The organism is Flavobacterium sp. MMLR14_040 (genome assembly GCF_033657265.1).
Lineage (GTDB): Bacteria > Bacteroidota > Bacteroidia > Flavobacteriales > Flavobacteriaceae > Flavobacterium.
The window spans coordinates 1-115,343 of sequence record NZ_JAWVWO010000013.1; the positions used below are offsets into that span (position 1 = coordinate 1).

Below are 115,343 nucleotides of genomic sequence, written 5' to 3' on the forward strand. Positions count from 1 at the left end.
GCATTTTAAACGCTGTAAGAAATAAAATAATCCATCGGGTTTTTGCGGTAATAAAAAACCAAATCCCTTATCAAAAAGATTTGGTTTTATCATAGAAATCGAAATGACAAAAACACGAGGTAAGCTTTGTCAAAAATAACAATCAATTTTTAAACACATAGAAACATAGAAATCTTGTTTTTTTCGCAAAGCCTATGAGATTTATTTAGAGTGAAACGTCTTTTTCGAACTATAAAATCTATGTTTCTATGTGTTAAAAAACACACTCAACAACTCAATACCAAAAACAAATTCAAAAATATGGCATCATTCAAAAGAATAAAAAAAATCCTTATTCCAATTCTGCTTGTACTTTTTATTGCGGTACTATTTTTATTCTGGCCTATTAATACAAACGGAAAATTAATAGAACCTGATAAAAAATTAGTCGAAGGAAAAACGGCATTTCTGGCACAAAAAGACACATCAAAATCATCAGAAAAGAAACCCAATATTATCATTCTCCTAGCCGATGATTTAGGCAAATACGATATTTCGTTATACGGAGGAAAAGCGACGCCAACACCACAAATTGATTCTTTGGCGGCTTCTGGCGTAACTTTTACAGATGGTTATGTTTCGTCTTCGATTTGTTCGCCTTCGCGCGCGGGTTTGTTAACGGGTCGTTATCAGGAACGTTTTGGACATGAATATCAGCCGGGAGACCGATATCCGAAAAACAATTTGGAATATTATGCTTTCAAATATCTGATTAATACGAATAGCTGGAGATTAAATCAAAAAATAGAATATCCAAACGAAGCTTCAATTGCTACTCAGGGTTTACCTCAATCTGAAATTACGTTTGCCGATTTAGCCAAAAAACAAGGATACGCCACAGCAATTATCGGGAAATGGCATTTGGGACACAACAAAGGATTTTTTCCGCTGAACAGAGGTTTCGATTACCATTACGGATTTTATCAGGCGTTTTCGCTTTACACACCCGAAGATGATAATCCGGATATTATAAACCATCATCATAAGGATTTTACTGATAAAACAATTTGGGGAAATGGACGTGTCGGAATCGGTCAAATTCGTCGTGATACTACCATCATCAAAAACAAAGCCTATTTAACCGAAACATTTGCTGACGAAGCCGAAGCTTTTATTGATAAAAACAAAACCAAACCTTTTTTACTTTACGTGCCGTTTAATGCGCCACACACGCCTTTTCAGGTTCGAAAAAAATATTACGATCGTTTTCCGAATGTAAAAGACGAAAACAAACGCGTGTATTTTGCCATGATCAGCGCGCTTGACGATGCCATTGGAAGAATTGTTGCCAAAGTAAAAAAAGAAGGTCTTGAAGAAAATACCTTAATCATTTTTGCGAGTGATAACGGTGGTGCAGATTATACTTTCGCCACAACAAATGCACCATTAAAAGGCGGTAAATTTTCGCATTTTGAAGGCGGAATCAATGTTCCGTTTGCACTTTCGTGGAAGGGAAAAATCAAACCGCATACTGTTTACAAAACGCCTGTAAGTTCACTGGATATTTTTAGCACAATTGCCGCTGTTACGCATTCTGGTTTACCAAAAGACAGGGTTTACGATGGTGTTGATTTGATTTCAACTGTCAACAACAATACAGAAGCACACAAAAATTTATACTGGCGTTCCGGCGATGCAAAAGCAATTCGAAGCGGTGACTGGAAATTAATCATCAGCGGAAAAACGCACGAAGAATGGCTTTATAATCTGGCAAACGATAAATCTGAAACCACAGATCTGGCTCAAAAAAATCCGGCAAAAGTAAAAGAGCTTCACGCTGCTTTGCAAAACTGGGAAAAAGGTCTTGTAAAACCTTTATGGCCCAATTTGACTTATTATGAATTTGACTTTGGAAAACAAAAATACTTTGTCGATTTGTAAAAGTTACAGAAGTCCTGCAAGGTTTTCAAAACCTTGTAGGTCTATTATTTAATCGCTTTATTAATAAAAATTAATACCTACAAGATTTTGAAAACCTTGCAGGAAATAAACACAAAATGTCAACTACCTCAAAACAATATAACTTTCACGAAGACTGGACGGTCGTAATTCTCGGATTTTTAATCATCGGGATTTCGCTGTTTGTTTTTCTTCCCGAAGTTCCCATTTTCAAATGGTCAAACGGAGCAGAATTAACCAATGATGTTTTTGCTTTCTCTAATTTGAAACTCCTCATAACCCAATTTATTTATCTAATCATTATTGGAACACTTGGGGCTTTTTTAATTGGAAAATCGGTAAAATATTTTTTAATCGTTTTTCCCGTAGTTTATATTCTAACTGTAATTGCACTTATTCTGGCAGGAAATTCAGAAATAAAGGCACTCAATTTAGAAGCCGTTATTTTCAGTTTAATTATCGGATTACTGATAGGCAACTTTTTCAAACTTCCCGAATGGTTTCGATCTGCACTTGCTACAGAAGTATTTGTAAAAATTGGATTGGTTTTATTGGGAACGAGCGTTATTTTTTCAGACATTCTAAAGGCGGGTTCCTTAGGATTAATTCAGGCTTTGGTCGTGGTTTTATCAGTTTGGTATTTTGCTTTTTGGCTTTGCCGAAAATTAAAAGTCGACGATGAACTAACCATGATGATTTCTAGTGCGGTTTCCATTTGTGGCGTTTCTGCTGCTATTGCCACTTCGGGCGCTATTAAAGGCGATTCAAAAAAACTGTCGTATGTTATTTCGATGGTTTTGGTAACGGCGATTCCCATGATGATTTTTATGCCGATCATTGCCCGATATTTCAATTTCCCTGAAGAAGTTACCGGAGCCTGGCTTGGCGGAAGCATCGATACATCGGGCGCAGTTGTCGCTTCGGGAACTTTGGTTGGCGAAACGGCCTTAAAAATTAGCACAATTGTAAAATTCTCCCAAAATGTTTTATTAGGATTAGCCGCTTTTGCAATTTCCGTTTATTGGACTTATACGCACAATAAATCAGATGAAGCCGTAGCATCAAAACCAACTTTGGGTCTGATCTGGGAGCGTTTTCCAAAATTTGTTATTGGTTTTATTGTCGCTTCACTGGTTTTTTCTTTTTTTATTACACCCGAAGTTCGTGAGGAAGTCAAAGACAGTTTGAAAAATTTACAAGGCATTTGGTTCGCACTGGCTTTTACAAGTATTGGTTTAGAAACCAATTTTAAAGATTTACTCAGCAATAACAGCAAAAAACCTTTGTATGCTTTTTTAATAGCGCAATTATTCAATGTAATTATTACGCTGGTTATTGCCTTTTTGCTGTTTAGGAAATAGTCCTGTAAGTTCATTTTTATTATTCCCAGGAACGAGGAATCTTCACTAGTAGCTCGACAAAAGTTTATGCAAAACGTAACCACAATATTGTCATCCTGACGGAGGAAGGATCTCCACGAGTAGCTCAACAAAGATTGGAGAAATTACTATATAGAGTTTCTTGCGAAGATCCTTCGTTCCTCAGGATGACAAAAAATGCGCGTAACAATTGGGCGCAAATCTTTGTCAAAGTTTAAAACTTTGACAAAGATAAACACAGAGATTTTCAATAAATTAAAATATCAATTATAATGAAAAAAACATTTATTACGCTCAACCTTTTATTCGCTTTTAGTTTCTCCATTCATGCTCAAAATAAAGCAAAACCAAACATCATTTTAATTATGGTCGACGATATGGGTTATTCTGATTTGGGAAATTACGGCTCCGAAATTAAGACACCCAATCTTGATAAACTGGCACATGAAGGTTTGCGCTTACGCGAATTTTACAACAACTCAATTTGTGCGCCAACGAGAGCATCTTTATTAACGGGACAATATCAACACAAAGCCGGAGTTGGCTTTTTTGATGTTAATTTAGGATTGCCGGCGTATCAGGGATATTTAAACAAAGAATCTCTGACTTTGGGCGAAGTTTTTCGCTCTGGCGGTTACAGCACTATTTTATCCGGAAAATGGCACGTTGGTTCTGAAGATCAGGCGCAATGGCCGAATCAAAGAGGTTTTGATAAATTTTACGGAATTTTAAAAGGTGCTTCTAATTATTTTGACACTAAAGGTTTGCCTTTTGGGAAAACACCTTATCCGGTAAAATTGCTTCGTAATAATGAAGAACTGCATCCAAAAGATGATTCGTATTATTTTACAGATGAAATTGGAAACAACGCGGTTACTTTTTTGGAGGAACAAAATAAGGAAAACAAACCTTTCTTTTTGTATCTCGCTTTTACAGCGCCGCATTGGCCGTTGCAGGCAAAACCGGTTGATATTGCCAAATACAGAGGTAAATTTGATGAAGGCTGGGATATTTTAAGAGAAAAAAGAATTCAGAAATTAAAAGAAAGCGGGATTTTACCGGCAGATCAAACCGTTTCTGCAAGAGATCCTGAAGTTCCGGAATGGAATAAACTGACCTATGACGAAAAGCAATTCTGGAAAGCCAAAATGGAAGTTTACGCCGCAATGGTCGATAACATGGATCAGAACGTTGGTAAGGTTTTAGAAAAAATAAAAGCATTGAAAAAAGACAAAAACACCTTGATTATTTTCATTTCAGACAATGGCGCTCAAGGTGGTTTTAATACTTACAATCCTTTAGGAAGAGGTTTAGTTAGAAACGAAGGACCTGTTGGAACTTCGGGATCATTTGATTATCAGGAACAAAACTGGGCTTATTTGTCTAATACACCGCTTCAGCAATATAAAAACAATATGCACGAAGGCGGATTTAGTTCGCCGTTTATTGCGTGGTTTCCATCAAAAATAAAAGCGAATCGTATCGATAAAGGAACCGGACATATTATTGACCTTGCTCCTACTTTTTATGAATTGGCCGGAATTGAATATCCCAAAGAATATAATGGTGCGGTCACAAATCCTTTGGTTGGAAAGAGTTTATTGCCTGTTTTATTTGATAATGTTTCGCAGGTTGATAGAGGCGCACCATTATTTTGGGAAAGAGCAGGAAACAGAGCCGTTCGCGATGGCAAATGGAAATTGGTTTCGACTTATCCTTCGTATGAATGGGAGCTTTATAATATTGAAACTGACAGGGGTGAAACGACCAATGTTGCTAAACAAAATCTTGCAGTGGTAAACCAACTTTCTGCCAAATATTTTGATTGGGCAAACCAAACAGGAGTTGTAGAATATAGTAAATTCAACTCTAAACCAGAGCAAATGCCAGGCGGTGCGGCACTAAAGAAATAATTACTTTTTTTGATATTTTAAGTAGTTATAACGAAAAAGCGTTCGCAATTGCGAACGCTTTTTTATCTAATAAAGTAAGTTGAATTAATATGTTAAGCGCAATTTAATTAAACACATAGAAACATAGATTTTATATTAATTTGAAAAGATTATTTTAAAGAAACTAGTTTCTCACACATAGCTATATGCATTTAAACTAAGTGAAACGACTTTATTCGCTTCTATAAGCTATGTTTCTATGTGTTAAAAAATTATTCTTTATCTAAAATCATTCAAAGATTTCTCTATAATTTCAAGGCATTCTGCAATTTGAGTTTCTGTCATAACCAATGGCGGTGCCAGTCTAATTTTGTTTCCGTGAGTTGGTTTTGCCAATAATCCCTTGTCTCTGAATTTCAGGCAGATTTCCCAGGCCAAATCAGAATCTTCGCTGCAATTAATTACAATTGCGTTTAGTAAACCTTTACCGCGAACAAGCGTAATTAAATCGTTGCGTTCTGCAATTTCGTTTAATCCTTTTCTTAAGATGATTCCTAAACGTTCTGCGTTTTCGGCCAGGTTTTCTTCTTTTACGACTTCAAGAGCAGCAATTGCAACGGCTGCAGCAACAGGATTTCCACCAAAAGTAGAACCATGCTGACCCGGTTTTATAACATTCATGATTTCATTATTGGCCAAAACTGCCGAAACCGGATAAACTCCGCCAGAAATTGCTTTTCCTAAAATCAAAATATCTGGCTGTACATTTTCGTGGTGCACGGCCAATAATTTTCCGGTACGGGCAATTCCCGTTTGAACCTCATCTGCAATAAACAAAACATTATGTTTTTCGCAAAGTGCTTTTGCTTTCGCCAAATATCCTTCTGATGGAACATAAACTCCGGCTTCACCCTGAATTGGTTCTACCAAAAATCCGGCAATATTTTTTGATGATTCTAAAGCTTTTTCAAGAGCCTCAAGATTATCATATTCAATTTTTATAAATCCGTCTGTAAAAGGTCCGAAGTTTTTACGGGCACTTTCATCATTCGAAAATGAAATAATAGTCGTTGTTCTTCCGTGAAAATTATTTTCGCAGACAATAATCTGCGCTTGATTTTCGTGAATTCCTTTTACTTCGTATGCCCATTTTCTACATAGTTTCAAAGCTGTTTCAACTGCTTCAGCACCTGTATTCATTGGTAAAACTTTATCAAAACCAAAATAATTGGTTACAAATTCTTCATAGTTTCCTAATTTATCATTGTAAAAAGCTCTTGAAGTCAACGTCAGTTTTTGTGCCTGATCGACCATTGCTTTTACAATTTTAGGATGACAATGTCCTTGATTTACTGCAGAATATGCAGAAAGAAAATCATAGTATTTTTTACCGTCAACATCCCAGACATACACACCTTCTCCTCTTTCTAAAACTACCGGAAGCGGATGGTAATTATGAGCTCCGTATTTATTTTCTTTTTCGATTAAAACTTCCGATTTAGACGAAAGAACTTCTTGTGTATGTGCCATGATATTTCTTTTTTATTAAAGCAAAAATATAAAATTTATTTATTTATAGCGAATAAAATACAATTATTAACTTATAATTACCTATATAAAATCAAAATCACTTAATTCAGCTAATAAAAAAGTCATTTTAATATTCAGAAATAAACATCTAATCAGACTTATTTTTATCTTTACCATAAATTAGAACGTAAAAAGTAGTTTGCATGGATATTTTAGATGAGTTTGACGTAAAAATTATCAAAGAATTAGAGAAGGATGGAAGAATCGCTTATTCAACAATCGCAACTAATTTAAAAATCTCAAATACAATGGTGCATCAGCGCATTAACCGTTTGTTTGAACAAGGCATAATTACCGGCATCAAACCTATTTTAAACGAAAAACAAATTGGTTACGACTGGGCTTCGTTTACGGGAATTACGCTCAATAAAGATTCTGATTCTGAACGTATTATTGAGGCTTTAAAGGAAATTCCGGAAATTACAGAATGCTATTTTGTAACGGGTTCATTTACGCTTTATTTAAAAATTACGGCCAAAAACCACGAACACATGCGTAAAATATTATATGAAAAAATCGATAATATCCCCGGAATTGCCAAAACGGATTCGATGATAGAATTGGGATGTGCTTTTAAAAGGAATATTTCTTTGTAAAATCGAATAAATTCCTTCATTTAATTCCAAAAATACAAACCTCAAAAGAAAATTCTTCTGAGGTTTTTTTGTAGCATTTTATTTCTGATATTTGTTTAAAATTGTAAGATCATGAAAAATACCACTATTCTAATTCTAGCTATTATACTGTCTTCTAACACTATAAATGCACAACTAAAACCTGTAAAATATGCCGATGGAAATCAGACATTAAACGGTTTATCTATAAAAGCTGCCAAAAAAAGCAGTAACAATCCTGGTATTTTACTTCTTCCGGCCTGGCTTGGAATCGACAATGCATCTAAAGGTATTGCTGAAGAATTATCAAAACTAGGTTATACTGTTTTTATCGCTGATATTTATGGCGAAGGAAACTATCCAAAAAATACTACTGAAGCAGGAAAACTGGCTGGTTACTACAAAACGAATGTTGCTGAGTATCACAAAAGAATCAATTTGGCATTGCAGGAATTAATCAAATCCGGAGCAAATGCAGATAATATTGTGGCTATTGGATATTGCTTTGGTGGAACAGGAGTTCTTGAAGCTGCACGTGCACATTTGAATGTAAAAGGTGTTGCTTCATTTCACGGTGGTTTAGGTAAAGATGCAACGCGCGCCGTTGAACCAATTACGACGAAAGTTTTAGTTTGTCACGGTGCTGATGATCCTTATGTTTCTTCAGCAGAAATCACTGCTTTTCAACAGGAAATGCGCGATTCAAAAGCCGATTGGCAAATGATTTATTATGCAAATTCTGTACACTCGTTTACAAATCCTGAGGCCGGAAGTGATAATTCAAAAGGTGCTGCTTACAATGCTGTTGCTGCAAAAAGATCTTTTGAGCATTTACAGCTTTTTTTGAATGAACTATTAAAAAAATAAAAACTTGCTTTAATAGCACGCGGATTAAACGGATTAAACAGATTGACGCTGATTTTTAATTAAAATTTGTGCAAAAAAAAAGCACGCAGATAATGCAGATAATGCAGATTTATTTAAATATAATTTTGTAAAAAAAACAAACAGATTAATTGATACTTTTCAAAAAAGAAACCAGCGTAAATCCGTTTAATCCGCATCATCCGTGGGCAAAAAACATATAACTAAACCAAAAACCAACCAAATTACCAATGTCACACAGCCCTATTAGAAAAGACAAAACCTGCCTGAATTGCAGGCACGTTGTCGAACAAAAATACTGCCCGAATTGCGGACAGGAAAACACAGACAGCCGAAAGACGTTTCATCACTTATTTGTTCATTTCTTTGAAGATTTGACTCATTATGAAAATGCTTTTTGGAAAACTATTCGAAATTTACTTTTTAAACCGGCCACGTTAACCAAAGAATATCTTTCGGGAAAAAGATTGTCTTACCTGGCGCCGGTTCGTCTTTATATTTTTATCAGTTTTATTACGTTTTTAATGATTGCATTGTTTCCCTCTCACGTAACAGAGAACCTGCAAAAAAGCGAAAAAGACATTACCACAAATCTTATCAAACAAGATAAAAAAGGGATTGAAGCTTTTAAGAAAAATACACATTTTGAATTAAGGACGATGAAGGAAGTCGACTCCATTCAGAAATATGGAAAACCAAGCGAGAAGTATACTGACTTTGAATATTGGGTTTATGAAAAAGTAGTACATGTTACAGAAAACAATACAAAGGCAGAAATTATAGAAAAGTTTATAGAATCATTTGTTCATAATATTCCTAAAATATTATTTATCATAATGCCTTTCTTTGCTTTCTTTTTATGGATTTTTCACGATAAAAAGAAATGGTATTACTTTGATCACGGAATATTTACGCTGCATTATTTTTCGTTTTTACTTTTAATATTCCTCATACTCTTTATTATTCAGAAGATTACTGATTTGCTCGGAAGCGGTTTTGGCTTTATAGCCGATATAACAAATTTTGTGGGGATACTTTGGATGTCTTATTATTTTTATCCGGCACATCACCGTTTTTATGGCGAAAGCAGAATTGTTTCCTTTATTAAAAGTGTATTCTTATTCTTTATAAACTCCTTTTTTATTGTATTTTTACTAACATTTTATGTTTTTTACATATTCATTAATTTACACTAAACCCCGCAATGAAAAAAATTGTAGTTCTATTATTAATTGCCTCAGCATTTTCATGTAAAAATGCGCAGTCGGTTGTATCGAAAGATAATTCAGATCCAACCAAATACGTGAATGCTATTACCCAAAAAGATTTAAAAAAGATGTTATATGTGGTTGCTTCTGATGAAATGCAAGGCCGCGAAACTGGCTCTGCAGGTCAGAAAAAAGCGGGACTTTACATGATCGGGCAATACAAAAAAAATAATATTTCGTTTCCTAAAGGTGCAAAAGATTACTATCAACCAGTTCCTGCAGCGTTTTTAAATGCACGACGCAACGAGAACTTACCTGATTCTGAAAATATCTGGGCTTATATTGAAGGTTCTGAAAAACCGGATGAAGTTTTAGTGATTTCTGCTCATTATGACCATGTTGGAATTAAAAATGGCGAAATCTATAATGGTGCCGATGATGACGGGTCTGGAACTGTTGCCGTAATGGAAATGGCAAAAGCATTCGCAAAAGCAAAAAAAGACGGACACGGACCAAAACGTTCTATTTTATTTCTGCACGTAACCGGTGAAGAACACGGTTTACACGGTTCTCGTTACTACTCTGAAAATCCATTGTTTCCAATTGCCAACACTATTACTGACATCAATATTGATATGATTGGCCGTCGTGATGTTGAACATGCAAACACAAACAATTATGTATATGTAATTGGTGCAGATAGATTATCTACAGATCTACATAATATTGTAGTGGCTCAAAATGAAAAATTTACTAAAGTTGATTTAGATTTTAAATTTAACGATCCTAAAGATCCAAATCATTTCTACGAGCGTTCTGATCACTATAACTTTGCAAAACACGGTATTCCGGCAGTTTTCTTCTTTAACGGAGTTCACGAAGATTACCACGGAAAAGGTGACGAACCAGAAAAAATTGAATACGACGCTTTAACCAAAAGAACACAATTAGCATTTGTTGTTGCCTGGGAATTGGCAAATAGAGAGAACAGACCGGTAGTAGATAAGAAATAAGGTTCCTTTAAGGGACTGAGGTTCTGAGATGCTAAGGTTCTAAGGTTTTTTTAAACGCTAAGAATTGAAGTTAGTATTTTTTAAATAAACTTAAGACTATCATTATATAAACATAGCCCACGGTTTCAACCGTGTGGAACATAATGATTATCACAATACGTTATCAATACGTTGTCACAATACGTCTTCCACGGTTGAAACCGTGGGCTATGTTTGAAATGTGAAATCAATAGATTTTTTTAATAGAATTCATTACATTTCTAAGATAAAAACAAAAAGGGATGAGTTATTGAAACTCATCCCTTTTTTATATAATAAATTCTCAAAGTTAAAACCTCAGAACCTTAGTCCCTCAGCACCTTAGAACCTTTCCTTAGTCATTCATAGAAATCAAAAACTCTTCATTATTCTTCGTTTTCTTGAAGCGTTCGTTTACAAAATCCATAGATTCTACAGGGTTCATATCTGATAGATATTTACGCATGATCCACATTCTTTGTAATGTTTTTTCGTCTAATAATAAATCGTCGCGACGTGTACTTGAAGATGTAAGATCGATGGCAGGGAAAATACGTTTGTTTGCGATTTTACGATCCAATTGAAGCTCCATGTTACCGGTTCCTTTAAATTCTTCGAAGATCACCTCATCCATTTTAGAACCTGTTTCAGTCAATGCAGTTGCGATGATACTCAATGATCCACCGTTTTCTACATTTCTTGCAGCTCCAAAGAAACGTTTTGGTTTTTGTAATGCATTAGCATCCACACCTCCACTTAAAACTTTACCAGAAGCTGGCTGAACTGTATTGTAAGCTCTTGCCAAACGTGTAATCGAATCTAAAAGAATCACTACATCGTGCCCGCATTCTACCAAACGTTTTGCTTTTTCAAGTACAATGTTGGCAATTTTTACGTGTTCTTGTGGTTCTCTGTCAAAAGTTGACGCGATAACTTCACCACGAACACTTCTTTGCATATCTGTAACCTCTTCAGGACGTTCATCAATCAACAAAACGATCAGATAAACTTCAGGATGATTGGCTGCAATCGCATTGGCAATGTCTTTTAACAACATTGTTTTACCGGTTTTCGGTTGTGCGACTATCATACCACGCTGTCCTTTTCCTATTGGAGAAAATAAATCGATAATACGGGTTGAAACTGAACTGCCTTTTTCGGCTAATTTGAATTTTTCTGAAGGAAAAACTGGTGTCAGGTGTTCGAAAGAAACTCTGTCGCGAACTACCTGTGGGTCGTGACCATTGATTTTCAGTACACGAACAAGAGGGAAAAATTTCTCGCCTTCTTTAGGAGGACGAACTACTCCTTTTACTGTATCTCCGGTTTTAAGACCGAATAATCTAATTTGTGAAGTTGATAAATAAATATCATCCGGAGAAGCTAAATAATTATAATCTGATGAACGTAAAAATCCGTATCCGTCAGGCATCATTTCAAGCACACCTTCACTTTCAATAATTCCGTCAAATTCAAAATCTGAATCTCTGAAATTACTTTTCTTATTTTTATGATTTGGGTTTTGATTCTGGTTTCCGTTATTTCCGTTTCCGTTTACATTTCCATTTTGATTCCCATTTTGATTCTGATTTGGGTTTTGATTAGGATTTGGATTCTGGTTAGGATTTTGCTTTTTAAGCTGATTCGGATTTATCTTTTTTACCGGAGTAGTTCCTTCTGCTTTTTCAGCGACAGGAGCTGCATCAATATTTTCATTTTCTGCAATTTCTTCAGAACCTGTTTCTTTTACAGCTTCTTTTTCCTTTTGCAAAGCAACTTTTTTCTCGTAAGCTGATTTATTAAATTTTACGATTTTTGGTCCCTTTTTTTCTACTTCTCCCTCGCCATTTTCAGCAGTTTCTTCAACTTCCGGAGTTTCCTGAACCTTTTGATTTTGTTTTGAAATCGCAGGAGCCTTAACCTTTTCGGGAGCTTCCTCTACTTTATCAAATTCAAGAATAGGAGCGTTTTTGCTAATTGCTGCTTTTTTTACAGGAACAATTCTGGCTCTTTTGGGTTTGTCATCAGCTACTTCTGCTTCAGCAACAGCAGGTACAGGCGGCGCTACAGTCGCTTCTTGATGTGCTAAAATCTCACTAATTAAAGTGTCTTTTTTAACACCATTAAACTTTATAGTTTTAGCTAACTTAGCTATTTCTTGAAGCTCAGAAAGCTTCATTTCTTTTAATGCAGAAATATCAAACATGAATATTCTATGAATTTAATTATTTTAAAGGAAATACTGTAAAAAGATAGGTAGATAATTGTTTTCAATTGACCGCAGTATGAAGTGCTTACGGTATTATGATGCAATAATACGAATAAAATTTAATCATACAATAGTATTTTAAAAAAAGAAAATATATTTTTGTAAAACAATTATTGATCATGATACAACGAATTCAAACCGTATATTTAATTCTTACCTTTTTAGTAACAGGGGTTCTGATGTTTTTTATTCCGCTTTGGACATTAAATACCGGAAAAGCATTTTATTTTATGCAGGACCAGGTTTATACTATTTTATTAGGTTTAAGCACAATGCTTACTATTATTAGCATTATTTCATACAAAAAAAGACAAAATCAGTTTGTAATGGGCAGACTGAACATAATATTAAATTTAATTTTATTAGGATTATTTGTATACCGATCACTAAATTTATCTGGAGAGACAGTTAACGCTGTTTCAGAGAAAGGTATTGGGATGTTTCTTCCTATTGTTGCTATCGTATTATTAGTGTTAGCTAATAAGGCCATCAAGAAAGACGAAGATCTCGTAAAATCTGTAGATCGTTTGAGGTAAACCTATAAACTTTATTTATGTGCGAAGAGAACCCGAATTTTATATTCGGGTTTTTTTGTGCGTGAAATTTTCTCATTTTTAATAAGACTTTCACAAACAAAGAACTAAAAACCATTTTGTAAGATAAATTTCATAAATTTGATTTTTGAGATTCAAATCAATCATGACACATAAAACAAGGATACATCTTGCAGATGATCATCAAGTACTTATCGACGGACTTACTAATTTATTGCGCACCGTTTCTGACTTTGAGGTTGTAGGCAATTCATTAGACGGAATATCTATTTATGAAGATGTTATAAAAAACAATACCGACATCTTGCTGCTCGATATCAGTATGCCTAAAAAGGATGGAATCGAAGTTTTAAAGGAGTTTAATGAAAAAGGATTCCCCTGCAAAGTAATCATTCTTTCCAGTTATGATGATTTAAAAATCGTAAAAGAAGTAATGAAATTAGGCGCTAAAGGGTATCTAACCAAGAAAAGTGCTGGAGAAAACATTATCGAGGCAATTGAAGCGGTAAACAAGGATGAAGAATATTTTGACAAGCATATAAGAGAAAAAATCTTTACTAATTTTACTCAAAATAATCCTAAATTAAACAAACCTGCTTTTAGCGAAAATCAGTTTTTGAGCGAAAGAGAGATTGAAATTATCACTTTAATATCTCTTGAATATAGCGCAAAAGAAATAAGCGAAGAATTATTCATTAGTGTCAACACAGTCGAAACCCATCGAAAGAATATAATGAAAAAGCTAAAAACCAAAAACGTTATTGGAGTGGTAAAATATGCCCTTAAAAATAATTTAATAAACCCATAGTGTTTACTAACTGATAATCTATGTTTACTTTTAGAATATTTATTTTATTTATTTTTTTATCCGCATTTACTAATGCGTCAGTATTTAATCAATATGATGTATCTTCAAAAGTAACGGGTATTAAGGAATCTAAAAAGGAAATCAACTCTGATAATTCTATAATAAAAAAAGAACAGTTTCTGGAACTTGAAAAATCTACCAATAAAAAAATAGTGAGTTTGTTTATAGTACTCACTATAATGCTAATGGTTTTGTTATATTTCGTTTATCAAAATGACAAATTAAAACGAAAGAACAAACAAAAGGATATTCAGCAAAAAATACAGCTTAACATTATCAACGCCGGAATCGACGGGCAAGAGAACGAAAGAAAGAAAATCGCATCGTTTTTACATGATAACATCAATTCTCTATTGTCTTCAGTGGGCTTGCATTTAAATACTTTTACAGTTCAAAATGCTATAAAATCTGAAGAACTTCTTAAAGCAAAAACCATTCTTGAAGAAGCTCACGATCGTTTACGAGACATGTCACACGAGTTAATCCCTACTCTTTTGGTTCGTTTTGGTTTAGTTTATGCCTTAGAAGATTTATGCGAAAAAAATTCTAATTCTGGTCTGCTGTTTCAATTCACAAGTTCTGTACCTACAACAACAAGATATAATGAGAAATTTGAAATTAAATTATATTTTATTGTAAGCGAATTATTTAGCAACATTATAAAACATAGTGGTGCCAAAAATGCCCAAATCTCATTGCACGAAAAACAAAATCGGTTGATTATTATTATTCACGATGACGGGAAAGGTTTTAATGCCGAAAAACTAAATCAGGAAGGTTTTGGACTGAACAGAATCAGAGCGCGAATTAAAAAATTAAAAGGCAATTTTACGATTATTTCCAGAGCAAATGATAATACCGGGACTTCTGTTAAAATAAAAGTCCCCACTTTATAATTTTCACTCTTAACTCTTAACTTCCTACTTCTTGCCTATTTCAATAATTTCAAGATCTTTTATTTTGTCATCATCAATTACGAATCGCAGCATGGTTCGCATTTGGTGAAATCCGCTTTTTCCCGCAGCACCGGGATTCATATGCAACAAGTTGTTTTTTTTATCAAACATTACTTTTAAAATATGAGAATGTCCGCAAATAAATAATTTAGGTGGATTTGCCGTCATTTCTTCTCTGATAGCTGGATTATATTTGCCTGGATAACCACCAATATGTGTAATCCAGACAGAAACATTTTCACATAAAAATCTATTGTGTAACGGAAATTCTAATCTTGCTTTTGCATCATCGATATTACCGTAAACACAACGTAATGGTTTTAGTTTTTTTATGGTATCTGTAACATGCAAATCTCCAATATCTCCGGCGTGCCAAACTTCATCGGCCAGAGCTACATATTTCAAAATGGTATCGTCAATATGGCTGTGAGTATCAGAAAGAAGAAGGATTTTTGTCATTTTTTTTAAGAGGCAAAGGTTCTGAGGCGCAAAGGTACAAAGGTTTTTTTTAAAAGGCGCTAAGGTTCTGAGGTGCTAAGGTTCTAAGTTTTTTTTTATAAAAAAAATCCGATTTGCTTTCACAAATCGGATTTTAAACTTGATGTTAGACGCACTGCTGTGCGCCTCTACGAATAATCGAATTTATCCTGATGTTAAACCTGTCAGGTTTGTCGAATGTCAAATACTATTTATATTTTACATTTTGCAATACTTACTATTTCTTCGGAATTTTACCATCTTTCGAATCTTTGGTATCCATCATTTCCATTAATTTTAAACCTAGTAAACCACTGATAGAACCGTCAGATCCACCATTTCCTGAAATTAAAACATCTGGAATTACTTTGATATTTCCTTTACCAATTTCTTCGGTAACTTTATATCTCGTAAAGTTATCACCGCCCATCGCGCTCACCTGAAGCTGGTATGATTCTGCTGTAGATTTACCAATTGCCATAATTTTCTCTGCTTCGGCCAAACCTGTTTTTGAGATTCTTTCGGCTTCGGCACTTGCATTCAGCTTCGTTGCTTCTGCCTGTGCTCCTGCTCTTGCTTTTGTTGCTTCAGCTTCTGCATTGGCGCGCATTTTTGTAGCTTCCGCTTCGGCATTTACATTTAATTTTAAACTTGTTGCGTCTCCTTCTGCTTTCTTTACAGTTGCATCTGCAGTTCGCTGAGCGATTTCAACACTTTGCGATGCACGAACGATTTCTTTTTGCATATCGGCAATTGCAGTTTCTTTCTCCATTCCCTGACGTTGTTCCTGCGCCATTCTTTGCGTTTGATAGGTTTTTTGCTCTTCTTCTGCTAATTTTCTATCGGTCAACGTTTTCATCAATGAATCTGGCGGAACGATATCCCCAATCAAAGTGTCGACAGCATTTACATTATATTCGTCAAGAACTAATTTAATGTGATTTTTAGCTGATTCCTGACGCTCTTTTCTGGTTGACAAGAACGAAATCACGTCGCTATCCTGAGCCGAGTTTCTGAAATAGTTACCAATTGTAGGTTCTAAAACCTGCGAAACCAAGTTGTTCATACTTCCAAAACGGGCAATTACTTTTGGTGCTTCGGCTGCGGGAACGTGAATAATTTGAGCCACATCCAAATTAAACGGGAAACCGTCTTTGGAACGAACAGTAATCGTAGAAAGATTTTTATCTAAATCGTGTGATTCGCTTCTTGCATTTGCCCAGTTTAAAACTAAATTGGTTGTTGGAACAGCTTCTAATTTAGTTGTGTATTTGTTCAAAGCATATTTTCCTGGCCCAAGTGGTTCCATCCAAACACCGCGTTGTCCTTTTGAAACAATATTTCCGTGTTTGAAAGTATCTCCGGTAACATCTTGTCCGTCTTCACCAATATACGAAATCACAACTCCCACATATCCAATTGGCACATCTGTCATTGGGTTTTGTTCGATTAAAATTCCCCACGTATTAATATAGTAAGAACCCGCCAACATAACCTGAGGCTGCAAACCACGATTTCCGCCACTTCCTAAAAACTTGTCGAAATCCTGAAAGTTGTTATGTCCTTCAACAAATTTACCTGCAATTTGTCCTTGCGGAATTGGTTCACCGTCGAGCGCAGTAACAATACCAATCATATTCTCGTAAATCTTGATTTGATCTGCAATTACAATTTCGAACAAAAATGTATTAATACGATACGAACCCGTTGTAATAAAAGCGGTCTGACGTCCTTTTTGTCCGCCATTGTTCAAGAAAAAAGTAGCATCCTGAAAGTTATCGCTGTCTACTTTTCTGGCAAGGATTCGTCCGGTTGGAATTTCCTGTCCGTCTTTACTCAAAACCAATCCAATTTTACCTTCGGGAATAATGGTAAATCCGGTCATGTCTATTGAATATTGCCAGATCCACATTCCCCAATATAAACCCGGAGCGAGCGTTTTTGCCTGATAGCCTGCTTCGCCTTTTGTGGCAATAATACGGCCATCCGGCAATGATTTATCCGTTCCGAACAAAACGAATTTTTTGGTCACCAAACCAATTTTATCCTCTGGAACCATCACCATTCCGAAGAAAACACGTAAAATAAATTTGTAAAAAAGAATGGAGAATAAGATTAAAATTATCCACCAATAAGAAGTAATTTCATTCATAGTTTTTGATTATTTAGGATGCAAACATAGGAGAAATACTTCCTGTTAAAATGAAATATTTTAAAAATTAACTTTTGGATATTTTTTAAAAAAATGTTAAAAATTACTTTCAATTAAATCGTTGGAATTGTCAATTTCTGACACGATTTTTTGCTGTGTAAACTATGATTGGTATTTTGGGTTTTAACAGTTTTTAGAGGAAGGTACAAAGGTTCAGAGAGGCAAAGGTTCAAAGGTTTATATTAACAAATGCAAACAAGGCGATTTTATTAACTACCATGTTAAATAACTTCCAGTTACATTTACAGAAAAAAACCTTTGAACCTCTGTACCTTTGCGACTTTAAACCTTATAAAGAAAAAATCTTTGTACCTTTGCCTCTCTGAACCTTTGAACCTTTACCTTGAGATATTTTATTCAATTTGCTTATAACGGAACACATTATCACGGCTGGCAATTTCAGCCCAATGCCTCTTCTGTTCAGGAAACTTTAAACAAAGCGTTTTCGGTTTTGCTGAATGCTCCTATAAATATAATGGGTGCAGGAAGAACTGATACTGGCGTTCATGCAACTGAAATGTATGGTCATTTTGATTTTGATGCTTCAATTGATACTCCAAATTTGGTACATAAACTCAATTCGTATTTACCGAAAGACATTGCCATTTTTGATATTATTTTGGTTCATGATGATGCGCATTGCAGATTTGACGCCACCAAACGAACCTATGAATATCATATCAATACTGTTAAAAATCCGTTTTTGGAAGAATTGAGTTGGTATTTTAACCAAAAATTAGATGTAGCTTTGATGAATGAAGCTGCAAAGATTTTACTGAATCATACCGATTTTCAGTGCTTTTCGAAAGTGAATACAGATGTAAATACTTTTGATTGCACGATTTTTGAGGCATATTGGAAACAGGAAAACAGCAAACTGGTTTTTACGATTTCGGCCAATCGTTTTTTACGAAATATGGTTCGCGCCATTGTAGGAACTTTAATAAATGTTGGACTGCATAAAATTTCCTTGTCTGATGTTGAAAACATTATTGCCAGCAAAAGCAGGGAAAAAGCCGGGTTTTCAGTACCGGCACATGGTTTATATTTAACCAAAATTAATTACGATTACATCATAAAATAGCCCTGATTGAAGTGAAAAGCTTTTTTGAAAAAAATATAAGTTTTTGTGTTTTTATGAAGCGACCAGCGGAAGCTTTATAAAAACAGTACAAAAACATATTTTTGAGAAAAACTTGTAACGGAAAGCAGGAAATAGCTCCTAAAAAATATAATGAAAGCAAAAGCATTTGATACCGGATTATTCAAACGGATTTTAAAATATACAAAACCTTATAAATGGCGTTATTACGGCGTTATTATTTTTGCAATTTCACTGTCGATTTTTGCGGCACTTCGCCCCTATTTATTAAAGCAAACGGTTGACGGCTATATTAAAACGCAGGATAAACAAGGTTTATTGATGTATATTATTTTAATGGGCGTTGTACTTTTATGTGAAGTTTTCTCTCAGTTTTATTTTGTGTACTGGGCTAACTGGCTGGGGCAGGATATTGTAAAAGATATTAGAACAAAACTCTTCAAACACATTTTAAGTTTTAGAATGAAGTATTTTGATTTAGTTCCGGTTGGACAATTGGTAACCAGATCAGTATCTGATATTGAATCGATTGCACGTATTTTCAGTCAGGGACTTTTCATGATTATAAGTGATTTGATGAAAATGCTGGTGGTTTTGATTTTTATGTTTTACATGAATTGGGAACTGACCTGGATTGTGGTTATTGCAATGCCAATTTTAGTTTACATTACCCGAATTTTTCAACGTAAAATGCAGGTTGCTTTTGAAGAAGTTCGTACGCAAATCGCAAACATGAACTCATTTGTACAGGAACGCGTGACGGGAATGAAAATCGTTCAGCTATTTAACCGTGAAAAAATTGAAGCCGAAAACTTCAAAGAAATCAATAATAAGCATCGTGTTGCCTGGATAAAAACAATTTTATACAACTCGATATTTTTCCCTATTGCTGATATTATTTCGTCTATAACTTTGGGATTGGTTGTGGTTTATGGCGGATTTAAAATTTTAAACGGAGATCATTTTACGACTTTCGGAGATTTATTTTCTTATACGATGTTCATTGGGATGTTGTTTAACCCTTTACGTCAAATTGCGGATAAATTTAATGAGATGCAATTAGGAATGATTGCGGCCAATCGTGTTTTTGATATTATCGATACTCAGGATCATATTCAGGACACAGGTACTCTTGAAGCGCCTATTTTTAATGGAAGCATTGAATTTGCAGCAGTTCGTTTTAGTTATATTCCCGAAGAAGAAGTTATTAAAGGTATCGATTTATCTGTCGCTGCCGGACAAACTGTTGCGATTGTAGGATCGACCGGAGCCGGAAAATCGACAATTATTAATTTATTGAATCGCTTTTACGAAATAAACAGCGGAACGATTTTTATTGACGGACATAATATTGAGAATTATACTCTGGCTTCTTTACGAAAACAAATTGCCGTGGTGCTACAAGATGTGTTTTTATTTGCTGATACTATATACAATAATATTACTTTAAATAATCCGGAAATTACGCGCGAAAAAGTGCTGGACGCAGCCAAAAAAATTGGTGTACATGATTTTATTATGAGCTTGCCGGATAATTATGATTTTGATGTAAAAGAGCGTGGTGTTATGTTATCATCCGGTCAACGTCAGTTAATTGCTTTTTTGCGTTCGTATGTGAGCAATCCAAGTATTTTGATTTTGGACGAAGCTACTTCTTCTATCGATAGCTATTCTGAAGAATTAATTCAGCGTGCTACAGAAACCATTACAAAAGGCAGAACTTCTATCATTATCGCACACCGTTTGGCCACGATTGTAAATGCAGATAAAATTGTAGTAATGGATAAAGGATTAATTGTAGAACAAGGAACACATCAGGAATTACTCAATAAAACCGATGGTTATTACAAAAATCTTTATGATTCGCAGTTTTCAGTAGCTAATTAGCCTGACGAAATTACCTATATTCTTAACTCTCAAAATCGTACAACATTCAAGTGCTAAAAACACCATTACTCATTATATTTATGGAAAAATGAATTTAACATCACTCAACAATATTACTTGTTTCTTACAAATAAATAAGTAAGTTTGAGGAATAAATAATCATTTTAAAAAAAATACCATGAGAAAAAAATTACTTATTACCGTTTTATTTTTAGCCTTTTCGGTTAATGCATTCTCCATGCAACTTTTTATAAAAACTTTGACTGGAAAGGTCATAACCATTGAAGCTGAATGTTCAGATACTATTGATAACATTAAGCAAAAAGTATTTGAGAAAGAAGGAATTCCGGTCGACTGCCAAAGGTTAATATTTGCAGGAAAACAACTTGAAGATGGTAGGACATTATGTGATTATAACATTCAAAAAGAAAGTACCATACATATGGTTATAAGTAATCCATGTAATTCTAATTAATCTTTCCTAAAAAAGGGTGACGATGTAGTTTAATACATTTTTTAAAACTGGATTTTAATATACTTATTATTTCGGTTTCACATTCACTATAGAAAACAAAAAACACTGTTCTAAGAAAGTGTATAAGTTTAAAAATAATGGGGTTTAACTTTTAATTTAAAGTTGGAACCCCATTATTTTTTAAATATAGTTAAAAACCGGATCACAACTTGATTACTGAACAAGAAACACATCAGGAATTGCTCAATAAAACCGATGGTTATTATAAAAATCTTTATTATTCGCAGTTTTCAGTAGCAAACTAAGATTTGTAATGCTAAAAAATTTCTTAAAAAAGTTAAAAGAGCGTTATAGGAATCATAAATGTAACATCTGATGGAAATTATGTAACTTTATTGGTTTTTGAATTTTTTATATTTGAGAATATATAAATCAAATGTAAAAGAAAATGCCACAAAATAGATTTTATCCAAACGAAGAATTTAAAGAAATAGAAATAAACGCCTCGTTACAGCTTCGATATGCCATTTCAAACAGGGGCCGTCTAATCAGTTTTTCTGACGAAATAGAAAACGGAAGAATCTTAAAAGGAGGATTAAGCGATGGCTATCCAACTTTTAGATTTAAGATTAAAAAAGACGATAAAATTGTCAACAAGTATTTGTTTTTATACAAATTAGTTGCTCAATATTTTATTCCAAAACAATCAGAAGATCAAACGTATGTTTTACATCTTGATTACAACAGAAGTAATGATGATGTCAGAAATTTACGCTGGGCAACAAAAGCCGAAATGATGGCACACAGTCGTAAAAGTCCACGCGTTATTCAGGCGAAAAAGAACCTGATCGAACACAATCTAAAAGCCGACGGAAGAAAATTAACCACCACAAAAGTGATGTTAATTAAAAAAATCCTTGCCAGACCAGAACAAAAAACACGCCTTAAAATGATCGCAAAACAATTCGGCGTAAGCGAAATGCAGATTAGACGTATTGCAAGTGGAGAAAACTGGGGACATGTGAAGGTTTAATTTTAGATTGCAGATTTTAGATTTTAGATTAAAAGATACTGTCGCTCTGAGCGGAGTCGAAGAGTTTTCCAACTTATAGGGCTTCTCCTGAACCTTCGGGCGCTCAGCCTGAAACTTATTTAAGATTTCACTCTAAACAAAGTCGAAGAGCTTTTCAATACGAAAGCTCTTCGACTTTGTTTATTTCAGGAAATACATACTTTGAGTTTTAGCTTATCAATCTTGATTTTCAATTCATAATTCATAATTTACAATTAACATTTATACTGTTCTCTGTGAAAAGGTCAAAATCAGTATGTCAAAAATAAAATTTAAAGGCTATTTTAAAATAAATCCTTAAATTCGCAATCACAAATAACAAGAGAAATCGAAAAATGAGTTTCGGAATTATATAAACTTCATTTTCGGTAGTAATACTAAAAACCAAAAAAATGAAATACGACGTTATTGTTTTAGGAAGTGGTCCTGGCGGATATGTAACAGCAATTAGAGCTTCACAATTAGGCTTTAAAGTAGCTGTAGTTGAAAAAGAAAGCCTTGGTGGTGTATGTTTAAACTGGGGTTGTATCCCAACAAAAGCATTATTAAAATCAGCTCAGGTTTTTGATTATTTAAAACACGCTTCTGATTACGGATTAAAAGTTTCTGAATTCGATAAAGATTTTCCTGCAGTGGTTCAACGTAGCCGCAGTGTTGCTGACGGAATGAGTAAAGGAGTTCAATTTTTGATGAAAAAAAATAAAATTGACGTTATCGAAGGTTTCGGAAAACTAAAACCAGGTAAAAAACTTGACGTTACAGATAAAGACAATAAAGTAACTGAATATAGCGCTGATCACATCATCATCGCAACGGGAGCCCGCTCTCGTGAGTTGCCAAACTTACCACAAGACGGAGTAAAAGTAATTGGTTATCGTCAGGCAATGACATTACCAACGCAGCCAAAATCTATGATTATCGTAGGTTCTGGAGCAATTGGAGTTGAATTTGCTCACTTTTACAACTCAATGGGAACAGATGTTACTATTGTAGAATTTATGCCAAATATTGTACCAGTTGAAGACGAAGACATTTCGAAACAAATGGAGCGTTCAATGAAAAAAGCAGGTGTAAAAATCATGACAAACTCTTCTGTAGAGAAAATTGATACTACAGGAACTGGCGTAAAAGCAACTGTAAAAACAGCAAAAGGAGAAGAAATTCTTGAAGCTGACATTGTACTTTCGGCAGTTGGAATCAAAACAAACATCGAAAATATTGGTTTAGAAGAAGTTGGAATTGCTGTTGACAGAGATAAAATCCTCGTAAACGCTTACAACGCAACTAATATTCCAGGATACTACGCAATTGGAGACGTTACTCCAGGTCAGGCTTTGGCTCACGTAGCTTCTGCAGAAGGAATCAACTGTGTGGAGAAAATTGCTGGTTTACACGTAGACCCAATCGATTACGGAAACGTACCTGGTTGTACTTACGCAACTCCGGAAATCGCTTCTGTAGGTTTAACTGAAAAACAAGCTAAAGAAAAAGGATACGAATTAAAAATTGGTAAATTCCCATTCTCAGCTTCAGGAAAAGCAAAAGCGGCTGGTGCTGCAGACGGATTCGTAAAAGTAATCTTCGATGCAAAATACGGAGAATGGTTAGGATGCCACATGATAGGTGCTGGTGTTACAGATATGATTGCTGAAGCAGTTGTAGCTCGTAAACTGGAAACTACAGGTCATGAAATCCTTAAATCTATTCACCCTCACCCTACAATGAGTGAGGCAGTTATGGAAGCTGTTGCTGATGCTTACGGCGAAGTAATTCACTTGTAATATCAAACCGTTTTACGGTTATATATAATTTTCAATTTAAAAATCCGATTTGTGAAAACAAGTCGGATTTTTTTTATTGTTAAAATCCAGAGCATTTATTCAAATTATTTTATCTTGTAGTTAAAATAGATTTACAAATAAAATTATATATAAATGGAAGAAACACCAGTATTCTTTGCCGATGGAGAAAATCCAAAAATGATTGAAGCCTTTAAAAAAGCACAGGAAACATTTAAATATTTTTGGAGAGAACTCTCTTGGGAATATCGCCGAATAGTGCCCGGACTCGATGTTGCCTGCGTAAAATTGGCCTTCACACAAGAAATAGATAATGAAACTGTAGTCGAGCACATGTGGATTAACGATATTAACTTTGATGGCGAAAATATATACGGCGTTCTAGTTAACGACCCCAATGAACTTACCAATGTAAATAACGGCGATGAAGTCGAAATTCCGATAAATCAAATTAGCGATTGGCTGTTTGCAACCCAAGGAAAAACATACGGAGGTTTTACAATACAAGCCATGCGATCTGAAATGAGTGAAACCGAAAGAGCAGAACATGATGAAGCCTGGGGTATGGATTTTGGCGATTATAATGACATTCTTGTTGTTTTTGAGCAAAAGGAAAAACCTGAAAACCTTATAGAACATCCTATGAGTAAAAACATGAAAGAAAGCCTTTTAGAGTTTATAAAAAACAACCCAAATGAAGTAATCAGCAAAGATGAGTTGGGATATACTTTTTTACACCGCGAAACAATTGCAGGAAATAGTACCTCGGTTGAAGTTTTAATAGAATCCGGAGCCGATATTAATGCAAAAACGATCCATGGTAAAACCGCATTAGATTTTGCAAAACAACTCAACTGGCAGCATTTAATTCCACTTTTATCCTAACAAAATTTAAATCCGATTTGTGAAACAAGTCGGATTTAAAAAAAAAACGCACTATAAGAAATCTCAGAGTCTCAACAACTCAGAATCTCAGAATCTTAGCAACTCAGAATCTTAGAATCTTTATCTGGGCGTGTCCCTCCGGGCCGGGCTATTCACTGCAAGTCCTCGCACTTCCTTCGTCAGGCTGTGGGCTTTTCGTTGCTATCCCTCACGCAAACCCGTTTTCATAAGAACATTCATTTTTAATTGTTTTTTATAATAAAATTTGTTTATTTTAGCTTGTGCATTAAACTCATAAACAACTGTAAATTAATTAAATAAACGACATGTTAAAAAGGTGTAATCCCTACGGGATAATTATATATTGGAAATATGATTTTGCTACCAATAGGTAAATCCTAACGGATTATCTCAAATTGATTTATTATTTTTTTGTTTATTTTAAACAGGCAAATCTTCAATATATATGACTGATTATTCATAATTTATTATTTTAAAAAAATATTCAAAATATATCTTGGAGAGATTACATATTGGTAGAAATCAATTAACCATGAACACAACCATACAGGATTACAATAATTCGCAAAATAGTTCAGACAAGGAAATCTGCAATCAATTGGCCAATATTATCGATGAAAATTTACCCGATGCCGAAAACAAAATCTGGCACGCACATCCGGTTTGGTTTCTTGACGGAAATCCAATTGTGGGGTACAGCAAATTAAAAGATTCTGTTCGTTTACTGTTCTGGAGCGGTCAATCTTTTGACGAAGAAAAATTATCCAACGAAGGTTCTTTTAAAGCAGCAGAGTTTCGCTATAACTCATCGGAACAAATTATTGAAGAAGATGTAAACCGCTGGCTCGAAAAAGCAAAGGAAATTTAGTGGGATTATAAAAATCTGGTAAAACGTAAAGGCGTTTTAGAGCGACTTAAATAACAAATCATGATCGGAATCATTATTGAACTTCTAATTTCCTGGTTATTGCTTTGGTGGTTTGACAAATCAAATCTTGCTGTTTTAGGTTTTAAATTCACTCAAAACAATGCTTTAAATTTAATCTTTGGTTTTTTCGCTGCCGCACTCTTTTCTGTTTTGTATTATATCGCTGCTGCTGATTTGGCAAATACTTATTACACCATAAATCCCTCTTTCAATACCCGAACATTTTTTAAAAGTTCCTGGTGGGTTTTAAGTTCCGTTTTATTCGAAGAACTTATTTTTAGAGGTGCTTTGCTTTATATTCTCATTCAAAAAATGGGTATCAAAAAAGCCTGTATTATTTCTGCAATCGCTTTTGGCATTTATCATTGGTTTTCTTACGGAGCTTTCGGAAATCCGGTTCAAATGGCAATCGTATTTTTAATGACAGGAATCTGGGGACTCATGTTTGCCTTCGCCTACGCAAAAACAAAAACTTTATATCTACCAATTGGTTTGCATTTTGGATGGAATTTTATCCACACGGTAATCTTCTCAAAAGGACCTTTGGGACAGCAGTTTCTAATTATCAACAGTGATAAAAAATTAGAAGGAATGCTGTCTTTAGTTTTCTTTATCATTCAGATTATTGGTTTGCCCGTTCTGGCTTATTTCTATCTAAAAAGTTTAGATTATAAAAAACGATTTATCAATAAAGAATAATTAAAAATTTCCGGCTTTTATCGTCAAATCAATTATTTCAATTCATCAAAAAGCAATAATAAAGCATATATTTTAATAACTTTATAACCAAATTGCAAAGTTATGAGAGAAGTATATATTGTCGAATTCCCATCAAATTTAGGCTTAAAAGAACCTCAACCAGGGAAAGAACCCGGCGTAAAACGTTTGCCAGATTGGTTTCAGAGACATAATTTGCATAAAATACTAGATCCTGAAAATACCCTTAGACTCGATCCTCCAAAATATAACAATACAAAAGATGCTGAAACGCAAATTCTAAACGCAAATTCGTTAATAGAATATGCTCGTGAACAAGCTTACCTCGTAAATAATCTACTCACCAGAAATAAATTTCCTTTTATACTGGGTGGTGATTGCAGTATTCTTTTAGGATCTGCAATTGCATTGAAACAAAAAGGTAATTACGCGCTATTTTATCTTGACGGACATACTGATTTTATGGACGTTTCCTTATCGGAAACTGGTGGCGTTGGCGGAATGGCAGCGTCTATTGTAACAGGAAACGGGCATGAAAAACTAACCAATATTTTAAACTTATCGCCTTATATCAAAGAAGAAAATCTTTGGTGCGCAGGCAACCGCGAATATGACGATGAATATGAAAACGAAATACGAAATTCGTCTGCAACTTATATTAGCCTAAAAGATTTGCGGGAAAAAGGAATTTCAAATTGTACAGCAGCATTTCTTTCAGAAGTTGAAAAAAAGAATCTGGATGGTTTTTGGCTTCATATAGATGTGGATGTTCTTAATGATACTATAATGCCTTGTGTTGACAGCCGTACGCCGGATGGTTTAACGTATGATGAGTTTAATAAACTTACCTCCTATTTATTTCAAAGTAAAAAACTTTGCGGACTCGAAATAACGATTCTGGATCCTGATTTAGACACAACGGGACAATACACAAAAGATTTTGTAGATAATATTACGACTACTTTCAACTTGTCTCAAAAAAAACAATTCTAAAATACAAATTTGTTTGCCTTTAAATGTTCATCTGAAATATTAACGCTTTAGTATAAAATTACTGAATATTTTATAACAATAAAGTGGTAATTTTGCGGCACCAAATCTAAATCTTAGCCTAAGATGAAAAAAATAATACTCCTTGTTACAATTGCATTGCTGTTGCCCGCCAGCTTTTTTGCCCAAACAAAAAAAGAAACACAATCGAGTCCAGAAACACAAAATATTTTTGCAAAATCGTACGATAACGTTAATGATTTTGAAAAAATATTAACTGCAACTCAAATAACTGCTTTAAACACCACACTAAAAACATTTGAGAAAAAGAGACTTTATAAATTTATCATTGTAACGACTTCTTCTATAAAACCTTATACAGATTTATATGAGTATTCTCAAAATTTAGATAAATACCTCAACAGTAGTTTAAAAATGCAGCCAACCATTTTAATACTTTTAAGTAAAGAATTAAGACAGATTCAAATTTTGGGAGAAGATTCTATACGCTACAAACTGAGTGACGATCAGACAAAAGAAATAATAAGCAGTTTTGCTGTACCGGAATTTAAAAAAGGAGATTATTATAAAGGTTTAGAAAGCGCTGTAAATGAATTAATAAAAAAACTGGAATAATATTCCAATTTTTAAATCAAATATCAAATCCGATTTGTGAAAACAAGTCGGATTTTTTTTATGTCTTTTTTAGCCATTACTGAATATCCTTTACGTTATTTAAGCTATTCTCCAGATTAAAATATTACCTGAAACAATTAAATAATGTCCAAAAAGATATTGTTGCTTTATTATAAAAATTATCTTTGCAATTATTTTAACAAGTATTTTACTTCATATTGTAAATCAAAAGAAAAAATGAAAACAAAAATTTTAGCACTAGCCTTTCTTGTACTTTCGATAGCAGGATGCAAGAAAAATGATGTAAACAAAGAATCTATTGAAAGCAACAAAAATTTAGATCCTTTAGAAAGATTAACTCAGGGAAATCAAAGATTTTTAGACGAAAAATCAATTCATCCACATCAAAACAAACAGTCTGTTTTAGATAATCAGGACGGGCAAAAACCATTTGCAGTTGTTATAACCTGTTCAGACAGCAGAGTTTCGCCGGAAATTGTATTTGATCAGGGAATTGGAGATTTATTTGTTATCAGAAATGCAGGAAACCTAATTTCTGATATTGATATGGGAAGTATTGAATATGCAATAGAACATCTGGATACAAAAATGGTTGTTGTATTAGGCCATACCGAATGTGGCGCGATTAAGGCGTATATTAATGACAAAGATGGTGCTTATAAAAAGCATTTTAATCACATTGATAATATTGTAGAAACTATTTCTCAGGAAATTGGAGAAATTGAGGCTGATAAAACAAAACCTAAAGCAACTAATTATCTTGGCGCAATTGATGCGAATATCAAACATTCGACAAAATTGATACAGGATAATCCAATTGTAAAAGAACATAATATTAAAATTGTATCCATGCGATATGATGTTCATACAGGAAAAGTTTCTCCATTGTAAAAAGAATATCTTTAATAAATCTGCCGAAAAAGCTAAAATAAACAGTGTTATGTTATTTAAGCTTTTTCGGCAATTTTATTTATTAAATTAAAAAAGTTACAAAATACTTTCTCGAAACCAAAAGGTTGCTTATATTTGCAACCTAATGATTGCGTAATTAAATTAATTTTCCTCATGAAACGAGATATCTTCCAGGCCATTGCCGACCCGACACGCAGGGCTATTTTAGTTTTAGTTACTAGTCAGGCTCTTACGCCAAATGCAATTGCAGAACAATTTGACACTACACGGCAGGCGGTTTCTAAACATATTAAAATTCTTAATGAATGCGAATTATTAGAACAGCACAAGGTTGGAAGAGAAATTTATTACCAATTAAAAATTGATAAAATGAAGGAAATTGACAAATGGCTCGAACAATTTAAAGAACATTGGGAAAACCGTTTTAATCAATTAGATCAAGTATTAATTAATCTAAAATCTTTAAAAAAATGAAATCAAATCTTTTAATGGACTTTTCTGTAGATAAGGGAAATAGCACGGTTAATGTAAAACGAGAATTTAACGCACCAATTTCTGATGTTTGGTCTGCATGGACAGAACCTGAAATTCTGGATCAATGGTGGGCACCTGCCCCGTGGAAATCCCGAACTAAAAAAATGAATTTTAATGAAGGCGGACAAAGATTATATGCCATGGTTGGACCTGAAGGCGAAGAACATTGGGCTTTGGCAGATTTTACTTCGATAACGCCTAAAACAAATTTTAAATATCTGGATGCTTTTTGCGATAGCGAAGGTAACTTAAATGTAGATTTCCCGCGTTCTGACTGGAATGTAAGTTTTGATGAGCAAAATGGCTCTACCTTTGTTAACATTGCCATCAAACATGAAAACCTTTCTGATCTGGAAAAAATCATCGAAATGGGCTTCAAAGAAGGATTTACAATCGCAATGGAGGGATTGGATAAAATATTCGAAGCCAAAAAATAACAGGAAAAACAATCACTTTTATTTGTATTTTCGTTCTAAATAATAGCGCCTAAATTTGAATTCAAAATTAGGCGCTATTTTAATAACTAATCAAAACCAAATGCATTTAAATAGTATTAGCAATAGAATCTGTATTCGAAATTTAAAAGATTCAGATTTAAATGATTTTTTTTCCTACCGATCAAATCCGGAAATTACCAAATACCAGGGTTTTGACACCATGACAATCGGGCAATGCAAAGATTTTATAGATTCTCAAAAAGATATGCAATTTGGCAAAGCCGGCGAATGGGTTCAATACGCAATAGAAGATCTCGAAAGTAACAGATTAATTGGCGATTGCGCTATTAAACTCGACGACTATGATGTTAGAATCGCTCAGATCGGGATTACAATTTCGCCTGAATTTCAGCAAAAAGGATATGCAAAAGAAACGATGAAAACGATTCTGGATTTTCTTTTTTCAATTGAAGATTTTCATCGCGTTGTAGAAATTGTTGATGCAGAAAATGTAGCTTCAATACAACTTTTGGAAAGTTTAGGTTTTAAGAAAGAAGGTCATTTTGTCGAAAATATTTTCTTAAAAGGAAAATGGGGAAGTGAATTTCAGTACGCCATGCTAAAATCAGAATACAATAACGAATAAAAAGCAACTATGAATATTCTAATTGTTTACAGTCATCCTAGTGAAAAATCATATACATTTCAGATTCTGCAGAAACTGAAAAATGAAATAAACAAGCAAGACTGGAATCTCGAAATTTCTGATTTATATGCGATGAATTTTCAAAGCGATATGTCGGCAGAAGAATATGAAAGAGAAGGATTTGCAAAAACCAATCTTCCTATTTCCGCTGATGTTGTAGCCGAACATGAAAAAATTGAAAAGGCAGATTGTATTATATTCTTGTATCCGGTTTGGTGGAGCGATTGTCCGGCAAAACTAAAAGGCTGGTTCGACCGCGTTTACTCGGTTGGATATGCTTACGGACAAAATGAAACTTCAAAAAAAATGAAAACCATTCCGCTTGGACTTGTAATTTGTACAGCCGGACATCCAAATGAATTTCTTGAAGAAATAAATATGGCGCAAAGTATGAAAATCATAATGCTCGACGATCGTTTAGGAAAAAGATTCGAAAATAAGGAAATGTTGATTTTGGGCGGAACTCTTGAATTGGAGAAAGTTATGGCTAAACATTTTTTGCAAATTGAAGGTGTTGTAGAGAGGATCAAACAAAAGTTGATTTAACCGCAAAGATCTTTTTTTGTCATTTCGATCCCGAGTCTTCGGGAGAGAAATCGCACTAGAAGCTCCACAATAAAAGTCGTCAATCTTTGGCGATTCACGAGTGTGATTTCTCCTGCGTCGAAATGACAAGATTGCGATAAACACTAGACAATCTAAATCTAAATTTTAACTCTAAAATCATATTAAATGACAATACAAGAAATCATCGACCTACAAATGTTAGCCTTTAATAACAGAGACATAAAAAACATGATGTCTCTATACACAGACGATACCAAAATTTACAATTTTGCAGATCTTTCATTGGTAATAAACAGCAAAAAAGAGTGCGAAGAAATGTTTATCAAACTATTTGAACAATCTCCTGATTTGAATGCCGGAATTATAAAAACTATCTTTTTTAATAATAAAGCAATTGTTTATGAATACGTTTCGGGAAGAAATGGCAGCAATGAAAAAAAAGAACAAGTTGTTATTTTTGAAATCGAAGGTCAAAAAATAAGCCGAATGGATATTATAAGAGAATAAACTTTATTTCTTATAAAAAACAAAACTTCTAATTTAGCCCCGATGGGAGCGGTATCCTTTTTCCTGCTCCTTTAGCAGGAAAAAGATATAGCGGACAGCGGGACGGGTGGTTCTGATGAAAATCATGTTTCTGCTCCTGAAAAATTAATTCAAATTCCAAATTCAAACAATCTAAAATCTGAACTCTAAAATCTAAAATTAATAAATCTGTCCTATTCCACCCTTAAAGTTGTCTCATAATTGCCCTAAGTTATTGATTTTTAGGAAGTATATTTGTTATATAACTTTCTAAACTACACAAAATGAGTGCACAAGATTTTACCACTAACATAATAGTCGATCAATCTCCACAAGAAGTTTTTACTGCCATTACCAACGTTCGCGGATGGTGGTCTGAACAAATTGAGGGAAATACGGCGAAACAAAATGATGAATTTCAGTATCATTATGAAGATATTCATCGCTGCAAAGTCAAATTGATTGAAGTGATTCCGAACCAGAAAATTGTCTGGTTGATAGAAGATAATTATTTCAAATTTACAGAAGATGAAACGGAATGGACGAATACAAAACCAACCTTTGAAATTTCAGAAAAAGACGGTAAAACGCAGCTTCGTTTTACACATTTTGGTTTGGTTCCTGATTACGAATGTTTTGACATATGCCGAGATTCCTGGACAAACTACATTCAGAATAGTTTAAAAAAATTAATTACTACAGGAAAAGGCGAGCCAAACGGCAAAGACAAACCCAGAACAGAGAATGAGAGAAAGCTGAGCGCAAATAACTAATCCTAAGAGTTTCGACTACGACAATAGTAGATTTGGCTAAAGTAATTTTCGTGATGATGCGCAACTTTGTATCATCAAAATATAGAAACGATGAAAATTACAATTACAGGTTCTCTAGGGAACATTAGCAAGCCATTGGCTCAGGAATTAGTACAAAAAGGACATCAGGTGACAATAATTACCAGTGATGCCGAAAAACAAAAAACAATTGATGCTCTGGGCGCAAAAGCAGCAATTGGATCTGTTGAAGATGTGGCTTTTTTAACCCAAACTTTTTCAGGTTCAGATGCGGTTTATTGCATGATTCCGCGAGCGAATTATTTTGATCCAAATCTGGATTTAGATGCTTTTACGGATAAAATCGGCAATTCTTATGCAGAAGCCATTCAACAATCTGGTGTGAAACGTGTTGTGTTTTTAAGCAGCATTGGCGCGCATTTAAAAGAAAATTCCGGAATTATTCAGCGTTATTATGAAATCGAAAGTATTTTGAATAAACTTTCAGATGTTTCGATTACGTTTATGCGTCCAACCTCTTTCTTTTATAATGTGCTGGCTTATATTCCGATGATCAAAAATGCTGGAATTATTGCTGCCAATTACGGCGCAGACAAAATGATTCCGTGGGTTTCTCCAAATGATATTGCTCAGGCTATTGCCGAAGAATTAGCAACTTCGTTTGGCGAAGCTGAAAAAAGAAAAATTCGTTATGTTTCAAGCGACGAACTTACCGGACATGAAACGGCACAAATTTTAGGAAACGCTATTGGAAAACCGGATTTAAAATGGGTTTTGGTAAGTGATGAAGAAGTTTTAAACGGTTTAACTTCTGTGGGAATGCAGCCAAAAATCGCCGTTGGTTTGGTCGAAATGTACGCCGGACTTTACAATGGTTTATTGGGCGAAGATTACGAACGCAACAGACCTGCGGTGATGGGAAAAACAAAAATGGCCGAATATGCAAAAGAATTTGCCGCTGTTTATAACCAAAATTAAGTACCTTAGACTATGGCAAATCAGCAACCACACCGAATAAAAAGTATAAGCGAATTTCATGAATTTAGAGATTTGCCAAAGCCGGAACATCCTTTGGTAAGCGTTTATAATTTTGAAGATCTTAAACACTTAAACGAAGCTGAACCAAAAAGCTTAATGCTTGACTTTTATTCTATTGCCTTAAAAAGACATGCCAATGCAACCATGCGATATGGTCAGCAGGAATATGATTTTAAAGAAGGTGTTTTGCTATTTATTGCTCCGGGTCAGGTATTTTCTATAGAAGGAAATGCAGAACTTCAGCATACAGGATGGTCCTTATTGGTCCATCCTGATTTTTTGTGGAATACGCCTTTAGCAAAAAAAATAAAGCAGTACGAATATTTTGGATATGCAGTCCATGAAGCTTTGCATCTTTCTGACAAGGAAGAAAAAATGATTATTAATATCATCAAAAACATTCAGAACGAATACCAGTCTAATATTGACAAATTCAGTCAGGATGTGATTATTGCACAAATCGAATTATTGCTTACTTATTCTGAGCGTTTTTATAACCGTCAATTTATTACCAGAAAAATCAGCAATCATCAGATTCTGGAACGTTTGGAAAATTTATTGGAGGACTATTTCTCTGCTGATTCTTTGGCAAAAAAAGGATTGCCAACCGTTCAGTTCATTGCTGAAAATTTAAATGTTTCTCCCAATTATTTAAGCGGATTGTTAAAATTACTGACAGGACAAAGTACACAACAGCACATACACGATAAATTGATTGAAAAGGCAAAAGAAAAACTCTCGACAACTAATTTATCTATAAGCGAAATTGCTTTTGAATTGGGTTTTGAGCATCAGCAATCTTTTAGTAAATTGTTCAAGACTAAAACTACTATTTCTCCTTTAGAATTTAGACAGTCTTTTAATTAAGATCATCATGATTTTACCACAGAGTGCACAAAGATTTTTATCTGGCGATCTTTAGAAAACACAGAGTTCGCAAAGCTTAGTATTCATTTAGCTTTGCGAACTCTGTGTTTTTTTTTATAAACCAAATAACAAAAAAACTTTGTGCACTGTGTGGTAAAATCAAACCTGAAGATGTATAACTTTACTAAATGAAAAAAGTTGGACTTGTAGGCGGAATCAGTTGGGTTTCGACAATTGATTATTACAAATTGATAAATGAAGGCGTAAATAAAAAACTGGGCGGATTGCAATTTGCAGAATGCCTTATTTATTCTTTGAACTTTGGTGATATTCAGGAAAAAACCTGGGCAAACTCGTATGAACTTTTACTGAATGCCTGCTTAAGTTTACAAAAAAGCGGTGTTGACGCCATTGTACTTTGTGCCAATACAGCGCATATGTATGCCGATGAAATTGAAAAAGAAATTAGATTACCATTAATACATATTGGCACTGAAACGGCAAAAGCTATAACAAAAGAAAAAATTACTACAGTTGGGCTTTTAGGAACTTCGTTCTCTATGGAAATGGATTTTTATAAAGACCGTCTAAAAAGCTTTGGACTAAATGTACTTATACCCGAAAAACAAGAAACAAGAAATTATATACAACATGTTCTGAAAGAAGAATTAGGAAGAGGAATTATAAATCCGGATTCTAAACAAAACTATATCAAAATAGCAAACGAACTCATTGCTCGTGGCGCAGAAGGCATCATTTTGGGTTGTACCGAAATTCCTTTATTAATAGACCAATCTCATTTTTCGGTTCCTGTTTTTGATACTACAAAAATACATTCTGAAGCCATCGTGAACTTTATTACATCATAAATCAAGATGCTAATAAATCTACCTTTTTTTATATTTAAAAGGGGTTAATTTCATAACTTAGTTAGCTTTTAAATTGACAAGTCATGACTAAGAAATATATTGCCCGGGAGTTTTTAAAACTCGCTGCAAAAGGGCATTCCCACGAAGCATTCCGACTTTATGTTGGCGAAAATTTTAAACATCACAATGCCTATTTTAAAGGCAATGCTGATACTTTAATGCTGGCAATGGAAGAATCTGCCAGAACAAACCCAAATAAGATTTTTACAATTCATCATATTTTAAGAGATGAAAATCTGGTTGCTGTACATTCGCATGTCAAACAAAATTCGTCAGATTTAGGCGCGGCGGTTGTTCATATTTTTAGATTTGAAGCGGATAAAATAGTAGAACTTTGGGATTTAGGACAGCCTATTCCAAAAGAAACAATTAACGAAAACGGAATGTTCTAGTTTTTACTATTTTTTCATGAAGATTTTACAGATTAACTCATAATTCATAATTCATAACCCCTAACTCCTAACTTCAAAATGAACGCTATTTCCAGAATTTTATCTTTATTATTTCTTGTTTTTTTATTTTCTAATTGCAATTCGTTTGCACAAAAAAAAGATGATTATTCTACCAAAATAGACAGTTTAATTAAAATTGCCAAACCAAAATTTAATGGTGTAGTTCTTATTTCTAAAAACGGAAAAACGCTGTACAATAAAGCACAGGGGTTTGCCAATTTTAAAACCCAAAAGCCTTTAACGATTGATAGCCAGTTTGAAATCATGTCGAATAGTAAACAAGTTGCGGCTGTTTTAATTTTATTGGAAGTAGAAAAAGGTAATATCGATTTGCAGGCGCCTATTAAAAAATATTTACCGGAACTTACCCAAACCTGGGCTGATTCTGTAACGGTTCACCAGCTTCTAAACCATTCGCACGGAATTGTAGATTTGCAAAAACCGTTACTTTTTAAACCCGGAACTGACTTTAAATACGGAAATTTAAGCTTTAATTTATTGGGGAAAATCGTTGCCGTAGCTTCTAAAAAAAGTTATGATGAAGTGGCAAATGCGCTTTTCAAAAAACTAAATATGAAGAATACTTTTTGTTATGCTAAAGACAAAGCTAAAAATTTAGTTTCGGGACATTTTGTGCAAAATGATGTTTATAAGATTAAAGAAGATTCTCAGATTACTCCGGAAAGTTTTGGTGCTGACGGAATTGTTTCAACCGTAAACGATTTGGCAATCTGGAATAACAATCTTCATAAAGGAAAAATACTGAAACCCGAAACGTATCAATTAATGCTGAAATATAATATTTTATCGCAGCATAATCTCTTTGGAAAAGAAAAAGAAGGTTATGGTTACGGCATTCGAATTATCGAAAAAGAACCTGTAAAATATATTGGCCATACCGGACTTGGTGATGGGTTTTCTTCTGTAAATTTGTATTTTCCGGAAAGTGATGTGAGTTTGATTGTTTTAGAGAATCAAATGCCTGACAACCCGGATTTGTTTTATGCAACCGGATTTAAAATCAAAACCATTCTTTTTAAAAGTGATTTACTGAATCGAAAATAGCAAAAATGGCGAAAAATAAAACTACCGAAACAGAAAGCAGCGTTATTGATTTTATCAATACTACTGTTGAAGATGAAACAAAGCGAAATGATGCTTTTGAACTCATCAAAATAATGCAGCAACAAACTGGTTTTGAAGCCAAAATGTGGGGACCGGGTATTATTGGTTTCGGAAGTTATCATTACAAATATGACAGCGGACACGAAGGCGATGCACCGCTTGCCGGTTTTTCGCCAAGAAAAGCGGCGATTTCACTTTACCTCTATTTACCTGACAATAAAGAAGAATTACTTTCGAAATTTGGAAAACACAAAGCCGCAAAAGGTTGTGTTTATATTAAAAAATTAGCCGATATTGACGTTGAAATTCTAAAAAAAATGGTTTCAGGATCAGCTGAATATCTACAAAAATTATATCCCTCAATCTAAAAAAATATGATCCTAACAATAATTATCCTTTTAGTAATTGCTTTTTTTGCTTATTTACAACATCCAAGATTCGGAAAAGCACCTGCTGGCGAAAGACTTGCTTTGATTCAAAAATCACCTCAATATAAAAATGGAAAATTTGAAAATGCCAATTTCACTCCTGATCTTGCAGAAGGATACGGCTATTTTGATGTTTTTTACCAATTTTTCTTCAAAAAAGTAGATAGAAAAATTCCAACCGATCTTATTCCCTCGGTGAAAACCAACTTGAAAGAGCTTTCTATAGATGAAGATGTTTTAGTTTGGTTTGGGCATTCTTCCTATTTTATTCAATTGGAAAAAAAACGTTTTTTAATTGACCCCGTTTTTAGCGGAAACGCCTCTCCTATTTACGGCACTACAAGATCATTTAAAGGATCTGATGTTTATACTGTCGACGATTTTCCCGAAATCGATTATTTATTGATTACGCACGACCATTATGATCATTTAGATTATAAAACTATAATGCAATTAAAACCGAAAATCAAAAAAATAATTACTGCGCTTGGTGTTGGTTCGCATTTTGAATTTTGGGGATTTCCAATTGCTGATATCATCGAAAAAGACTGGCATGAAAAAATAGAACTCGATCAAAATTTAACGCTTTACACCACACCGTCAAGACATTTTTCCGGCCGAAGTTTTACCCGCTGCAACACGCTTTGGACATCTTTTGTTTTAGAAACCAAAGATTTCAAAATGTATTTGGGCGGCGACAGCGGTTACGATACTCATTTTGCTGAAATTGGAAATAAATATGGGCCTTTTGATATTGCACTTATCGATAATGGACAATATAATCCTGCGTGGAAATACATTCATAATTTACCCGAAGATGTTATAAATGCCATGAAAGAACTAAAAGCAAAAAGAGTTTTTCCTGTACATTCATCAAAATTTGCCTTATCGCTTCATGCCTGGGACGAACCTTTAAATAGAATAACCGAATTGAATGCAAATTCAGAAAATCCAATTCCGTTAATTACACCAATGATTGGAGAAAAAGTTGAATTAAAAAATGAAAAACAGGAATTTAAACAATGGTGGAAGGGAGTTAGGTAATTTTAGATTGCAGATTTTAGATTTTAGATTGAAAATTGAAACTTGAACGCTAGCTTGTCATTTCCACTAAGGAGAAATCTCCGGGAGTAACTCCGCAACAATGATCAAATACTTTGTCGAGCTTCTAAAGAAGATTTCTCCTCCGTCGAAATGACAATATTGAGCATAAATTCAAAACAAAAAAATGAAACTAAAAACCATCTTTTTTACAATTACCTTCTTTTGCGTTTTAAATAGCTTCTCTCAAAATACGTACGTTTTCCTGGGATCATACAATAAAGATAAAGAAGCAGAATCGATACAAATATTTCAATTAGATACTTTAAATGGAAAACTGACAAAAATAACTTCAGCAAAAAATGTTATTAATCCATCGTATTTAACGGTTTCTCCAAACGGAAAGTACGTTTATGCCTGTACGGAAACGAAAACACCAAATGACGGAAATGTGAGCAGTTTTGAATTTAATCCTGAAAATAAAACGCTGACATTTTTAAACAAACAAAAAAGTGGTGGCGAAAACCCGGTTTATGTTTCGGTTCACAAGAATGGAAAATGGCTCGTAAATGCCAATTATACAGAAGGAAGCGTTTCGGTTCATTCATTATTAGAAAATGGAAAAATCGATTCGCTTGCGCAGAATTTTCAATATAGCGACGGAAGTGTTCATAAAGAAAGACAAACCAGATCGCACGTGCATTCGGCTGTGTTTTCTCCGCAATTTGATTATCTTTTTTTACCAGATTTAGGTGCCGATAAAATTCGTTGTTATGGTTTTAATGAAACTCAGAAACAACCTTTAATCGAAACAAAAAATCCGTTTACAAAAACCGATTTAGAAGCCGGGCCAAGACATTTTACTTTTCACCCCAATCAAAAATTTGGTTATTGTATTGAAGAAATGGCGGGCGCAATCAGCGTTTATCAATATTCAAACGGAACTTTAGAAAAAATACAACGCATTAATACACATCCTGATAAAATCAAAGAAGGTTTTGAAAGTTCGGATATTCATATTTCACCCGACGGAAAATTTCTGTACGCCACAAATCGCGGTCAGGAAAACAATATCGCTATTTTTTCTATTGATGAAAACGGACTTTTAAAAAACATTGGTTATCAATCAACTTTAGGAAAACATCCGAGAATTTTTGCTATTGATGAAAGCGGAAAATTTCTGATCGCCACAAACGTGATTTCAGGAAACGTGGTTGTTTTTAAAAGAGATTCAATAACAGGATTACTTAAAAAAGTAGGTAAAGAAGTTAAAATGGAAAATGTTTCTTGTGTTCAGATAAAAAGGATTTGATAGCGTAAAATAGAACACGGATGACGCGGATTCGCAAGCGAAAACACAGATTTAACGCGGATTTTATCATCATTTTTGTCATCCTGACGGAGGAAGGATCTCCGCAAGAAACTCGACAAAGCTTGTCGTCAATCTTTGTCGATGCAGCACGTGAGATTGCTTCGTTCCTCGCAATGACAAAACTTTGAGAATCTTTCTAATCTTTTAATCTGTGGCAAGAAAAAAATAAAAACTATGACAACATTTAATTTACAACCAGAAGTATTAGAAAACGACATTATAAAATTAATTCCTTTACAGGAAAATCATTTTGAAGAACTTCATAATGCAGCTTCAGATCCTTTAATCTGGGAACAATATCCTATAAAAGACCGATATAAAATGGAGGTTTTCAAGCCGTTTTTTGATGGCGCTATCAACTCAAAAGGTGCTTTTTTAATCTTAGATAAAGCGACAAATGAAGTTATGGGAACAACCCGATTTTACGATTACAACGCCGAAAAATCAAGCGTAGCAATAGGATTTACCTTTATTACCAGGAAATTTTGGGGAGGCCCTTATAATAAAGCTTTAAAAAAGTTAATGATTGATTATGCTTTTGAAAGCTTAAATTTGGTGATTTTTCATGTTGCCGAACAAAATTTCCGTTCGCAAAAAGCAGTTTTAAAACTTGGAGCAGAAAAAATAAACGAAGTAACTTTTAATATGAATGGCGTTGACATCATTCATTATGAATATGAATTAAAAAAATAATTAAAATGAAAAGCATTACAGTTTTCTGCGGATCGAGTTTTGGTACCGAAGAAATTTATAAAGAACAAGCCGTTTTACTCGGACAAACTTTGGCAAAACAAAATATCAAATTAATTTACGGCGGTGCAAATGTAGGCTTGATGGGCGTTGTAGCCGATGGCGTTTTAAATGCCGGCGGAGAAGCAATTGGTGTTCTTCCCGATTTTTTAAGATCAAAAGAAATAGCACATTTGGGTCTTACCGAATTGATTTTTGTCGAAAGCATGCACGAAAGAAAAACAAAAATGAACGACTTATGCGAAGGCGTTATTGCGCTTCCGGGTGGTTTTGGAACTCTGGAGGAACTTTTTGAAATGCTGACCTGGGCACAATTGGGTTTACACAAAAAACCGATCGCCATTTTAAACATCAACGGATTTTATGATTCTCTTATTGAATTAACCGAAACAATGGTTGAAAAAGGTTTACTGAAAGATGTAAATCAAAAAATGCTTTTAGTAAGTGATAATATTGATGATTTATTAAATCAAATGAAAAATTATGTCGCCCCAACTGTTGGAAAATGGATTGAGAAAAAAGAGTTGTGAGTTTTTAGTTAAAAGTTGTGTGTTATATGTTATGTGTTAGACGTTTAAAAGTTAAGTACAATTCTTATATTTTAAATTTAAACAATTAGACTTATCTTTACATTTCAACAATTAACGCATAACTTTTAATTTATAGTTTCTCACACATAACATCTAACCTCCAAAAGATGAAAACAGAAAATAATAAATTCGCAAAAGCCGAAATGCTGATTAGAAAACCTATTTCAGAAGTTTTTCAGGCTTTTATTGATCCGGAAATTACGAGTAAATTTTGGTTTACAAAAGGTTCGGGAAAACTAGAACAAGATAAAAAAACCGATTGGACTTGGGAAATGTATGGCTTTTCATTAACTGTAACGACGCATGTTTTGCAGGAAAATAAAAAAATTGTGGTCGAGTGGGGAAATCCCGATGAAAGCACAATAGTTGAATGGATTTTTACGCCATTAAACGAAAATGAAACTTTTGTGAGCATCACCAATTCTGGTTTTAAAGGAGATCCTGATAAAATAATCGATCAGGTTCGAAATTCCACCGAAGGTTTTACTTTGGTTTTAGCCGGAGCAAAAGCTTACTTAGAACATCATATTTTATTGAATCTTGTTTTAGATCGCTTTCCGAAAGGACTCGCGTAAAAAAGTTTCAGGTTTCACGTTTTTTTTTGTTTCAAGTTCAGCACGCAACTTGAAACTTGAAACCTGAAACAAAAAAACAAAAAACAAAAATCATGGAAACGAAGAAACCCGAAAACATAGACGAATATATTGGCGGATTTCCGAATGACGTTCAGGAAATTCTGGAAAAAATAAGAGACACAATTCAGAAGGCAGCGCCGGATGCCAAAGAAAAAATCAGTTATTCGATGCCGGCTTTTGAGCAAAACGGAATCGTGGTTTATTTTGCCGCTTTTAAAAATCACATTGGCTTGTATGCGTTGCCAAGCGGTCATGAAGAATTTAAAGAAGAGCTTTCGAAATATAAATCCGGAAAAGGTTCTGTGCAATTTCCTTTGGATAAACCGATGCCGTTTGATTTGATTAGCAGAATTGTAAAATTCAGAGTGAAAGAAAATCTGGAAAAAGCGAAAAAGAAATAACTTTCAATGGATTTAAGCGAACATTACGATCAACTTTATAAAAAATCTGCAGCAGCTATTTTAGCCGGAAATTATAAATTAGATTCTCAAATTAATAATCCTTCAGATTCCCGTTTTGGCATTACACTGCTCATTCGCCCAAGCGAGAAAATTAAAGCCAATATTCAATTGTTTTTAAACGAATTAAAGACGATTGAGCCACAACAATATTATTATCCTGATGCTGATATTCATATTACGCTAATGGCAATTATTTCGTGCTATGAAGGTTTTACTTTAGATAAAATTTCGATTGAAGATTACATCAAAATAATTCAGGAAAGTTTAATTAATTTGGGCGAAATTAAAATTGAATTTCGAGGCGTAACAGCCTCACCTTCTGCTCTACTGATTCAGGGTTTTCCTGCTGATGAAAGCCTGAATGATTTACGAAACAAACTTCGTGAGAATTTTAAAAAGTCTACTTTGCAGCAAAGTATTGATAGTCGTTATGCTATTTCAACGGCGCATTCGACTGTAATGCGTTTTCAGGAAAAACTTCAAAATCCGGAGAAATTAATTGCTGTTGCAGAGAAATTCCGTAACGATTATAATTTTGGGAAATTTACAGTTGATAAAGTAGAATTAGTTTATAATGATTGGTATCAGAGAGAAAGGAATACAATTCATTTATGTGATTTTTATATTTAAGTTTTTTTGCCACAAATTTTAATAATTTTTACTAATTCAAATTGTCAAAAAAACTTTGTGCCTTTGCGCCTTCGTGGAAAACTTTTTATTTAAATTCTCCAAAATGCCATAAAATACCAGATGGATCATGCAGAAAACATTCTCTTCCCCAATCTAAATTACGAATTGGAGTGAGTTTTACACCGTCATATTTCTGTGGAAGATTTAAGGCTAAAAGTTCGTTGTAGTAACGATCAACATCATCAACTTCAAGAAAAATCATGGTGTTTTCGATCCAGTCTTTGGTATAATAATCCTGAAGATAAAAGGCAATTTCTTCACTTTTAAAAACAGAAAAATTAGTATCTAAAACTGTTTCTTCAAAACCTAAATCACGATAAAAACTTCTAGAGATTTCGAAATCTTTAGCGCCGATAAAAGGACGGATTGATTTGATTTTGTGATTCATTCTTTTGATCTATAAGTTTTTTGCCACGAATTACACAAATTTAAAAAAAAGGTGATTCAAATTCCACGAATTTATTTTTTGTTAGTTTTGAACAGAATGGAAATTAGGGAAAATTAGTGTAATTCGTGGCAAACCATCTTATCCCTTCTTCAAAATACTTCCCAAACCTCTACCAATCTGTTCAATAGCTTCAAGACCTTTTGTTAATGGAGTTGCGGTAAAATCTTCGTAAGCATCCATAGACGTAACTTTATTATCATCTTGTGGATAAACCAAAATCAGATTGTTTTCTGAAAATGATTTTTCGAATTTTTGCGGCAATTTATCAAAGATCGCGTGATATGAAACAGAACCTTTTCGGGATAAATTGAAGGCAATTAAATCAGTTGGTTTTATTTCATCTGAAATAGCTTCAAAATCTTCCCAATCTAAAATACTTTTAAATCCCAATTTCGCGCTAAGTTTTAAATTAGCAGCAATTTGCAAAATAGACTGATGTGTTTTATATTCCGCATAAATCATAATCGGAATACTTAGTTCCTGTGATAATCGGCAGATTTTTTGAAGCAAAAGCTGAAATCCAACTCCTCTTTCTGAAAAAGGCGGGCAAATAAATACCAGTCTTTTTTCTTCTATAAAAGGCTTTTCAAATCGGCAGATAAATAAACTTTTGTCTACGTTATTGATAATTGAATCTACGTTTTCTCCAAAAATTTTATCCAGGAAACCTGTTTTTCTCGGCCAGCCCACAATCACAATATCCGACATGATTTCTTTTGAAGTTCTCGCAATTCCACTCGCCGGATTATGATCTATTCTGGCAATGGTATTGATTTTTACTTCAGATGCTGAACCCTGAATAACAAACTTGTCAACCGCTTTTCTATATCTTAAAATGTTTTTTTCGGCCTGATCATTATTCGGAACAATTGTTAGCAAAGTAACGGGATTGGTCGATTTTTTGTCTTTTATTAAAAGTGCAAAATCCAGCAAACTCGCTGTTGCAGAAGTTTTTGCCAACGGAATCAAAATATGTTCTTCCAAAATTTTATCTCTGTTGGTATCTTCATGCGAAACTTCTTCCTCACAAATGGCAATTTTTTTAGCTGCTTTTTCAGTAGCAAAAGATGCCACAATACACGTTATCAGAATTAAAATAATAGTTCCGTTTAATATATTTTCATCTAAAATTTTCGCTTTAAAACCCACCAAAATTACAGCCAGAGTCGCTGCTGCGTGCGCACTGCTCAATCCGAAAATAAGCTGTCTTTCTGTCTTTGTGTATTTAAAAACAATTTGCGTAAAAAAGGCCGCAAACCATTTTCCAAAAATAGCCACCACACTCAGTGTTCCGGCAACAATTAAAGCTGTTGGCCCGCTCAAAATTACGCTGATGTCAACCAGCATTCCCACAGAAATCAGGAAAAAAGGAATAAACAATGAATTCCCAATAAACTCAATTCTGTTCATCAATGCAGATGAATGCGGAATTAACGGATTTAGCGCCAAACCGGCAACGAATGCACCAATAATAGGCTCTACTCCTGCTACTTCGGCCAAAAACGCGGCGAAGAAAACAACTGAAAGTACAAATATATAATGGGCGTGTTTTTCACTTTCTAATTTCTTGAAAAACCATTTTGCAATTCTCGGAATAACCAAAAACATAATGGCAGAGAAAATGGCCAGCGAAACGCCTAATTTTATCCAGAATGCCTGATTAAGATTTCCCTGAGCGCTTCCCATAATTACGGCAAGAATTATCAAAACCGCAGTATCTGTTAAAATTGTTCCTCCAACAGTTATGGCAACCGCCTGATTTTTTGAGATTCCCATTTTACTTACGATTGGATAGGCTACCAAAGTGTGCGTGGCAAACATACTTGCCGTTAAAAAACTGGCATTAAAATCGTATTGCAGTAAATAGTAACAAACAGGAAAACCAATGGATAAGGGAAAAATAAAAGTAAAAAATCCAAATAATAAACTCTTATTTTGATTGGCTTTAAACTCGTTCATATCGAGTTCAAGACCCGCGATAAACATAATATACAAAAGTCCGATGGTGGAGAATAAATCAACAGCCGAACTTTTAGCAAGAATATTAAGTCCGTGAGGACCAATGATTACACCAGAAATTATAAGTCCTATAATTCCGGGAATGTTTATTTTTTTTAGTAAAATTGGAGACAGCAGAATAATGAAAAGTATCAACGAAAAAATTAATACTGGATTGTTAAGCGGTAATTCGAATTCTTGTAATAAATGCTTGAAAAATTCTATCATAATGTAATTTTATCTTCTTTGTGGTATTTCAATTTTTTCGTAAAAAAAGGTTCCTAAAAATCGAAAAAACATATCAGAAGTTATTATTTACCCGATTGTTTAAAAGTTAAAAAACCGGATTTTTTAGTGATTGCTTCAGTACAAAAATACCTAAAAAAAGCGCCAACTTTTTACGAAAACCGCATATTAAGCAATTAAATTTATTTCATTGCCAAATTATTAAAATTTAATATTTTTTTTAACAAAACCGCAACATTAACAATTAAATATTCCCGATCGTTGCATTATTCAATTATCTTTGTCTTAATAAAAATTGAACAATGGAAGAATGTATCTCTGTTTTTGATATGCTTAAAATTGGTGTTGGCCCGTCTAGTTCCCATACATTAGGTCCCTGGCGCGCCGCAGAACGTTTTTTAAAAGAGTTAAAAGACGAATCTATTTTAGAACAAACTACCAGAGTGAGGGTCGATTTATACGGTTCGCTTTCCTTAACAGGAAAAGGCCACGCTACAGATTTGGCAGTTATGCTGGGTTTGAGCGGTCAGGATCCCGAATATATTCCTATTGAAGATATTGCAGGAGTCATCAAATCGATCGAAACCAAAAATGAAATCGTTTTGGGCAACCAGATTACGATTCCGTTTTACTTTCTTCAGGATATTGTTTTCAATAAAGACTTTCTTCCTTTCCATGCCAATGGCTTAAAATTTACGGCTTACAAAGCTGATAACTCTGAATATGAATCTACTTTTTATTCTATCGGAGGAGGTTTTGTGGTGAAAGAAGAACGAACCAATGCCAAAATAAAAGAAGAAATAAAATGTGCTTTTCCGTTCCCGATTCAAAATGCGGTTGAACTTTTAAATTATACGATTTCTGAAAACAAAATGATTTCGGAAATTGTTTATGAAAACGAAAAATCAATGCGTCCTGAAGCCGAAATTGATTCGGAATTAATGCGTATTTGGCACACAATGCTTGAATGCATGTACATTGGCTGTCATTCTGAAGGAATACTTCCGGGTGGATTAAACGTGCGCAGAAGAGCTTTTGATATGCATCAGAATTTAATTGGTTTATCAAATTATTCAGATCCGCAATCGTGGCTGGAAGAAATCAGAAAAACCGAAGTAAAATTTCGCCAAATCCTGAAATGGGTAAGTTGTTTTGCACTTGCCGTAAATGAAGTAAATGCTTCTCTGGGACGTGTGGTTACAGCACCAACCAACGGAAGCGCAGGCGTGATTCCGGCGGTTTTGATGTATTATTTAGTGATTGAAAATCACGATGCAGGCGAAAAAGAAATCAAACAATTTTTGATGGTTGCCGGAGAAATTGGAAGTATCTTTAAAAAAGGTGCTACTATTTCTGCAGCAATGGGTGGTTGTCAGGCCGAAATTGGCGTTTCGTCAGCGATGGCTGCTGCAGCACTTTGCGAGTTAATGGGCGGAACTCCTGCTCAGGTTTTAATGGCGGCCGAAATTGCCATGGAACATCATTTGGGCTTAACCTGCGACCCAATTGGCGGTTTAGTACAAATTCCGTGTATCGAAAGAAATACAATGGGCGCGATAAAAGCCATAAACGCTGCCGAATTGGCCTTAGAAACCGATTCTAAAAATGCCAAAGTTCCGTTAGACAAAGTTATCAATACAATGTGGCAAACGGCAAAAGACATGAACTCCAAATACAAGGAAACCTCTGAAGGCGGACTTGCAATTGCTGTAAACATGGCTGATTGTTAAAAGAGAAAGTTTGCCACGAATGACACTAATTTTCACGAATTAATTCTTAAACGATGCTTTGCGCATTTAAAAATTAGTGGAGATTCGTGCAATTCGTGGCAAACAAAAAATTTACTACATGAAAAAATACCACTTTATAGCAGCATTATTATTTTGCTCTATTTTATTACACGCCCAGGAACGTTATTTTCTAAATTCAGATACCCGATTGTATACTTCGACAAGTACTTCTGCCGAATTTTTAGGTTATTTTAAATATGGTGCCGAAGTTCAGTTATTATCTAAAAATGAAAATGGCTGGTACAAAGTAAAAGCCGATAATTCATCTGAAGGTTATGTTCCTGAAAAATTTGTGGGAACAAGATTAAACGCTGCCGACATTAAAACTGTTGATTACGAAAATCCGGTTTTGGCAGGCGGTGATCAATATTATGGCGGAAATCATCTTTTTGTTTTGGTAGCGGGTTTAAAAGCAAGGGCACTTCCGGATAAAACTTCAAAAATTAAAGAAATTTTGTTTACAGGAGATCCAGTTCCCGTAAATTATCTTCCCAAAAATCAAGAAGAATGGGTGAATATTGGTGGGAATTTTGATCCCGAATATGCAAAATTTACACTGAGAAAATTCATTGGCAAAAGACCTGATTTTAATACTTTAATCAAAGAATTCGACAAACTTAATCCTGATGCAATTGCTGAACGAAAAACTGTTGCCGAACGAATTGTAGAACTTGCCTGGAACAGCGATTACTCTAAACTAGCTCCGGCGTACCAAAGATATTCTGAGGTTGTTAAACAATTAAACGACCCTAAACTAATTGCCGATACAGAACTGAATATGGCTATTGCCAAAGGATTGGATAAACATAAATTACCGGAACAAATTATTGCTTTTACACAAAAAGCAGAATTTGTTTTGAAAGGGATTAAAACAAAATCTTTATTTCTTACTCAGAAAGAATTGGTTAAAACCTTTGGAAAACCTGCAAAAACAGCCAATATAGGCGATGAATGTGGTGTTTATTTAAGTGATTTGTTTTACTATTATCCGGATTTGGAAGTTTCTGTTGATGAAAAACAAAACAAAGCTGAAATTGTAAAGGTTTTTATCAATGAAAACAATAAAATGATTTTGAATACCAATTCGGTTTTAGATAATACATTAACTGAAAAAGCATTTATCGAAAAATACGGCACTTATATAACAGCTTCTATCAAAGTCCCACATTCCTACTCCTTACAATTTGAAGACAGCGAATTTAGAATAGAATTCAAAGACGGAAAGCTCTTTTTTATTGAAATATTCTTCTATTGCTGATTTCAATCTATAATTATTCAATACTTTTACATCTTCAAAAAAAATAAAAAACAAAATGTCAGTAGCAAAAAAAGATTATAAAAGAATCACTACAAAGTCGTTAATCGAAATGAAAAGCCATGGAGAGAAAATCTCTATGCTAACGGCTTACGATTATACAATGGCAAAAATCGTTGATACTGCCGGAGTCGATGTGATTTTGGTTGGAGATTCAGCTTCAAATGTTATGGCAGGTCATGAAACGACATTGCCAATTACTTTAGACCAAATGATTTACCATGCTTCGTCTGTAGTTCGTGCTATCGAAAGAGCTTTGGTTGTTGTTGATTTACCTTTTGGAAGTTACCAGTCTGACCCGAAAGAAGCTTTGCGTTCTGCCATCAGAATCATGAAAGAAAGCGGTGGTCACGCAGTAAAATTAGAAGGAGGAAAAGAAATTAAAGAATCGATCAAAAAAATATTAAACGCAGGAATTCCTGTTATGGGTCACTTGGGTTTAACTCCACAATCTATTTATAAATTCGGAACTTACAGTGTTCGTGCAAAAGAGGATGAAGAAGCAGAAAAACTAATAGAAGACGCTAAATTGCTTGAAAAAATTGGCTGTTTTGGTATTGTTCTCGAAAAAATTCCTGCTGATTTAGCCGAAAAAGTAGCTAAAAGTATTTCGATCCCGGTTATCGGAATTGGTGCCGGAGGCGGCGTTGATGGACAGGTTTTGGTTATTCACGATATGTTGGGAATGAACAACGAATTTAGTCCAAGATTTTTACGTCGTTACCTAAATCTTTACGAAGAAATGACAAAAGCAATAGGTCAATATGCTGCTGATGTAAAATCTAGTGATTTCCCTAATTCTAATGAACAATATTAATTTTTAAGTTCTAAGGTTCTAAGATGCTAAGGTTTCTTTTTTAGTTACAAAGATTCAAAGCGACAAAGGTTCAGAGTTTTTTTTTAGAAAACTGAATAAGCTGTGCTTTCTCTGTAATTTCATCAAAAGGCTTTAGCCGAATTCTTTCAATCTAAAATCTAAAACCAGAAATTTAAAATTTAAATTTTCCCATAAGTCTATAATGAAAATCGTTTCCAACAAAAGTAATCTCCAAATTCTGCACGAAGACAATCATATTATTGTGGTTAACAAACGCGTAGGCGATATTGTACAGGGTGATAAAACGGGAGATAAACCTTTATCTGATGTTGTAAAAGAATACATTAAAGACAAATACAATAAACCTGGCGACGTTTTTCTGGGTGTCATTCACCGTTTGGACCGACCTACAACCGGAATCGTGGTTTTTGCCAGAACCAGTAAAGCTTTAACGCGAATGAACGAATTGTTCAGCAATCGCGAAACGCAAAAAACCTATTGGGCAGTTGTCAAAAATAAACCTTTGGAAACAACTGCCAAATTGGTTCATTATCTTAAACGAAACGAAAAAAATAACACTTCAAAAGCACATTTAAAAGAAGTTCCCGATAGCAAAATCGCCAGTCTGGATTACACTGTTTTTAAGGAACTTCAAAATTATGTTGCGCTGGAAATTAATCTGCACACCGGCCGCCACCACCAGATTCGTGCACAATTGTCTGCAATTGGTTCGCCTATAAAAGGCGATTTAAAATATGGTTTTGACCGAAGTAATCCTGACGGTGGAATTCATCTTCATGCCAGAAAATTAGTTTTTGTACATCCTGTCTCTAAAGAAAATATTACGATTATTGCACCAACTCCCGATGAAACCATTTGGAATGCATTATGATTTTATGATTATTTTCTTATTTTTTTAATTTTTATCGATTAACTTGCATAGGCAAAAAAACAAGCTGATCGTAAAATGGACTATAAAAATGATATCGGATACCGAAAAGAAACGCTCAAAAAATTATTATATAACATTCAGAAAAGCGAAGATTTAATTGTAAAAGCTTTATATGATGATTTTAAAAAGCCCGAATTTGAAGCTGTTTTAACAGAGACTAATTATGTCATTTCGGAACTAAAAGACACGATCAAAAACATTCATAAATGGGCAAAACCAAAACGTGTTTTTCCTTCCCTCCTCAACTTTCCTTCAACCGATTATATTTATAAAGAACCTTACGGAAAAGTGTTGGTAATTGCACCGTGGAATTATCCTTTTCAACTAGCATTATGCCCTTTGATTGCTGCTGTTGCAGCGGGAAACAGAGTGATTTTAAAACCTTCTGAACTTACTCCCAGCACATCTTCGGTAATTGCAAAAATCATCCAAAAAACATTTCATGTAAAACATGTCGATGTCGTTCAGGGCGGAGTTGAAGCGGCAAACAGCTTATTAGCAAAACGCTGGGATTATATTTTCTTTACAGGAAGTGCCGCTGTTGGAAAAATCGTTGCCAAAGCTGCTGCAGAAAACCTTACGCCGGTTACACTTGAATTGGGTGGAAAAAACCCGTGTATTATTGATGAAACTGCCGATCTAAAATTGGCTGCAAAAAGAATTGTCTGGGGAAAATTTATTAATGCCGGTCAAACTTGCATTGCACCGGATTATATTTTGATTCAAAAAAATATGAAAATCAATTTCATCACCTTTATGATGGAAGAAATTATAAAAGCATATGGTAAAAAAATGGAAAAATCGCCGGATTTTGCCCGAATTATAAATACAAAAAACTGGCTGCGACTGGCCAATATGCTTAAATCTGAAAAAGTAATTTTTGGAGGAGAAACAGACGCTAATAAACTTTATATCTCGCCAACAATTATTGAAGAACCAGCTTTGGAAAGTCCTGTTATGAAAGAAGAAATTTTTGGTCCTATTTTACCTATTCTAACTTACGAAACCGAAACCGAAATTAAAAATGTTGTAAGCCGTTATGAGAAACCTCTTGCATTTTACATTTTTAGCGAAAATAAATCATTTACAAAAAAATTAATTGCAACTTATTCTTTTGGAGGCGGTTGCATCAACGATACAGTTGTTCACTTTTCTAATAAGAGATTGCCTTTTGGCGGTGTTGGCCATAGCGGGATTGGTGCTTATCATGGTCAATTGAGTTTTGACATTTTTACACATCACAAAGGAGTAGTCAAAAAAGGCAATTGGATCGATTTACCTATGCGTTATGCACCTTACAAAGATAAACTGGCTTCCATCAAACGCTTATTAGACTGGATATAAAGGCTAAAACAATTTCGCACTATTTTGTAGATTTTCGTACGGATTTGATTAAAAATATTATATTTACGTTTCAATAATTAAATACCACAGAATATAAAACAATTCTACTTAAAAAAATGAAATCTACACTTGATCAAATTGAAGACATTAAAAACAATGGCTATTTCTTAGACTTTTCTACTGTTTTTAACCATGCTTTCGAAAACTATAAAAAAATAGCGCTTTATGCAGGATTAATACTTTTGGTATTTTCAATTTTAGCATTTTTTCTTGGCGGAGGGCTTTTAGTTTCTTTGTATGGAGTTCAGCATTTTAATGAAGAATTCTTAAAAAACCTTCAAAACGAGCAAACATCAACTTCTGTATTAGCAATTTACAGTGTAGTAATTGCTTTTGTTGCAGCACTTTTTAGTCCGTTCACTGCTGGTTTTTTAAAAATGGCATATTGTGCAGACAGAGACGAAGAATTTAAATTTTCTACCGTTTTTACCTATTATACATCACGACATTTTGCACAGCTTTTTATTGCAACATTATTAATTTCACTACTAAGTGGTTTAGTTTCTGTTCTTTTTAATATGGCAGGAATTATTCTTGTTGATACTTTAATTGCATTGGCAATCACGATATTTACATCCTTAACAATACCGCTTATTATTTTTGGAGATTTGAATGCAATGGATGCCATAAAATCAAGCATTATTATAGTAAGCAAACAGCCTCTTGTCGTTTTTCTTCTGCTTTTTGTAGGCGGTCTGGCTTCAGCCGTAGGTTTTGTTGCCTGCTGTATTGGTATTGTATTTACTATTCCTATTACTTATTCGGTAAAATACGCTTTATATAGCGCTATATTAAATATAAAAGAAGAGAATTCAATTGATTCAATTGGATCTGATTCAGAATAAAAACTGAAGATTCTGAGAACAAAAAGAGCCTAACCTACTCTTTCAGAAAATTCTAAATTGCTATTACTAAACCAAAAACATACCCCGAATACTATGGTAGAAAACTATAGTTTTTTTAACTCATCGATTTTAGGAATCGCCAATTTTGGTGATGCCTTAAAATCGATTATGACAAATTGGTTTGTTTTTAAATCAGATATTATTTTCTACAACAATCCCAAACTCATCGTTTTGGGGCTGTCATTATTCGGTTTTATAGGTTTATTGATTTATCAGTTTTTTAGAATTAAAGCCAAAATTGGCTACTTCATCGAAAAAAAATTAGAAAGCGAAACAGCACATCGGGAATATCAATTGTATGCTTTATTCTTTGGTATTGCAACTATCGTAATTGAAATTATCAATGAAATATTCAAGATTCGGCCACGAAGTTTATTAGTTTTTAATATAATTATCGGGTTTTCAGTTTTACTGCTTTATTTAATTACAGATAAAATAAAATTTCTACGGGACCGGACCCAGAAAATTTTCATTATTTCCTTCTTAATTTACCTTGCTTACGTTGCCCGTAACATTATATATCTGCAAAATGATGTTATCCCCATTATTACTTTTTTACTTTCATTTTTCTTCTCCTACAGTATTTTAAAACCCATAAAAATTTATTGGACTTTCGTTTCAATCGTATTTTTATACCTGATTATAACCTTAGTTTTCCATGTAATTCCATTAAAATCATCTATTTTACTCATCAATTTTTGTATTATAATTTTCATTCTAAATCACGTAAATTATGCCGTTTTACTAAACAACAGAGATAATTTCAGGTTTACAAACGAAATCGTTCATAAAGGAAATTCATTAACGATTGCTACAAATAAAAAAGGCGAAGTATTATTTAGCAGCGAAACCATAACAACAATTTTAGGATATTCTCCAGACGAAGTAATGGCAATGGAATTTTGGAAATTAACTGAAGATCCGGAATTTATCAGAGAAAATTATCATAAAACTTATATTGATAATAAACTCTATATTCGAAAACTAAAAAGTAAAAACGGCGAATTCAAATACATTCAATGGAAAGATAAAAAATTTTCTAATGATTTAATTATCAGCATTGGACAAGACGTTACGGAGCAAATTATAGTTCAGGATCAATACAAAAACCTGATTCAGACCGCGACCGATATTATTTTTGAAATCAATGTTGACGGTTATTTTACTTTTATCAATGAATTTGGATATTCTATTTTGGGTTATTCCGAAGAAGAAGTGATTTCGCATCATTATTCCAATTTTATTCATGAAGATTACATCAAAAATGCCGTTGATTTCTATGAAAATTTAGAACAAAATGAACTTAATTATCCCACCATTGAAATTCCGGTTATAAAGAAAAACGGCGAGGAATTATGGATTTCACAAAAGGTTATTATTCGCAAAAATGATTTGGGCGAAACAAATGGCTACGCCGGTATTGCAAGGGATATTACGGAGATAAAAAACATCGAAAACGAGAAAAAAAGACGTCTAGAGAAAATTGAAGCCTACAATAATTCGACCAAAAAATTATCGACTACAGATTTTCGCGGTTACAGCGATTTGCAAACCGTAATTGATTTTATTATTCAGGAAGCGGCAACAGTTTCTAAAACAAACAGAGTTAGTTTTTGGAAATATTCCAACGACACCATAACATGCCGAAATTTATTTAGTTGGGACAATCAAAGTTTGAGCGATAAAAACATTCTTGATAAAGAATCTTATCCAATCTATTTTGAAACTTTAAAAAGCAAAGCCATTATCAACGCTTCTGATGTATTTAACAAATTGGAAACATCTGAATTTCAACAAGTTTATTTCATCAAAAACAAAATAAAATCAATGCTCGATGTTCCGATTTTTTTAAACGGACAACTGGCAGGAGTTGCCTGTTTTGAAAGTACCGGGAAAAAAAGAGAATGGGACAATGAAGACATTAATTATGCGAGAACAATTTCGGATGTAATTTCACTCGCAATTTCTTCTCAAATGAGGCTTAAGGCAGAGAAAAAACTGGAACTTAAAAGTGAATTACTATCGGCTTTGGCACTTTGTACAGAGAAGTTTTTATTGAGCAAAAGCCCACAAAAAATGTTTCAGGAGACTTATGAAATTATTGGAAAGGCATCAAAAGTAGATCACATTTTTTATTACGAAAAAAATTTTGAAACCAATACCATTAGCCAAAAATACAAATGGACACGAGAAGGAATTGAACGTCAAATAACGAAACTGCAAAATTTTACCGAAGACAATTTAAAGGAAATTATCTGGCACTCTCAAAATAAAAAAGTTTTAAGCACCTTAACCCGCAATCTGGAAGATACCTACTTTAAAAATTTACTCGTTACGAATGATATTAAATCGATATTGATTTTGCCTTTGTATGCCAATAATAACTTTTCGGGTTTTATTGGTTTTGATGATTGTACGCGGGAAAGAAAATGGTCTGATGATGAAATTTATATCTTTCAGACACTTGCCAATAATATTTCATCGGCGTTAGACCGAAATAGAAATCAGGCCAAAATCAAGGAAAGTGAAGACGCCATAAAAGCAAAAGAACTGGCGGAAGCGGCGAATAAATCTAAATCGGATTTCCTGGCCAATATGTCGCACGAAATACGAACTCCGTTAAATGGAATTATTGGTTTTACACATTTGCTTATGAAAACGAATCTTGAAGAAATTCAGGAAAAGTACATGACAACCATCAATCAATCAGCGCATTCATTACTTGAAATCATCAATGATATTCTTGATTTTTCTAAAATTGAAGCCGGAAAACTGGAGCTTTTTATTGATTTATACGACATTCAAAAAATACTGGGACAAATATTTGACTTAATTATTTTTGAATCTAACCAAAAAAATCTTGATCTCGAATTAAATGTCGATCCCAATGTTCCAAAATATATCTGGACAGATATTGTGCGATTGAAACAAATTTTGATCAATCTTTTGTCTAATGCCATAAAATTTACCAACGAAGGATCTATAAAACTAAACGTTTCGGTAATCGAAAAAAAATCAGAAGAAAATTATATTCTTCGTTTTTCAGTTGTTGATACCGGAATTGGAATATTAGAGCAAAATCAGAAGAAAATTTTCAAGGCTTTTTCACAAGAAGATAGTTCTACAACGAGAAAATTTGGAGGAACAGGTTTGGGACTTACAATCTCGAATCAATTACTGGCTTTAATGGAAAGCCGTTTGCAGCTTGAAAGCAGAATCAACAAAGGAAGTAATTTTTATTTTGATTTGAATTTGAACATTAGTCATAAAAGTATCAACGAAAAATACAAGGAAATCCTAAAAAACAGAAATCCTGATTATGCATTGAACTATTATCCTAATCAAAAAAAACTGAATATTTTGATTGTTGAAGATAATAAAGTAAACATGCTCCTTTTAAAAACAATTGTAAAAAACCTCAACTTAAATACTATTATTTTTGAATGCGAAAATGGCTATGAAGCTGTAAATCAAATTGAAAACATTAACCCTGATTTAGTTTTTATGGATATTCAGATGCCAATCATGAATGGTTATGAAGCCACAAAAGCAATTAGAAATACTTTAAGCGGAAAAAATATTCCTATAATTGCTGTTACGGCAGGCGCCGAGAAAGATGAGCGAAACAAATGTATTTCGGCCGGAATGAACGATTATATTTCAAAACCAATCATCCGCGGAACTGTGGAAGAAGCTTTATCTAAATGGATAAAATAATAAAGTAAATCATTTTAATAGAACATATTTTACAAAAAAATATATAAATTCGTACAACAAAATTTATAAATAACTTTTAATATAACAAATATGAAATGGCTAGGCAGAAGACAAAGTGATAACGTAGAGGACAGAAGAGGACTTTCTGGAGGAAAAGTAGCCGTTGGTGGTGGAGTTATTGGTATCATCATTTTGTTGTTAAATGTTTTTGGAGGTGAAACTGGCCAAACTATTGGAAATGTCTTAGAGCAAGTCCAAGGCGGCCAACAGCAAACTGAAGCTGCTGCACCATTAAGCAAGGAAGATGAGGAAATGGGTAACTTTGTGAGGGTAATTCTGGCTGATAACGAAGATATCTGGAGTAAAATATTTCAAGAAAACGGAATGACTTATAAAAACCCAAAATTGGTGCTTTTTAGAGGTTCTGTTCAAACGGCTTGCGGCGGAGCTTCATCGGCGTCGGGACCATTTTATTGTCCAGGAGATCAAAAAGTATATATGGATTTAGGTTTCTTTGAGGAGCTTAAAACAAAATTTGGTGCCAAAGGTGGCGACTTTGCAATTGCGTATGTTATAGCGCACGAAATTGGGCATCACGTGCAAACCTTATTAGGAACCTCGGCTAAAATGCATCAGGAACAAGAAGGAAAAAGCGAAGCAGAAGCCAATAAACTTTCGGTTGCATTAGAATTGCAGGCAGATTTCTACGCCGGAGTATGGACACACTACAATCAGAAAAATTTAGATACTGATGATATCGACGAAGCTTTAAGTGCTGCAAACGCTGTTGGCGATGACGCCATTCAAAGCAAAATGAGCGGTCAGGTTGTTCCGGACTCCTTTACTCACGGAACATCAGAGCAAAGAATGTATTGGTTTAAAAAAGGTTTTAAAACCGGCGATATCAAACAAGGAACTACTTTTGAAGAAATTCGATAATACAACAAGCCAAATATAACAAACCGACTAAAAGCATGATTTAAACGTCATGCTTTTTTTGTTTTTTTGAACCATATAAGTGATATAAGTTCATTTAAAAGAAATCTTGATAGTCTTTTGTTTATTCTTACTGCTAGCCCGTTTTGTGATTTCCGCGAAGGATAAATCTCCGCAAGTAGCTCGACAAAGATTGTCGATTTTGTTTGTAGAGTTTATCGCAAAGATTTCTCCTGCGTTGAAATGACAAACAGTATATCAATAGTTACTTTAAAAAAAATACTTAGTTCCTTGTATCTTCGTGGCAAAAAACACAACCGTAAGAAAATATATCTAAAAATAATCATTCCTTAACTCAGCGTATTCATAAAAGTAGTAGATTTGTTACAATAACAAAATTAAGCTTCTCATAATCAATTTATTGAAAAGTCTATTTTGAAGTATTTTCAACCAAACCTAAAAACTATTTTTATGAAAAAATTGTACTCTTTCTTATTACTATTACTTTTTACAGTCAGTTTTGCGCAGATTCCGAGTGGCTATTACAACACTGCAACGGGAACAGGTTATACTTTAAAAACACAATTATACAACATTATTAAAGGTCATACCGACAACGGCTATGCAGGTTTGTATACGACGTATCAAACTTCTGACGTTGATAATTTTTACGAAAATGACGGAACAGTTCTGGACATGTATTCTGAAAATCCATCAGGAACAGATCTTTATAATTATTCAACCGGAACAACGCAACGCTGCGGGAGTTATTCTGTAGAAGGTGATTGTTACAACAGAGAACATATTATTCCGCAATCGGTTTTTAATGAGTCATCGCCAATGGTTTCCGATGCGCATTTTATTACGCCAACGGATGGAAAAGTAAACGGAATGCGTTCCAATTATCCGCACGGCACTGTAAGTTCTGCAACCTATACGTCTCAAAACGGAAGCAAATTAGGATCAAGTTCTGTTTCGGGATATTCGGGAACTGTTTTTGAACCTGTAAATGCTTTTAAAGGCGATATTGCGCGAATGTATTTTTATTTTGCAACACGTTATGAAAATACGGTTTCAGGATATTCTTTTCCAATGTTTGACGGTTCTGCTAATAAAGTATTTACAACAGCTTTCTTAAATGTTCTTTTGGCGTGGCATGCACAAGATCCTGTAAGTGCGAGAGAAATTGCGAGAAATAATGCTATTTACGGACGTCAAAATAATAGAAATCCATATATCGATCATCCGGAATATGTGAATCAAATTTGGGGCGGAACTTCTTCAACAGATTCTCAGGCGCCAACTGCTCCAACGAGTCTGGCTTCGACATCAAAAACTTCAACATCAATTACACTTGCGTGGAATGCTTCGACAGATAATGTAGCCGTTACAGGTTATGATGTTTATGCCAACAGCGTTTTCAAAACAACAGTTTCCGGACTATCTGCAACGATAACGGGTTTAACGGCTTCGACAAATTATTCTATTTATGTAAAAGCAAGAGATGCGGCCGGAAATACTTCTGCATCAAGCAGTACAATTGCCGTAACAACTAACAGCAGCGGAACCGGCGGAACGGCAACAGATTTACTTTTCTCTGAATACATAGAAGGATCCGGAAATAACAAAGCACTGGAAATTGCTAATAATACAGGAAGTTCTGTGAGCTTATCGGCCTATACAATTAAAAAACAAACCAATGGCGCAGGTTCGTGGAGTACTGGCTTGGCTTTAAGCGGAACTTTAACCACAGGAAGTAAATTCGTGATTGTAAACAGTTCCATTTCTTCGACTTGTTACTCGACTAGTGCCGCGAATATTTCAACATCGGGAACAGAATTAATGTTTAATGGAAATGATGCTGTAGGCTTATTCAAAAATGACGTTTTAATTGACATTATTGGAACTTTTAGCGGCGGAACGGCAAACTTTGCTATTGATGTTACTTTAAGAAGAAAATCGACCGTAACTTCTCCTTCAACCACTTTCAATTTAAATTCGCAATGGGATTCGTACACCACAGATACTTGTAATAATCTGGCAAGCAAAATTGCAATTCCAAACGACGAAAAAATTGTTGATTCTGACGAAATTGTAATTTATCCAAATCCTTCTGATGGAAACTTTTATGTTGGTTTTGATAATTTAGATACGACTTATTCCATTGAAATTATTTCGTTTACGGGACAAAAAGTTTTGGAAAAACAAAATACTACTGATGCTGCAATTTCGGTAAGTAATCTTTCAAAAGGCATTTATATTGTACAAATCATTACCGATTCGAAAACAATAATTAAAAAGATTGTAATCAATTAATTTTTTCACCATATAAATGATATAAGAAATTGAAGCTGCGGGTTTATTTGCTCGCGAAGTCGCAAAGTTTTATTTAGTCATTTATTTTAAGATTTTATGAATTGCCTCCAGCTTTAGCTGGAAGTTTAGAGATAAATTATAAAAGGCTTTAGCCAAACTAGACTGGTTTGGCTAAAGCCTTTTCTTTGAATTATTTTTTCATCCAGCTAAAGCTGGACGCTATCCAATTTTAAATATTAGTCTTTGCCGAGGTTAAAATTAAAATTTATTTTTTGCCACAGATTATGAGATTAAAATGATTTTTTTTATTTTATGTCATCTCGACGGAGGAGAGATCACACAAGGAACTCTACAAAGATTGTCGATTCAGTTTGCGGAGTTTCTAGAGTGATCTCTCCTCTGTCGAGATGACAAACACTACGATTAACTTTGTGTCTTTACGAGATTAAAAGCCTAAATTAATTTTTCACGCAGATTTGGCAGATTTAGCAGATAAAGAAACTGAATAAAAATTTACGCAGATTTATAATCAATTTAATCTGCTCAATCTGCCAAATCTGCGTGAAACAAAAAAACTTTCCGCCTTCGCTCCTTTGTGGCAAAAATTCCAATCCATTTAAATCTGCTCAATCTGCCAAATCTGCGTGAAACAAAAAAAACTTTGTGCCTTCGTGCCTTCGTGGCAAAAACTTTAAAAGAGTTTGTTTTCAAATTTGCGCTTGCTATTTATTTAAACTAAATTTGCACCTTCAATACAACAAACTACACATCACAATGATCCATTTCTTTGAAAACCAAAGCAAAACTGTTTTTGCCGTACAAACGCAAAACGAAATTTCGGCTCAAGACATTTCAAAATTAAACTGGCTTTTTGCCAACTCCAATAAGATCGAGAAATCCGCACTGTCGGATTTTTTTGTTGGTCCACGTGCCACAATGATCACACCCTGGAGCACAAATGCTGTAGAAATTACTCAGAATATGGGTATTCCGGGCATCATCAGAATTGAAGAATTTTTTCCGGCAACGGAAGATTTTACTGATTTTGATCCGATGCTTTATCAAAAATTCAATCAATTAGATCAGGAGATTTTCACGATCAATGTTCAGCCGGAACCCATTCTGGAGATCGATGATATTGCGGCTTACAACAAAGTTGAAGGTTTGGCTTTAAGCCAGGAAGAAGTTGACTATTTAGATAATCTTGCTGTAAAAATTGGAAGAAAACTTACTGATTCTGAAATCTTTGCTTTCTCTCAGGCAAATTCAGAACACTGCCGTCACAAAATTTTCAACGGAACTTTTGTAATTGATGGCGAAGAAAAAGAAACTTCTCTTTTCAAATTAATCAAAAAAACATCACAGGAAAATCCTAACGATATAGTATCTGCTTACAAAGACAATGTTGCTTTTGTAAAAGGACCAAAAGTGCAGCAGTTTGCACCAAAAACAGCTGACAAACCAGACTTTTATGAAGTAAAAGAATTTGATTCTGTTATTTCATTAAAAGCAGAAACACACAATTTCCCAACAACAGTTGAGCCTTTTAACGGAGCTGCAACAGGTTCTGGAGGAGAAATTCGTGACCGTTTAGCCGGAGGACAAGGTTCTTTACCTCTTGCCGGAACTGCAGTATACATGACTTCATATTCTCGCTTGAACGATGGCAGAAAATGGGAAAATGCTGTTGAAGAAAGAAAATGGCTGTACCAAACACCAATGGATATTTTGATCAAAGCTTCGAACGGAGCTTCTGATTTTGGAAATAAATTCGGTCAACCGTTAATTACAGGTTCTGTTTTAACTTTCGAACATGAAGAAAATAACCGTAAAATTGGTTACGATAAAGTAATCATGCAGGCGGGTGGAATTGGTTACGGAAAACTGGATCAATCTATTAAAAAGAAACCACAAGAAGGCGATAAAATCGTAATTCTGGGTGGAGAAAATTATAGAATCGGAATGGGTGGAGCTGCGGTTTCTTCTGCAGATACCGGAGCTTTTGGTTCAGGAATCGAATTAAATGCAATTCAGCGTTCAAATCCTGAAATGCAAAAACGTGCTGCAAATGCCATTCGTGGTTTTGTAGAGAGCGATCATAACCCAATTGTTTCTATTCACGATCACGGTGCGGGCGGACACCTAAACTGTCTTTCTGAATTAGTGGAAGAAACGGGAGGTTTAATCGATTTGGATAAATTGCCGGTTGGTGACCCAACACTTTCTGCAAAAGAAATTATTGGTAACGAATCTCAGGAAAGAATGGGATTGGTTATTGGTCAAAAAGATATTGATGCATTGCAAAGAATTGCCGACAGAGAGCGTTCGCCAATGTATCAGGTTGGAGACGTAACGGGAGATCACCGTTTTACTTTCGAATCAAAATCAAATGGTTCAAAACCGATGGATTATGCTTTGGAAGATTTCTTTGGAAGTTCTCCAAAAACGGTTATGACAGATAAAACTATCGACAGAAAATATGCTGATGTCACTTACGACGGCGCTAATTTCGAAAGCTATTTAAAAGATGTTTTACGTCTGGAAGCTGTTGCTTCAAAAGACTGGTTAACGAATAAAGTTGACCGTTGTGTGGGCGGAAAAGTAGCCAAACAACAATGCGCAGGACCTTTGCAATTGCCTTTGAATAATGTTGGAGTTATGGCTCTGGATTATTTAGGTAAAGAAGGAATCGCAACTTCTATTGGCCACGCTCCTATTGCCGCTTTGATTGATCCTGTTGCGGGAAGCAGAAATGCTATTGCAGAATCATTATCAAACATTATCTGGGCGCCAATAAAAGATGGTTTGAAAGGTATTTCATTATCTGCCAACTGGATGTGGGCTTGTAAAAACGAAGGTGAAGATGCTCGTTTGTACGCTGCTGTTGAAGGCTGTTCTGAATTTGCAATTGAATTGGGAATCAATATTCCGACAGGAAAAGATTCACTTTCAATGAAACAAAAATATCCAAATGATGAAGTAATTGCGCCGGGAACGGTAATTATTTCTGCCGGAGGAAACTGTACCGATATTAGAAAAGTGGTTGAGCCTGTTTTACAAAAAGACGGAGATTCAATTTATTATATCAATTTGTCTCAGGATGATTTCAAACTAGGAGGTTCTTCTTTTGCACAAATCAGAAACACCATCGGGAAAGAAACTTCTACTATAAAATACGCTTCTTTCTTTAAAAACGCTTTTAACACGATTCAGGAATTAATCGGCGAAAGCCAAATTTTAGCAGGTCACGATATCGGAAGTGGTGGTTTGATTACTACTTTATTAGAATTGTGTTTTGCTGATGTGAATTTGGGTGCAAAAATTGATTTTAGTGCTTTCGCAGAAAAAGACCTATTGAAAATTCTTTTTGCTGAAAATATCGGAATTGTTTTCCAGGCTAAATCTGATGCAACTGTTGAAGCTAAATTAAACGCTAACAATATTGAGTTCTTCAAATTAGGAAAAGCGACAACTACAGAGACTTTAGACCTTGGACTTTGGACTTTAGACATAAAAAATTACAGAGATATCTGGTTTGAAACTTCTTATTTATTAGATCAAAAACAATCTAAAAACGGAACTGCAAAAGCACGTTTTGACAACTATAAAAATCAGGCTTTAAATTATACTTTCCCGACTCATTTTACTGGAAAAGCGCCTGTAATTGATGCTTCAAAACCAAGACCAAAAGCGGCTATTATTCGTGAAAAAGGAAGTAATTCTGAGCGTGAAATGGCAAATGCAATGTACTTGGCTGGATTTGATGTAAAAGATGTTCACATGACCGATTTAATTTCTGGTCGTGAAAATCTTGAAGATATTCAGTTTATTGGTGCTGTTGGAGGATTCTCTAACTCAGATGTTTTAGGTTCTGCTAAAGGTTGGGCCGGAGCATTTTTATATAACGAAAAAGCAAAAACAGCATTGGATAATTTCTTTAAAAGAGAAGATACTTTATCTGTCGGAATTTGTAACGGTTGTCAGTTGTTTATGGAATTGGAAGTAATTAATCCGGAGCATGAAGTTCACGGAAAAATGCTTCATAACGATAGTAACAAACACGAAAGTATTTTTACTTCTGTGAAAATTCAGGAAAACAATTCGGTTATGTTATCAACATTGGCCGGAACTACTTTGGGAGTTTGGGTTTCTCACGGAGAAGGAAAGTTCAATTTACCAATGGGTGAAGAAAACTACAACATTGTTTCTAAATACGCTTACGAAGGATATCCTGCAAACCCAAATGGTTCTCATTACGACGTAGCCATGATGTGCGATAAAACCGGAAGACATTTGGTTACAATGCCTCATATTGAGCGTTCGACTTTTCAATGGAACTGGGCGCATTATCCAAAAGACAGAAATGACGAGTTTACGCCTTGGCACGAAGCTTTTATCAACGCCAGAAAATGGATTGAGAAAAACTAATATATTACTAAAAACGCTCGAATTTATCGGGCGTTTTTTTTTGCCACAAATTTCACGAATTAGCACGAATTAAATTAGTGGAAATTAGTGTAATTAGTGGCGAAAAAAACATAAAATGCCCCAGCACTATCCCTAATAGCTGAGGCATTTTTATTTAAAACCTTTTGGTGCCGAAGCAACTCCTGTTACAACATTTGATACATTTAAAGCAAACAACCCCGAAGCCGTCGTATCTTGTTCCCCAAAAAAAGATTCTCCACGATTGTATTGCTAAACAATACATCTCTTGCCCTCCGACCAACAAGCCTGAGTCAATCGCTGCAACGGTCCACCAAGGTTCTGCATCTGGTGGCGGCGTCTTTTTTTAATAAAACGCCTCCACAAATTTGAGTATTAGTTCCACACTTACTCATTTTATATAAAAAGCAGTTTCAATATTTAAGAATAATGTCTGTTTATTTTACGCTTCTGTTTAATAATTTTAGCGAGGTAAAACTACTATTTACCTCAAAGAATTAATAAGGGAATTTCCCTTTTCTTATAGGGGAAAATTCCCCTTTTTCATTTCTTCGAAAAAACAGTTCTGAGATTTCATAAACTGCATAATTCAGAAAAATCAGAAGAATATCAGTTACTTATTCAATAAAAACCTTCTGAAAATAAAAAGTTTAAAAAAACGCATTCATATTTATTTCCGATTTCTTTTTCTATTGAAATTTGAACTATATTCGCCAAAAAGTTCCTGCCACGAAAACTTTTTTAACCCAAAAACATTAAAACCTACATACAATGAAAATCCTAAGAATACTTCTTATTGCATTATTTTTTATTGCGACAAAATCTCATTCCCAAGTTCACGTAGATGCAATTAATTACAAAAATCATGAACGTTATATAACAACTACACTTAATTATCCGGTTCCGGGAACGTATTTGCCAATAGGCCAAAAAGCGCCAAGTACGGTTTTAAACCCTGATGGAACGGGCGTTATCCAGAATGCAGATTTAAGTAAAAGTAAAATTAACTGGGGAATTGAATGTACCGATGAAGGTACGCCGATTTTTAAAGAAGGATTTAATAGTGCCTCTTATACTTTTTGGTACAGAATTACAGACAGCGAAGAGTGGAATTACACGCAGCTTTCTATACATTTCCTTAAGAAAAGAATGTTCCTGATGGGAGAAAGAGTAAAAGAATATGAAGATTATAACGTACAATAGTTATTGATTAATTTAAATATTTCTTTGTTTTTTCTAAATTTTGCTACAAAAAAGAAAACGTTTTCGTTGATTTTCAATAGTACCTATAATTTTTCCCATAAAATTTGATAAAAATAAAAATTGTACCTTATTTTTATTTAATTTGCAGTAAAATTCAATATATTAAACATGGTTTCAATCACACGCCTTTTTGATTTTCCTTATTATCAACAAGAGACTTATAACCTTCCGGTTGCTTTGGCAACTAAAAAAAACGGGGTTTGGGAAAAAACATCCACTCAGGAATATATTGCAAAAGCTAATGCTGTTTCGAGAGCATTATTGCGCATGGGTGTTCAAAAAGATGACAAAATTGCTTTAATTACTTCTAATAATCGTACGGAATGGAATATCATGGATATTGGTATTTTACAAACGGGAGCACAAAATGTTCCTATTTACCCAACAATTGCCGAAGAAGATTACGAATATATATTAAACCATAGCGGCAGTATTTACTGTTTTGTTTCGGATACCGAAGTATTGCAAAAAGTAAATGCCATAAAAGCGAATGTACCTACTTTAAAAGAAGTATTTACATTTGATGAAATTGCAGGCGCCAAACATTGGTCTGAATTATTGACTTTAGGAGCAGACGAAAGCAATCAGGCTGAAGTTGAGGCTTTGAAAGACAGCATTAAAACAGATGATTTAGCCACAATAATCTACACATCCGGAACTACAGGAAAACCGAAAGGAGTTATGTTGTCGCACAAAAATATTGTGTCGAATGTTTTAGACAGTGCGCCAAGAATTCCGTTTGATGCAGGAAAAAGCACCGCTTTGAGCTTCCTGCCTATTTGCCATATTTTTGAAAGAATGATTTTGTACATCTATCAATATTATGGAGTTTCGGTTTATTTTGGTGAATCGATTGATAAAATTAGTGATAATTTAAAAGAAGTGCAACCAACTGTAATTACAGCTGTACCAAGACTTCTGGAAAAAGTTTACGATAAAATTTATGCCAAAGGCGGTGAATTAACCGGTATTAAGAAAAAACTATTTTTCTGGGCTATAGATTTAGGTTTAAAATACGAACCATACGGAGCCAATGGTTTCTGGTATGAATTTCAGTTAAAAATTGCGCGTAAACTTATTTTCAGTAAATGGAAAGAAGGTTTGGGTGGAAAATTAGATTTAATGGTTTCCGGAAGTGCTGCATTACAGCCACGTCTAACAAGAGTTTTTGCTGCTGCAGAAATTCCAGTTATGGAAGGTTATGGTTTATCTGAAACATCGCCGGTAATCGCTGTAAACGATCAGAGAAACAAAGGTTTCAAAATTGGAACTGTTGGAAAAATCATTCGCAACGTTGAAATAAAAATTGCTCAGGACGGTGAAATTCTTTGCAAAGGACCAAACGTAATGTTAGGTTATTTTAAAGATCCTGAAAAAACTGCCGAAGCTTTGCAAGACGGTTATTTTCACACGGGAGATATCGGAGAAATTGACAAAGAAGGTTTCCTTAAAATTACCGATCGTAAGAAAGAGATGTTCAAAACTTCGGGTGGAAAATACATTGCACCTCAGCTTATTGAAAACGCGATGAAACAATCTCGTTTTATTGAGCAGATTATGGTAATTGGCGAAGGCGAAAAAATGCCTGCAGCTTTTATTCAGCCCAATTTTGAATTCGTAAAAGAATGGGCAAAATTGCATAATGTAACTTTAGGAAGTTCTAACGAAGAAGTCATTAACAACGAACAAGTTAAAAAACGCATCGACGCTGAAATCGAAGAAATCAACAAAAAATTCGGACACTGGGAACAAATCAAACGTTTTGAACTTACTCCGGATGTTTGGTCTATCGACGGCGGACAACTGACTCCTACTTTAAAACTGAAGCGTAAAATTATCAAAGAAATCTACAAAGATCTTTACGCTAAAATATACGGTCAAAATTAAATAAATCAAGATAATACAAACCAACGGAAAACGGCTGTCGATTGACAGCCGTTTTTTATTTCACGAAGATTTCCTTCAATTGTCCGATCACGTTTCCACCGCCAGAAATTGTGATTTCTCCAATTTTATCGGCGATTTTCTCCACGTATTCCATCTCTTTCAACTTCCACAACATTTCGTTTTCTTCCATCAGCTTTGCTGTATTTAGTAAACTTCTTGTTGCGGCGGTTTCTTCTCTTCTCATAATACTGTTGGCCTGCGCTTTTTTCTCGGCAACCAAAACCTGATTCATGATTTCTTTCATATCGCCAGGCAAGATTACATCACGAATTCCGGCATCAGAAATAACCAAACCTAAGTCAATTATTTTAGCTGTTACTTCAGCTAAAATCGCCTCAGCAATTGAGTCTTTTTTGGCCAGCAATTCATCCAAAGTCAATCCTCCAACAAAAGCTCTTAAAGCCAATTGCATGGCTACATACAATTGTTTATCAAAGTCTTTGTTATCGACCAGCGCTTTCATGATATCAACAACCTGGTATCTCACAAAAAAGTTGATTCTTAATCCTGCTTTATCTTTGGTCAACAATTCCTGACCTGAAATTTCTACTTGTTGCTGTCTCGCATCAACCGTTTTAACTTCGATCGTAATCGCGTTGTTCCAAAAATAATGTGTTCCGGCTTTTAGTTCTTTCACAAAAGTTCCGTTTACAAATAGCAAAGCTTTATCGTTGCTGGAAACAATGAATTTTCTAATAAAAAACCTCAACTTAGCATTTTCTAATAGATTTACTGGAATCTTTTCCGTAATATCAATTTTAGAAATGTCTGCTCTTATAAATTCATTCTTTACTACTCCTCTCCAAAAGGCATATCTTCCAGCAGTTAAAACTTCTTTAAAGTTTCCGTTTACGAATTGCAATACGATTTCATTATCTGCAACCTCAATAACTTCCAAAATAGAAGCCAATACTTCGTTTTCCAACAAAATATTCAATTCCAATAGTGCTTGAAAAGATGCATTCATATCGTAAAGCATTACATTTTTGTTTCCAAAAATCCAGTGCAAACCTTCTTCCAATACATTTACTAATTTCCTGTTTTCGAATACCAAACCCACTTGGTACGCTTCGATTTTAATTCTTTTTATCATAATATTTTTGTTTCAGGTTTTTTAAAAAGTTTTCTTTGTTTCAGGTTTCAAGTTTCAAGTTATGAAACCGTTGAAAACCTATATTCTTTATTCTATATTCTAAAGTCAATTCTCTATATTCTATTCTCTTTATTCTATTCTCTTTATTCTATTCTCTTTATTCTATTTTCTCTTTTCTAAATAAAAAAACCTCCTTGCCTTTCTCCTCCAATAAAAACGGACGAAACAGTTTGTGGCTTGTTTACTCTAATTGTTTGCGATTCTATTTTGAAAAAGTGATTCTAAATTCTAAAAAAATCACGAAGACAATCAAACCGAGAAGAAAAAGAGCAATTCAAAATACATTGCTGTTCGCACTGGTTTTATAATGAGTGTGAAACTCCGGATCCCCAAATCCTTGTTTCACTGACAAAGACAAATCAGTTTTTTTCAATGAACATCTTTTTAAGAGTGATGTGCTCTGTTAAACAGATTTACAGTCTGTTGGTGATTCACCACTCATCCAACCGAACTTAATCGGTGCAGGATTCGAACCTGCGTAGCCTTTCTATTGCTCTAACCAGACTGAGCTACCGCACTACTGCGAATGGGAGTCGAACCCATGACCCATAGAGTGGGATAGTTTTTTGGCTAACTTTCCAAAGCCTTCAAATCAAGTTGCATAGAAAAACATAATACGCTTTCGCGAAAAGTTCCCTACAATGGTGCTATACAGAAACACGCAACAAGACTTGTTTGATATTGTAAATCAAAGTTGCCTTTGATGTAATTCGATTTTTAAAAGAACATTTTTTATTTCCTCAGCAAATATTCAAATGATACTGCGCATTTATTTTGCGTAGTCAATAAAACACTCAAAGTGACTTTTATTTAGTGCAGGAAGAGAGATTCGAACTCTCAAAATACTGATTCTAAGTCAGCTGCGTATACCGTTCCGCCATTTCTGCATTTAATTTAATATTCAGGATTTAAACCTGAAATTTGTGGAAATAGTAGGATTCGAACCTACTCAGTCAAAGACAACGGTTTTACAGACCGCCCTAACTCTCCAGCTTTAGCGTATTTCCATTTGTCTGGGAAACAGGACTCGAACCTGCAACCTCCTGCATCCAAAGCAGGTAAACAGCCAATCGTTATCTTCCCAGATTTCTAAAATTCTGAGTTGCTAAGATTCTAAGTTCAAAGATTTAAAAAACTTAGCGTCTTAGAATCTTAGTCACTTAGCAACTTCAAATTAGCGGCCCATACGGGAGTCGAACCCGTTTCTCCCGAGAGACAGTCGGGAAGGTTAGCCAGTAACCCCAATGAGCCAGTTCCTTCTAGAGAACGAGCGATTTCGAAAGGAATCGAACCTTCAACCTATTGATTAACAGTCAAGCGCTCTGCCAATTGAGCTACGAAATCATTTATTTTGGGCATAAAAAAAGCACCCGGTTAAAGGTGCTTCATGAGATTAATACGATATAAATTATCCTATTGCCTGTATTCATGCACCTGTATTGTTAAACATCCAAGATCAAAACTCGGGTTTAGCAGTTGTTCGTTATATATGTTTTTATTGAAAGCCATTTTATATGTTGTATTATATTTTGAAATCATTGTTGTTATTTGAAATTCTCTTTTGAAATTTTCTTCGGCAAAGATAATGTCGAAAAAATGAATTATCCAAATCATTTTGAAATTATTTTATTGATTATCAATTAGTTAACACTAAAAATAAACCATAAAAATCCCTGTCCGCATACTTATGCAGATCTCTTTTTTATCAAATGACTGTCTCTCATCAGATTACTTTTCAAGATTATATTTCGCTATTTAGTCTAATCATTAAACATTTGGTCCATTATTTTTTTAATTATTTTTAGTTAAAGGTTATTTTTTATCATTTCAAACTTCTTTTTTATCAGAATGAGCCAAATTGAGTTCTTCTTTTTTATGATCAAAAACAAAAAAAGCGTCCCAATTAGGACGCTTTTATATATTTATGTTGAATTTGTAACTACAATTTACACTTCAATTCATTAAAATACATATCACATCCTGAACCTTTAGCCGGAAGAAATCCCGCTAAACAATCGCTGTATTGTCTTACTGACATATTGATATGTATATATTTTATTTTCATTTCGAGTGCAAATGTAAATGTTTTTACACAAAAACCTTATCAATCTGACTTAAAATCGTCGGATCCTGAATTTCATCATCTTTTGCAAACAATAAAACTTTAGACATTACCTCAGCCGATTTTGGATCATCATCTGCAAATGGAAGGAACAAACGGCCTCTGTGCTGCGAGTGAATTGGCAAAACAGATAAATATTTACCCGGAAGCTGATGCACGACGGCACTTCCCAGATGAATGCTGTACTCTCCCATTTTTCCTTTTACAATGGCATGATTTTGTTTGATCTCCACATTTTTGATTTTAAACAATCGCAATGTTTCTCTTAACAGAACGGCTCTCATTTCGATAGAAGAATGACTCGCTTCCGGATCAACACCGCCAACGTGTGCCACGCTTACCACTAAATCAATATCTCGCATTACCTCTGAAAAAATCCTCGGATTTAAATCTTCAAACGCAATGTTTTTATAATCTTTTAAAGAATGAAATTCAATAGTTTCCAATGTTGGACTTTCGACATCTGCCGGTGAAAACCAGTCTGCCATCGCATACATTTTTACCTGATAGCCTTCTTTATGAAAAACTTTCTGCAATCCTTCTTCGTAATCTACTTTCCAGCCTCTGGTTTTTAATAAGGCCAAAGTTTGGTTGGGCTGTACCTGATGTCCCGCGTATCTTCTTGAAATTGATTTTTCTTTTAATTCATCTGGAGTTGGAACGTATAATTCCCTGAAAACCTGCTTAAAAGGCTGCTGTAATTTGTTATCAAAACAATAGCTTTGGTAATCTATCCAAACGCTGTTTTTATGCAGATCGAAACAATGTGCAATTCTAAAAGTCTGTTTTTCGTTTACTGAAATTACTTCACCTAAAGCTGTCACCAGACTTCCTTCAATAAAAAAACCAATTTTATCATCATTAGAGATGAAAACCAATTTTTCAAGATGTTTTGAAATAATCGGATGCTCAAAAAGATTTTGCATTTCGGCATACAAAAATTCATCGCCGCGAATCATACTTTCTTCCAAACCTTTTCTGGAACGCGTCCATTGTTCGCGCATTGTTTTTCTGTAATTTGTTAATTCCAGAATCCCTTTGTCTTTTTTGTATTTTGCCGGAATTGCTTTTAATTCTTTATTATCCTTAAAAGTCACCAAATCAGCTTTTCCTTCTTTATTAATGACAAGACTAATGGTTACATCATCTAGTTTTACTTCGGTTTCTTTTGATAAAATGTTCTGAACCTGTTTCGTTTCCATTGCCCAGGTCAAACGAACGGGATCCGGATAACCTGCATTTCTGGCTAAGTTTTCTAACGCTACACGAATGGCCAAAGCTTCGCTCGCCTGTTTCATTGAACCAAATTCTTTGCTTTCTTTTTTAAATTGTTGTAAATATTCGTAGCGCGCCAAAATATCTTTTTCTGGACCTGTTTTACTCAAAGGCACTAATCCGTATACGCGCAGATAATCCTGATCGCGTTTGTCTTTTACTTTGGCAGTTACTTCTCTGATTTTCAAATCGCCGGTAATCGTGTCGGCATATAATCTGGCACGGCGGTGTCCGTTTCCGTCGGTTACGTATTTTGCAGCTTCATACAGCATTTCCCATTTGGCTTTTCCTAGTTGTTTGTAAGCCGATACAAACCAGTTTTTATCCACTGCTCCATCTTTAAAATCCTGTAAATCTATCGATGAAAACTTCGCCATTTCGCTTTCCAGTTCCGAATTTTCGGCGCTGTAAGCTGCTGTTTTTGTGTGCGCATGAAACCACCAGATTCCTTCATCAAGACCCTTCCAGTTTAAATAATTACTGATGAACTTTTGCCATTGCGGTGCATAAATAGCTGCCTGAATCAATCTTTCTTCAGAGATTTTGGCTTTTTCAATTGCATCGTTAAAAATTTCCTGCGTATCAGTAGCCAGCGGATAACATCTCTTCAATAAATAACTAAACAGTTTTTGCTTGGTTAATTCGGTGTAACTCCACGAATAAATATAGCCTTTGTACAAACTTGCTTTGCCAAGAGCCGTAAGCATTTCGACCAAACGATTGATACCGAATATCTTCTGGAAACTCTGCACCAAATGCGTGACAGAAGTATTTGAGTCACCTCTTTTTACTTCGACATCTAAAAATGTTTCGCGGATTTTAGCAATCATCGGAATCAAGAATGGAAAACTTTTGGTCAATTCTTCACTTCCAAAATGCCTGTAATGTTTTGTTTCGCCTGTTAAAACAGAGATCCTGTCGCTTTCTAAAATACCTTCGTACAATTCTCCTTCGGTAATTAAATTTTGATCAAAAGCAACGCAATACAAGTGAATTGGCGGCTTCGTCAAAGCAATATTTCTTTCTAATCCGTTTTGCTGTCTCCATCGGTGTAAATTCCAGACTTTGGCATTTTGTTCTTTGGTTAAATCCGTTAAGTCGATTTTGTTCAGGTAAACATCAAAAAAGCCCTGATTCTGCCAGCCGTTTCCATTATCTGAATTATAATAATATTCGTCTTTTGATGGTTTATATTCAAACTCTAAAACCGATTGTGGAAGAGCTGCATACAAAATGCTGCAGGCGTCAATTAAGAAATCGGCTTGTTCTTTAAATGAATATTTTAATTGTAACGCATTTAAAATCTGCAAAATAGCATTATCCCAATCATAACCTCTTTTGTTTTGGTGCGGCAGTAATTCTTTAAAATAAAAAACATGTTTTTCGAGGAAATCACGCCAAATTTTTCGGTCGCAATTGCTTATCAGCGTCATTAAAAACAAATCTCTTTCGGTTAAACCTGAATTTTCAAACCAGCCCGACCAAACTTCATACAACGGATAATTTGTCGCCGCCATTTCAGGATTTTTGTCATCTTTCAGGTTTTTTACCGGCCTAAAACTATTCGCCAGTAAAACAGTCGATTTGCTGTTGTCGTAGTTTTCGATTTCGTATTCGTAATTTTTGTTTTCTTCATACAATTTATACAATTTAGAAATCTCAGCTTGTATATGTGACATCGATTTTGAGAAACCGTATTCGTGTTCTTTAACCGATTTAGCATACAGCGAATCTGCCTGAAGTTTTGGCAAAGCATAAGCCGAAACTTCCTTTGGTATATAGAAACCGAATCCGTTTTCTGCGCTTAGAATATTTTTCTTTTTTGAAGGTTCTAACTGTTCGATAAATTTGGTTTCCTTTTCGGTAATTTTTGGTAGGGCCGAATATATCGCAACCCAGTCATTTACCTTATCCGTTAGTTTAGCACTTTTCTGCAATTGCAGCATCAAATCTAAAACCGACATACGCTGTTCTAAATCACCTTTTTCTAATGTATTTTCTACAAACGAAGTTATTTTTTGATCTTCCTGTTTTAGTAAAATTGCGGTTAGGTTTTTCTTTAAATTAGAGTTTTTACGTTTGTATAATTCCTGAAAAATAACCAGCTCTTCTTCGGTTAAACTCAAATTATTTAAGGTATTGATTGCCGAAGCTACCAAAGATTCTCCCCTGTCTTTCAAAATTCTAAGGGCAAAATTTCGTTGAAAATCAGTTGGTTCTTTTTTCTCTTTTTTACCATCGTTTTTTAGGCTGTAAAAAGAATAACAATAATAATCTCCCAAAATTTCTCTCGTAAGTTTTTCTCTTAAATTGAGAGCAAAACCTTCAAAATGATTCAGGATAATTTCTAATCTTTCGTTGTTATCACCAATCAAATTTATCGCTGCCGAATACAATGCGTCTTTCTCAAACTTGGCATTTAGCCACGAAAATACTTTTCCTTCAAAAGTTTTTTCTTTTTCAGTTATCGTTTGTGCGAGATTATAGACTTTATGGAAGAAATTAGGATAATCTGCATTTTCAGTATAATATCTCGATTTGGCATTGGCTTCCAGCAAAGCATTCAATCTCGGAAGTGTAAATGCCAAAACCTGAAGATTTTCATCATCCAGCGCTTTAAAATACAATGGCATTTCGATATACGGATCGTTTGTTTCTCCGGCGAATTTTAAGGCCAGGGATTTCTTTTCGATGGAACCTTTTTCTAATAATTCATGCAGGTACGGAACGGTTTTTTCGATATCAAAAACACCCTGAACCCAAAGTGCCATATAGACTTCATTATTATTTTTACTTCGAACGCCGTTTGGAATAGTTTCCGGATTTGCGAAATAACCCGACGCCAGATTGATGATATTACGAACCGTAGTTTCTTTTTCAGAATCCCAGCCCAAACCGGTCCAGGTATCGATACCGCGCACAACCGATGAAAAACGGGTTAATTTATGCTCAATAATCACGTTAATCATATAGTGCAAAGCACCAATACTGGTTTCGTCCAAAGCTTCCAGGACCGTCTGGCGCAAACCTTCCTGACGCTGTGCGGCAAGCAATAGCTTTTCGACCAGTTCCCAGCTTTCTTTTTTCTCGCTGTTTAAAAGTGCTTTGATGATGTTTCGCGATACTTTTCCTCTTGGGTCTTTGTTGAAAATAATATCTTCAAAAAGTTGAAAAAGATTTTCTTTGTTCAAATCTATCGCAGCCGACCAAATCATAAATTCATTATTCGAATTTTGAATCTCGGTATCATAACGAATTTGATCTTCAATACTTAAATCATAATGAAACGTACTGCTGTCCTGATAACTGTAAAGCTGCGGACCGTTTAACAGCGAACGCAGAAAATTAACCTGATTAACCAGTAAATATTTTGTATTGTTTGGAGCCCTGAAAGAACGTCTCGTATAACCGCTCTGATACATTTTTTGAGGCAGTCTGTTCCAGGCTTCTTTTACGTAAACCGTATTTTCTTCGCCAAAAAAGTAAACCAAAAGATCGTAGTAATTTTTATCTTCCCACATTTCTCCGTTTACCCATTTTTCGAATACGGTACATTCTTTTGAACCCAAAGAAATATAGGTGCTGTAATAATTGTCTTTGAGTTTTAAAAGCTCCACGCCAAACTCAGCCACTTCTTTTTTAAGCTTTGTTTTTAATAATAATTTGGAAACCAGATTGCTGTTTACAATTTCCTCCAGTTCCTTTTTAAATTTCTTAATTGGATTTTCTATTATTTTACTTTTCAGAAGATCTTCTAGCATATATTTTAGATTTTAGATTTTAGAGTGTAGATTTTAGAGTTTAGAGAATAGAATATAGAGTATAGATTTTAGAATATTCTCTACTTTATAAAATTGATTTTTGATATTGACATTGCAATTGACATTGCCAATGATTTTTAACTTTTAATTCTAAATTTTTAATTGACTTTACCAGTAGCTCCCCGCCAAAAAGGTAAGCCTTATAAAAGTGATGGATTTATTTTGAGACAAATCGATTTCTTCGGTTAGAGATTCGAGTTGGTCATCGCCGTAGAAAAGAGCATACAAACCGTCCTGAAAAGCGACGATGGCGTTTTCCTGCGCGACGGCAACATTGACTTTATTGTGATTGTACACGGCTCCGAAACCTACTTTTCCGGTATCGGTTAAAATGGGAAGGTAATTTTCTTTTGGAAGATGAATCGTGTCCTGATCTTCCCACTCAAATGAAGAAGAATGAAAAAGCGCTACCTGATGTTTTACGATTAATTCTAAAAAAGTACGAACCGAAATTTGGGAAGCAGAAATATCTAAACTGATTGTTTTTTCCTGAAGTATGGGATGCTTTTTCCCTAACTGCTTGACGGAGATGCTTATATTCATTTTTTAGTGGCATTTATTTGATTCTGTAAAATAATAAATTAAAAAATAAGATTATACTGCGATGGCTTATTAAAATGTTAAAAAAATATGGTGAAAAGTTGAGAATTAAAGTAGTCGTTGTTGAGCTTTATGAGTTATGAGCGTTTGGTTTTGTCTGAAAGAGAAAAGGTTGAGTATTTGGAGAAGTTGTTGCGAGGGAAATAGGATTCTTTGCCAAAACTCGTTTGAAGATCTTCCTGCTTTTTTGAACTGTAACTCGCAATTCGGATATTTTTTTTGGCGTTTTTGTGAATTTTAGTAATCAATCCGGCAAACAAATCGTTATCGGGATTCTCAAACGGAACTTCTTTTAAGGTTTTTAAAACCTTAATACAGGCATTCCATTCGTCTTCACTAAAAGCATAATTTTTATTTTCTTCCATTTTATTCGTCTAAAAAGTCTTCTAAAAATCCTATGAATCGTTTTCCATCAGCAGACCATCGCATTCCCTGACCGTTTTCTAATCGTATTTCGTACACCAAATCGTGTTTGTAATGGTAGAAAATATTCCACCATGTTTTATGACCCAAAAAATGATGTGTCAATTTTTCGACCATCAAACGTTTTTGGCTTGGGCTTCCTTTTATTTCTCCCAGAATACTGTCTTTTTTTCTGCCCGAATGTTTTTCCCAGGCTCTTTCGACAATTGTAATCTCGCTGTTAAAAGGCTGAAAACAACTTTCTAAAAGGATTTCTTTTGTTGGAGGAATCCCGCTTTCATCGCGTCGGCTCGCCGAAGTTAATCTTTGTCCTAAAATAAGCAAAATAATTTCGAAAGGTGTTTCTTGTAATGCTTTACTAAGATTGGGTTTCAATTGATCTGAATGGGTGTAAAATGCTTTTAAAACCTTTTCAAAGTAAAACACATTTTCTTGTATCGAAACGATAATTTCATCTTTAAAATAGGGTTTTCTCAAAATTTCTGTCTTTTGATTGTGGAAGAAAATCAGATTTGCAGAAAAAAGATACAGATTTTCATCGGTTAAAAATTGGACGTATTTTGTTTTCCAGTCTTTGTTCAAGTCGGGAATTATGGATTTTAATTCGTTAAAAAACAGAGTTGGGTTCATATCGTTCTTCTCAAATGTCCCGATGGGACATGCAATTAAATTATCATTTTTTTTTTTCTACCGACGAGTTGTCCCGATGGGACATTTATTTTTTTTTAGTTTTTGATTGTCCCGATTGGACGTTTATTTTGGGCTGTTTTTCTACCGACGAGTTATCCTGATGGGACATTTTTTTTTTGTTTTTTCTACCGATGTTCTGCTGGGATCTGTTTTTATGGGATTTATCATTAGAAAATCAAATACCTAACAGGTTTTAAAAACCTGTTATGGAACTTTAAATGCCAAAAAACTCTTTAGCATTCCTAGTACTTTCCTCTGCTAATATAATTCCCGAAACGCCTTTAAACTGTACAACAGTTGCTGTAAAAAAAGGCAAAGCAAATTTGTAACGGCATTGCTGTACTCAATTTCTCTTATTGCCCCTAATTTAAAAAATATAAATACCACGACTAAAAATCACTAAAAGTGGGTATTTCACACATCAAACTAAAAGGTTAAATTTGCGTCTTTTATCCTACAAATAAAACGTATTGTTTTTTATAATTAATTAATCTTATGGCAAATTTTTATGACTCTATAAAATGGGCAATAATTTGGGAATTTTTAAGCGAATTTATTTTACCTAATCTTGGCAAGGTTATACTATCGGTAATTCTATTTATTTTCTTAGGATTAATTCTCTCCACTATTTTTACTAGATTTTTATACAAAAAAAACTTTTTCCATAGAGACAGAAAGTATTATAATTGGATTGTCAAACTCTGGATTCCATATATTATAATCTTATTTCTTTATTTCTCAGCCATAATTGGTTGCTTATATAAAAGCCATTCTGTTTTATTAGAAGAAAAGAAAAATCTCTCAACGAAGCTTTATTCCATGACTTTTGGATCTTCATTTGCATCTGAAAAAAATTCTAAAGATTTTCTTGATCTTATTCAGAAATACTCAAATTTATCAGAAAAAACAAGCACAATTTTAACCTCAGCCTTACTTGAAAAGGTTCAACAAAAAAATACTGGAATAAAATCGATAGATAATTTCAAAAACTCATCTTCATCTTACCTGATTAAAACGTATCAATCAGAGATTTATGCAGCGTTTTTATACAGTATTTTAAAATCTACTGACGAAAAAATTGATATAAAAAATATAAAAGATTTACAGTACAGCGATTTTAAAATTCTCTTAAAAAATTTAAATAAAATAAATCCTCAAAAAATTGAGCAGTCCATTCAAGCTGAACTTGAAAACAAAATAGAAGTTACAATAAATTACGCGTACACAGAATTATTAAAGCATGAGCTAATACTTTTCATCCTTTTTTTAATTATTCCGTTTATAGAGTATTTTATTTATGTGAAATTTGTTAAAAAATCAGAAACGAATAAACAGATAGCTCCTCTCTAATTTTTATCAAATCCTGAATTGTTTTCCTTATACCGTTATTTTCAGAGCGATAAAAAAAATGCCTTTAAAAACAGTACAAATACTTTTTTTAACTTACTTTTTTGCCACAAAGACACTTTGACACATTTTTTTTATATGCTATTGTTTCTTCGTGGCAAAATCACTAAATCCCAAAAAAGTCTTTAGCATTCCTAGTAGTTTCCTCCGCAACCACAATCCCCGAAACTCCTTTAAACTGCGCCACGGTTGCTGCAACAAAAGGCAGAAAAGCAGGTTCGCAACGGCGTTCGTGGTATTTTTTGAGGAGATTGTTTGGCGTGTTTTTTGGGAGCATGAATGGCGCATCGGTTTCGATCATCATTCTGTCCAGCGGAACGTACTGAATCACTTCTTTTAAATGATCAAAACGTTTACTGTCTGATATTGCTCCGGTAAAACCGAGATAAAATCCGTTATCGAGATAGGTTTTGGCTTCGGGTAAAGTTCCGGTAAAACAATGTACAACGGCTTTTGGCAATTGTGGCAAATAGTCTTTTGTGATTTCCATGAACTTGTTAAAAGCCGCTCTTTCGTGCAAAAACAAAGGTTTCTGAACTTCGATTGCCAATTCTAATTGCGCTTTGTAACACGTTTCCTGAACATTTCTGGGCGAAAAGTCACGATCAAAATCGAGTCCGCACTCCCCTACCGAAACTACGTGTTTCTGTTTTAGTAAATTCCGCAGTTTCGAAATACTCTGCGCATCAAAACTCTTCGCATCATGCGGATGAATTCCTGCTGTCGAAAATAATATTCCGGGATATTCTTTTGCTATTCGTGATGATTCTTCACTGTTTCTTACGCTTGTTCCGGTGAGTATCATTTGCGATACATCGGCATCTAGTGCATTTTGTACGACATCGTCTATGTCGTTTTGGAATTGTTTATTGGTTAAATTAATTCCGATATCTATGTATGTTTTCATTTTTTTTGTTTTGCCACTAAGGCGCTAAGGCCAAAGTTTTTTTTAGTCTATTTTATTTTTTTTAATCGCACAAAGGCGCAGAGGCGCAAAGTTTTTTTTGGGTGGTTTGTCATTTCGACGGAAGGAGAAATCTCCGCAAGTAACTCAGTCATAAGAGTCAATCATTGTCGAGTTTTTTGCGAAGATTTCTCTCCCGAAGCCTCGAGATCGAAATGACATAAAAATGAGGCTAAACCTTTGTCCCTATGAACCTCTGCCTCTCTGAACCTTCAAAAAAACTAATCTTCTCTACTTCCATCATCCGCCATTCTCACCAATTTCGGGGTGAACTTGGCTACGACATCGACCAAATCCTGTTGTGCTTCCATCACCTGATTGATATCTTTGTAGGCCATTGGGGCTTCGTCAAGACCTGCTCCGATAAGCGTCACGCCGTGGTGTTGCAGAATCGATTTCATCTCGTTTTTTGTGATGTTTTTTATGGCTTGTGTTCGGCTCATTTGTCTTCCTGCGCCGTGTGAAGCTGAATTTATGGCGTTCTCCTCACCTTTTCCTCTCACCAAAAATCCCGGCGCTGTCATACTTCCCGGAATGATTCCCATCACGCCTTTTCCGGCCGGAGTTGCGCCTTTTCTATGCACGATTACTTCTTCGCCGTTCCACAATTCTTTCCAGGCAAAATTATGGTGGTTTTCGACTTTGGCTAAAATCGTTGCGCCCAAAGCTCTCTCCATTTTGTTATGGATAATTTCATGACAAGCCGAAGCGTAATCTCCAGCCAAATTCATCGCCATCCAATATTCCTGACCCAATTGTGAGTTCATATCCAGATAAGCTAAATTCTTAGCCACTTCCGGAAGTTTACAAACGTCTTTGGCCATTTTGGTATAATGTCCTGCAATTGTGGCGCCCATTCCGCGTGAACCGGAATGCGTTAACAAAGCCACATATTTCCCTTTTGGAATATTCAAAACCGCATCGTCTTTCGCAAATTCCATGATTCCGAATTCGACAAAGTGATTTCCACCACCCGAAGAACCCAATTGCGACCAGGCTTTATCTTTTAAATTCTTCACAAACGGAGTCATATTAAAAGTATCGTTTTCTAAAACCGCGTGATCTGATTTGTATTGTCCGTGGAAACCGTGTCCCGCTCCAAAAATGGAATTCGCAATTAATTCTTTTTTGAATTTGGCTTCGTTTTCAAAGTAAAAATCCTCCGCAATATCATAAACCGACAACGCCATTCTACACCCAATATCAACTCCAACACCATATGGAATAATGGCGTTTTTGGTCGCTAAAACCCCGCCAATTGGCAATCCGTAACCTTGGTGCGCGTCTGGCATCAAAGCTCCTGCAACCGTAACCGGCAATTGCATCGCTACTTCCATTTGTTTTCTCGCGCCATCTTCAATATGTTCTGCTCCGTAAGAAGCATAGGCATTTGGGTTTTGATTTAAAGCGATGAAATCTTCCGGTTTTTCATTTGCTTTTTCGATCAAAGCGATTGCCAGTTTGCTAAAAATAGCATCGTCTATATAGTTTTCTGGTGTTGCAAGAACGTTTTTGAAATTGGTTATCATTTCATCACGCTTCAAACCGTGTCTTTTGCTGTTTATTTTTAATGCGATTCCGATTATTTTTCCTTCAGGGAATCCTAATTCTATTATATCTGTACCGTTTATTTGTGTTTTCATTGTTTTTTGTATTTTGATAGTACAAAGGTTGTTTTGTTCTGCGCAGTTATTTTGCGTAGTTTTATTTTTATAAATTTCGCGCAAAGACGCAGAGGCGCAAAGTTTTTTTGTTCACGCAGATTTTGCAGATTGAGCAGATTTCTTTCCTTATTTTATGTTAACTCATTTTGTGTCATTTCGACAGAGGAGAAATCGCATCCAGAGAGCGACCTACTGTGTGTCTTCACTTTATGTGATCTCTCCTCTGTCGAGATGACAAACAGGAGGTTTACAGCTTCAATAAAACTTTGCGACTTCGCGACTTTTCGAGATTAAATTTACCACACTTTGTGAAGATGCACTGCAGTGCGCCTCTACAATAGACCTTTGTCACTTTGTAACTCTGTACCTTTGCCACTAATCTACCAATAATTGAGTAACTGCCGCAGCATTTATCGCCCATTTTGCATCGTAAACCTCATCGGCGTTTTGATCTTCGGTGATTGTTAAACCTTGGGCTTCCGCTTTAAGTTCTAACAATTTACCTATGTTCAATTTACTGCTTAATTTTGCCAATAACGCCTGAACTCCTTTAAAATCCAAACCTCCTACGACCTGACCTCCAAACGTCATTTCTAACCAAACGATTTCTCTTTTGGCTACATCCAACACTCCGAAAACCAAACCTTTGGCAACATTTTGCGTAACACGAACCTGATGATCTACACACGACGGATCGTAGGCAACTCCGGTTCTCTCAGAGATTTTCATCGGGTATTTACTGTCCATCCAACCTACCACCAAATTTGGCGAGATACTTCCGTTGCTGTACGCATTGCAGGTAAAAGTTACAAATTTTGCTTTGGCTCTCGCCAATTCGTCGATGTTGATATTGATGTATTCGGCTGTTCCAATTTTATTCGGAATATGTCTGATATCACCGCTATGTTTACAACCCACAGTTTCCAATCGGCTGAAAGAACAAATATCCGCTTTATCTTCGTAAGCGATATGACAGCTCAAGTCCATATCCAAATGCTGTGACGGCAAATCTTTTCCCCATTGCATAAACAATCGCACTTCGTTTCCTTCAATCGGGAAACGTGTTCCCATTAAAGCCACCGGTAAATCCTGAACGGTCTCGCTTCTATCACCAATCGAAACTGGCATATTAAACAATTGCGGATCGATATACATCGTTTTGTTTGGGTTTGCGATTGCTGCAAATCGCTGCTTCATCGCTAAAAGACACAATGCCTCGATTTGATTTTTCATAGCTTCTAGTTGTGCTTCGTCGTACAAATTCAATAATGTATTTGGTTCAATACGTTTGTTTGTTCCGCCCAAAGGTTTCACGCTTCTTTGCATGTTTTTATCAAAATAATTTTGAGCATACATGTTCAAAGTAAATACCAATCTGGCCGGAACTTTGTCGATGATTTGTTCAAAATGTGCCACAGTTTCGTCTGCACCAAACCATAACATATTCGAAAATAAAGAACGTGCAAACAACCCCGGACGCTGTTTTAATAAGGCAAATGTTTTATCGGCATCAAATTTTAATCTTGATGTGTTTACTTTACTTTGCCAAACATCATAAACCTGATTGTAAAATACATCCATCAAAAAAGCCAATTTTTCAAAGCCTTTTCTTTTGCTGTATTCTGCCAAACGCAACGCTCTGATCACACGAACCCACATTCCTCTTTTTGGATGCATGATTTCGCACATTGTTTCCACTTCCATATCTAAATTGTTCAACCAGTTTGCGACCATCAAACATTCTTTTCTAGAATATTTAAGTTTCAAATCTTTTGTTGATGCAATTTTTGCCTGCGCGCTTGTATCCGCGGCATAATATAAATGCTGAGCATTTTTAGACGTTCTTTTGATAATTGTTTTTGGTTCGATTATCTGCAATAAACCCGTATTCTTAAACCATAAATATCTTAAAATATCGGTTGGCGATTTAAAGTACTGAGATGCTTTTTCTGCCTGACCTTCTTCAATTAAAATATCGATTACCAACATTAAAGTTTCCTTCATGGCAATATCTACTTTTGGTAAAGGCAAATATTTCAAAGCCGTTTTTAAACTTTCTACCTGTGCAGCATCTAAAGCAGTTTTGGATTGCAATAACGATTTATAGAAATCTTGTAATTCCTTTTCTGACCATAAATCCAATACTTTTAATTTGCTTCCCTGACCGATGTTTTCGATTTTACCGAATTCAAATGGAGTTCCGCAAAACGGGCAACCGTTGTATCTTTCTAAAGGAAAAGTATTGTCCGGAATAATATGTCCGCATTCTAAAGTTGTTCCTCTTTTTATATTTAAAACATTCCAGAAATACGTCACCACATGATCCAAAACAGATTCTCCCGTTGGGATATTCCATTCTTTCACCAATGGTGTCCAGTTTTTATCGGTTCCTAAAACTTTTCTTAGTACTTCTAAAACTTCCACTTTATAGTTTGGGTTTACATTATTTAAAGCGTGCAATAACGATTCAGAAAATGTAAATCCAAGTTTTGAAACATTGGCCAATAAAACCGATGTTGTTCCTGATAAATTTTTGTTGTCATTCGCAATCATTTCTGATGGAATGAAAATGGCGTTTTGACGCAAACTGATTTTTAATAATTCTTTTGTTTTCATTTTTTTAATTTTTAAAATTTAGATAATGGTGTTTCTGATTTCTACCTAAAAGATTTTGAAGTAAGAAACACTTGACCTGAAATTTGAGTGTAATGGATTAACTAACATAAATGGGCTGTCGGGTTTCCCCGAAGAAGTAAGTTAATCTTGACCCTCATTTTTATTAATGATGATTTTAAAACTTGCCGGACTCGAACCGGAATTTACCAATTTACTAGAAGTAAGTTTTAATTGACCATTAATTGTGAAGCAGATGGGATTCGAACCCACGACCCGGACATTAAAAGTGTACGAAGTAAGTTTTAATTGACCTTTGAAGGATAATTTCAAAACTACCTGCTCTACCGCTGAGCTACTGCCTCATTTAAATTGAATAAAAAGGTAATGGTGTAAGTGTGTACATTGGAAAGTGTTTTCGAAGTAACTCAAACTTGACCTGTTTTATTCTTTTTTTTTATTTGTATGAACGTTTGTTTTTATTTCCTGAACAAAGATTTCAACATCACTACGCAATTATTTTGCGCAGTACAAAAAGAAGTTTATATTTGAGTAAAGATTAATTTATCAAAATAGTGTAAGTCCCAAAGGGATAGCATATTCATAGTTTTTCAGGGTTTATTACAAAACCCCGTGGGGTGACATTATTTTATTAATAAAAATAAAAACCAAAAATATCGCTCCGATGGAGCTTTTGTAGAATGCCTAAATAAGCTATAAATATTGAGCTCTCGCTGGAGCTACATTACTATACCGTATAAATTGGATATAAATATTGAGCTCGCTGGAGCTAAATTACTATACTGTATAAATTGGCTATAAATATTAAACTCCGATGGAGCTTTTCATCAGATTTAAATAAAAACAACATGAATTTAAAAGAAATATATTCTGAATTACTTACTAATATTGGTTTCAGAGAAAATGAAATTGAGCAAAATTGGTTAGATTTAAAAAAGTCATATTCCAATAAATCAAGACATTATCATAATATTACACATATAAAAGATATGGTGGAATGTTTTGAACTCTATTTTGATAATCTTCAATTTCCTAACGAAGTTTTATTTTCTATTTTTTATCACGATTACGTTTATAAAAGCAGTAAAAAAGATAATGAGTTCAAAAGTGCTGAATATGCTGTAAAAATTCTTCCAAAAGAAACGACTCTGGATTCGAAGTTGGTTTTAGATATGATTTGCGCCACGCAACAACATCAGCATAATAAAATTGAAGATATTAACTGGCTTATTGATTTTGATTTGAAAATCCTTGCACGCGATTGGAATGACTATCAAATTTATTTTGAACAGATTAGAAAAGAATATAGTATTTATCCCGATTTTCTATACAAACCCGGAAGAGCGAAGGCTTTAAAACATTTTTTGGAGAATGAATTTATTTTTCAAACTAAAATCTTTAGAGATTTGTTTGAAGAAAAAGCGAGAGCGAATATTGAAAAGGAGATTTTGTTATTATCGTAAAACATAAAACCTGACAAGTTTAAAAAACATAAGTGTTCGGAAGAGTTTAACAAGTATTAGAACAGGTATGATTTATTTGGTTTTCCATCACAGATCGCCACTATTTCTTTAAAATTTCTATATTTATGAAAAGATTTTAAAGGAGATTTCTTCTTCCGAACACTTATGTTTTAAAAACCTGTCGGGTTTAGCAGTAATTATTTACATTCAACAGTGTCGAATTTATATTTTACGCTTTCAAAATCAATAGGTTTATCTTTTACCAAATACGTGACCCCCATTGTGGTTTGCATTGTACCGTTTCCTAAAATCAACTGTTTGTCTCGTTTTAAAAGTGCCATTGGATTTTTGAAAACTCTGTCTTTGGTTGCTAATTCCTTAAATGTATAGTCTACAAATAATGTATCACCATGAAATTCTCCTGCAACTTCACCCGTTCTTACAGTTGAAGGTGCCACTTTCATTACCATATTTCCGGTTAACTTTCCGTTTTTTAAGGTATTTAGTTTTAAATCTATTGTGTCTTTTTCGTATATGGCCTTATAGCATTCACTGCTTACAATCTTTTCTCCCTCAGCTTTAACAGCTTCGATTTCTTTTTGTTTTTCTTCTTTTTTACAGCTTTGAAATCCGACTAAAGTCAGAAGCAAAAATGGTATGACTAGTTTTTTCATAATTATATTAAATTCAGTAGTTATTATACGTTGATGAATTTACAAATTTTTAATTACAAATTCACTTCTTCTGTTCAATTCATGATCTTCTTCTGAACAGGCTTCATCTGTTTTACATTTTATAATCGGCACAGATTCTCCGTAACCTTTGGCTGTAACTCTGTTGGCATTAATGCCGGATTGTATGATAAATTCTCTGGTTGAGCTAGCTCTTTTTTGCGACAAATCTTCATTGAATTTTGCATTTCCCCTTGAATCTGTATGTGATCCAATTTCGATTACCATTCCGGGATATTTATTCATTAAAAATACAACCCTGCTCAAAACCACTTTTGATTCTTTACGGATGTACCACATATTGTAATCAAAATAAATCGGATCTGTTTTGATAATCAATCTGTTTTTATCATCTTTTATAACATCTTTTTCCTGTTCTAAAATCTGTTTTATTTTTTCATTCTTTTTAACTTCGGCCGCTACAATTGCTGCTTCTTTGGCTTTTTTCTCTTTTTCTTTTAATTGAACAGCTACCAAAGCCTCTTTTTTCTTATTCTCTTCTTCTATAATAATTTCCTGTTTTCTTTTCTTTTCGGCATTTTCTTTTTCTTCCAGTTTAATTGCATCTAAAGATTTTAGCGCCAAAGATGCATCGTTTATTTTATTTCTGGTTTTGTCTAAAGATAAAGTTACAGACTCATTTGTGTATTTTTCCTTGAAAGCCGAAACTTTATAACCAGCTTCACAGGCAACTGTAAAACTAAATTTTCCATCTGCAGAAGTTGTAATGGTATTCAGGGTTTTATTTTCTGAATCCTGCAAAATTACTGTGGCATTTTCAAGCGCCAGTTTTGTATCAATATCTGTAATTGTTCCTGCGATAAATTGTTTACAATCTTCAACAATTAAGTCTTTGATTTCTTTAAACCAATAAATATCGTCGCTTCCTTTTCCTCCTTCTCTGTTTGAGGCAAAATATCCTTCTTTGGTATTTAAATTGATATTAAAGGAGAAATCATCCAAATTTGAATTTAATGGTAAACCAATATTGGTTGGTTTCGAATATTCACTTCCATTAATATCAGAAACAAAAACATCCAGTGATCCATATCCTAAATGTCCATCTGAAGAAAAATAAAGTTTATTATCATCAGAGGCAAAAGGAAATTGTTCTCTTTTATCTGTATTAATAACTGGTCCAAGATTTTTTGGCGTATCAAAAGCGCCTTTATTAATGTTTACCGAATAAATATCAAATGAACCTAAACTTCCGGGCATGTCAGATGCAAAGTACAGCACTTTTTCATCAGCACTCAAAGCCGGATGCTCTACAGAATAATTCGGACTGTTGAATGGAAGTGAAACAATATTTTTCCATTTTCCTTCTACCAATTCGGCTTTGAAAATTTGAAGATTTGAAATTTTCTGATCGTTCTTTTTCTTGCTTCCGTTTTTAGAATTATTTCGGGTAAAATAAATTGTTTTACCATCTTTTGTAAAAATAGCATTGGCTTCGTGTACGCCTGTTTTTAATTCATCTGCAAAATAAGTCACAATTGTTTCTGCAGAATTACTATTTTCAACCGGAACTTCTACCAGATTCAAATACGTTTCATTGTCCCATTTGTATTTTTTGTCGAACAATCCGGGTTTTAATTTCACGCCTGCAAAAACCAAATTGTCTTTGTATTTAACGGCTCCAAATTCAGAATTCGTTGTATTTATTGCGAGATTTTTGATATCAAATCTGTTCCCAATTGCTGATACATTTTCAAGTTCCTTTAATTCTTTACGAAAATAAACAGAATCCTGGCTATTGGCAGATTTTGCATAATACTCTTTTAAAACAACATTGGCATCAGCATAACTATTACTTGCTTTTAAGGTTTGAGCGTATCTAAAATAATATTGTCTGTCTAAATCTTTGTTATAATTGGTAACCAAAAGCCTGTAATAACGCTGTGCTTTAATTAAGTCATTTGTATAATAATAGGAATCGGCCAGATTTTTAATTACTTCCTGCGAAGGTTTGGTTTCCGCTAATTTTTGATATAAAATAATAGCTTCACTGTAATAGGTTTTATCAAAAAACCGTTTGGCTCTGATCAATTCCTGATCTTGTGCATTTACAAACTGTATTAAAAATACGAATATAATAACGAGTAGTTTTTTCATATTTTTCATTTTAAAAGAATCTAGGTGATTTATCAAATCCTTTTCCTAATAAATCCAGATCAAAAAGCAGCATAATTTCGTGTGTTCCTGAATTAAACTGTCCTAAATTTGAAAGTGTATAATCATATGCATAACCAACTCTAAGAGACGGCGTAACATTAATATTTACTAAAGCACTTATGGCATCATCAATTCTATACGCGGCACCAAATTCAAATTTATTGTTATAAAGTACGTTTGCTGTAATATCTATAGAAAGTGGTGCACCAGTAACATATTTGGTCATGAAGGCCGGTTTTAACTTCACCTTGTCACTGATTTGAAAAACATATCCGGCGGTTAAAAATGTATGAATATCTTCTGATCCAAAGGCGTTTATTCCTGATTTTTCTTCGATATGTTTCGTATTTAATAAGTTTGGCGCTGATAATCCCACATAAAAATTGTTTCTGAAAAAGTAAGCTCCTACTCCAATATTTGGTTTGGTTACATTTACATTTTCGGCGAAAGCCAAATCTGTTGAGGTATCACCACTTTGCAAAACAAAACCATTAAAATTGGTCTGAATCGATGAAAATCCTGCTTTTAAACCTAATGAAAGTCTGTTTTGTCCTCCTAAATTAAGTACATAGGCAAAATCAGCGTAGACATTATTTTCTTTTTTTGCTCCGTCGCCAATATCATCAGATATTAAAGACAAACCTACTTCGATTTTATCATTTATAGCTGTGTGACCAAAAAAGGTAAATGTTTTTGGAGCACCCACTGCGCCAACCCATTGTGTTCTGTATAGTGCGCCCAGATTTAGCATTGCCGGCATTCCAGAGGCATACGCCGGATTTACTACACTCATATTGTACATATAATGTGTATATTCCGGATCCTGCTGTGCGGACATTGAGATGATGTAAAAGAAAAAACTTATAAAAATTATGATTTTTTTCATTGAATTTATATTAATAAGGTAAGGAATTATCGATTTAAATAAAGGCGGCCTTGTTTAGGAGGTCTGTTGTCTTTATTAAAATTGAGAATATAAAAATAGACTCCGTTTGGCGCCATTCCGCTGCCAATTCCTTCTCTTTCATAATTTAAACCATCCCATCCCGGTTTACCATTAAAGCCTTTGTACATTCCGTTTCCATATCTGTTAAAAATTTCAATTGTATAATTTGGGTATAAAAATTCAATATTCGGAATGACATAAGTGTCGTTTACACCGTCACCGTTTGGAGAAAATCCGTCAGGAATAAAAAAGTCATTCGGCACATCATCGCAATCTGTTAGTGTCACTGTTACTTCAAGATAATCATAAGAAAAACAATCGCTTGTGCCTGAAAAATCAAAACCATAATATCTTCCCTGTTCTGTTAAAGCAGTTGTTGACGGCAATAAATTTCCGTTGTTTGGCGCATCGTACCAAACTATTGTTGCAGGAACATTTGTATTGTTAGATAAATCTGCAACCGTTGGAGCATTTAATCCGCAAAAATTCTGTCCGTCCGTATTTAAAACCGGAGCTGGCGTATCATTTATGGTAACCATTATCATAGTGGGCTCTGATGTACAATCGGAAGTTGTTACTTTGACCCAATAATTACCTGACTGCAAAACATAAGTATCTGCAAATGGAGTTGTTGATGTTGCTGAATCATACCATTTATACTGCGCACCATTTGGCTGTAAATTAGCAATAGTAGCACCATCAATTTTACAAAATTCCTGATTAATAGCGGTTGGAGCTGCAGGAATTGGGTTTATAGCAAACGGATCTGCTACGCCACTTACATTAACACCACATGTGGTAGCGTTATTTATTAAATTTGTAACTGTTGCAGTTGTGGTTCCTGTATTTAAAAGTAATGTGGAAGGAATTACAAAAGAAGCATTTCCGCCCGTTGGATTTAACACAATTGTCTGTACTGTTGATGGATTACTTCCGGAAAGTGTATAGGATAATGTTACGTCTGTTAAATTTCCTAATCCTGAAACTGAAGCCGAAACCGCATCTCCAAAACAAACATTAGCAATTTGTATTTTTAAATTGGCAATATTGGGTAAAGGATCTATAACAATATTTCCCTTTAAATTTGCCGTATTTGTACATAGTGATATTACGTGGGTAATATTAGTAATTGTTATTACACCGTTTCCGCTTCGTGAATTTAAAATATCCGGAATTGTAAAACTTGCCACGCCGCCTGTGAACGTAACTCTTACTGTTTGGAAATTAGCTGTATTGGCTCCTGAAATATTATAACGCAGGTCGTAAATACCGTCAATAATTTTTACTGCATTTGATATTACCGCCACAGCATCAGTATTCTGACACGTTTTTATTGGGTCAATTTTCGCTCCCGTGAGATCCGGAATTGGGTAAATATGAAGTACATCTGATAAATTATTAGTAACATTGGTACAGGCTCTTTGGCTATTCTGGGCAAATACATCAAGTATTGTTACTGTAAAATCTCCAACCTGTTTAAAATAATCTGATTTAATTGGAAAAAGAAGAATTCCGTTGGTAAAATTTGCTGTAACCGTTTCTGTACCTCCATTTGGTCCTGAAACACTAAATCTAACGTTATAAGTTCCATTTGGAATCGCAGCCGGACCTTTTGTAAGTCTGGCAGTATACGTTGCCGTTGGAATTTCTGTTTCGCATATATCAGGGCTAACAACAAGCGTTGCACCAGTAAGATCCAATTTTCTTTCGATTATAATTGTTATTTGTTCATCATCAGCATTACAAACTGCCTCCGGGGATAGAACGGTGTAATTGAAATTATAAGTGCCTGCTCCAAATCGGTTGTAAATTTTTTCAATGTCTATAACATGATCTCCGGTAAAAGTTAATTCTCCGGTTGGCCGAGGACCCATATCGGACCAAATACCATTGGGATCTGCATCTGTGAGCAAATTATACAAGTCATAATTGGTATAATTAGTTAAAGCATCGCTACAAATCAATAAAGGAGGTTTCGCATCTCCGGCTTCTGGTGCTCTTACAACTTTTACAAATACGGTTGCCTGAGGCGGAGCTGCACATGTACCTATAGCATCCATCCTGTAGGTATAAGAGTAAAGTCCGTTTAACTTGCTAACATTAACAGACTCCTCAATATCCTTATTGGTGCCGTTATCATGCCATTTTCCATTAAGCAGCGGACTAAGATATCTACCGTCAAAAGCCTGAAAAAGATTATAAGTACCTAATGCAGAACATATTATTGTTTGAGAAGGTCTTCCCGTATAACCGCCAATTGTAACATAAACGGTTGATGTATTATCTGTACAGCCTGCAATTCCATCTACTGTGTAGGTATAACTAAATACACCACTGTAGGAAATAGCATGTACATTTAAGAATCCGGTTGCAGGATCCAATCCTCCCATATCATAATCATCAGACCATGTACCACCCGGAGTCGCCGATGGTCCTAACAAAGAATATAAATTAACCGATGCGTTTGCAGCACTATCATAATCACAAATTGTCAATGCTGCATCATTTCCAGCACATTGAGCGTAAGTGGTTGTTGATAATAACGATAAAAAAACAAAAAACAAGGCAACTTGTAAGAAATTAGCGTATTTTTTGACCATAAATTATATTTTTGATAAACATAATAAAAATATTACGCCAATTCATCAAAAAACTTAATTTTCTTATTAAATTCTACCAAAAATGAGCTACGTGAAATAAAATCCTTTTTAAAATTACTTTTATACGAATATTATAATTCGTCTTCCAGCTTGAATCGAAATTTTAAAATCAAACTATTTCTTTCAATTTCCATAGTAATCCAGGCATCGTCTTCAGACTTTAAAAGATTATTTATTTGTTGAAGGGAATATTTATAAGGTAATATTTTATTGATACTTACTATTATGTCACCTTTTTGGAGTCCGCATTTATCAGCTGCAGAATTTTTACGAATATTTATAATTTCGTATACTGGCTTCAAAAGAAATTTATACCTGAAATTATCATTGTTTTTTTCTCTATCCTCCAACTCACTTACTGATGCTGCAACTTGTACTGTTTGCAAATGCACTGTTTCCTGAACCCATTGTAAACCATTATGCTGAATCGTAATTCCGCTTTTATTATAGGTAAAGGGTTCATAAAATTTGGTGTTTTTTTTAATATATAATTTACGATCTGCATAATCTAAGACCAAGGTAAATCGTTTTAAAATTTCACCGCCAACAGAACCAATACGATCCGGAACCATTTTCACATTTCGAATAGAAGTCGAATCCGGAAAAGAAACAATTGGATTTTTAAATTCGAAATCGGCAATAGAAAATTTTTCCAACTTTGCCCGATGTCCTTCAATATCGCCACTAAAACCTTTTCCTAAAAAGTCAGGAAAATTCTTTTGCGGCAATTTTATTTTATTGTTTTCAAAAATCCAGAATGCATCACTATTCCCTATATCAATAAGCAATTTAGCCGGTATTTCTTCACCATTTGAAACTGCTGTTGTATAGATATAAGGTTTTGATCTTTCGATCGTAATAGGAACTGATTTGAACTTTTTTTCTAATTTTTGTCTTGTTTCTTCGTTATTTAAATGAATGACAACCTTCTTTTTTTGATAATTGATTTCGACTAAATTATTTTTAAAAAATTTATGCCCGATAATTCCGTTTACCGGAATTCCGATATGAGAAGACAAGTTAAAACTCTGATCTAAAATAATATAAACTAAATGATTGCTGGATTTTATGCCATGCGTTTCCAGAATATTGTTTGTTGATTTTAATCCTTCGATCTCTTCTTCGCTACCTAAGCCTCTCAGCTTTATTTTTTCTATATTATTAAAACTTACTTCCTGCATTTCTTCCATACTAAACAAAATGGTTTCTTCGACTCCTGAATCAAGCAAAAAATTCAATTCAACGCCGTTTACTTTTATTGGAATAAAAACAAGATTATTAATCAATTTAAAAGGAATAGTGACCTTTTTATGATTTTTTTCAATTAAAAAATCACTCTGTGCTTTTAACGATAAAACTGACAAAAGCCCAAAAAACAACACAATATATTTTTTCATTGACAATATTTTATTATAAAATTAGTAAATATATTGATTATTGTTACATTTTTACAAGAGCCGTTAATGTTTACGTTAAATTCGAAAAAAAAATGCAAATTTGCACTTCAATAATTAAACACATGCCAACAATTTCAAACAAAGGCAGAAACATGCCCGAATCACCGATACGTAAACTTGCTCCTTATGCAGATATTGCAAAACAAAAAGGACATAAAGTGTATCATTTAAACATTGGTCAACCGGATATCAAGACACCCGAAGTGGCCATCGAGGCGGTAAAAAATATTGATTTAAGTATTATAGAATACAGTCCGTCTGCCGGATATGAAAGTTATAGAAAAAAATTAGCTAAATTTTACCAACGTCAAAATGTAAATGTTAGCCCAGAAGACATCATCGTAACAACTGGTGGTTCTGAAGCTTTACTTTTTGCACTGGCCACAATTACAGATCCAGGAGATGAAATCATTATTCCGGAACCGTTTTATGCTAATTATCACGCATTTGCATCATCAACCAGTGCAACAGTAGTACCCGTAATTTCGACAATCGAGACCGGTTTTGCTTTGCCAAGCATTGAAGATGTCGAAAAATTAATTACTTCTAAAACAAAAGCCATTTTAATTTGTAATCCGGGAAATCCAACCGGATATTTATATTCTGAAGCTGAAATTAAGCAATTAGCGGGTTTAATTAAAAAACACGATTTGTATTTAATTGCAGATGAGGTTTATCGTGAGTTCTTGTATGATGGAGATGATGAGCATTTTTCTGTAATGAATTTAGAAGATGTAGACCAAAACGTAATTATGGTCGATTCAGTTTCAAAACGCTACAGTATGTGTGGCGCGAGAATTGGCTGTTTGGTTACTAAAAACAAAATGGTTCTTGCAACTGTAATGAAATTTGCTCAGGCAAGACTTAGTCCGCCAACTATCGAGCAAATTGCTTGTGAAGCCGCTATAGATACACCTCAAAGTTATTTTGACGAAGTTATTTCAGAATACAAAAGCCGTCGCGATACTTTGATTACGGAATTAAACAAAATTGAAGGCGTAATTGTGACCAAACCAAAAGGTGCTTTTTACTGCATTGCTCAATTACCAATTGACAATTCAGAAGATTTTGCACAATGGCTTTTAGAAAGTTACAATCTAAATGGAGAAACTGTTATGGTTGCTCCTGCTGCGGGATTCTACTCTACTCCAGGGATGGGATTAAATCAGGTGCGTATTGCTTATGTTTTAAATAAAAAAGATTTAGTTACTGCCGTAAATATTTTGAAAGAAGCGTTATTAGCTTACAACAATAGAAAATAGCAACTAAACAAAACAACAACCATTAAAAAGACAATAACTTAACTGTTATTGTCTTTTGTATTTAAAAAAAACACCCGTTTTGCTTTAATTAAATTATATCCAAAAATGGGTGATTAAATAGTAAAAACGATAGAAAATGTTTCCTTTTTATTAATTATCTTTACCGCCTTAAAAAGAGATACCCATACTAATAGTAGTTTTTAATGACAAATAACGAAGATTTTTTAGACGAAATAGGAGACAATCATTTCAGCAGTAACGCAAAAAACCCTGTAAGACAGGATGCTTTCGATTTAACTGATGATGAAAAAATAGAAAAAATAAAAAAAGATGTTGAAAACATTCTACAGACTCTTGGAATGGATTTGACAGATGACAGCATAAAAGGCACTCCAAACCGAGTAGCAAAAATGTTTGTAAAGGAGATTTTTGGTGGTTTAAACCCTGCGAAACAACCAAAAGCTTCTACTTTTGATAATAATTACAAATATGGCGAAATGCTGGTAGAAAAAAACATCACCGTTTATTCTACCTGCGAACACCATTTACTGCCAATTATTGGTAGAGCTCACGTTGCTTACATTTCAAGCGGAAGAGTTATTGGTTTATCTAAAATGAACCGAATTGTAGAATATTACGCAAAAAGACCTCAGGTTCAGGAGCGTTTAACGATGCAAATTGTTCAGGAACTTCAAAAAGCTTTAGGAACCGAAGATGTTGCCTGCGTAATTGATGCAAAACACCTTTGCGTAAATTCAAGAGGAATTAAAGACATCGAAAGCAGCACGGTAACTTCTGAATTTGGTGGAAAATTCAAAGATCCTCAAACTAAAAGAGAGTTTTTGGATTACATTAAATTGGAAACCCAGTTCTAAAAAAGTTTATTGTTTTTAGTTTATAGTTTGTTGTTATGGGGAAAATACAGAAATTTGAAGATCTGGAAATTTGGAGATTAGCCCGACTAATATGTCAACAGATTGAATTTCTCATACAAAACACAAATTTAAAGACAAATTACTCTTTGAAAGATCAAATCGATAGAAGTTCAGGATCTATAATGGATAATATTGCCGAAGGATTTGAACGGAATGGCAATAGAGAGTTCATTCAATTCCTGAGTATTGCAAAAGGTTCAGCCGGCGAAGTAAAATCACAATCCTACAGAGCTTTTGATGAAAAATTAATTTCAGAACAACAACATTTACAATTGAACGAAACAGTTGAATTAGTAAAAAACAAAATTGGAGCGATGATGAACTATTTAAACAATTGCGAAATCAAAGGTCTAAAATTCAAATAACATTTCAACGAACAAAAAACAACAAACCACAAACAATAAACATTTAAAAATGCCATTATACACAAATCAACATCTAAAAATATACAATTCGCTTTCGGGTGAAAAAGAAAATTTCAATCCAATTCATGAAGGAAATATTGGAATGTATGTTTGTGGACCTACGGTTTATAGCAATGTACACTTAGGAAATGTGAGAACATTTATGTCGTTTGACGTTATTTTCAGGTATTTTTTACACCTGGATTACAAGGTTCGTTACGTGCGTAATATTACCGATGTTGGACATATTGTGGATGATGTTGATGAAGGCGAAGATAAAATTGCCAAAAAAGCACGATTGGAGCAATTAGAACCAATGGAAGTTGTGCAGCGATATACGGTAGATTTTCATGATATTTTAAAATCATTTAATTTTTTACCGCCAAGCATTGAGCCAACGGCAACCGGACATATTATTGAACAAATCGAAATCATCAAAAAAATCATCGATACCGGAATTGGTTATGAAGCCAACGGATCTGTTTATTTTGATGTTGTAAAATACAACGAAACCAACAATTACGGTGTTTTAAGCGGTCGAAATATCGAAGATATGCTGGCCAATACCCGTGATCTTGATGGTCAGTCAGACAAAAGAAACCCACAGGATTTTGCACTTTGGAAAAAGGCAGAACCAGAACATATTATGAGATGGCCTTCACCTTGGAGCGATGGTTTTCCGGGTTGGCACCTAGAATGTACCGCAATGAGCACCAAATATCTTGGAAATCATTTTGATATTCATGGAGGCGGAATGGATTTAAAGTTTCCACACCACGAATGTGAAATCGCTCAAAACGAAGCTTGTACAGGTCAATCGCCGGTAAATTACTGGATGCACGCCAATATGCTTACTTTAAATGGTAAGAAAATGGCAAAATCAACCGGAAATAATATTTTACCGGGAGAAATTTTAAGCGGAGACAATAACATTCTAAGCAAAGCTTTTTCAGCTTCTGTAACCCGTTTTTTCATGTTGCAGGCGCATTACAGAAGTATTTTGGATTTTTCTGATGATGCTATTGTTGCTGCAGAAAAAGGATATAAAAGATTGATGGAAGCGGTTGATGCATTATCAGATATTAATGCAAGCGCAACAAGTTCTATTGATATTGCATCATGGAAACAATTGTGCTACGATGCAATGAACGATGATTTTAACACACCAATTTTAATTGCACAATTATTTGAGGCTGTTCGTTATATCAATTTACTGAAAGAAGGAAAAGAAACCATTTCTGCCGAAGATCTAAAAACATTTACAGCTGCAATGAATGCTTTTGTTTTTGATGTTTTAGGTTTAAGTGATGAAAAAGCTACCGACAGTAATAATGACAAATTAGAAGGCGTTGTAAATATGCTTATCGGAATGAGAAATCAGGCCAGAGCCGATAAAAACTTCGCACTTTCAGATCAGATTCGTGATCAGTTGATTGCTTTGGGCATTCAGTTGAAAGACGGAAAAGAAGGAACCAGTTTTTCAATATAACAAACTCAATTTCTAATAAATCATGAAAGTAATTACTCCGTTTGTTTTATTAGTACGTTTTTACCAAACTGCAATTTCGCCTTTTACACCGGCAAGCTGCAGATTTGAACCCACCTGTTCCAGCTATATGATTCAGGCCTTACAAACACACGGATTATGTTACGGTGGCTATTTAGGAATGAAACGCATCTTGAGTTGTCATCCCTGGGGAAGAACCGGCTATGATCCTGTTCCTGAAAAGAAATGCTCGCATAAACATTAACTTTAAATAAAGATTTACTCTGTTTTAAAGTTTTATTTTTACAATAGATAAAAACAATATAATATATGACACAAGCTTTAAATATCATTTGGAATCCTTCAGAAGGAATCGATTTAGGATTTTTCATGATTCGTTATTACAGTTTAATGTTCGTAATCGCCTTTGGATTAGGATGGTTTTTAATGAAGAAAATTTTCGAACGCGAAAATGAATCTCTAGACAAATTAGATTCTCTTTTTGTATGGACGGTTTTGGCTACTTTAATTGGCGCACGTTTGGGTCATGTTTTATTTTATGATTGGGAATATTTTAGAAATCATTTACTTGAGATATTTTTACCCTTTAAATTTGAACCGAAATTTGAATTTACAGGATTTCAGGGATTAGCTAGTCACGGTGCTGCAATCGCGATTATTATTGCGATGTATTATTACAGCAAAATGATCTTAAAACGTTCTTTATTATGGATTTTAGACCGTGTTGTAATTCCGGTAGCGAGCGGTGCAATATTTGTTCGTTTAGGAAACTTCTTCAATTCTGAAATTATTGGGCATGAAACTACATCTTCATTCGGAATTCGTTTTTTACACGATCAATTCAGTAAAGCTGAAGCTGTAAATGCTACACAAATTGCAAATCCTAAGGATGCTTATACAGCAATTGCAACAGACCCTAAATTTGCTGATTTATTGGCACAGGTTCCGGCAAAACATCCAACACAATTGTACGAAGGATTTTGCTATATTTTTGTATTTGCTATTTTGTACTTCTTATACTGGAAAACAAATGCAAGACTTAAATCAGGTTTATTATTCGGTTTATTTCTAGTTTTATTATTCGTAGTACGATTTATAGTTGAATTTGTAAAAGAAAGCCAGGGCGGAATTGAAGCCGAATTAGGTTATTTTTCTACAGGACAATGGCTAAGTATACCTTTTATCATTATAGGTCTTTTCTTTGTTATTAGAGCACAAAGAAATCCTTTAGCAGCTTCATAAAGTCAGCTTCAAAATATAAAAATGCCCGATAAGTAATTTATCGGGCATTTTTTTTATAATGAATAGGAGATTCCAACTTCTATATTCCTAGTATTGTATCCGGCGTTTGCTGAGCCCAAACCGGCATTCGAAACATGTCTTACACTTGGTCGCAAATCAAACTGAAATTTATTTACGTTTAAAGAAAAACCAACCGCAAGAACATCCGCGAAAGCGAAACCATCAGACATCCTCTCAGTCTCTGTATCCGTAATCATCGGGCCAATACTTCCTAAAATATAAAAAGAACAAGTTTTACTAATTGGCTTTCTAACCAAAAAACCAATGTTTAACACATATTCATGAACCTCTTTTAGCTGCGTATATTTTTCTCTTTTTTCAAGATAATCCGGCTCTTCCGGTTTTATAAAATAAAAATTCAGCAATTGGTGTTTTCCAAAATTGGCTTCCGGCTGAATTAAAATTTCATATTGAAAATGTTTTGTTTCCTTCAATTTATAATACAATTGCAGTTTATAGAAATGATTTGTAAAAGTGTAATCTTTATTATTGAATTCACTTCCAAAACCACAATTGAAACCTATGGCAAACTTAGATTTTACATCTTGCGCCGACATCTTTATTGCAAAGAAAAACATCAAAATAAATAGTAGTTTTTTATTCATAAATGTATTTTAAAACTATTTAAATATAGCACAAAAAAAAAGATCCGGCTTTCACCGGATCTTTTTAATATAATGTAAGCAATTAATTATGCTTTGTTATGCTTGTCTTCGATTGTATGTTTATCATCTTTAGAAATCGTGTCAACCAATACTGGTGTTGCGATAAATAATGAAGAATAAGTTCCTACAACAATACCAACCAACATCGCGAAGATAAATCCTCTGATAGATTCTCCACCAAAGATAAACATCGTTAATAATACAATGATCATCATTAATGACGTATTCAACGTTCTTGATAATGTAGTGTTAATAGAAGCATTTACGATATCTTCAAAAGATCCTTTACGGTTTCCAATGATGAACTCTCTAATTCTGTCAAATACAATTACAGTATCATTCATTGAGTAACCAATAACGGTAAGAATCGCAGCGATAAAGTGCTGATCCATTTCCATGTGGAAAGGCATGAATTTATAACATAAAGAGTAAATTCCTAATACAAAGATAACGTCGTGCGCTACAGCTGCAATCGCACCTAATGAATATTGCCATTTACGGAAAGATACCATTAAGTATAAGAAAATTGCTGCCATTGCACCAAGAACCGCCCAGTAAGAGTTTGTTTTAATATCTTCAGAGATAGAAGCTCCAACCTTAGAAGCTTGTAAAACTCCAACTGTCTTACCATTGTATGAATTAGTAAACTGATCATAAGAAGTATTAGTATAATATTTCTTTAATGCAGCGTATAGTTTTTGATTCACTTCTTCATCAACAGCTACTCCATCTTCTTTGATTTTGTATTTTGTTGTGATTTTCAACTGATCATCATCACCTAAAATTTTAGCTTCAACCGGAGTTCCGAAAGCAGCAGATAATTCATCTGAAACTACAGTTGCGTCAACCGGTTTTTCAAATTTTACCTGGAATGTTCTTCCTCCAACAAAATCAACACCTTCATCTAATCCGTTAACGAAGAAGATAGAAACTAAACTTACTACAACTACAATAGAAGAGAAAATGTATGTGAATTTTTTGATTTTGATAAAGTCAAAGTGGAAATTAGTAAACCAGTTTTTAGTAATGTTTGTAGAGAAAGTTAAATCTCCTTTTCCTGCAATATTTCTATCGATGAAAATTCTAGCGATAAAAATTGACGTAAACATTGAAGTTACGATACCAATTAATAAAGTCAAAGCGAAACCTTTAATTGGTCCAGTACCAAAGATGAAAAGAATAGCTCCCGTTAAAACGTGCGTAACGTTTGCATCAATGATTGAACGCATTGCACCATGCCATCCATAAGATGCTGCTACAGCTTCTGCCAATGATTTACCTTCACGTAATTCCTCTTTTGCTCTTTCAAATATAATAATGTTGGCATCTACCGCAGTACCTAATGTTAATACGATACCTGCAATACCCGGTAATGTAAGTACAAAACCAAAACTTGCCATAATTCCGAATAAGAAAAGTAAGTTCAATAATAATGCTAAGTTAGCATACCAACCTGCTTTACCATAATAGAATACCATCCATAAACAAACTAATAAAAATCCAATTACAGATGACATTGTTCCTGCATCAATTGCAGCCTGACCTAAAGATGGTCCTACAACTGTTGATTGAATAATATCTGCAGAAGCCGGTAATTTACCTGCGTTTAATACGTTTGCTAAATCTTTAGTTTCAGCTACATCAAAAGAACCTGTAATTTCTGATCTTCCTCCTGCGATTGGACCACTAGTAACTCCAGGAGCAGAATAAACGATGTTATCTAAAACAATAGCAATATAACTTTTTTGAGAAAAAGCTCTTCCTGTTAATTCTTCCCAAACTTTAGCTCCCTGACTGTTCATTTGCATAGAAACAGCTGGTTTACCCATCTGGTCAAATGTATCCTTTGCATCAGTTACAAGACCACCGTTCATAGCTGGTACATTGTCTCTGTTTCCTTTTAAAGCGTATAATTCTACAACTTCAACATCTTTTTGTTTTGCATCTTTAATTGTAGTTGGTTTACTCCAAACAAATTTTGCATAATGTTGGTCAGCACCCAATAAAATTCTGATGTCAGCTCTTTTGAAATATTCATTTACAACAGCTGTATCTTTTGGAGCGAAGTAACCTAAAACTGGTCCTCCACCTTGTCCTAAAATTTTATCAAATAATGGATTGTTTCCTTTTTTAGCTTCAGTAGAATCTTTAGTATCAGTTAATAAAGCATTCAATGAATCTTTAGCAACTGTTTTAGTTTCTTTAGTTTTAACTTCAGTCTTTTTTAGAGCTTCATTTGCAGCTACTAAAAAGTTTCCGATTTCTTCTATTTTATAAGTTTCCCAAAACTCTAACTGAGCTTTTCCACCTAATAATTTTTTAATTCTATCCACATCCTTAGCCCCTGGAAGTTCAACTAAGATTCTTCCTGTAGCACCCAATTTTTGGATGTTTGGCTGTGTTACACCAAATTTGTCGATACGCTCTCTTAATACTTTGTAAGCACTTTCGATAGACTCATCAACTTTTTTTCTAATTACTTTTTGCGCTTGTGCATCCGTCATTTCAAAAGCAATTCCGCCTTCTCCCTGTAAGTTTCTGTTAGCAAAAATTTCTGGCGAAGCTAATTTGGTAGTACCGTTTGAATTTGCATCAAAAGCTTCAAAAAATTTATCTAAATAACTTTTATTTCCTTCTAAATTTGCAGTTGCATCAGCTAATGATTTATTAAAAACCGGATTTTTAGAATTGTTTGCTAATCCTTTTAAAACATCTTTAATAGAAATTTGAAGAATAACGTTGATTCCTCCTTCTAAGTCAAGACCTTTATTGATTTGCTTGTTTTTTACTTCATTATAAGTAAAATCAGTAAACCCAAGATTCAACACTTTCTCTTTTCCAATAGAATCTAAATATTTTAGCTCTTTGTCAGGATTATCTCCTGCAATAGCTTTAGCTTCACTTTTGACATTACTTGCCACGTAAGTGAACGAAAGTTGGTAAATACTTACCAATGCAAATAGAATTGCGAAAAATTTAATAAGTCCTTTATTCTGCATTATTACTAAAAATTAATTATGTTTTATTGTTTGTTTTTGTTTTAAAGTACCATAAAATAAGCCCTGACATCATTTTTATAAAACTAAAAAACTAAATCACGAATTACCACATTTTTTTTAAATCGAGCAAATATATAATTAACGGAAAGATTAACCAATTTATTTATTGATTAATCTTAAAAAAAAGACTGCAAAAGTGCAGTCTTCTTCTTTTTTTACGGAAATATTTATACTAAAATCGATTTTAGAGCATCATTCATCCCTCTAACTGCATCTGCACTTTTAGCGAATAAAGCCTTCTCCTGCTCGTTTAAATTGATATCCAGAATTTCTTCTACTCCATTTTTACCTATTATACAAGGCACTCCTATACAGATATCATTTTGTCCGTACTCGCCTTCTACGAAAACAGAACAAGCAATCATTTTCTTTTGATCGTTTAAGATACTGTCTACTAAATAAGCTACAGAAGCTCCCGGAGCATACCAGGCCGATGTTCCTAAAAGACCAGTAAGCGTTGCTCCGCCCACCATTGTGTCTGCAGCAACTTTTTGAAGTACTTCTTCTGAAAGGAATTCTGTTACCGGAATTCCGTTATAGGAAGCCAAACGCGTTAACGGAATCATAGTTGTATCACCATGACCTCCAATTACCATTGCAGAGATATCATTTGCAGGTTTATCCAAAGCCAAAGACAAATAAGTTCTGAAACGAGAACTGTCTAACGCTCCACCCATACCAATAATTCTATTTTTTGGCAATCCGGTAGATTTTAAGGCTAAATAGGTCATCGTATCCATAGGATTCGAAACCACAACTATTATTGTATTTGGGGAATGTTTTAATACATTTTCGGCAACTGTTTTTACAATTCCGGCATTGATACCAATTAATTCTTCACGTGTCATTCCTGGTTTTCTCGGAATTCCTGATGTGATAACCACTACATCACTTCCGGCAGTTTTAGAATAATCGTTGGTTACACCAGATACTTTGGTATTAAAACCTGTATTTGTGGCACATTGCATAATATCCAACGCTTTCCCTTCGGCAAAACCTTCTTTAATATCCAACAACACTACTTCGCTTGCAATTCCTCTATAAGAAATAACATCTGCACATGTAGCTCCAACATTTCCTGCTCCTACAATGGTAACTTTCATATTTTATACTTTATCGGTTATTAATTTGTTTGTTTACTTTATAAAACAACAATTCGTTTAATTGTCTAGTAAATTTAAACAATTAAACGAATTGATGATGTTAAAATTTATTAGGCATCGATGTTTGCGTAAACCGCATTTTTCTCGATAAATTCTCTACGTGGCGGAACTTCATCTCCCATCAGCATTGAGAAAACTCTATCGGCTTCTGCCAAACTATCAATTGTTACCTGACGTAAAGTTCTAAAGCCTGGATCCATTGTAGTTTCCCACAATTGCTCTGCGTTCATCTCTCCAAGACCTTTATAACGTTGGATAGCAGCACTTCCTCCCATTCTCTCATTCGCCTGATCACGCTGAACGTCATTCCATGCGTATTCTTTTTTGTTTCCTTTTTTAACTAAGTATAAAGGCGGAGCTGCAATGTAAACGTGACCTTCTTCGATCAATTCTTTCATGAAACGGAAGAAGAACGTTAATATTAAGGTAGAAATGTGACTACCATCGACATCGGCATCACACATGATGATTACTTTATGATATCTTAGTTTTTCAAGATTTAAGGCTTTACTGTCTTCTGCAGTACCAACGGTAACTCCAAGAGCAGTAAAAATGTTACGAATCTCTTCGTTTTCGAATACTTTATGGTGCATCGCTTTCTCCACATTCAAAATCTTACCACGTAATGGTAAAATCGCCTGAAAATTACGATCACGACCTTGTTTTGCTGTTCCACCAGCCGAATCTCCCTCGACAAGGTAAACCTCACATCTTGCAGGATCCTGCTCAGAACAGTCCGAAAGTTTTCCTGGCAAACCTCCACCGCCCATAACGGTTTTACGCTGTACCATTTCACGAGCTTTTTTAGCAGCGTGACGTGCCTGAGCAGCCAAGATTACTTTTTGGATAATGATACGGGCATCATTTGGATTTTCTTCCAAATAATTTTCTAACATTTCTCCAACTGCCTGAGAAACCGGAGAAACTACTTCTCTGTTTCCAAGTTTTGTTTTTGTCTGACCTTCGAATTGTGGTTCTGCAACTTTTACCGAAATAATAGCTGTTAATCCTTCACGGAAGTCATCTCCCGCAATTTCGAATTTCAATTTATCCAACATTCCGGATGCATCTGCGTATTTTTTAAGGGTTCTTGTTAAACCACTTCTAAAACCTTGTAAATGCGTTCCTCCTTCGTGTGTGTTGATATTATTTACGTAAGAGAAAATATTCTCTGTATAACTTGTATTGTAAATCAAGGCAACTTCAACCGGAATTTCACCTTTTTCGTGATCCATGCTGATCACGTGAGAGATAATTGGCTCACGGTTACCGTCTAAGTAACGAATGTATTCTTTAAGACCTTCATCTGAGTGAAATACTTCAACTTTAAACTCCCCTTTTTCATCTACTTCTCTTTTGTCAGTAAATGTAATTGTGATTCCTTTGTTTAAGAAAGAAAGCTCACGCATACGAGCTGATAAAGTATCATATGAAAACTCTGTAGTTTGAGTAAAGATCGTATCATCAGGATAGAAAGTCTGACGTGTACCTCTTTTATCTGTTTCTCCGATTTGTTTAACCGGATACATTGCTTTACCTCTTTCGTATTCCTGCTCGTAGATCTTACCGTCTCTAAAAACAGTAGATTTCATATGAACAGAAAGAGCATTTACTACAGAAACCCCAACACCGTGTAAACCTCCGGAAACTTTATAAGAATCTTTATCGAATTTACCTCCGGCACCAATTTTAGTCATTACTACCTCAAGTGCCGAAACACCTTCTTTTTTATGTAAATCAACTGGAATACCACGACCGTTATCTTCAACTGTTACCGAACCGTCTTCATTAATTGCAACACCAATGGTATCACAATGTCCGCCCATCGCCTCATCAATAGAGTTATCAACAACCTCATAAACCAAATGATGCAGACCTCGAACTCCCACATCTCCTATATACATCGATGGACGCATTCTTACGTGCTCCATTCCTTCTAATGCCTGAATACTATCTGCTGAATAATTGTTCTTCTTGATTTCTTCGCTCATATAATTTATTCTAAAAAAATGTAATTAGTGTCTAACACGCAAATATATAAAAACGCAAATTATATATCCGTTAAATTCCCATTTAAAGCACGTAAGTTATTAACATATTATCAATAAAACTCTATAAAAAATGGAACTATTGATTTAAATTCCAAATTTTTAAATTCCAAATTCCAAAACGGGAATGATATACAAAAACTAAACTCCAATTTAAGACTCAAGTTTTAAATTTTAAGTTACAAATTACAATATCGAGAATAAAAAAATCCGAAATTAACACTTAAATGTCATTTCGGATTTTTTGACTTTTATAGACACCAAATTTGGAATTTGGAATTTATTTTTTGGAATTCTTACTAAACCGTGATTCCTGATTTTGAGATTTCCACATCTGCTTTTACGTGAGCTGCATTTGCTCTTCCGCTCGGGTCAAGATTTTCCTGCCATTTCGGAATCCATTTTCTAACGGTTTGCGCCGCACTGACCTGCGGATAAAATTTATGAAAAATAGAACGGTACAAATACGCTTCTTTTGTTGTTGGTGAATTATATGGAAATTCTGCAGCAGCGCCTTCTAATTGTGCATCTGTAACCTGAGTTGCACAATATTCTATCAATTCATCAATCCAGCTGTATCCTACTCCATCAGAAAACTGCTCCTTTTGACGCCATAAAATTTCTGTCGGCAAATACGGATTTTCAGGTGTATCAAATGCTTTTCTTAAAATGTATTTTTCGATACCATCATACGTTTTAGGCTGTTTTTCTTCCGGTTTAATTCGGATAGTAGCATCCAGAAATTCTTTGTCCAAAAACGGAATTCTGGTTTCAATTCCATTTGCCATTGTTGACTTATCTGCACGAAGCAAATCGGCAGTAAATAATTTCTGAACTCTTTCGATAGTTTCTTTCTGAAATTCTTCTGTAGATGGCGCATTTCTAAAATACAAATGTCCACCAAAAATTTCATCAGCACCTTCTCCGGAAAGAATTACTTTTATACCTTTCTCTGCAATTACTTTTGATAATAAAAACATTGGCACACTTGCTCGTACCGAAATAATATCATAAGTCTCAATATTCCAGATTATTTTTTCCAGAATTTCAACACCCTGCTGTACCGTAAAGTGAATTTCATGATGATCTGTACCTAAAAACTCCGCTGCTTGTCTGGCTGCTTTTGCATCTGGCGCATCAGCATTTAAAGCAATAGAAAAAGATTGTAGTTTTTTACCATTTTCTGCTGATAATCGGGAAGCAATTGAAGAAAGCAAAGACGAATCTAAACCTCCGGAAAGCAAAACACCATAAGGCATTTGACTCATCAAACGTTTACGAACAGCTTCTGTAAGGCTTTCTCTTATCAACACTAAATCCAGATCCTGATTTGCATTTTCATAATCCTCATATTCCGGCTGATAATATTTTACAAAGCCTTTTTTAGGTGTGTAATAATGCCCCGGAGGGAAAGTCGAAAATGTTTTGCACTGATCTGCAATTGATTTCATTTCAGATGCAAAATAAATCCTTCCTCTTTCATCAAGACCATAATACAATGGCTTTACTCCCATTGGATCTCTTCCCGCGATATAATCGTCTCCATCGACAATTACAAAAGTCCAGTCGCCGTCTAATTTATTGCAAAAATCATATCCAAATTCTTCGTACAAATGCACAATAACTTCAGAATCTGACTTTGTTCTAAACGTATGCTCTTTCAGAATTCCATTTTTCAGTTCCTGATAATTATAAATTTCTCCATCATGAATTACCCATGCATCTTTTGTACCCTGAATTGGCTGTTTCCCCGATTGTAAATCGACAATCGCTAAACTTTCATGACAAATGATACTGCCATTTTTCAGGATTTGAAAATCACTTTCATCAGGCCCACGGTGCGACATTCTTTTAGAAAGCTCTCTTACGAGTTGCGGGTCTTTTCCTTTGCCAATAACGGCCAATATTCCAGACATACGATTGTATTTTTTATTCTTTATTTTTTTTTAAAAGTGGTGCAGGTTTATTTTAGCAAAAAAAACTAAATTTAAAATATTCTGTTGGGGAATGTCAAATATAAAAAAGAAAGTTAAATAATTGCTAATAATTATCCTCAAGTAATTGAAATATTACAAATTAACATTTTTAGACAAGAAAAACGTCCTCAGAAACTGAGAACGTTTTTCTAATAACTAAAATATTAAGTAACTAAGTTTATGCTTTTTCGTAAGCATCATCATGCACACTCGCAACCGCTCTACCAGAAGGATCGTTCATGTTTTTGAAAGCTTCATCCCACTCCAACGCAATTTTTGTACTACAAGCCACACTTGCTTCCTGTGGCACGCATAATGCTGCTGCATCACTTGGGAAATGTTCTGCAAAGATTGAACGATAGTAATATTCTTCTTTTGAAGTTGGTGTTTGTAACGGAAATTTATATTTCGCATTTGCCAATTGTTCGTCTGAAACTTCTTTGGCTACCACTTCTTTCAAAGTATCAATCCAGCTGTAACCTACTCCATCAGAAAATTGCTCTTTTTGTCTCCATGCTACACTTTCAGGCAACATATCTTCAAACGCTTTACGAACAACCCATTTCTCCATCGGGTGTTCTTTGTTGATCATTTTATCTTGTGGATTGATGCGCATGGCAACATCCATAAATTCTTTATCTAAAAACGGTACACGACCTTCGATTCCCCAGGCTGCCAAACTTTTGTTGGCACGTAGACAATCGTACATGTGTAATTTACCTAATTTACGAACGTTTTCTTCGTGAAATTCTCTAGCGTTTGGTGCTTTGTGGAAATATAAATAACCTCCGAACAACTCATCTGCACCTTCACCAGACAGCACCATTTTAATTCCCATTGATTTAATAACTCTGGCCATTAACCACATTGGTGTTGAAGCTCTTACCGTAGTTACATCATAAGTTTCTAAGTTGTAGATTACATCACGAACGGCATCTAAACCTTCCTGAATTGTAAATTTAATTTCATGGTGAATTGTTCCGATATGTTTTGCAACGATTTGTGCTGCAGCTAAATCAGGAGAACCGTCAAGTCCAACTGAAAAAGAGTGCAATTGCGGATACCAGGCATCTGTAGTATCATCAGATTCAATACGTTTTTGTGCAAATTTTTTGGCTACAGCCGAAGTAATAGACGAATCTAAACCTCCTGAAAGTAAAACTCCGTAAGGAACATCACTCATTAATTGTCTGTGAACTGCTGCCTCAAGAGCTTCTTTAATGGCAGGAATACTAGTTTCATTGTCTTTTACAGCATCATATTCTGTCCAGTCTCTTTTGTACCATTGCACAAATTCACCGTCCTGGCTCGTCATATAATGTCCCGGAGGAAACAATTGAATTTTTGTACAATATCCTTCTAAAGCTTTCAATTCAGAAGCCACATAAAAAGTTCCGTGTTGATCCCAACCAATGTATAATGGAATAATTCCCATGTGATCACGAGCAATAAAATACTCATCTTTCTCCACATCATAAATCGCAAATCCGAATATTCCGTTCATTTCATCTACAAAGTGAGGTCCTTTTTCTCTGTAAAGAGCTAAAATCACTTCGCAGTCACTTTCAGTCTGAAAGTTATATTTTCCTTCAAATTGTTTACGTAAATCTCTGTGGTTGTAAATCTCACCATTTGCTGCTAAAACCAGTTTTTTATCTTCTGTAAATAAAGGCTGTTTTCCCGAAGCCGGATCAACAATTGCCAAACGCTCGTGAGAAAGAATTGCTTTATCATTGCTGTAAATCCCGCTCCAGTCCGGTCCACGGTGACGAATGATTTTAGACATTTCTAATACTTGAGGTCTTAAAGCTTCTGCTTTTTGTTTTAGGTCAAAGGCACATACGATTCCGCACATAATTATATATTTTTATTTGTAAATTTTATTTTGATAGGGCAAAGATGCGGTATTGGTTATAATTGAAAAACACAAATACCTATTTCAGTTATAATTTTAAACCATAAAATTGTTTTTACATGTAAAATGTAAAATTTTAGCATGAAAAAACGCCCCGAACTTGAAAATTTTAATTAAGTTAAATAAAAGCTCTAAATTACAATGCTTATAAGAAAACATTTAAAAATGTTTTCTTATAAGCATTGTAAATGGCAAGCCAGAAAATAGTCATTAACAGAAATAGCAAATGCGAGTTCCGTAAGAGTATTACTAACTTCTTTCCTTTATCTGATTATTCAACTCTTCTGAATTACCATTTAACTCTTTAACTAGTAAATGTATTTTAGTACAAGGGTTATGAATTGAATAATTAGTACAATTGTGAGTTGAAAGCAATCGCTCCGCATTTTTTATTGCTAAATCCTGACTACCATATGTTTCTAAAACAGCATACATATCTTTACTGTTTTTTTCATAAACAAACTTTTTAGACTTTTTACTTTTGGATTGAATAGCAATTTTAGAATTCACTTCTTTTTCTAAAGCCGATTTATATTCCTCTCTGGACATAGCGGTATTCCTATATTGAAAATGCAATAAATACCACAACTCAAAAGCCTCATTTGTCCAGCCCACTTTTATAGCATTATTTTCCGCTAAAATAACAGCACTATTGAAATTATTAGGGCTAAAACTATCTTTATCAAAAACCGCCCAAACACTATCGTATTTCTGACTAGATTTATCTCTTGCTGCAATTGTTCTCTTTACTAAATCTTTAGTATTTGTACCTTCACCTAAAGTATCAATTGTATAAACAAAAGATTTTACATTCGTTTTGAAAGACTTAAAATAATTAGGCTCTGTTTTTTCACCTTCACAAACTATCAAAAAATAAACTCGAATTTCTTTAGTTTTTTCTTTACGCTTCTTTTCTACTCTTGCAGTACGTTTTAAAATAGAATTATCAATTTTAATAATATTTGCCATAATTTATATTTCTTGCAAATTAGAAATATATGGAATTGCACCGTAACGACCTCTTATATAATCTGCTTCGAAACTTCTGTCTTTACGAATAGTTTTTCCATCTTCATCTTTAAATTCTAATAATGAATACATATCAGTAGCTTCAAAATTATCTTTCTCAGTAAACCAAATTTGATCCCTTCTAAATAAATTTGCTCCCAATAAATTAGTATCATGGGTAGTGAAAATTAACTGAGCATTTTTAGGATTTGTAATAGGATTATTAAAGAAGTTAATAATTTCTTGTGTTAAAACTGGATGTAATTTTGCATCTAATTCATCAACAATCAAAACACAACCCAGCTTTATTGCAAAAACAATATGTCCTGATAAATCAAAAATCTTATTAGTCCCCGAAGATTCATTTTCTATCATTCTAAATTGCATATTAGATATCAAATTACCTTTGTTATCATATTTATTATGAAGAGTCTTAAGTCTATGTTTAAAGTTCACTTTATCATCAGACTCAATTATAAAACTCTCAAACCCTAAATCTAATTTTTTAATAAAATTATTTACTAATGTTTTGTTGCTCTCATTTTCACACATAAAATCAGTTGCATATATACTGCCCTCATGTTCTAAGCCTGAGAGAATAAAAAAGCCGATAGTAGAATCCATAATATCTTTTGCAATTTTACTATTAAATTGATCGGCAACGGATATAAAAAGACCATTATTCCTTGTCTTTTCTTCAAGTCCTTTTGCCTCAACAAAAATATCTCCTACACCAATTCCATCTATATTTCTAACGAAATATACATCCTCCTTTTTAGAATTTTCTTTAGAAATATAAAGCCATTCAGAATAAATTTTATCATTATCTAATTCGAAACCATATCGATATCGCGCTTTATTTTTCAAAAAAAGAATTTCAAAAAAAGAAGGTTTATTTTCAGTTTCTGTGTTCAACAAAAATGGTTTAGCTTTTAACTTATCAGTAGAATTTAATCTTGACGAATTCTTAATTGTCTCAATCATAAAATCCAAAGCCTTTATAAAATTACTTTTACCGCTTGAATTCGCTCCGTAAATAACTGCAGACCGAAGCACTTTATACTTCCCATCTTTGACAACATTATCTTTATGTTCAGTAATACTTCCTGCTTCTAAACTAAATGTTTTTTTTTCTTTGAAGGATAAAAAATTTCCTACTGTAAATTCTAACAACATAGTTATATTTTTTAATTGAGAAAATTTCTCAAATTTTAAACAAATATAAACATAAAACACTTCCGCGCATTTTAAATTGAGAAAAAATCACAAACTTAAAACTAAAAAACCCCTTCAATCGTATAATGCGTTTTATTAATTTCAAAAGTAAACCCAACCTTATTCCCCATTAAATGTGCCCCCAAAGGAGATTGCGGAGAAAGTGCAATTACATTTATTCCGTCGATTGTAATTTTAGGAAGCGCCACACTCAAATACAAATGAATTCCGTTTGCTTTTACCAAACTACCTGAAATAATATTCTCAGTTGTTTTTGAAGCGTCAATTTTATCTAAAATCGCTTTTTGTGTTATTGCTTCTTTTAGTTTATTAGTGAGTTTTTCCTGTTCGATATGCATCATCGACAAAGCCGTTTCGTGTTTATCGCCGGCAGAACCTTTGGCATCGTTTTTAGAATCTTCGGTCAAAGCCGAAATCATGTCCCTAAAAACATCTATTCGGTCCTGAACCATTTGTAAATAATAAGAATGTATTTTTTGTTTGAAATCCATAAGTTGTATGCCACAAAGGCGCTAAGTCGCAAAGATCGTAAAAAAAAGTAAGCCACGAATTCACAAATAATATTAAATTAATTCGTGAATTCGTGGCAAAAAACTTAAAATAAACTTCGTGCCTTAGCGCCTTCGTAGCAAACTAAAAATCGAATTTATAATTTGCTCCGCCTAAAACCTGGAATCCCTGAACAGGATAATTCAGCCATTTTTCGTAAGCCTGATTTCCGATATTATTTAATTTTAAGAAGAAAGTCAAACGGTCGCTGAATTTGTAGCCCAAATGTGCATTGGCATCAAAATAACTTTTTAACGAAATCACGGTTGGTTCTGTCACTAAATCTAAGTTTGATTGCATGTCTTTACGTTCGCCCACATAAAAAACATTTAAACCAGCGTACCATTGTTTTGTAATATTTACATCCAGACTTGAACTTAATTTCATAGTTGGTAAATTCCATGCTTCTAACTGGCCATCTGTTTTGTAACTATTAAAAGTTCCGTTGATTCCAAAAGTCACGTTTTCAGAGAAATCAGCTTTTAATTCTCCGTAAAAACGAAACGTTCTGATGTCTTCGTAAACAACTCCAAAAGAGTTTCCGTATTCATAATTTTGGTTGGTAATATCTTCTGTATAATCATTGCTTTTAAACAACGCTTTGTCTTTTTCGTTTAAATAAGAACCTGTCAGATTATAGCTTACATTGTTTGCCAGTTTCCCTTTTAAACCTGCAAAAACATTATATTGAGTACTTGAAGGTCTCATGTTTAAAGTTGGTGACAAAAATGGATTTTCGGTAACAAAATCTGCATATGAATTCTGATTTAAACTTCCATTTACTCCAGTATAGAAAATCATTAAATCCCCAACCAATTTATAAGAAGCATTTACTTTCGGATAAATATAAAACTTGTTTCCGCTGTTTTCAGAATCTAAAGCATAAAACAATCCAGCTCCTAATTCCAGAGTCCAATCGTTTTCATTCACCACAAAACTTGGCTCAATTCCAAAGTTTGTCAGACTATATTTTACAGGTTCCGTATTCGTCTGAAAATAATTATTTTCAAAACTTCCGCTTACATGATCAATAATAACATTTGTATTAATTGACTGATCCATAACATCAACTTTAAAAGTCGGTTTCAAATAAAAACGATTTTCTGAAGAAGAAAAACTATCTGAAAAATGTGTAAATCTTGTTGCCACTTTACTAAAAATTCCGTCTGTAAAATCGATGTTTCCACCCAAAGAAATCGTATTATAAGAATGATTTGGATTGATTTTGTCTACTAGAATAAAATGATCTTGTGGAAGCAAAGTCGAACCAAAATCAACCGGCAAACCGTACCAATTGTAAATTTGATTTTGATATCCTAAATCTATATTCCACGACATATCGCGATTGTTCTGACCGTAACCCACATTTAACGCTGTATCATAAAATTCATCATTCAAATCAATATCTTTAATTCCGCCTTGCGATGAATGGTGGCGAAACATTCCCGCAACGTAATCATTGTTTCCTAAATCCTGCGTAACAAACAATTCAGCATTTAGCGTACCATAATTTCCAACGCCCAAAGTAGCGTAATTATTAAACAAACGTTCTTGTTTTGATTTATCTACACTTGCTGCTTTTCCTTTTGATGGTGTAAAAGTCGAAGCCACAGGAACAGATAAAATGCTGTATTTTATAGTTTCTTTTGCCTGATTTCCCGAATCGTCAAGCGAAGGAGTTTCTTTTACTTTAAAAGCATCCGATATAGTTGGCGAATAAGGCTTTACAACATTTACAGTTTCGGTACCAATTGTTTCTTCTTTCTTCTGCGAAAACGAAAGCTGAAAAACAAACAGTAAAATCAAAATGATAGTTTTATTCTGGAAATTAATTTTCATATTTTATTTTTTTGAGAACAAAGAGAAAAGAATATAGAAAATAGACTTTATACTAAATCTATATTTCTTGTTCAATAATCTTTTTTCTTTATTCTATTCTCTTTATTCTAAAATCTATATTCTATTCTCTTTATTCTATATTCTTAATTAAACTTCCCATTCGCCTTTTGCAACAAACTGGGCATTTCCTCCTATTTGAATATTAAAATTATTCTCGGTTAATTTTCCTTTAAAATGAATTTGCGACGGACGGTTGATATAATCTCCCTGATAATTGATTAATTCGAATTCAGGTTTATGATATTTTAACAGAAAAGCTTGCAAACAAGTACTCGCGCTTCCTGTCGCTGCATCTTCAACCAGTTGATTGTGTTCGATACACAACATTCTGCTAAACAGTTTTGAGCCTTCTAAATAATAAAAATACAAACCTCTGTGTGTGGTTTTGCAATGCTTTTTCAACCATTCATCGGTTTTATCTTTATCTAAAACCAAATTTTCCAAAGCTCTTTTACTGCTTAATCCAACCATGAC

General features: G+C 34.2%; 91 protein-coding genes and 7 tRNA genes (1 of these 98 running past the window's edge). 60 read left to right on the forward strand and 38 right to left on the reverse strand.

Features of this window, described 5'->3' with window-relative positions; all coding sequences use genetic code 11:
* Positions 1-300 precede the first annotated feature (300 nt).
* From SD960_RS16465 to SD960_RS16475, 3 genes are all read left to right on the forward strand, one after another.
* Positions 301-1,920 (forward strand): sulfatase-like hydrolase/transferase, encoded by a 1,620-nt coding sequence (locus tag SD960_RS16465; protein WP_318804838.1) that lies wholly within the window; start codon positions 301-303, stop codon positions 1,918-1,920.
* Positions 1,921-2,036: 116 nt separating this feature from the next.
* Positions 2,037-3,299 carry a YeiH family protein gene (locus tag SD960_RS16470; protein WP_318804840.1) on the forward strand — a complete coding sequence of 421 codons (1,263 nt, stop codon included), beginning with the start codon at positions 2,037-2,039 and terminating at the stop codon, positions 3,297-3,299.
* Between the two features lie 290 nt (positions 3,300-3,589).
* A complete protein-coding gene (locus SD960_RS16475) occupies positions 3,590-5,230 on the forward strand; it encodes an arylsulfatase (protein WP_318804841.1) in 1,641 nt (546 codons plus the stop codon).
* A 258-nt stretch (positions 5,231-5,488) separates the two neighbouring features.
* Here the strand turns inward: SD960_RS16475 and rocD are convergent, their stop codons facing one another.
* A complete protein-coding gene (rocD, locus tag SD960_RS16480; protein WP_318804843.1) occupies positions 5,489-6,739 on the reverse strand; it encodes an ornithine--oxo-acid transaminase in 1,251 nt (416 codons plus the stop codon).
* A 203-nt stretch (positions 6,740-6,942) separates the two neighbouring features.
* On the opposite strand from rocD, the gene SD960_RS16485 reads away from it, so the two are divergent.
* The 4 genes from SD960_RS16485 (at position 6,943) to SD960_RS16500 (ending at position 10,519) form a co-directional block, all read left to right on the forward strand.
* Positions 6,943-7,395: an Lrp/AsnC family transcriptional regulator gene (locus SD960_RS16485; protein ID WP_042563034.1), complete on the forward strand. Its 453-nt coding sequence runs from the start codon at positions 6,943-6,945 to the stop codon at positions 7,393-7,395.
* A gap of 111 nt (positions 7,396-7,506) precedes the next feature.
* Positions 7,507-8,280: a dienelactone hydrolase family protein gene (locus SD960_RS16490; RefSeq protein WP_318804846.1), complete on the forward strand. Its 774-nt coding sequence runs from the start codon at positions 7,507-7,509 to the stop codon at positions 8,278-8,280.
* 248 nt (positions 8,281-8,528) lie between these two features.
* The gene (locus SD960_RS16495; RefSeq protein WP_318804847.1) at positions 8,529-9,494 is read left to right on the forward strand and encodes a DUF3667 domain-containing protein; all 966 of its coding nucleotides are present in this window, start codon (positions 8,529-8,531) and stop codon (positions 9,492-9,494) included.
* Positions 9,495-9,502: 8 nt separating this feature from the next.
* Positions 9,503-10,519 carry a M28 family peptidase gene (locus SD960_RS16500; RefSeq protein WP_318804848.1) on the forward strand — a complete coding sequence of 339 codons (1,017 nt, stop codon included), beginning with the start codon at positions 9,503-9,505 and terminating at the stop codon, positions 10,517-10,519.
* A gap of 373 nt (positions 10,520-10,892) precedes the next feature.
* Here SD960_RS16500 and rho read toward each other — a convergent pair whose 3' ends face one another.
* Entirely contained in the window at positions 10,893-12,743 is a 1,851-nt protein-coding gene (rho, locus tag SD960_RS16505; protein ID WP_318804849.1) for a transcription termination factor Rho, read from the reverse strand.
* 182 nt (positions 12,744-12,925) lie between these two features.
* Between rho and SD960_RS16510 the strand changes: the two genes are divergently transcribed.
* The 3 genes from SD960_RS16510 to SD960_RS16520 all read left to right on the forward strand — a co-directional run bounded on the left by SD960_RS16510 (position 12,926) and on the right by SD960_RS16520 (position 15,124).
* Complete coding sequence (locus SD960_RS16510; RefSeq protein ID WP_042563039.1) at positions 12,926-13,342, forward strand: DUF4293 domain-containing protein; 417 nt, start codon at positions 12,926-12,928, stop codon at positions 13,340-13,342.
* Between the two features lie 163 nt (positions 13,343-13,505).
* Entirely contained in the window at positions 13,506-14,168 is a 663-nt protein-coding gene (locus SD960_RS16515; protein WP_302096957.1) for a response regulator, read from the forward strand.
* A 20-nt stretch (positions 14,169-14,188) separates the two neighbouring features.
* Positions 14,189-15,124 carry a sensor histidine kinase gene (locus SD960_RS16520; protein ID WP_318804851.1) on the forward strand — a complete coding sequence of 312 codons (936 nt, stop codon included), beginning with the start codon at positions 14,189-14,191 and terminating at the stop codon, positions 15,122-15,124.
* Positions 15,125-15,148: 24 nt separating this feature from the next.
* Here SD960_RS16520 and SD960_RS16525 read toward each other — a convergent pair whose 3' ends face one another.
* Positions 15,149-15,643, reverse strand: coding sequence for a metallophosphoesterase family protein (locus SD960_RS16525; RefSeq protein WP_318804852.1), 495 nt, complete (start codon positions 15,641-15,643; stop codon positions 15,149-15,151).
* A gap of 256 nt (positions 15,644-15,899) precedes the next feature.
* Entirely contained in the window at positions 15,900-17,813 is a 1,914-nt protein-coding gene (locus SD960_RS16530) for an SPFH domain-containing protein (RefSeq protein ID WP_318804853.1), read from the reverse strand.
* Between the two features lie 403 nt (positions 17,814-18,216).
* Here SD960_RS16530 and truA point away from each other — a divergent pair, with 403 nt between their 5' ends.
* The 30 genes from truA to SD960_RS16680 all read left to right on the forward strand — a co-directional run bounded on the left by truA (position 18,217) and on the right by SD960_RS16680 (position 43,196).
* Positions 18,217-18,957, forward strand: a complete 741-nt coding sequence (gene truA, locus SD960_RS16535) for a tRNA pseudouridine(38-40) synthase TruA (protein WP_318804855.1) — start codon at positions 18,217-18,219, stop codon at positions 18,955-18,957.
* Between the two features lie 150 nt (positions 18,958-19,107).
* On the forward strand, positions 19,108-20,862 hold the full coding sequence (locus tag SD960_RS16540) for an ABC transporter ATP-binding protein (RefSeq protein ID WP_318804857.1): 1,755 nt from the start codon (positions 19,108-19,110) through the stop codon (positions 20,860-20,862).
* Between the two features lie 178 nt (positions 20,863-21,040).
* Complete coding sequence (locus tag SD960_RS16545; protein WP_318804859.1) at positions 21,041-21,337, forward strand: ubiquitin-like protein; 297 nt, start codon at positions 21,041-21,043, stop codon at positions 21,335-21,337.
* Between the two features lie 448 nt (positions 21,338-21,785).
* A complete protein-coding gene (locus SD960_RS16550; RefSeq protein WP_318804861.1) occupies positions 21,786-22,370 on the forward strand; it encodes an NUMOD4 domain-containing protein in 585 nt (194 codons plus the stop codon).
* Between the two features lie 431 nt (positions 22,371-22,801).
* Entirely contained in the window at positions 22,802-24,190 is a 1,389-nt protein-coding gene (gene lpdA / locus SD960_RS16555; RefSeq protein WP_042563046.1) for a dihydrolipoyl dehydrogenase, read from the forward strand.
* 153 nt (positions 24,191-24,343) lie between these two features.
* Positions 24,344-25,093: a DUF2314 domain-containing protein gene (locus tag SD960_RS16560; protein WP_318804864.1), complete on the forward strand. Its 750-nt coding sequence runs from the start codon at positions 24,344-24,346 to the stop codon at positions 25,091-25,093.
* 553 nt (positions 25,094-25,646) lie between these two features.
* Positions 25,647-25,982: a DUF1801 domain-containing protein gene (locus SD960_RS16565; RefSeq protein ID WP_318804866.1), complete on the forward strand. Its 336-nt coding sequence runs from the start codon at positions 25,647-25,649 to the stop codon at positions 25,980-25,982.
* Positions 25,983-26,042: 60 nt separating this feature from the next.
* Positions 26,043-26,741 (forward strand): CPBP family intramembrane glutamic endopeptidase, encoded by a 699-nt coding sequence (locus SD960_RS16570; RefSeq protein WP_318804868.1) that lies wholly within the window; start codon positions 26,043-26,045, stop codon positions 26,739-26,741.
* A gap of 102 nt (positions 26,742-26,843) precedes the next feature.
* Positions 26,844-27,752: an arginase family protein gene (locus SD960_RS16575; protein WP_318804870.1), complete on the forward strand. Its 909-nt coding sequence runs from the start codon at positions 26,844-26,846 to the stop codon at positions 27,750-27,752.
* A 123-nt stretch (positions 27,753-27,875) separates the two neighbouring features.
* Positions 27,876-28,385 carry a TPM domain-containing protein gene (locus SD960_RS16580; RefSeq protein ID WP_318804871.1) on the forward strand — a complete coding sequence of 170 codons (510 nt, stop codon included), beginning with the start codon at positions 27,876-27,878 and terminating at the stop codon, positions 28,383-28,385.
* A 237-nt stretch (positions 28,386-28,622) separates the two neighbouring features.
* The gene (locus tag SD960_RS16585; RefSeq protein WP_318804872.1) at positions 28,623-29,297 is read left to right on the forward strand and encodes a carbonic anhydrase; all 675 of its coding nucleotides are present in this window, start codon (positions 28,623-28,625) and stop codon (positions 29,295-29,297) included.
* Between the two features lie 174 nt (positions 29,298-29,471).
* A complete protein-coding gene (locus tag SD960_RS16590; RefSeq protein WP_302096973.1) occupies positions 29,472-29,792 on the forward strand; it encodes an ArsR/SmtB family transcription factor in 321 nt (106 codons plus the stop codon).
* Positions 29,789-30,289 carry an SRPBCC domain-containing protein gene (locus SD960_RS16595; protein WP_318804874.1) on the forward strand — a complete coding sequence of 167 codons (501 nt, stop codon included), beginning with the start codon at positions 29,789-29,791 and terminating at the stop codon, positions 30,287-30,289. The genes SD960_RS16590 and SD960_RS16595 overlap by 4 nt, the downstream gene beginning before the upstream one ends.
* 55 nt (positions 30,290-30,344) lie before the next feature.
* Entirely contained in the window at positions 30,345-30,935 is a 591-nt protein-coding gene (locus SD960_RS16600; protein ID WP_318804877.1) for a GNAT family N-acetyltransferase, read from the forward strand.
* Positions 30,936-30,944: 9 nt separating this feature from the next.
* On the forward strand, positions 30,945-31,541 hold the full coding sequence (locus SD960_RS16605) for an NAD(P)H-dependent oxidoreductase (protein ID WP_318804878.1): 597 nt from the start codon (positions 30,945-30,947) through the stop codon (positions 31,539-31,541).
* Positions 31,542-31,727: 186 nt separating this feature from the next.
* Positions 31,728-32,069, forward strand: coding sequence for a nuclear transport factor 2 family protein (locus tag SD960_RS16610; protein WP_318804879.1), 342 nt, complete (start codon positions 31,728-31,730; stop codon positions 32,067-32,069).
* A 302-nt stretch (positions 32,070-32,371) separates the two neighbouring features.
* Positions 32,372-32,860 carry an SRPBCC domain-containing protein gene (locus SD960_RS16615; protein ID WP_318804881.1) on the forward strand — a complete coding sequence of 163 codons (489 nt, stop codon included), beginning with the start codon at positions 32,372-32,374 and terminating at the stop codon, positions 32,858-32,860.
* Positions 32,861-32,950: 90 nt separating this feature from the next.
* Positions 32,951-33,856 carry an NmrA family NAD(P)-binding protein gene (locus SD960_RS16620; protein WP_318804883.1) on the forward strand — a complete coding sequence of 302 codons (906 nt, stop codon included), beginning with the start codon at positions 32,951-32,953 and terminating at the stop codon, positions 33,854-33,856.
* Between the two features lie 12 nt (positions 33,857-33,868).
* Positions 33,869-34,783 (forward strand): helix-turn-helix transcriptional regulator, encoded by a 915-nt coding sequence (locus tag SD960_RS16625; RefSeq protein WP_318804885.1) that lies wholly within the window; start codon positions 33,869-33,871, stop codon positions 34,781-34,783.
* 188 nt (positions 34,784-34,971) lie between these two features.
* Entirely contained in the window at positions 34,972-35,652 is a 681-nt protein-coding gene (locus SD960_RS16630; RefSeq protein WP_318804886.1) for an aspartate/glutamate racemase family protein, read from the forward strand.
* An 83-nt stretch (positions 35,653-35,735) separates the two neighbouring features.
* The gene (locus SD960_RS16635) at positions 35,736-36,104 is read left to right on the forward strand and encodes a nuclear transport factor 2 family protein (protein WP_318804888.1); all 369 of its coding nucleotides are present in this window, start codon (positions 35,736-35,738) and stop codon (positions 36,102-36,104) included.
* Between the two features lie 78 nt (positions 36,105-36,182).
* Positions 36,183-37,229 (forward strand): serine hydrolase domain-containing protein, encoded by a 1,047-nt coding sequence (locus SD960_RS16640; RefSeq protein ID WP_318804889.1) that lies wholly within the window; start codon positions 36,183-36,185, stop codon positions 37,227-37,229.
* Between the two features lie 5 nt (positions 37,230-37,234).
* Entirely contained in the window at positions 37,235-37,657 is a 423-nt protein-coding gene (locus SD960_RS16645) for a DUF1801 domain-containing protein (RefSeq protein ID WP_318804891.1), read from the forward strand.
* Positions 37,658-37,663: 6 nt separating this feature from the next.
* Complete coding sequence (locus tag SD960_RS16650) at positions 37,664-38,761, forward strand: MBL fold metallo-hydrolase (protein WP_318804893.1); 1,098 nt, start codon at positions 37,664-37,666, stop codon at positions 38,759-38,761.
* Positions 38,762-38,945: 184 nt separating this feature from the next.
* Positions 38,946-40,070 carry a lactonase family protein gene (locus SD960_RS16655; RefSeq protein ID WP_318804894.1) on the forward strand — a complete coding sequence of 375 codons (1,125 nt, stop codon included), beginning with the start codon at positions 38,946-38,948 and terminating at the stop codon, positions 40,068-40,070.
* Positions 40,071-40,304: 234 nt separating this feature from the next.
* A complete protein-coding gene (locus tag SD960_RS16660) occupies positions 40,305-40,823 on the forward strand; it encodes a GNAT family N-acetyltransferase (RefSeq protein ID WP_318804896.1) in 519 nt (172 codons plus the stop codon).
* Between the two features lie 5 nt (positions 40,824-40,828).
* A complete protein-coding gene (locus SD960_RS16665) occupies positions 40,829-41,410 on the forward strand; it encodes a TIGR00730 family Rossman fold protein (protein ID WP_318804898.1) in 582 nt (193 codons plus the stop codon).
* A gap of 167 nt (positions 41,411-41,577) precedes the next feature.
* Positions 41,578-42,045, forward strand: coding sequence for an SRPBCC family protein (locus tag SD960_RS16670; protein WP_318804899.1), 468 nt, complete (start codon positions 41,578-41,580; stop codon positions 42,043-42,045).
* Positions 42,046-42,137: 92 nt separating this feature from the next.
* The gene (locus tag SD960_RS16675; protein ID WP_318804900.1) at positions 42,138-42,506 is read left to right on the forward strand and encodes an iron chaperone; all 369 of its coding nucleotides are present in this window, start codon (positions 42,138-42,140) and stop codon (positions 42,504-42,506) included.
* A 6-nt stretch (positions 42,507-42,512) separates the two neighbouring features.
* On the forward strand, positions 42,513-43,196 hold the full coding sequence (locus tag SD960_RS16680) for a 2'-5' RNA ligase family protein (RefSeq protein ID WP_318804901.1): 684 nt from the start codon (positions 42,513-42,515) through the stop codon (positions 43,194-43,196).
* A gap of 85 nt (positions 43,197-43,281) precedes the next feature.
* On the opposite strand, the gene SD960_RS16685 is transcribed toward SD960_RS16680, so the two are convergent.
* Together SD960_RS16685 and SD960_RS16690 are read right to left on the reverse strand one after the other, a co-directional pair.
* Positions 43,282-43,644, reverse strand: a complete 363-nt coding sequence (locus SD960_RS16685) for a VOC family protein (RefSeq protein WP_318804902.1) — start codon at positions 43,642-43,644, stop codon at positions 43,282-43,284.
* Between the two features lie 138 nt (positions 43,645-43,782).
* Positions 43,783-45,930, reverse strand: coding sequence for a cation:proton antiporter (locus SD960_RS16690; RefSeq protein ID WP_318804903.1), 2,148 nt, complete (start codon positions 45,928-45,930; stop codon positions 43,783-43,785).
* 320 nt (positions 45,931-46,250) lie between these two features.
* Between SD960_RS16690 and SD960_RS16695 the strand changes: the two genes are divergently transcribed.
* The 12 genes from SD960_RS16695 to SD960_RS16750 all read left to right on the forward strand — a co-directional run bounded on the left by SD960_RS16695 (position 46,251) and on the right by SD960_RS16750 (position 67,696).
* Positions 46,251-47,678 (forward strand): L-serine ammonia-lyase, encoded by a 1,428-nt coding sequence (locus SD960_RS16695; protein ID WP_318804904.1) that lies wholly within the window; start codon positions 46,251-46,253, stop codon positions 47,676-47,678.
* Between the two features lie 118 nt (positions 47,679-47,796).
* Complete coding sequence (locus SD960_RS16700; RefSeq protein ID WP_318804905.1) at positions 47,797-48,996, forward strand: SH3 domain-containing protein; 1,200 nt, start codon at positions 47,797-47,799, stop codon at positions 48,994-48,996.
* Between the two features lie 55 nt (positions 48,997-49,051).
* Positions 49,052-49,870, forward strand: a complete 819-nt coding sequence (gene panB / locus SD960_RS16705; RefSeq protein ID WP_318804906.1) for a 3-methyl-2-oxobutanoate hydroxymethyltransferase — start codon at positions 49,052-49,054, stop codon at positions 49,868-49,870.
* A gap of 202 nt (positions 49,871-50,072) precedes the next feature.
* Complete coding sequence (locus SD960_RS16710) at positions 50,073-50,762, forward strand: RluA family pseudouridine synthase (protein WP_302096995.1); 690 nt, start codon at positions 50,073-50,075, stop codon at positions 50,760-50,762.
* 75 nt (positions 50,763-50,837) lie between these two features.
* Positions 50,838-52,166 carry an aldehyde dehydrogenase gene (locus tag SD960_RS16715; RefSeq protein WP_318804907.1) on the forward strand — a complete coding sequence of 443 codons (1,329 nt, stop codon included), beginning with the start codon at positions 50,838-50,840 and terminating at the stop codon, positions 52,164-52,166.
* Positions 52,167-52,282: 116 nt separating this feature from the next.
* On the forward strand, positions 52,283-53,071 hold the full coding sequence (locus tag SD960_RS16720) for a hypothetical protein (RefSeq protein WP_318804908.1): 789 nt from the start codon (positions 52,283-52,285) through the stop codon (positions 53,069-53,071).
* A gap of 93 nt (positions 53,072-53,164) precedes the next feature.
* Positions 53,165-56,848, forward strand: a complete 3,684-nt coding sequence (locus SD960_RS16725; RefSeq protein ID WP_318804909.1) for a response regulator — start codon at positions 53,165-53,167, stop codon at positions 56,846-56,848.
* A 90-nt stretch (positions 56,849-56,938) separates the two neighbouring features.
* The gene (locus SD960_RS16730) at positions 56,939-57,787 is read left to right on the forward strand and encodes a neutral zinc metallopeptidase (protein ID WP_318804910.1); all 849 of its coding nucleotides are present in this window, start codon (positions 56,939-56,941) and stop codon (positions 57,785-57,787) included.
* Positions 57,788-58,255: 468 nt separating this feature from the next.
* Positions 58,256-60,100 (forward strand): endonuclease, encoded by a 1,845-nt coding sequence (locus SD960_RS16735; RefSeq protein WP_318804911.1) that lies wholly within the window; start codon positions 58,256-58,258, stop codon positions 60,098-60,100.
* A 774-nt stretch (positions 60,101-60,874) separates the two neighbouring features.
* Complete coding sequence (purL, locus tag SD960_RS16740; RefSeq protein WP_318804912.1) at positions 60,875-64,528, forward strand: phosphoribosylformylglycinamidine synthase; 3,654 nt, start codon at positions 60,875-60,877, stop codon at positions 64,526-64,528.
* 789 nt (positions 64,529-65,317) lie between these two features.
* Positions 65,318-65,749: a hypothetical protein gene (locus SD960_RS16745; RefSeq protein ID WP_318804913.1), complete on the forward strand. Its 432-nt coding sequence runs from the start codon at positions 65,318-65,320 to the stop codon at positions 65,747-65,749.
* Between the two features lie 168 nt (positions 65,750-65,917).
* On the forward strand, positions 65,918-67,696 hold the full coding sequence (locus SD960_RS16750; protein WP_318804914.1) for a long-chain fatty acid--CoA ligase: 1,779 nt from the start codon (positions 65,918-65,920) through the stop codon (positions 67,694-67,696).
* A gap of 55 nt (positions 67,697-67,751) precedes the next feature.
* Here the strand turns inward: SD960_RS16750 and SD960_RS16755 are convergent, their stop codons facing one another.
* The 12 genes from SD960_RS16755 to SD960_RS16810 form a co-directional block, all read right to left on the reverse strand.
* Entirely contained in the window at positions 67,752-68,849 is a 1,098-nt protein-coding gene (locus SD960_RS16755) for a slipin family protein (protein WP_318804915.1), read from the reverse strand.
* A gap of 516 nt (positions 68,850-69,365) precedes the next feature.
* Positions 69,366-69,424 (reverse strand) — tRNA-Ser (locus SD960_RS16760).
* A gap of 299 nt (positions 69,425-69,723) precedes the next feature.
* A tRNA-Leu gene (locus SD960_RS16765) sits at positions 69,724-69,796 on the reverse strand.
* A 37-nt stretch (positions 69,797-69,833) separates the two neighbouring features.
* Positions 69,834-69,916, reverse strand: a tRNA-Tyr gene (locus SD960_RS16770).
* A 5-nt stretch (positions 69,917-69,921) separates the two neighbouring features.
* A tRNA-Pro gene (locus SD960_RS16775) sits at positions 69,922-69,994 on the reverse strand.
* Between the two features lie 93 nt (positions 69,995-70,087).
* Positions 70,088-70,160 (reverse strand) — tRNA-Asp (locus SD960_RS16780).
* 20 nt (positions 70,161-70,180) lie between these two features.
* Positions 70,181-70,253 (reverse strand) — tRNA-Asn (locus SD960_RS16785).
* Between the two features lie 69 nt (positions 70,254-70,322).
* The gene (locus SD960_RS16790) at positions 70,323-70,523 is read right to left on the reverse strand and encodes a hypothetical protein (RefSeq protein ID WP_318804916.1); all 201 of its coding nucleotides are present in this window, start codon (positions 70,521-70,523) and stop codon (positions 70,323-70,325) included.
* Between the two features lie 474 nt (positions 70,524-70,997).
* Positions 70,998-76,067 carry a DUF4132 domain-containing protein gene (locus SD960_RS16795; RefSeq protein ID WP_318804917.1) on the reverse strand — a complete coding sequence of 1,690 codons (5,070 nt, stop codon included), beginning with the start codon at positions 76,065-76,067 and terminating at the stop codon, positions 70,998-71,000.
* Positions 76,068-76,235: 168 nt separating this feature from the next.
* Positions 76,236-76,670: a hypothetical protein gene (locus SD960_RS16800; protein WP_318804918.1), complete on the reverse strand. Its 435-nt coding sequence runs from the start codon at positions 76,668-76,670 to the stop codon at positions 76,236-76,238.
* Between the two features lie 134 nt (positions 76,671-76,804).
* The gene (locus SD960_RS16805) at positions 76,805-77,092 is read right to left on the reverse strand and encodes a hypothetical protein (RefSeq protein ID WP_318804919.1); all 288 of its coding nucleotides are present in this window, start codon (positions 77,090-77,092) and stop codon (positions 76,805-76,807) included.
* A 1-nt stretch (position 77,093) separates the two neighbouring features.
* Positions 77,094-77,627 carry a hypothetical protein gene (locus tag SD960_RS16810; RefSeq protein ID WP_318804920.1) on the reverse strand — a complete coding sequence of 178 codons (534 nt, stop codon included), beginning with the start codon at positions 77,625-77,627 and terminating at the stop codon, positions 77,094-77,096.
* 708 nt (positions 77,628-78,335) lie between these two features.
* On the opposite strand from SD960_RS16810, the gene SD960_RS16815 reads away from it, so the two are divergent.
* Positions 78,336-79,190 (forward strand): hypothetical protein, encoded by an 855-nt coding sequence (locus tag SD960_RS16815; RefSeq protein ID WP_318804921.1) that lies wholly within the window; start codon positions 78,336-78,338, stop codon positions 79,188-79,190.
* 163 nt (positions 79,191-79,353) lie between these two features.
* Here the strand turns inward: SD960_RS16815 and SD960_RS16820 are convergent, their stop codons facing one another.
* The 4 genes from SD960_RS16820 to SD960_RS16835 form a co-directional block, all read right to left on the reverse strand.
* Positions 79,354-80,154: a TatD family hydrolase gene (locus tag SD960_RS16820; protein WP_318804922.1), complete on the reverse strand. Its 801-nt coding sequence runs from the start codon at positions 80,152-80,154 to the stop codon at positions 79,354-79,356.
* 278 nt (positions 80,155-80,432) lie between these two features.
* Positions 80,433-81,854, reverse strand: coding sequence for an RtcB family protein (locus SD960_RS16825; protein WP_318804923.1), 1,422 nt, complete (start codon positions 81,852-81,854; stop codon positions 80,433-80,435).
* A 396-nt stretch (positions 81,855-82,250) separates the two neighbouring features.
* A complete protein-coding gene (locus tag SD960_RS16830; RefSeq protein ID WP_318804924.1) occupies positions 82,251-84,491 on the reverse strand; it encodes a hypothetical protein in 2,241 nt (746 codons plus the stop codon).
* A gap of 245 nt (positions 84,492-84,736) precedes the next feature.
* A tRNA-OTHER gene (locus SD960_RS16835) sits at positions 84,737-84,853 on the reverse strand.
* Between the two features lie 504 nt (positions 84,854-85,357).
* Here SD960_RS16835 and SD960_RS16840 point away from each other — a divergent pair.
* Entirely contained in the window at positions 85,358-85,972 is a 615-nt protein-coding gene (locus SD960_RS16840) for a hypothetical protein (protein ID WP_318804925.1), read from the forward strand.
* Positions 85,973-86,169: 197 nt separating this feature from the next.
* Here the strand turns inward: SD960_RS16840 and SD960_RS16845 are convergent, their stop codons facing one another.
* From SD960_RS16845 to SD960_RS16865, 5 genes are all read right to left on the reverse strand, one after another.
* On the reverse strand, positions 86,170-86,646 hold the full coding sequence (locus tag SD960_RS16845; RefSeq protein ID WP_318804926.1) for a hypothetical protein: 477 nt from the start codon (positions 86,644-86,646) through the stop codon (positions 86,170-86,172).
* 39 nt (positions 86,647-86,685) lie between these two features.
* Positions 86,686-88,818: an OmpA family protein gene (locus tag SD960_RS16850; RefSeq protein WP_318804927.1), complete on the reverse strand. Its 2,133-nt coding sequence runs from the start codon at positions 88,816-88,818 to the stop codon at positions 86,686-86,688.
* A gap of 10 nt (positions 88,819-88,828) precedes the next feature.
* Positions 88,829-89,764 carry a type IX secretion system membrane protein PorP/SprF gene (locus tag SD960_RS16855; protein WP_318804928.1) on the reverse strand — a complete coding sequence of 312 codons (936 nt, stop codon included), beginning with the start codon at positions 89,762-89,764 and terminating at the stop codon, positions 88,829-88,831.
* A 26-nt stretch (positions 89,765-89,790) separates the two neighbouring features.
* Positions 89,791-92,424 (reverse strand): gliding motility-associated C-terminal domain-containing protein, encoded by a 2,634-nt coding sequence (locus SD960_RS16860; protein WP_318804929.1) that lies wholly within the window; start codon positions 92,422-92,424, stop codon positions 89,791-89,793.
* A gap of 131 nt (positions 92,425-92,555) precedes the next feature.
* Positions 92,556-93,881, reverse strand: coding sequence for a PDZ domain-containing protein (locus SD960_RS16865; RefSeq protein ID WP_318804930.1), 1,326 nt, complete (start codon positions 93,879-93,881; stop codon positions 92,556-92,558).
* 122 nt (positions 93,882-94,003) lie between these two features.
* Here SD960_RS16865 and SD960_RS16870 point away from each other — a divergent pair, with 122 nt between their 5' ends.
* From SD960_RS16870 to lgt, 6 genes are all read left to right on the forward strand, one after another.
* The gene (locus SD960_RS16870) at positions 94,004-95,203 is read left to right on the forward strand and encodes a pyridoxal phosphate-dependent aminotransferase (RefSeq protein ID WP_318804931.1); all 1,200 of its coding nucleotides are present in this window, start codon (positions 94,004-94,006) and stop codon (positions 95,201-95,203) included.
* Between the two features lie 203 nt (positions 95,204-95,406).
* On the forward strand, positions 95,407-96,078 hold the full coding sequence (gene folE, locus SD960_RS16875) for a GTP cyclohydrolase I FolE (RefSeq protein ID WP_042566362.1): 672 nt from the start codon (positions 95,407-95,409) through the stop codon (positions 96,076-96,078).
* Between the two features lie 35 nt (positions 96,079-96,113).
* The gene (locus tag SD960_RS16880; RefSeq protein WP_318804932.1) at positions 96,114-96,503 is read left to right on the forward strand and encodes a four helix bundle protein; all 390 of its coding nucleotides are present in this window, start codon (positions 96,114-96,116) and stop codon (positions 96,501-96,503) included.
* Positions 96,504-96,552: 49 nt separating this feature from the next.
* Positions 96,553-98,031: a cysteine--tRNA ligase gene (gene cysS, locus SD960_RS16885; protein ID WP_318804933.1), complete on the forward strand. Its 1,479-nt coding sequence runs from the start codon at positions 96,553-96,555 to the stop codon at positions 98,029-98,031.
* A 22-nt stretch (positions 98,032-98,053) separates the two neighbouring features.
* Entirely contained in the window at positions 98,054-98,293 is a 240-nt protein-coding gene (gene yidD, locus SD960_RS16890) for a membrane protein insertion efficiency factor YidD (protein WP_318804934.1), read from the forward strand.
* 65 nt (positions 98,294-98,358) lie between these two features.
* Positions 98,359-99,291, forward strand: coding sequence for a prolipoprotein diacylglyceryl transferase (gene lgt / locus SD960_RS16895; RefSeq protein WP_318804935.1), 933 nt, complete (start codon positions 98,359-98,361; stop codon positions 99,289-99,291).
* 53 nt (positions 99,292-99,344) lie between these two features.
* Here lgt and SD960_RS16900 read toward each other — a convergent pair whose 3' ends face one another.
* The 11 genes from SD960_RS16900 to SD960_RS16950 form a co-directional block, all read right to left on the reverse strand.
* Positions 99,345-99,956: an acyloxyacyl hydrolase gene (locus tag SD960_RS16900; RefSeq protein WP_318804936.1), complete on the reverse strand. Its 612-nt coding sequence runs from the start codon at positions 99,954-99,956 to the stop codon at positions 99,345-99,347.
* Between the two features lie 86 nt (positions 99,957-100,042).
* Positions 100,043-103,015 carry a protein translocase subunit SecDF gene (gene secDF / locus SD960_RS16905; protein WP_318804937.1) on the reverse strand — a complete coding sequence of 991 codons (2,973 nt, stop codon included), beginning with the start codon at positions 103,013-103,015 and terminating at the stop codon, positions 100,043-100,045.
* 227 nt (positions 103,016-103,242) lie between these two features.
* Entirely contained in the window at positions 103,243-104,178 is a 936-nt protein-coding gene (gene mdh / locus SD960_RS16910) for a malate dehydrogenase (RefSeq protein ID WP_073393161.1), read from the reverse strand.
* Between the two features lie 110 nt (positions 104,179-104,288).
* Positions 104,289-106,229, reverse strand: a complete 1,941-nt coding sequence (gene gyrB, locus SD960_RS16915; RefSeq protein ID WP_318804938.1) for a DNA topoisomerase (ATP-hydrolyzing) subunit B — start codon at positions 106,227-106,229, stop codon at positions 104,289-104,291.
* A 356-nt stretch (positions 106,230-106,585) separates the two neighbouring features.
* Positions 106,586-108,202: an asparagine synthase B gene (asnB, locus tag SD960_RS16920; RefSeq protein WP_318804939.1), complete on the reverse strand. Its 1,617-nt coding sequence runs from the start codon at positions 108,200-108,202 to the stop codon at positions 106,586-106,588.
* Positions 108,203-108,440: 238 nt separating this feature from the next.
* Positions 108,441-110,117, reverse strand: a complete 1,677-nt coding sequence (gene asnB / locus SD960_RS16925; RefSeq protein ID WP_318804940.1) for an asparagine synthase B — start codon at positions 110,115-110,117, stop codon at positions 108,441-108,443.
* 309 nt (positions 110,118-110,426) lie between these two features.
* The gene (locus tag SD960_RS16930; RefSeq protein ID WP_318804941.1) at positions 110,427-111,146 is read right to left on the reverse strand and encodes an RloB family protein; all 720 of its coding nucleotides are present in this window, start codon (positions 111,144-111,146) and stop codon (positions 110,427-110,429) included.
* A gap of 3 nt (positions 111,147-111,149) precedes the next feature.
* On the reverse strand, positions 111,150-112,361 hold the full coding sequence (locus tag SD960_RS16935) for an ATP-binding protein (protein WP_318804942.1): 1,212 nt from the start codon (positions 112,359-112,361) through the stop codon (positions 111,150-111,152).
* Between the two features lie 101 nt (positions 112,362-112,462).
* The gene (locus SD960_RS16940) at positions 112,463-112,912 is read right to left on the reverse strand and encodes a hypothetical protein (RefSeq protein ID WP_318804943.1); all 450 of its coding nucleotides are present in this window, start codon (positions 112,910-112,912) and stop codon (positions 112,463-112,465) included.
* A 142-nt stretch (positions 112,913-113,054) separates the two neighbouring features.
* A complete protein-coding gene (locus SD960_RS16945) occupies positions 113,055-114,809 on the reverse strand; it encodes a TonB-dependent receptor (protein WP_318804944.1) in 1,755 nt (584 codons plus the stop codon).
* Between the two features lie 147 nt (positions 114,810-114,956).
* Positions 114,957-115,343, reverse strand: the 3' end of a protein-coding gene (locus SD960_RS16950) for a PhzF family phenazine biosynthesis protein (RefSeq protein ID WP_318804945.1). Its footprint extends 477 nt past the window's final position; 387 of the gene's 864 nt are visible here — the last part of the coding sequence; its start codon lies beyond the right edge, outside the window; its stop codon occupies positions 114,957-114,959.

Excerpts from the sequence above, each read along its gene's own strand:
- SD960_RS16700 (WP_318804905.1), top strand. The coding sequence starts at position 47,797 with ATGAAAAAATACCACTTTATAGCAGCATTATTATTTTGCTCTATTTTA.
- SD960_RS16850 (WP_318804927.1), bottom strand. The coding sequence starts at position 88,818 with ATGAAAAAACTACTCGTTATTATATTCGTATTTTTAATACAGTTTGTA.
- SD960_RS16520 (WP_318804851.1), top strand. The coding sequence starts at position 14,189 with ATGTTTACTTTTAGAATATTTATTTTATTTATTTTTTTATCCGCATTT.
- SD960_RS16710 (WP_302096995.1), top strand. The coding sequence starts at position 50,073 with ATGAAAATCGTTTCCAACAAAAGTAATCTCCAAATTCTGCACGAAGAC.
- SD960_RS16870 (WP_318804931.1), top strand. The coding sequence starts at position 94,004 with ATGCCAACAATTTCAAACAAAGGCAGAAACATGCCCGAATCACCGATA.
- secDF (WP_318804937.1), bottom strand. The coding sequence starts at position 103,015 with ATGCAGAATAAAGGACTTATTAAATTTTTCGCAATTCTATTTGCATTG.
- SD960_RS16900 (WP_318804936.1), bottom strand. The coding sequence starts at position 99,956 with ATGAATAAAAAACTACTATTTATTTTGATGTTTTTCTTTGCAATAAAG.
- SD960_RS16590 (WP_302096973.1), top strand. The coding sequence starts at position 29,472 with ATGAAACGAGATATCTTCCAGGCCATTGCCGACCCGACACGCAGGGCT.
- SD960_RS16675 (WP_318804900.1), top strand. The coding sequence starts at position 42,138 with ATGGAAACGAAGAAACCCGAAAACATAGACGAATATATTGGCGGATTT.
- SD960_RS16610 (WP_318804879.1), top strand. The coding sequence starts at position 31,728 with ATGACAATACAAGAAATCATCGACCTACAAATGTTAGCCTTTAATAAC.
- SD960_RS16725 (WP_318804909.1), top strand. The coding sequence starts at position 53,165 with ATGGTAGAAAACTATAGTTTTTTTAACTCATCGATTTTAGGAATCGCC.
- SD960_RS16670 (WP_318804899.1), top strand. The coding sequence starts at position 41,578 with ATGAAAACAGAAAATAATAAATTCGCAAAAGCCGAAATGCTGATTAGA.
- SD960_RS16865 (WP_318804930.1), bottom strand. The coding sequence starts at position 93,881 with ATGAAAAAATATATTGTGTTGTTTTTTGGGCTTTTGTCAGTTTTATCG.
- mdh (WP_073393161.1), bottom strand. The coding sequence starts at position 104,178 with ATGAAAGTTACCATTGTAGGAGCAGGAAATGTTGGAGCTACATGTGCA.
- SD960_RS16495 (WP_318804847.1), top strand. The coding sequence starts at position 8,529 with ATGTCACACAGCCCTATTAGAAAAGACAAAACCTGCCTGAATTGCAGG.
- SD960_RS16845 (WP_318804926.1), bottom strand. The coding sequence starts at position 86,646 with ATGAAAAAACTAGTCATACCATTTTTGCTTCTGACTTTAGTCGGATTT.
- SD960_RS16595 (WP_318804874.1), top strand. The coding sequence starts at position 29,789 with ATGAAATCAAATCTTTTAATGGACTTTTCTGTAGATAAGGGAAATAGC.
- SD960_RS16790 (WP_318804916.1), bottom strand. The coding sequence starts at position 70,523 with ATGATTTGGATAATTCATTTTTTCGACATTATCTTTGCCGAAGAAAAT.
- SD960_RS16935 (WP_318804942.1), bottom strand. The coding sequence starts at position 112,361 with ATGTTGTTAGAATTTACAGTAGGAAATTTTTTATCCTTCAAAGAAAAA.
- SD960_RS16620 (WP_318804883.1), top strand. The coding sequence starts at position 32,951 with ATGAAAATTACAATTACAGGTTCTCTAGGGAACATTAGCAAGCCATTG.
- SD960_RS16525 (WP_318804852.1), bottom strand. The coding sequence starts at position 15,643 with ATGACAAAAATCCTTCTTCTTTCTGATACTCACAGCCATATTGACGAT.
- rocD (WP_318804843.1), bottom strand. The coding sequence starts at position 6,739 with ATGGCACATACACAAGAAGTTCTTTCGTCTAAATCGGAAGTTTTAATC.
- SD960_RS16755 (WP_318804915.1), bottom strand. The coding sequence starts at position 68,849 with ATGATAAAAAGAATTAAAATCGAAGCGTACCAAGTGGGTTTGGTATTC.
- SD960_RS16715 (WP_318804907.1), top strand. The coding sequence starts at position 50,838 with ATGGACTATAAAAATGATATCGGATACCGAAAAGAAACGCTCAAAAAA.
- SD960_RS16795 (WP_318804917.1), bottom strand. The coding sequence starts at position 76,067 with ATGCTAGAAGATCTTCTGAAAAGTAAAATAATAGAAAATCCAATTAAG.
- SD960_RS16510 (WP_042563039.1), top strand. The coding sequence starts at position 12,926 with ATGATACAACGAATTCAAACCGTATATTTAATTCTTACCTTTTTAGTA.
- cysS (WP_318804933.1), top strand. The coding sequence starts at position 96,553 with ATGCCATTATACACAAATCAACATCTAAAAATATACAATTCGCTTTCG.
- panB (WP_318804906.1), top strand. The coding sequence starts at position 49,052 with ATGTCAGTAGCAAAAAAAGATTATAAAAGAATCACTACAAAGTCGTTA.
- SD960_RS16730 (WP_318804910.1), top strand. The coding sequence starts at position 56,939 with ATGAAATGGCTAGGCAGAAGACAAAGTGATAACGTAGAGGACAGAAGA.
- SD960_RS16515 (WP_302096957.1), top strand. The coding sequence starts at position 13,506 with ATGACACATAAAACAAGGATACATCTTGCAGATGATCATCAAGTACTT.
- SD960_RS16475 (WP_318804841.1), top strand. The coding sequence starts at position 3,590 with ATGAAAAAAACATTTATTACGCTCAACCTTTTATTCGCTTTTAGTTTC.
- asnB (WP_318804939.1), bottom strand. The coding sequence starts at position 108,202 with ATGTCTGGAATATTGGCCGTTATTGGCAAAGGAAAAGACCCGCAACTC.
- SD960_RS16545 (WP_318804859.1), top strand. The coding sequence starts at position 21,041 with ATGAGAAAAAAATTACTTATTACCGTTTTATTTTTAGCCTTTTCGGTT.
- SD960_RS16530 (WP_318804853.1), bottom strand. The coding sequence starts at position 17,813 with ATGAATGAAATTACTTCTTATTGGTGGATAATTTTAATCTTATTCTCC.
- SD960_RS16615 (WP_318804881.1), top strand. The coding sequence starts at position 32,372 with ATGAGTGCACAAGATTTTACCACTAACATAATAGTCGATCAATCTCCA.
- SD960_RS16565 (WP_318804866.1), top strand. The coding sequence starts at position 25,647 with ATGAACACAACCATACAGGATTACAATAATTCGCAAAATAGTTCAGAC.
- SD960_RS16570 (WP_318804868.1), top strand. The coding sequence starts at position 26,043 with ATGATCGGAATCATTATTGAACTTCTAATTTCCTGGTTATTGCTTTGG.
- purL (WP_318804912.1), top strand. The coding sequence starts at position 60,875 with ATGATCCATTTCTTTGAAAACCAAAGCAAAACTGTTTTTGCCGTACAA.
- yidD (WP_318804934.1), top strand. The coding sequence starts at position 98,054 with ATGAAAGTAATTACTCCGTTTGTTTTATTAGTACGTTTTTACCAAACT.
- SD960_RS16660 (WP_318804896.1), top strand. The coding sequence starts at position 40,305 with ATGACAACATTTAATTTACAACCAGAAGTATTAGAAAACGACATTATA.
- SD960_RS16485 (WP_042563034.1), top strand. The coding sequence starts at position 6,943 with ATGGATATTTTAGATGAGTTTGACGTAAAAATTATCAAAGAATTAGAG.
- SD960_RS16860 (WP_318804929.1), bottom strand. The coding sequence starts at position 92,424 with ATGGTCAAAAAATACGCTAATTTCTTACAAGTTGCCTTGTTTTTTGTT.
- SD960_RS16820 (WP_318804922.1), bottom strand. The coding sequence starts at position 80,154 with ATGAAAACATACATAGATATCGGAATTAATTTAACCAATAAACAATTC.
- SD960_RS16605 (WP_318804878.1), top strand. The coding sequence starts at position 30,945 with ATGAATATTCTAATTGTTTACAGTCATCCTAGTGAAAAATCATATACA.
- SD960_RS16695 (WP_318804904.1), top strand. The coding sequence starts at position 46,251 with ATGGAAGAATGTATCTCTGTTTTTGATATGCTTAAAATTGGTGTTGGC.
- SD960_RS16650 (WP_318804893.1), top strand. The coding sequence starts at position 37,664 with ATGATCCTAACAATAATTATCCTTTTAGTAATTGCTTTTTTTGCTTAT.
- lgt (WP_318804935.1), top strand. The coding sequence starts at position 98,359 with ATGACACAAGCTTTAAATATCATTTGGAATCCTTCAGAAGGAATCGAT.
- SD960_RS16680 (WP_318804901.1), top strand. The coding sequence starts at position 42,513 with ATGGATTTAAGCGAACATTACGATCAACTTTATAAAAAATCTGCAGCA.
- SD960_RS16540 (WP_318804857.1), top strand. The coding sequence starts at position 19,108 with ATGAAAGCAAAAGCATTTGATACCGGATTATTCAAACGGATTTTAAAA.
- asnB (WP_318804940.1), bottom strand. The coding sequence starts at position 110,117 with ATGTGCGGAATCGTATGTGCCTTTGACCTAAAACAAAAAGCAGAAGCT.
- SD960_RS16470 (WP_318804840.1), top strand. The coding sequence starts at position 2,037 with ATGTCAACTACCTCAAAACAATATAACTTTCACGAAGACTGGACGGTC.
- SD960_RS16735 (WP_318804911.1), top strand. The coding sequence starts at position 58,256 with ATGAAAAAATTGTACTCTTTCTTATTACTATTACTTTTTACAGTCAGT.
- SD960_RS16880 (WP_318804932.1), top strand. The coding sequence starts at position 96,114 with ATGGGGAAAATACAGAAATTTGAAGATCTGGAAATTTGGAGATTAGCC.
- SD960_RS16805 (WP_318804919.1), bottom strand. The coding sequence starts at position 77,092 with ATGGAAGAAAATAAAAATTATGCTTTTAGTGAAGACGAATGGAATGCC.
- SD960_RS16750 (WP_318804914.1), top strand. The coding sequence starts at position 65,918 with ATGGTTTCAATCACACGCCTTTTTGATTTTCCTTATTATCAACAAGAG.
- SD960_RS16930 (WP_318804941.1), bottom strand. The coding sequence starts at position 111,146 with ATGGCAAATATTATTAAAATTGATAATTCTATTTTAAAACGTACTGCA.
- SD960_RS16575 (WP_318804870.1), top strand. The coding sequence starts at position 26,844 with ATGAGAGAAGTATATATTGTCGAATTCCCATCAAATTTAGGCTTAAAA.
- SD960_RS16665 (WP_318804898.1), top strand. The coding sequence starts at position 40,829 with ATGAAAAGCATTACAGTTTTCTGCGGATCGAGTTTTGGTACCGAAGAA.
- SD960_RS16745 (WP_318804913.1), top strand. The coding sequence starts at position 65,318 with ATGAAAATCCTAAGAATACTTCTTATTGCATTATTTTTTATTGCGACA.
- SD960_RS16580 (WP_318804871.1), top strand. The coding sequence starts at position 27,876 with ATGAAAAAAATAATACTCCTTGTTACAATTGCATTGCTGTTGCCCGCC.
- SD960_RS16825 (WP_318804923.1), bottom strand. The coding sequence starts at position 81,854 with ATGAAAACACAAATAAACGGTACAGATATAATAGAATTAGGATTCCCT.
- SD960_RS16465 (WP_318804838.1), top strand. The coding sequence starts at position 301 with ATGGCATCATTCAAAAGAATAAAAAAAATCCTTATTCCAATTCTGCTT.
- SD960_RS16830 (WP_318804924.1), bottom strand. The coding sequence starts at position 84,491 with ATGAAAACAAAAGAATTATTAAAAATCAGTTTGCGTCAAAACGCCATT.
- SD960_RS16625 (WP_318804885.1), top strand. The coding sequence starts at position 33,869 with ATGGCAAATCAGCAACCACACCGAATAAAAAGTATAAGCGAATTTCAT.
- gyrB (WP_318804938.1), bottom strand. The coding sequence starts at position 106,229 with ATGAGCGAAGAAATCAAGAAGAACAATTATTCAGCAGATAGTATTCAG.
- SD960_RS16815 (WP_318804921.1), top strand. The coding sequence starts at position 78,336 with ATGGCAAATTTTTATGACTCTATAAAATGGGCAATAATTTGGGAATTT.
- SD960_RS16560 (WP_318804864.1), top strand. The coding sequence starts at position 24,344 with ATGGAAGAAACACCAGTATTCTTTGCCGATGGAGAAAATCCAAAAATG.
- SD960_RS16940 (WP_318804943.1), bottom strand. The coding sequence starts at position 112,912 with ATGGATTTCAAACAAAAAATACATTCTTATTATTTACAAATGGTTCAG.
- SD960_RS16855 (WP_318804928.1), bottom strand. The coding sequence starts at position 89,764 with ATGAAAAAAATCATAATTTTTATAAGTTTTTTCTTTTACATCATCTCA.
- SD960_RS16840 (WP_318804925.1), top strand. The coding sequence starts at position 85,358 with ATGAATTTAAAAGAAATATATTCTGAATTACTTACTAATATTGGTTTC.
- SD960_RS16690 (WP_318804903.1), bottom strand. The coding sequence starts at position 45,930 with ATGATAGAATTTTTCAAGCATTTATTACAAGAATTCGAATTACCGCTT.
- rho (WP_318804849.1), bottom strand. The coding sequence starts at position 12,743 with ATGTTTGATATTTCTGCATTAAAAGAAATGAAGCTTTCTGAGCTTCAA.
- SD960_RS16645 (WP_318804891.1), top strand. The coding sequence starts at position 37,235 with ATGGCGAAAAATAAAACTACCGAAACAGAAAGCAGCGTTATTGATTTT.
- SD960_RS16635 (WP_318804888.1), top strand. The coding sequence starts at position 35,736 with ATGACTAAGAAATATATTGCCCGGGAGTTTTTAAAACTCGCTGCAAAA.
- SD960_RS16640 (WP_318804889.1), top strand. The coding sequence starts at position 36,183 with ATGAACGCTATTTCCAGAATTTTATCTTTATTATTTCTTGTTTTTTTA.
- SD960_RS16585 (WP_318804872.1), top strand. The coding sequence starts at position 28,623 with ATGAAAACAAAAATTTTAGCACTAGCCTTTCTTGTACTTTCGATAGCA.
- SD960_RS16720 (WP_318804908.1), top strand. The coding sequence starts at position 52,283 with ATGAAATCTACACTTGATCAAATTGAAGACATTAAAAACAATGGCTAT.
- SD960_RS16490 (WP_318804846.1), top strand. The coding sequence starts at position 7,507 with ATGAAAAATACCACTATTCTAATTCTAGCTATTATACTGTCTTCTAAC.
- SD960_RS16800 (WP_318804918.1), bottom strand. The coding sequence starts at position 76,670 with ATGAATATAAGCATCTCCGTCAAGCAGTTAGGGAAAAAGCATCCCATA.
- SD960_RS16945 (WP_318804944.1), bottom strand. The coding sequence starts at position 114,809 with ATGAAAATTAATTTCCAGAATAAAACTATCATTTTGATTTTACTGTTT.
- SD960_RS16550 (WP_318804861.1), top strand. The coding sequence starts at position 21,786 with ATGCCACAAAATAGATTTTATCCAAACGAAGAATTTAAAGAAATAGAA.
- SD960_RS16500 (WP_318804848.1), top strand. The coding sequence starts at position 9,503 with ATGAAAAAAATTGTAGTTCTATTATTAATTGCCTCAGCATTTTCATGT.
- SD960_RS16630 (WP_318804886.1), top strand. The coding sequence starts at position 34,972 with ATGAAAAAAGTTGGACTTGTAGGCGGAATCAGTTGGGTTTCGACAATT.
- lpdA (WP_042563046.1), top strand. The coding sequence starts at position 22,802 with ATGAAATACGACGTTATTGTTTTAGGAAGTGGTCCTGGCGGATATGTA.
- SD960_RS16685 (WP_318804902.1), bottom strand. The coding sequence starts at position 43,644 with ATGAATCACAAAATCAAATCAATCCGTCCTTTTATCGGCGCTAAAGAT.
- SD960_RS16655 (WP_318804894.1), top strand. The coding sequence starts at position 38,946 with ATGAAACTAAAAACCATCTTTTTTACAATTACCTTCTTTTGCGTTTTA.
- folE (WP_042566362.1), top strand. The coding sequence starts at position 95,407 with ATGACAAATAACGAAGATTTTTTAGACGAAATAGGAGACAATCATTTC.